Annotated in this window: 109 protein-coding genes, 3 tRNA genes, 2 other RNA genes and 15 pseudogenes (2 of these 129 running past the window's edge); 80 read left to right on the top strand and 49 right to left on the bottom strand. The window is 65.5% G+C overall.

What is annotated here, in order from left to right; translation table 11 throughout:
- The 7 genes from QP164_RS08405 to QP164_RS08375 all read left to right on the top strand — a co-directional run.
- Positions 1–891 carry the 3' portion of a Leu/Phe/Val dehydrogenase gene (locus tag QP164_RS08405; protein WP_332754271.1) on the top strand. 159 nt of this gene lie to the left of the window's left edge, so 891 of the gene's 1,050 nt are visible here — the last part of the coding sequence; its start codon lies off the left edge, out of view; the stop codon is at positions 889–891.
- 223 nt (positions 892–1,114) lie between these two features.
- A complete protein-coding gene (gene ccmC, locus QP164_RS08400; protein WP_333922851.1) occupies positions 1,115–1,840 on the top strand; it encodes a heme ABC transporter permease CcmC in 726 nt (241 codons plus the stop codon).
- A gap of 97 nt (positions 1,841–1,937) precedes the next feature.
- Positions 1,938–2,384 carry a cytochrome c maturation protein CcmE gene (gene ccmE / locus QP164_RS08395; protein WP_333922850.1) on the top strand — a complete coding sequence of 149 codons (447 nt, stop codon included), beginning with the start codon at positions 1,938–1,940 and terminating at the stop codon, positions 2,382–2,384.
- The gene (locus tag QP164_RS08390) at positions 2,381–4,294 is read left to right on the top strand and encodes a heme lyase CcmF/NrfE family subunit (RefSeq protein ID WP_333922849.1); all 1,914 of its coding nucleotides are present in this window, start codon (positions 2,381–2,383) and stop codon (positions 4,292–4,294) included. Before ccmE ends, QP164_RS08390 begins: the two co-directional genes overlap by 4 nt.
- The gene (locus tag QP164_RS08385; RefSeq protein WP_333922848.1) at positions 4,291–4,818 is read left to right on the top strand and encodes a DsbE family thiol:disulfide interchange protein; all 528 of its coding nucleotides are present in this window, start codon (positions 4,291–4,293) and stop codon (positions 4,816–4,818) included. Before QP164_RS08390 ends, QP164_RS08385 begins: the two co-directional genes overlap by 4 nt.
- A 132-nt stretch (positions 4,819–4,950) precedes the next feature.
- Positions 4,951–5,334: a cytochrome c-type biogenesis protein gene (locus QP164_RS08380; protein ID WP_333924213.1), complete on the top strand. Its 384-nt coding sequence runs from the start codon at positions 4,951–4,953 to the stop codon at positions 5,332–5,334.
- The gene (locus QP164_RS08375; RefSeq protein ID WP_333922847.1) at positions 5,334–6,017 is read left to right on the top strand and encodes a tetratricopeptide repeat protein; all 684 of its coding nucleotides are present in this window, start codon (positions 5,334–5,336) and stop codon (positions 6,015–6,017) included. The genes QP164_RS08380 and QP164_RS08375 overlap by 1 nt, the downstream gene beginning before the upstream one ends.
- A 72-nt stretch (positions 6,018–6,089) precedes the next feature.
- Here QP164_RS08375 and QP164_RS08370 read toward each other — a convergent pair whose 3' ends face one another.
- Both QP164_RS08370 and ald read right to left on the bottom strand, forming a co-directional pair.
- Positions 6,090–6,308 (bottom strand): DUF3072 domain-containing protein, encoded by a 219-nt coding sequence (locus tag QP164_RS08370; protein ID WP_056058060.1) that lies wholly within the window; start codon positions 6,306–6,308, stop codon positions 6,090–6,092.
- Between the two features lie 51 nt (positions 6,309–6,359).
- Entirely contained in the window at positions 6,360–7,466 is a 1,107-nt protein-coding gene (ald, locus tag QP164_RS08365; protein WP_056048250.1) for an alanine dehydrogenase, read from the bottom strand.
- 127 nt (positions 7,467–7,593) lie between these two features.
- Between ald and QP164_RS08360 the strand changes: the two genes are divergently transcribed.
- From QP164_RS08360 to QP164_RS08345, 4 genes are all read left to right on the top strand, one after another.
- Complete coding sequence (locus QP164_RS08360; protein WP_333922846.1) at positions 7,594–8,037, top strand: Lrp/AsnC family transcriptional regulator; 444 nt, start codon at positions 7,594–7,596, stop codon at positions 8,035–8,037.
- 185 nt (positions 8,038–8,222) lie between these two features.
- The gene (locus tag QP164_RS08355; protein WP_435368364.1) at positions 8,223–10,121 is read left to right on the top strand and encodes a potassium transporter Kup; all 1,899 of its coding nucleotides are present in this window, start codon (positions 8,223–8,225) and stop codon (positions 10,119–10,121) included.
- 2 nt (positions 10,122–10,123) lie between these two features.
- The gene (locus tag QP164_RS08350; RefSeq protein WP_333922845.1) at positions 10,124–10,639 is read left to right on the top strand and encodes a 2'-5' RNA ligase family protein; all 516 of its coding nucleotides are present in this window, start codon (positions 10,124–10,126) and stop codon (positions 10,637–10,639) included.
- Between the two features lie 66 nt (positions 10,640–10,705).
- Positions 10,706–10,782 (top strand) — tRNA-Met (locus QP164_RS08345).
- On the opposite strand, the gene fdhD is transcribed toward QP164_RS08345, so the two are convergent.
- The 3 genes from fdhD to QP164_RS08330 are packed head-to-tail and all read right to left on the bottom strand — an operon-like array spanning position 10,761 to position 14,367.
- Positions 10,761–11,570 carry a formate dehydrogenase accessory sulfurtransferase FdhD gene (gene fdhD, locus QP164_RS08340; RefSeq protein WP_333922844.1) on the bottom strand — a complete coding sequence of 270 codons (810 nt, stop codon included), beginning with the start codon at positions 11,568–11,570 and terminating at the stop codon, positions 10,761–10,763. The genes QP164_RS08345 and fdhD overlap by 22 nt on opposite strands.
- Positions 11,567–12,172, bottom strand: coding sequence for a molybdenum cofactor guanylyltransferase (gene mobA / locus QP164_RS08335; protein ID WP_333922843.1), 606 nt, complete (start codon positions 12,170–12,172; stop codon positions 11,567–11,569). Before mobA ends, fdhD begins: the two co-directional genes overlap by 4 nt.
- Positions 12,079–14,367 (bottom strand): FdhF/YdeP family oxidoreductase, encoded by a 2,289-nt coding sequence (locus QP164_RS08330; RefSeq protein WP_333922842.1) that lies wholly within the window; start codon positions 14,365–14,367, stop codon positions 12,079–12,081. Before QP164_RS08330 ends, mobA begins: the two co-directional genes overlap by 94 nt.
- Before the next feature lie 125 nt (positions 14,368–14,492).
- Between QP164_RS08330 and trxB the strand changes: the two genes are divergently transcribed.
- Positions 14,493–15,461 carry a thioredoxin-disulfide reductase gene (gene trxB, locus QP164_RS08325; protein ID WP_333922841.1) on the top strand — a complete coding sequence of 323 codons (969 nt, stop codon included), beginning with the start codon at positions 14,493–14,495 and terminating at the stop codon, positions 15,459–15,461.
- Between the two features lie 115 nt (positions 15,462–15,576).
- Here trxB and QP164_RS08320 read toward each other — a convergent pair whose 3' ends face one another.
- From QP164_RS08320 to QP164_RS08305, 4 genes are read right to left on the bottom strand one after another with little or no spacing between them, the layout of a single operon-like run.
- On the bottom strand, positions 15,577–15,840 hold the full coding sequence (locus tag QP164_RS08320; RefSeq protein WP_333922840.1) for a hypothetical protein: 264 nt from the start codon (positions 15,838–15,840) through the stop codon (positions 15,577–15,579).
- Positions 15,837–16,352 carry a hypothetical protein gene (locus QP164_RS08315; RefSeq protein WP_333922839.1) on the bottom strand — a complete coding sequence of 172 codons (516 nt, stop codon included), beginning with the start codon at positions 16,350–16,352 and terminating at the stop codon, positions 15,837–15,839. The genes QP164_RS08320 and QP164_RS08315 overlap by 4 nt, the downstream gene beginning before the upstream one ends.
- The gene (locus tag QP164_RS08310) at positions 16,340–17,011 is read right to left on the bottom strand and encodes a hypothetical protein (protein ID WP_333922838.1); all 672 of its coding nucleotides are present in this window, start codon (positions 17,009–17,011) and stop codon (positions 16,340–16,342) included. The genes QP164_RS08315 and QP164_RS08310 overlap by 13 nt, the downstream gene beginning before the upstream one ends.
- Before the next feature lie 29 nt (positions 17,012–17,040).
- Positions 17,041–17,319 (bottom strand): acyl carrier protein, encoded by a 279-nt coding sequence (locus QP164_RS08305; protein ID WP_132740135.1) that lies wholly within the window; start codon positions 17,317–17,319, stop codon positions 17,041–17,043.
- 93 nt (positions 17,320–17,412) lie between these two features.
- On the opposite strand from QP164_RS08305, the pseudogene QP164_RS08300 reads away from it, so the two are divergent.
- The 14 genes and pseudogenes from QP164_RS08300 to QP164_RS08230 form a co-directional block, all read left to right on the top strand.
- Positions 17,413–18,971, top strand: a pseudogene (locus QP164_RS08300) (acyl-CoA ligase (AMP-forming), exosortase A system-associated); the annotation flags it as partial.
- A gap of 77 nt (positions 18,972–19,048) precedes the next feature.
- Positions 19,049–20,274: pseudogene (locus QP164_RS08295) on the top strand (pyridoxal-dependent decarboxylase, exosortase A system-associated).
- A gap of 141 nt (positions 20,275–20,415) precedes the next feature.
- Positions 20,416–21,060: an XrtA/PEP-CTERM system exopolysaccharide export protein gene (locus tag QP164_RS08290; protein WP_132740128.1), complete on the top strand. Its 645-nt coding sequence runs from the start codon at positions 20,416–20,418 to the stop codon at positions 21,058–21,060.
- 11 nt (positions 21,061–21,071) lie between these two features.
- Positions 21,072–22,595, top strand: a complete 1,524-nt coding sequence (locus QP164_RS08285; RefSeq protein ID WP_333922837.1) for an XrtA system polysaccharide chain length determinant — start codon at positions 21,072–21,074, stop codon at positions 22,593–22,595.
- Positions 22,596–22,600: 5 nt separating this feature from the next.
- On the top strand, positions 22,601–23,641 hold the full coding sequence (locus QP164_RS08280) for an AAA family ATPase (protein WP_132896824.1): 1,041 nt from the start codon (positions 22,601–22,603) through the stop codon (positions 23,639–23,641).
- Positions 23,641–24,303, top strand: coding sequence for a hypothetical protein (locus tag QP164_RS08275; protein WP_333922836.1), 663 nt, complete (start codon positions 23,641–23,643; stop codon positions 24,301–24,303). The genes QP164_RS08280 and QP164_RS08275 overlap by 1 nt, the downstream gene beginning before the upstream one ends.
- Complete coding sequence (locus QP164_RS08270; RefSeq protein WP_333922835.1) at positions 24,263–25,273, top strand: hypothetical protein; 1,011 nt, start codon at positions 24,263–24,265, stop codon at positions 25,271–25,273. Before QP164_RS08275 ends, QP164_RS08270 begins: the two co-directional genes overlap by 41 nt.
- A gap of 12 nt (positions 25,274–25,285) precedes the next feature.
- Positions 25,286–26,365, top strand: coding sequence for an ExeA family protein (locus tag QP164_RS08265; RefSeq protein WP_333922834.1), 1,080 nt, complete (start codon positions 25,286–25,288; stop codon positions 26,363–26,365).
- Between the two features lies 1 nt (position 26,366).
- On the top strand, positions 26,367–27,212 hold the full coding sequence (locus tag QP164_RS08260) for an XrtA system polysaccharide deacetylase (RefSeq protein ID WP_333922833.1): 846 nt from the start codon (positions 26,367–26,369) through the stop codon (positions 27,210–27,212).
- A complete protein-coding gene (locus tag QP164_RS08255; protein WP_333922832.1) occupies positions 27,209–28,249 on the top strand; it encodes a FemAB family XrtA/PEP-CTERM system-associated protein in 1,041 nt (346 codons plus the stop codon). The genes QP164_RS08260 and QP164_RS08255 overlap by 4 nt, the downstream gene beginning before the upstream one ends.
- A pseudogene (locus QP164_RS19835) lies at positions 28,246–29,540 on the top strand (glycosyltransferase). Before QP164_RS08255 ends, QP164_RS19835 begins: the two are co-directional and overlap by 4 nt.
- The gene (gene xrtA, locus QP164_RS08240; protein WP_333922830.1) at positions 29,537–30,637 is read left to right on the top strand and encodes an exosortase A; all 1,101 of its coding nucleotides are present in this window, start codon (positions 29,537–29,539) and stop codon (positions 30,635–30,637) included. Before QP164_RS19835 ends, xrtA begins: the two are co-directional and overlap by 4 nt.
- Positions 30,559–31,011, top strand: a complete 453-nt coding sequence (locus QP164_RS08235; RefSeq protein ID WP_333922829.1) for an exosortase C-terminal domain/associated protein EpsI — start codon at positions 30,559–30,561, stop codon at positions 31,009–31,011. The genes xrtA and QP164_RS08235 overlap by 79 nt, the downstream gene beginning before the upstream one ends.
- Positions 31,012–32,898, top strand: a complete 1,887-nt coding sequence (locus QP164_RS08230) for an XrtA/PEP-CTERM system amidotransferase (protein ID WP_333922828.1) — start codon at positions 31,012–31,014, stop codon at positions 32,896–32,898.
- Positions 32,899–32,943: 45 nt separating this feature from the next.
- Here QP164_RS08230 and QP164_RS08225 read toward each other — a convergent pair whose 3' ends face one another.
- The 5 genes from QP164_RS08225 to QP164_RS08205 all read right to left on the bottom strand — a co-directional run bounded on the left by QP164_RS08225 (position 32,944) and on the right by QP164_RS08205 (position 37,308).
- Positions 32,944–33,093 carry a hypothetical protein gene (locus QP164_RS08225; RefSeq protein WP_333922827.1) on the bottom strand — a complete coding sequence of 50 codons (150 nt, stop codon included), beginning with the start codon at positions 33,091–33,093 and terminating at the stop codon, positions 32,944–32,946.
- Between the two features lie 68 nt (positions 33,094–33,161).
- Complete coding sequence (locus QP164_RS08220; RefSeq protein WP_333922826.1) at positions 33,162–33,962, bottom strand: alpha/beta hydrolase; 801 nt, start codon at positions 33,960–33,962, stop codon at positions 33,162–33,164.
- Positions 33,963–34,243: 281 nt separating this feature from the next.
- Positions 34,244–34,669: an MAPEG family protein gene (locus tag QP164_RS08215; protein WP_333922825.1), complete on the bottom strand. Its 426-nt coding sequence runs from the start codon at positions 34,667–34,669 to the stop codon at positions 34,244–34,246.
- Positions 34,670–34,864: 195 nt separating this feature from the next.
- Positions 34,865–35,926, bottom strand: coding sequence for a 1,9-bis(guanidino)-5-aza-nonane synthase (locus QP164_RS08210; RefSeq protein ID WP_056048328.1), 1,062 nt, complete (start codon positions 35,924–35,926; stop codon positions 34,865–34,867).
- A 146-nt stretch (positions 35,927–36,072) separates the two neighbouring features.
- Entirely contained in the window at positions 36,073–37,308 is a 1,236-nt protein-coding gene (locus QP164_RS08205) for a type III PLP-dependent enzyme (RefSeq protein WP_333922824.1), read from the bottom strand.
- 137 nt (positions 37,309–37,445) lie between these two features.
- On the opposite strand from QP164_RS08205, the pseudogene QP164_RS08200 reads away from it, so the two are divergent.
- Positions 37,446–37,712 (top strand): annotated as a pseudogene (locus QP164_RS08200) (pyridoxal-phosphate dependent enzyme); the annotation flags it as partial.
- A gap of 88 nt (positions 37,713–37,800) precedes the next feature.
- Positions 37,801–38,409 (top strand): threonine ammonia-lyase, encoded by a 609-nt coding sequence (locus tag QP164_RS08195; protein ID WP_333922823.1) that lies wholly within the window; start codon positions 37,801–37,803, stop codon positions 38,407–38,409.
- On the opposite strand, the gene QP164_RS08190 is transcribed toward QP164_RS08195, so the two are convergent.
- Positions 38,385–38,990 (bottom strand): hypothetical protein, encoded by a 606-nt coding sequence (locus tag QP164_RS08190; protein WP_333922822.1) that lies wholly within the window; start codon positions 38,988–38,990, stop codon positions 38,385–38,387. The two genes, QP164_RS08195 and QP164_RS08190, sit on opposite strands and share 25 nt — an antisense overlap.
- A gap of 99 nt (positions 38,991–39,089) precedes the next feature.
- Here QP164_RS08190 and QP164_RS08185 point away from each other — a divergent pair, with 99 nt between their 5' ends.
- Entirely contained in the window at positions 39,090–39,269 is a 180-nt protein-coding gene (locus QP164_RS08185; protein ID WP_333922821.1) for a hypothetical protein, read from the top strand.
- Between the two features lie 146 nt (positions 39,270–39,415).
- On the opposite strand, the gene QP164_RS08180 is transcribed toward QP164_RS08185, so the two are convergent.
- The gene (locus tag QP164_RS08180) at positions 39,416–40,072 is read right to left on the bottom strand and encodes an alpha/beta hydrolase (RefSeq protein ID WP_056048342.1); all 657 of its coding nucleotides are present in this window, start codon (positions 40,070–40,072) and stop codon (positions 39,416–39,418) included.
- A gap of 87 nt (positions 40,073–40,159) precedes the next feature.
- On the opposite strand from QP164_RS08180, the gene QP164_RS08175 reads away from it, so the two are divergent.
- From QP164_RS08175 to QP164_RS08135, 9 genes and pseudogenes are all read left to right on the top strand, one after another.
- The gene (locus tag QP164_RS08175; RefSeq protein WP_333924211.1) at positions 40,160–41,173 is read left to right on the top strand and encodes a cysteine desulfurase family protein; all 1,014 of its coding nucleotides are present in this window, start codon (positions 40,160–40,162) and stop codon (positions 41,171–41,173) included.
- Positions 41,170–42,254, top strand: a pseudogene (locus QP164_RS08170) (cysteine desulfurase family protein). The gene QP164_RS08175 and the pseudogene QP164_RS08170 overlap by 4 nt, the downstream one beginning before the upstream one ends.
- Positions 42,251–42,556 (top strand): 2Fe-2S iron-sulfur cluster-binding protein, encoded by a 306-nt coding sequence (locus QP164_RS08165; RefSeq protein WP_132740791.1) that lies wholly within the window; start codon positions 42,251–42,253, stop codon positions 42,554–42,556. Before QP164_RS08170 ends, QP164_RS08165 begins: the two are co-directional and overlap by 4 nt.
- 110 nt (positions 42,557–42,666) lie before the next feature.
- Complete coding sequence (locus QP164_RS08160; RefSeq protein WP_333922820.1) at positions 42,667–42,981, top strand: hypothetical protein; 315 nt, start codon at positions 42,667–42,669, stop codon at positions 42,979–42,981.
- 80 nt (positions 42,982–43,061) lie between these two features.
- On the top strand, positions 43,062–43,301 hold the full coding sequence (locus QP164_RS08155; RefSeq protein WP_093399187.1) for a hypothetical protein: 240 nt from the start codon (positions 43,062–43,064) through the stop codon (positions 43,299–43,301).
- Positions 43,302–43,357: 56 nt separating this feature from the next.
- Positions 43,358–43,451, top strand: an RNA gene (gene ffs / locus QP164_RS08150) — signal recognition particle sRNA small type.
- A gap of 208 nt (positions 43,452–43,659) precedes the next feature.
- Positions 43,660–45,349 (top strand): annotated as a pseudogene (locus tag QP164_RS08145) (DNA polymerase III subunit gamma/tau).
- The gene (locus tag QP164_RS08140; protein ID WP_093399186.1) at positions 45,346–45,669 is read left to right on the top strand and encodes a YbaB/EbfC family nucleoid-associated protein; all 324 of its coding nucleotides are present in this window, start codon (positions 45,346–45,348) and stop codon (positions 45,667–45,669) included. The pseudogene QP164_RS08145 and the gene QP164_RS08140 overlap by 4 nt, the downstream one beginning before the upstream one ends.
- A gap of 80 nt (positions 45,670–45,749) precedes the next feature.
- Positions 45,750–45,992, top strand: a complete 243-nt coding sequence (locus tag QP164_RS08135) for a hypothetical protein (RefSeq protein WP_333922819.1) — start codon at positions 45,750–45,752, stop codon at positions 45,990–45,992.
- A 199-nt stretch (positions 45,993–46,191) separates the two neighbouring features.
- Here the strand turns inward: QP164_RS08135 and mtgA are convergent, their stop codons facing one another.
- From mtgA to QP164_RS08110, 5 genes are all read right to left on the bottom strand, one after another.
- Entirely contained in the window at positions 46,192–46,866 is a 675-nt protein-coding gene (gene mtgA / locus QP164_RS08130; RefSeq protein WP_333922818.1) for a monofunctional biosynthetic peptidoglycan transglycosylase, read from the bottom strand.
- 9 nt (positions 46,867–46,875) lie between these two features.
- On the bottom strand, positions 46,876–47,682 hold the full coding sequence (locus QP164_RS08125) for a flavin monoamine oxidase family protein (RefSeq protein ID WP_333924210.1): 807 nt from the start codon (positions 47,680–47,682) through the stop codon (positions 46,876–46,878).
- A 185-nt stretch (positions 47,683–47,867) separates the two neighbouring features.
- A complete protein-coding gene (locus QP164_RS08120; protein WP_333922817.1) occupies positions 47,868–48,146 on the bottom strand; it encodes an FAD-dependent oxidoreductase in 279 nt (92 codons plus the stop codon).
- 1 nt (position 48,147) lies between these two features.
- Entirely contained in the window at positions 48,148–49,050 is a 903-nt protein-coding gene (rpoH, locus tag QP164_RS08115; protein WP_056048373.1) for an RNA polymerase sigma factor RpoH, read from the bottom strand.
- A 57-nt stretch (positions 49,051–49,107) separates the two neighbouring features.
- Entirely contained in the window at positions 49,108–50,073 is a 966-nt protein-coding gene (locus tag QP164_RS08110; RefSeq protein WP_443027482.1) for an RluA family pseudouridine synthase, read from the bottom strand.
- Here QP164_RS08110 and QP164_RS08105 point away from each other — a divergent pair.
- From QP164_RS08105 to QP164_RS08060, 10 genes and pseudogenes are all read left to right on the top strand, one after another.
- Positions 50,072–50,462: pseudogene (locus tag QP164_RS08105) on the top strand (M67 family metallopeptidase). The gene QP164_RS08110 and the pseudogene QP164_RS08105 overlap by 2 nt on opposite strands.
- 192 nt (positions 50,463–50,654) lie before the next feature.
- Positions 50,655–51,299 (top strand): histidine phosphotransferase family protein, encoded by a 645-nt coding sequence (locus QP164_RS08100; RefSeq protein ID WP_333922816.1) that lies wholly within the window; start codon positions 50,655–50,657, stop codon positions 51,297–51,299.
- Positions 51,300–51,403: 104 nt separating this feature from the next.
- Positions 51,404–53,689, top strand: coding sequence for a chemotaxis protein CheA (locus tag QP164_RS08095; protein ID WP_132896804.1), 2,286 nt, complete (start codon positions 51,404–51,406; stop codon positions 53,687–53,689).
- Positions 53,686–54,114, top strand: a complete 429-nt coding sequence (locus QP164_RS08090) for a chemotaxis protein CheW (protein ID WP_333922815.1) — start codon at positions 53,686–53,688, stop codon at positions 54,112–54,114. The genes QP164_RS08095 and QP164_RS08090 overlap by 4 nt, the downstream gene beginning before the upstream one ends.
- 75 nt (positions 54,115–54,189) lie before the next feature.
- Positions 54,190–54,555 (top strand): response regulator, encoded by a 366-nt coding sequence (locus tag QP164_RS08085; protein WP_333922814.1) that lies wholly within the window; start codon positions 54,190–54,192, stop codon positions 54,553–54,555.
- 13 nt (positions 54,556–54,568) lie between these two features.
- Positions 54,569–55,726: a chemotaxis-specific protein-glutamate methyltransferase CheB gene (gene cheB / locus QP164_RS08080; RefSeq protein WP_132896803.1), complete on the top strand. Its 1,158-nt coding sequence runs from the start codon at positions 54,569–54,571 to the stop codon at positions 55,724–55,726.
- Positions 55,723–56,580: a CheR family methyltransferase gene (locus QP164_RS08075; RefSeq protein ID WP_333922813.1), complete on the top strand. Its 858-nt coding sequence runs from the start codon at positions 55,723–55,725 to the stop codon at positions 56,578–56,580. Before cheB ends, QP164_RS08075 begins: the two co-directional genes overlap by 4 nt.
- Positions 56,581–56,871: 291 nt before the next feature.
- Positions 56,872–57,503, top strand: a pseudogene (locus QP164_RS08070) (N-acetylmuramoyl-L-alanine amidase).
- Positions 57,504–57,514: 11 nt separating this feature from the next.
- Positions 57,515–57,899, top strand: an RNA gene (gene rnpB, locus QP164_RS08065) — RNase P RNA component class A.
- 48 nt (positions 57,900–57,947) lie between these two features.
- Positions 57,948–59,918, top strand: a complete 1,971-nt coding sequence (locus tag QP164_RS08060; protein ID WP_333922812.1) for a hypothetical protein — start codon at positions 57,948–57,950, stop codon at positions 59,916–59,918.
- 122 nt (positions 59,919–60,040) lie between these two features.
- Here the strand turns inward: QP164_RS08060 and QP164_RS08055 are convergent, their stop codons facing one another.
- Positions 60,041–60,604, bottom strand: a complete 564-nt coding sequence (locus QP164_RS08055; protein ID WP_333922811.1) for a carbonic anhydrase — start codon at positions 60,602–60,604, stop codon at positions 60,041–60,043.
- The gene (locus tag QP164_RS08050) at positions 60,601–62,181 is read right to left on the bottom strand and encodes a SulP family inorganic anion transporter (protein WP_333922810.1); all 1,581 of its coding nucleotides are present in this window, start codon (positions 62,179–62,181) and stop codon (positions 60,601–60,603) included. Before QP164_RS08050 ends, QP164_RS08055 begins: the two co-directional genes overlap by 4 nt.
- Before the next feature lie 216 nt (positions 62,182–62,397).
- Between QP164_RS08050 and QP164_RS08045 the strand changes: the two genes are divergently transcribed.
- The gene (locus QP164_RS08045; protein ID WP_133031348.1) at positions 62,398–62,937 is read left to right on the top strand and encodes a J domain-containing protein; all 540 of its coding nucleotides are present in this window, start codon (positions 62,398–62,400) and stop codon (positions 62,935–62,937) included.
- Positions 62,934–63,242: a (2Fe-2S) ferredoxin domain-containing protein gene (locus QP164_RS08040; protein ID WP_333922809.1), complete on the top strand. Its 309-nt coding sequence runs from the start codon at positions 62,934–62,936 to the stop codon at positions 63,240–63,242. Before QP164_RS08045 ends, QP164_RS08040 begins: the two co-directional genes overlap by 4 nt.
- 135 nt (positions 63,243–63,377) lie before the next feature.
- On the opposite strand, the gene QP164_RS08035 is transcribed toward QP164_RS08040, so the two are convergent.
- From QP164_RS08035 to QP164_RS07995, 9 genes are all read right to left on the bottom strand, one after another.
- Positions 63,378–63,785: a SufE family protein gene (locus tag QP164_RS08035; protein ID WP_333922808.1), complete on the bottom strand. Its 408-nt coding sequence runs from the start codon at positions 63,783–63,785 to the stop codon at positions 63,378–63,380.
- A 225-nt stretch (positions 63,786–64,010) separates the two neighbouring features.
- Positions 64,011–64,250: a hypothetical protein gene (locus QP164_RS08030; protein WP_132896795.1), complete on the bottom strand. Its 240-nt coding sequence runs from the start codon at positions 64,248–64,250 to the stop codon at positions 64,011–64,013.
- A gap of 9 nt (positions 64,251–64,259) precedes the next feature.
- Positions 64,260–64,508 carry a hypothetical protein gene (locus QP164_RS08025; RefSeq protein WP_132896794.1) on the bottom strand — a complete coding sequence of 83 codons (249 nt, stop codon included), beginning with the start codon at positions 64,506–64,508 and terminating at the stop codon, positions 64,260–64,262.
- On the bottom strand, positions 64,505–64,822 hold the full coding sequence (locus tag QP164_RS08020) for a hypothetical protein (protein WP_132896793.1): 318 nt from the start codon (positions 64,820–64,822) through the stop codon (positions 64,505–64,507). The genes QP164_RS08025 and QP164_RS08020 overlap by 4 nt, the downstream gene beginning before the upstream one ends.
- A gap of 11 nt (positions 64,823–64,833) precedes the next feature.
- Entirely contained in the window at positions 64,834–65,145 is a 312-nt protein-coding gene (locus tag QP164_RS08015; RefSeq protein ID WP_132896792.1) for a hypothetical protein, read from the bottom strand.
- A 27-nt stretch (positions 65,146–65,172) separates the two neighbouring features.
- Positions 65,173–65,553, bottom strand: a complete 381-nt coding sequence (pspC, locus tag QP164_RS08010; protein WP_132896791.1) for an envelope stress response membrane protein PspC — start codon at positions 65,551–65,553, stop codon at positions 65,173–65,175.
- A 1-nt stretch (position 65,554) separates the two neighbouring features.
- Positions 65,555–65,851: an envelope stress response membrane protein PspB gene (gene pspB / locus QP164_RS08005; protein WP_332754224.1), complete on the bottom strand. Its 297-nt coding sequence runs from the start codon at positions 65,849–65,851 to the stop codon at positions 65,555–65,557.
- A 1-nt stretch (position 65,852) separates the two neighbouring features.
- Entirely contained in the window at positions 65,853–66,518 is a 666-nt protein-coding gene (pspA, locus tag QP164_RS08000; protein ID WP_132896789.1) for a phage shock protein PspA, read from the bottom strand.
- A gap of 50 nt (positions 66,519–66,568) precedes the next feature.
- Positions 66,569–66,712: a hypothetical protein gene (locus QP164_RS07995; RefSeq protein ID WP_333922807.1), complete on the bottom strand. Its 144-nt coding sequence runs from the start codon at positions 66,710–66,712 to the stop codon at positions 66,569–66,571.
- A 172-nt stretch (positions 66,713–66,884) separates the two neighbouring features.
- On the opposite strand from QP164_RS07995, the gene pspF reads away from it, so the two are divergent.
- Positions 66,885–67,922: a phage shock protein operon transcriptional activator gene (gene pspF, locus QP164_RS07990; RefSeq protein WP_333922806.1), complete on the top strand. Its 1,038-nt coding sequence runs from the start codon at positions 66,885–66,887 to the stop codon at positions 67,920–67,922.
- A 105-nt stretch (positions 67,923–68,027) separates the two neighbouring features.
- On the opposite strand, the gene QP164_RS07985 is transcribed toward pspF, so the two are convergent.
- Complete coding sequence (locus QP164_RS07985; RefSeq protein ID WP_333922805.1) at positions 68,028–69,236, bottom strand: cation:proton antiporter; 1,209 nt, start codon at positions 69,234–69,236, stop codon at positions 68,028–68,030.
- A gap of 235 nt (positions 69,237–69,471) precedes the next feature.
- Between QP164_RS07985 and QP164_RS07980 the strand changes: the two genes are divergently transcribed.
- Positions 69,472–70,392, top strand: coding sequence for a right-handed parallel beta-helix repeat-containing protein (locus QP164_RS07980; protein WP_333922803.1), 921 nt, complete (start codon positions 69,472–69,474; stop codon positions 70,390–70,392).
- 262 nt (positions 70,393–70,654) lie between these two features.
- On the opposite strand, the gene QP164_RS07975 is transcribed toward QP164_RS07980, so the two are convergent.
- Positions 70,655–72,298 carry an alkaline phosphatase family protein gene (locus QP164_RS07975; RefSeq protein ID WP_333922802.1) on the bottom strand — a complete coding sequence of 548 codons (1,644 nt, stop codon included), beginning with the start codon at positions 72,296–72,298 and terminating at the stop codon, positions 70,655–70,657.
- A gap of 132 nt (positions 72,299–72,430) precedes the next feature.
- Between QP164_RS07975 and QP164_RS07970 the strand changes: the two genes are divergently transcribed.
- The 4 genes and pseudogenes from QP164_RS07970 to QP164_RS07955 all read left to right on the top strand — a co-directional run bounded on the left by QP164_RS07970 (position 72,431) and on the right by QP164_RS07955 (position 77,920).
- Entirely contained in the window at positions 72,431–74,455 is a 2,025-nt protein-coding gene (locus QP164_RS07970; RefSeq protein ID WP_333922801.1) for a protein-disulfide reductase DsbD family protein, read from the top strand.
- 216 nt (positions 74,456–74,671) lie between these two features.
- Positions 74,672–76,177 carry a circularly permuted type 2 ATP-grasp protein gene (locus QP164_RS07965; RefSeq protein WP_333924208.1) on the top strand — a complete coding sequence of 502 codons (1,506 nt, stop codon included), beginning with the start codon at positions 74,672–74,674 and terminating at the stop codon, positions 76,175–76,177.
- Positions 76,177–77,111, top strand: a pseudogene (locus tag QP164_RS07960) (alpha-E domain-containing protein). The gene QP164_RS07965 and the pseudogene QP164_RS07960 overlap by 1 nt, the downstream one beginning before the upstream one ends.
- Complete coding sequence (locus tag QP164_RS07955; protein ID WP_132739990.1) at positions 77,111–77,920, top strand: transglutaminase family protein; 810 nt, start codon at positions 77,111–77,113, stop codon at positions 77,918–77,920. Before QP164_RS07960 ends, QP164_RS07955 begins: the two are co-directional and overlap by 1 nt.
- 266 nt (positions 77,921–78,186) lie before the next feature.
- Here the strand turns inward: QP164_RS07955 and QP164_RS07950 are convergent, their stop codons facing one another.
- Together QP164_RS07950 and QP164_RS07945 are read right to left on the bottom strand one after the other, a co-directional pair.
- Complete coding sequence (locus tag QP164_RS07950) at positions 78,187–78,963, bottom strand: arginyltransferase (protein WP_333922800.1); 777 nt, start codon at positions 78,961–78,963, stop codon at positions 78,187–78,189.
- A 130-nt stretch (positions 78,964–79,093) separates the two neighbouring features.
- Complete coding sequence (locus QP164_RS07945; RefSeq protein WP_333922799.1) at positions 79,094–80,353, bottom strand: threonine ammonia-lyase; 1,260 nt, start codon at positions 80,351–80,353, stop codon at positions 79,094–79,096.
- 203 nt (positions 80,354–80,556) lie between these two features.
- Between QP164_RS07945 and QP164_RS07940 the strand changes: the two genes are divergently transcribed.
- Complete coding sequence (locus QP164_RS07940) at positions 80,557–82,239, top strand: amidohydrolase (RefSeq protein ID WP_333922798.1); 1,683 nt, start codon at positions 80,557–80,559, stop codon at positions 82,237–82,239.
- Between the two features lie 6 nt (positions 82,240–82,245).
- On the opposite strand, the gene QP164_RS07935 is transcribed toward QP164_RS07940, so the two are convergent.
- The 8 genes and pseudogenes from QP164_RS07935 to QP164_RS07900 all read right to left on the bottom strand — a co-directional run bounded on the left by QP164_RS07935 (position 82,246) and on the right by QP164_RS07900 (position 90,364).
- Entirely contained in the window at positions 82,246–83,133 is an 888-nt protein-coding gene (locus QP164_RS07935; protein WP_333922797.1) for an acyl-CoA thioesterase, read from the bottom strand.
- A gap of 73 nt (positions 83,134–83,206) precedes the next feature.
- Positions 83,207–84,333, bottom strand: a pseudogene (locus tag QP164_RS07930) (acyl-CoA dehydrogenase family protein).
- Positions 84,334–84,472: 139 nt separating this feature from the next.
- Positions 84,473–85,653: pseudogene (locus QP164_RS07925) on the bottom strand (acyl-CoA dehydrogenase family protein).
- Positions 85,654–85,657: 4 nt separating this feature from the next.
- Positions 85,658–85,975, bottom strand: coding sequence for an amidase family protein (locus QP164_RS07920; RefSeq protein WP_333922796.1), 318 nt, complete (start codon positions 85,973–85,975; stop codon positions 85,658–85,660).
- A 78-nt stretch (positions 85,976–86,053) separates the two neighbouring features.
- Positions 86,054–86,665, bottom strand: a complete 612-nt coding sequence (locus tag QP164_RS07915) for an amidase family protein (protein ID WP_333922795.1) — start codon at positions 86,663–86,665, stop codon at positions 86,054–86,056.
- On the bottom strand, positions 86,647–86,961 hold the full coding sequence (locus QP164_RS07910; RefSeq protein WP_333922793.1) for an amidase family protein: 315 nt from the start codon (positions 86,959–86,961) through the stop codon (positions 86,647–86,649). Before QP164_RS07910 ends, QP164_RS07915 begins: the two co-directional genes overlap by 19 nt.
- A gap of 37 nt (positions 86,962–86,998) precedes the next feature.
- Positions 86,999–89,029, bottom strand: a pseudogene (locus QP164_RS07905) (3-hydroxyacyl-CoA dehydrogenase NAD-binding domain-containing protein).
- A gap of 114 nt (positions 89,030–89,143) precedes the next feature.
- Positions 89,144–90,364: a serine hydrolase domain-containing protein gene (locus QP164_RS07900; RefSeq protein ID WP_333922792.1), complete on the bottom strand. Its 1,221-nt coding sequence runs from the start codon at positions 90,362–90,364 to the stop codon at positions 89,144–89,146.
- Between the two features lie 193 nt (positions 90,365–90,557).
- Between QP164_RS07900 and QP164_RS07895 the strand changes: the two genes are divergently transcribed.
- From QP164_RS07895 to QP164_RS07880, 4 genes and pseudogenes are all read left to right on the top strand, one after another.
- Positions 90,558–92,264: a class I adenylate-forming enzyme family protein gene (locus QP164_RS07895; RefSeq protein ID WP_333924207.1), complete on the top strand. Its 1,707-nt coding sequence runs from the start codon at positions 90,558–90,560 to the stop codon at positions 92,262–92,264.
- 357 nt (positions 92,265–92,621) lie between these two features.
- Positions 92,622–93,768, top strand: a pseudogene (locus QP164_RS07890) (AI-2E family transporter).
- A gap of 54 nt (positions 93,769–93,822) precedes the next feature.
- Positions 93,823–93,899: transfer RNA gene (locus QP164_RS07885), tRNA-Asp, on the top strand.
- Positions 93,900–93,997: 98 nt separating this feature from the next.
- Positions 93,998–94,074, top strand: a tRNA-Asp gene (locus QP164_RS07880).
- A gap of 283 nt (positions 94,075–94,357) precedes the next feature.
- On the opposite strand, the gene QP164_RS07875 is transcribed toward QP164_RS07880, so the two are convergent.
- From QP164_RS07875 to QP164_RS07860, 4 genes are all read right to left on the bottom strand, one after another.
- Positions 94,358–94,558: a DUF2842 domain-containing protein gene (locus QP164_RS07875; protein ID WP_333922791.1), complete on the bottom strand. Its 201-nt coding sequence runs from the start codon at positions 94,556–94,558 to the stop codon at positions 94,358–94,360.
- Positions 94,555–95,088 (bottom strand): 5-formyltetrahydrofolate cyclo-ligase, encoded by a 534-nt coding sequence (locus QP164_RS07870; protein ID WP_132739959.1) that lies wholly within the window; start codon positions 95,086–95,088, stop codon positions 94,555–94,557. Before QP164_RS07870 ends, QP164_RS07875 begins: the two co-directional genes overlap by 4 nt.
- 204 nt (positions 95,089–95,292) lie before the next feature.
- The gene (locus tag QP164_RS07865) at positions 95,293–95,601 is read right to left on the bottom strand and encodes a cell division protein ZapA (RefSeq protein WP_056048487.1); all 309 of its coding nucleotides are present in this window, start codon (positions 95,599–95,601) and stop codon (positions 95,293–95,295) included.
- Entirely contained in the window at positions 95,601–95,795 is a 195-nt protein-coding gene (locus tag QP164_RS07860) for a hypothetical protein (protein ID WP_333922789.1), read from the bottom strand. The genes QP164_RS07865 and QP164_RS07860 overlap by 1 nt, the downstream gene beginning before the upstream one ends.
- A gap of 143 nt (positions 95,796–95,938) precedes the next feature.
- Between QP164_RS07860 and gap the strand changes: the two genes are divergently transcribed.
- The 3 genes from gap to QP164_RS07845 all read left to right on the top strand — a co-directional run bounded on the left by gap (position 95,939) and on the right by QP164_RS07845 (position 98,822).
- Positions 95,939–96,949 (top strand): type I glyceraldehyde-3-phosphate dehydrogenase, encoded by a 1,011-nt coding sequence (gap, locus tag QP164_RS07855; protein WP_056048489.1) that lies wholly within the window; start codon positions 95,939–95,941, stop codon positions 96,947–96,949.
- A gap of 218 nt (positions 96,950–97,167) precedes the next feature.
- A complete protein-coding gene (locus QP164_RS07850) occupies positions 97,168–97,635 on the top strand; it encodes an MOSC domain-containing protein (RefSeq protein ID WP_333922788.1) in 468 nt (155 codons plus the stop codon).
- Positions 97,632–98,822: a phosphoglycerate kinase gene (locus tag QP164_RS07845; protein ID WP_132739956.1), complete on the top strand. Its 1,191-nt coding sequence runs from the start codon at positions 97,632–97,634 to the stop codon at positions 98,820–98,822. Before QP164_RS07850 ends, QP164_RS07845 begins: the two co-directional genes overlap by 4 nt.
- Here QP164_RS07845 and QP164_RS07840 read toward each other — a convergent pair.
- Positions 98,819–99,328: a TlpA family protein disulfide reductase gene (locus tag QP164_RS07840; RefSeq protein WP_132739953.1), complete on the bottom strand. Its 510-nt coding sequence runs from the start codon at positions 99,326–99,328 to the stop codon at positions 98,819–98,821. The two genes, QP164_RS07845 and QP164_RS07840, sit on opposite strands and share 4 nt — an antisense overlap.
- 130 nt (positions 99,329–99,458) lie before the next feature.
- Here QP164_RS07840 and relB point away from each other — a divergent pair, with 130 nt between their 5' ends.
- The 16 genes and pseudogenes from relB to nuoH form a co-directional block, all read left to right on the top strand.
- Positions 99,459–99,689 carry a type II toxin-antitoxin system RelB family antitoxin gene (relB, locus tag QP164_RS07835; protein WP_056482291.1) on the top strand — a complete coding sequence of 77 codons (231 nt, stop codon included), beginning with the start codon at positions 99,459–99,461 and terminating at the stop codon, positions 99,687–99,689.
- Positions 99,686–100,015: a type II toxin-antitoxin system PemK/MazF family toxin gene (locus QP164_RS07830; protein WP_243643377.1), complete on the top strand. Its 330-nt coding sequence runs from the start codon at positions 99,686–99,688 to the stop codon at positions 100,013–100,015. Before relB ends, QP164_RS07830 begins: the two co-directional genes overlap by 4 nt.
- Before the next feature lie 13 nt (positions 100,016–100,028).
- Positions 100,029–100,949, top strand: coding sequence for a class I fructose-bisphosphate aldolase (locus QP164_RS07825; RefSeq protein WP_332754204.1), 921 nt, complete (start codon positions 100,029–100,031; stop codon positions 100,947–100,949).
- Positions 100,950–101,022: 73 nt separating this feature from the next.
- The gene (gene thiE, locus QP164_RS07820) at positions 101,023–101,712 is read left to right on the top strand and encodes a thiamine phosphate synthase (RefSeq protein WP_333922786.1); all 690 of its coding nucleotides are present in this window, start codon (positions 101,023–101,025) and stop codon (positions 101,710–101,712) included.
- Between the two features lie 76 nt (positions 101,713–101,788).
- The gene (locus QP164_RS07815) at positions 101,789–102,802 is read left to right on the top strand and encodes a L,D-transpeptidase family protein (protein WP_333922785.1); all 1,014 of its coding nucleotides are present in this window, start codon (positions 101,789–101,791) and stop codon (positions 102,800–102,802) included.
- Between the two features lie 4 nt (positions 102,803–102,806).
- Positions 102,807–103,412 carry a M23 family metallopeptidase gene (locus QP164_RS07810; protein WP_332754201.1) on the top strand — a complete coding sequence of 202 codons (606 nt, stop codon included), beginning with the start codon at positions 102,807–102,809 and terminating at the stop codon, positions 103,410–103,412.
- 86 nt (positions 103,413–103,498) lie between these two features.
- Entirely contained in the window at positions 103,499–104,062 is a 564-nt protein-coding gene (gene efp, locus QP164_RS07805; RefSeq protein ID WP_056058307.1) for an elongation factor P, read from the top strand.
- Between the two features lie 159 nt (positions 104,063–104,221).
- Positions 104,222–105,033: pseudogene (locus tag QP164_RS07800) on the top strand (inositol monophosphatase family protein).
- A gap of 503 nt (positions 105,034–105,536) precedes the next feature.
- Positions 105,537–105,911: an NADH-quinone oxidoreductase subunit A gene (locus QP164_RS07795; RefSeq protein WP_333922784.1), complete on the top strand. Its 375-nt coding sequence runs from the start codon at positions 105,537–105,539 to the stop codon at positions 105,909–105,911.
- On the top strand, positions 105,902–106,450 hold the full coding sequence (locus QP164_RS07790) for a NuoB/complex I 20 kDa subunit family protein (RefSeq protein ID WP_056058310.1): 549 nt from the start codon (positions 105,902–105,904) through the stop codon (positions 106,448–106,450). The genes QP164_RS07795 and QP164_RS07790 overlap by 10 nt, the downstream gene beginning before the upstream one ends.
- On the top strand, positions 106,447–107,271 hold the full coding sequence (locus QP164_RS07785; protein WP_333922783.1) for an NADH-quinone oxidoreductase subunit C: 825 nt from the start codon (positions 106,447–106,449) through the stop codon (positions 107,269–107,271). Before QP164_RS07790 ends, QP164_RS07785 begins: the two co-directional genes overlap by 4 nt.
- A gap of 20 nt (positions 107,272–107,291) precedes the next feature.
- Complete coding sequence (locus QP164_RS07780) at positions 107,292–108,503, top strand: NADH-quinone oxidoreductase subunit D (RefSeq protein WP_274705252.1); 1,212 nt, start codon at positions 107,292–107,294, stop codon at positions 108,501–108,503.
- Positions 108,503–109,159, top strand: a pseudogene (locus QP164_RS07775) (complex I 24 kDa subunit family protein); the annotation flags it as partial. The gene QP164_RS07780 and the pseudogene QP164_RS07775, both read left to right, overlap by 1 nt.
- Positions 109,160–109,168: 9 nt before the next feature.
- On the top strand, positions 109,169–110,470 hold the full coding sequence (gene nuoF / locus QP164_RS07770) for an NADH-quinone oxidoreductase subunit NuoF (protein WP_056050371.1): 1,302 nt from the start codon (positions 109,169–109,171) through the stop codon (positions 110,468–110,470).
- Positions 110,470–112,464: an NADH-quinone oxidoreductase subunit NuoG gene (gene nuoG / locus QP164_RS07765; RefSeq protein ID WP_333922782.1), complete on the top strand. Its 1,995-nt coding sequence runs from the start codon at positions 110,470–110,472 to the stop codon at positions 112,462–112,464. Before nuoF ends, nuoG begins: the two co-directional genes overlap by 1 nt.
- A protein-coding gene (gene nuoH / locus QP164_RS07760) for an NADH-quinone oxidoreductase subunit NuoH (protein ID WP_056058320.1) crosses the window boundary here: on the top strand, positions 112,461–113,120 show its 5' portion. It continues 387 nt past the right edge of the window; the window shows 660 of its 1,047 coding nt (coding positions 1–660); the start codon lies at positions 112,461–112,463; its stop codon lies beyond the right edge, outside the window. The genes nuoG and nuoH overlap by 4 nt, the downstream gene beginning before the upstream one ends.

Genomic DNA, 113,120 nt, shown 5'->3' with positions numbered 1-113,120 from the left:
CGTGCGGTGACCGACGCGCTGCGCCTGTCGCGCGGCATGAGCTTCAAGAATGCGATGGCCGGCCTGGAGCTTGGCGGCGGCAAGGGCGTGGTCCTCGCGGCCAAGCCCGGCGACGTCATCACGACGGCACAGCTTGAGGCGTTCGGCCGCGCGGTCGATTCGCTCGGCGGGCGCTATGTGACGGCGGAAGACGTCGGCATGTCCGAAGAGCGGATGAAGGTGATCGCCACGCAGACGCGCTACGTGTCGGGCCTGCCGGTCGCGAGCGGTGCGGCGGGCGGCGATCCCGGGCCGTACACCGCGCTCGGCATCTATCTCGGCGTGAAGGCGGCGGCGCAGCGTGGCCTCGGCGCGACCGACATGAAGGGCGTGCGCGTCGCGATCCAGGGCGTCGGCTCGGTCGGCGGCGGGCTCGCGCGGCTGCTGGCGAAGGACGGCGCGGTGCTGACGCTGGCGGACGTCGACGAGGGGCGTGCGCAGAAGCTGGCGGGCGAACTCGGCGCGACCGCGGTCGCTGCAGAAGCGATTCTGACGACCGAGGCGGATATCTTCAGCCCGAACGCGCTCGGCGCGATCCTGACCGAGATGTCGATCGCGGCGCTGAAGGCGAAGGTCGTCGCCGGCGGTGCGAACAACCAGCTGAGCGTCCGTGAGGACGGCGCGCGCCTGCATGCCCGCGGTATCCTGTACGCGCCGGATTATGTGATCAACGCGGGCGGGATCATCAACGTCGGCCTGGAGTATCTCGGGCAGGGCGATGAGGCCGAGGTGAAGGCACGCATCGCGCGCATCCCCGAGCGCCTGATCCAGGTCTGGGACGAAAGCGACCGCTCGGGCGAGCCATCGTCGGATGTCGCAGACTCGATCGCGAAGCGCCTGATTGGCCGCTGAATACAAGCAGCCTTCGCTCGTTTTGAGGGCGGGCGCTCCGATTACTCCCGTCATCCTGACGAAAGTCAGGATCCAGAGTAACTAAGCGTCGCCCTCTGCGGCCCTGGATCCTGACTTTCGTCAGGATGACGGCGTACGGGGAGGCGCCTCCCTCTTCCCGATGGGGAGAGGGTTCGAAGTCCGAGGTGACAGCCTCGCGATGTTGCCATAATGGCTGTCCGCAGTGGCCACCCTACACGCCTTCGCAAATCCCGCGCGCTTCCTGAAGATCGCCAAGCCGTTGACGCCAGCGCTCTTCTGGGCGGGCGTCGCGCTGATCGTGCTGGGCTGCTGGGCGGGCTTGACGCAGACCCCGCCGGACTACCTCCAGGGCGAGACGGTCCGCATCCTCTACATCCACGTCCCCGCCGCCTGGCTCGGCATGGGCGGTTGGAGCGGGATCGCGATCTCCAGCATCATGTTCCTCGTCTGGCGCCACCCGCTGGCCAGCGTCGCGGCGCGTGCGATCGCGCTGCCGGGTGCGGTGTTCGCGGCGCTATGTCTCATGACCGGCTCGATCTGGGGGCGGCCGACCTGGGGAACGTGGTGGCAATGGGATGGCCGGCTGACCTCGATGCTGCTGCTGTTCTTCGTCTATCTCGGCTATATGGCGCTCGCGAAGGCCGATGCGGATCGTGGCGGCGATGGGCGCGTGCCGGCGCTGTACGGGATTGCCGGGTCGGTGCTGCTGCCGATCATCCGCTATTCGGTGGTGTGGTGGAATACGCTGCACCAGGGGCCGAGCATCGGTCTGACGCAGTCGACGATCGCGGGTTCGATCCTGTGGCCGCTGCCGATCATGCTGGCCGGCTTCACCTTCGTGTTCGCTGGAATCGTGCTGATGCGGATGCGGACGATGCTCGCCGTCGCGAAATCCGAAGCCCGCATGCGTCGGATGGCCCGGGCATGAATCCCTGGCCGTTCGTGACCGCTGCGTATGTCGTGACGCTGGGCGGCGGTGCGATCATCGCATTGTTGAGCTATCTGGCGATGCGTAGGGCCGAGAAATGAAGGCCAAACATCAACGTCTGACGCTCGCGTTGTTGGCACTCGGAGCGGTAGTGGTCGCGGGCCTGCTGGCGCTGTCGGCCCTCAAGGACCAGGCCGCATTCTTCTACGCACCCTCCGACGTTCACCGCGACGGCTTGCCTCTCGGCCGTGCTGTGCGGCTCGGCGGAATGGTCGAGGGCGGTTCGGTCAGGCGCGCGGCAGACGGCATCACCGTGCACTTCGTCGTCACCGATGGGCAGGCGACCACCCCGGTCGTCTTCGCAGGGATCGTCCCCGACCTGTTCCGCGAGAAATCGGGCGTCGTCGCCGAAGGCCAGTTCCAGCCCAATGGCAGCTTCGTCGCGTCGAACCTGCTCGCCAAGCACGACGAAAAGTACATGCCGCCGGAGATGGCCGGCAAGATGCACGAGACCAAGACGCTCGAACCGGACGCCAAGCCGTGATCGCCGAAGCGGGCCTTGCCGCGCTCTGGTTCGCTGGCGCGCTGGCGGCGTTACAGCTGGTGATGGCGACGATTGGTATCGCGCGCGATCGTGAGGACGTTGCGGCAGCGGTGCGCCCGGTGGCGATTGTTCAAGGGCTGTTGGCCCTCCTCGCGATGGCGCTGCTGATCGAACTCTTTCTCGACTCCGACATGTCGGTGAAGCTGGTCGTCGAGAACAGTCATTCGGCCAAGCCGTGGCTCTACAAGTTCGCTGGCGCCTGGGGAAACCACGAGGGCTCGATGCTGCTCTGGGTGACGATCCTCGGACTCGCCGGCGGTGCTGTGGCGATCTTCGAACGCTCGTTGCCCGAACGCACGCTGACCGCGACGCTCGGTGCGCAGGCGACGATCGCACTCGGATTCTACGCGTTCCTGCTGTTCTCCTCGAACCCGTTCGCGCGGCTCAATCCCGCAGCGGCCGATGGCCTCGGGCTCAACCCGCTGTTGCAGGACCCTGGGTTGGCGTTCCACCCGCCGACGCTCTACACCGGCTATGTCGGCCTCTCGGTCGCGTTCTCGTTCGCGGTCGGCGCGCTGGTCACCCGCGACGTCGGGCCGGCGTTTGCGAAAGCGATGCGCCCCTGGGTTCTGGTCGCGTGGATATTCCTGACGCTCGGCATCACCGCGGGCTCGTACTGGGCGTATTACGAGCTCGGCTGGGGCGGCTGGTGGTTCTGGGACCCGGTCGAGAACGCCTCGCTGATGCCGTGGCTCGCCGCCACCGCACTGCTCCATTCGGTGACCGTGCTCGCGACGCGCGACGGCCTGCGAGCCTGGACGATCATGCTGGCGGTCGTCGCATTCTCGATGTCGATGATCGGCACCTTTCTGGTGCGCTCGGGCATCCTGACCAGCGTCCACGCGTTCGCGGTCGATCCGGAGCGCGGCGCGTTCATCCTCGCGTTGCTCGCGATCTACATCGGCGGAGCGCTGGCGCTGTTCGCAGCGCGGATCGGCACCGTTCGCGCGGGCACGACCTTCGATCCGGTCAGCCGCGAAGGCGGGCTGGTCGCGAACAACCTGCTGTTGTCGGTGATCCTCGGGATCGTCCTGATCGGCACGCTCTACCCGATCGTCGCGGCGAGCTTCGGCGTGCAGCTGTCGGTGGGGCCGCCGTTCTTCAACAAGGCGGCGGGGCCGATCGCGTTGCTGCTGGTCGCGGTGATGGCAGTCGGGCCGCTACTGCGCTGGCGCCGTGACGATGCGAAGGCGGTGCTCCGCCGCGTGATGCTGCCGATCGGCGCGACGCTGGTGGCGGCGCTCGCGCTGCTGTTCGTCTGGCCGGGCGTGCTGCCTTGGGCCGGGCTGTCGCTCGCCGCAGGGCTCGCCGTCGCCAGCGTCGCGCCGTTGTGGAAGCGCAATCTCAAGCGCACACCGCTGTTCACCTACGGCATGGTCCTCGCGCATCTCGGCATCGCTGTCAGCTTGGCCGGGATGGCGTCGGATAGCGCGTTTACCAAGGAAACGCTGGCCGCGGTCCGTGCGGGCGAGCCGGCACGGGTCGGACCTTATACCGTGACACTCGACGGCATCTCGCCGGTGATCGGGGAGAATTGGTCGGCACTGGAAGCGCGGCTGACCGCGACGCGCGGCGGCAGCGAGAGCATCCTGCGCCCACAACTCCGCTTCTTCGCCAACCCGCCGACGAGCACGAATGAATCCGCCATCCTGACGGTGCTCGACGGCCAGCTCTATACCGTGCTCGGCCAGCCGGACGGGCAGGGGCGCTGGCAGCTTCGCCTCTGGTGGAAGCCGTTCGTGACGTTGATCTGGTTCGGCGGCGTGCTGATCGCGCTCGGCGGCATGCTGTCGCTGCTCGGCCGGGTGCGGCGCGAGCGACGGACTGCAATGCGGGCTGAATGGGCATGAAGCGGTTCGCACTTTGGGCGCCGCTGGCGATCTTCGCGCTGCTGTTCGCGGTGGTGGCGAGCGGGCTGTTCCGGCCGGCGGAGAAGGTGGTGCGATCGGCGATGGTCGGCAAACCGCTCCCCGACTTCGCGTTGCCGGCGATGGTCCCCGGCAAGCCCGGCCTGACCAGCGCGTCGTTCCGGCAGGGCAAGCCGCGGTTGCTCAACGTCTTCGCAAGCTGGTGCATCCCTTGCATCGCCGAAGCGCCGCAACTGATGCGGCTGAAGGCGATGGGCGTACCGGTAGACGCGATCGCGATCCGCGACACTGCTCCGGCGATTGCGGGGTTCCTTCGGCGTAACGGCGATCCCTACGAGCGAATCGGAAGCGACAAGGCCAGTCAGGTGCAGTTGGCGCTGGGGTCGTCGGGGGTGCCTGAGACGTTCGTGATCGACGGCCGCGGGATTGTCGTGAAGCAGATAATTGGTGATATCCGTCCAGAGAATGTGGCGGAGATCGCCCAGGCTTTGAAGGACGCACGGTGAGCGGGCGCAACGCAGTTCCCCTCCCGCTTGCGGGAGGGGTTAGGGAGGGGCTTCTCGCCGGTCACCAGCTACGCGTTCGCGTCATGCCCTCCCCGACCCCTCCCGCGAGCGGGAGGGGAGGTTCTGGCAGCGCTGTTGCTCTGCATCGCGCCAGCCGCGGCCCAGCGGGTCACGCCGCCGGCCCGTTATGCCAACGTCCAGCTCGCCGACCCTGCCAAGGAAGCCTCCGCCCGCGCGCTCATGGAAACGCTGCGCTGCCTCGTCTGCCAGGGCCAGTCGATCGCCGACAGCGATGCCGACATGGCCGCCGACATGCGCGCGCTCGTCCGCGAAAGGATCGAGCGCGGCGAGAAGCCGGCTTCAATCCGTGATTGGCTGGTGTCGCGCTACGGCGATTACGTGACCTATGATCCGCCCTTGTCCGGGCTGACATGGCCGTTGTGGTTCGCGCCTGTCCTGCTGTTGGCAATTGGCGCCTGGATTGCGCGGTCGAGCTTCCGGCGGAGGACACGCTGATGGGATATGTGTGGCTGGCCGCGATCGGGGCGGGGGCGTTTGCGCTGCTCGCGATATTGAAGGTCAACCGAATTCTTTGGACGATGGTCGCGGCGGCACTGATGCTCGGCGCGGCGGGGTATGCGTGGCAGGGGCGGCCGGGGCTTGCCGGCCATAGCGCGTCGAGCGGACTTGCGCCGACGCCCGACGATGGCGCGATGCTCGAGCTGCGCGACCAGATGCTGGAGCGGTATACAGGTGCGGCGGCGTATCTGGTCGCGGCGGACGCGATGACGCGGATCGGCGAGCGTCGTGCTGCTGTTCAGGTGCTGCTTGGTGGGATACGGGTCGCGCCGAAGAGCGTGGTGTTGTGGACTGGCCTCGCCAATGCGCTCGCCGCACATGATGCGAACCAGGTTTCGCCGCCCGCGCTGTTTGCGTTCCAGCAGGCGATGCGATTGGCGCCGAAGCATCCTGCGCCGCCGTTCTTCCTGGGGTTGGCGTATGTGAGGGCGGGAGAGTTCGCGACGGCTCGGCGGTATTGGGCTAAGGCGTTGGCGCTGACGCCGGCGGATATTTCGTACCGGGGCGAAATTGCCACTCGGCTTGCGTTGCTGGATCGATTCCTGGCTCTGCAGGACGTGCCGACCGCGGGCCAAAATAGTCCCGTCATCCTGGGCTTAACCCAGGATCCAGAGCCATGAACGTTAATCTATTTGGCTCTGGATCCTGACTTTCGTCAGGATGACGGGAGTAGAGGTGACGGTAAGGAGGACTTACTGCCCGCGGCCGGTCTTCGACTGCAATTCGTCGATTTTCTTCGACGCATCCGCCTTGGTCAGCGTCTCGTCGAATTCCTCATGCGCTTCCTCGGACAGCGTCTTGAGGTAGCTTGCCTGTGCACCGGTCATCTTCTCGTCGCCGGTGGTCCAGTCGTCCGGGTCCTTCTCGGCGTTCGAGAACGGTTCGGACTTGGGGTTCGGGGTGTCGGACATTGGAAATTCCTTTCCCTTGTCCAACACCCCTGTTCCGTATCCGTTCCCGAGTCAGCCTGCCCAAGCTTCGTACGGTAAACCTAGATCATCGGCGACCGCCTTGTACGCGATCTTGCCCTTGTAGACGTTCAGCCCGTTGGCGAGGTGCGGGTCGGCCTTCATCGCCGCCTCGGCGCCGAGATTTGCGAGCTTCAACGCGAACGGCAACGTCGCATTGTTGAGCGCGAACGCGGAGGTGCGCGCGACCGCGCCCGGCATGTTGGCGACGCAGTAATGGATCACGCCATCGACCTCGAACACCGGATCTTCGTGCGTCGTGGCATGTGACGTCTCGAAGCACCCGCCCTGGTCGATCGCGATGTCGACCAGCACCGAACCGCGCTTCATCGTCTTGAGCATTTCGCGCGTGACGAGCTTGGGCGCAGCGGCGCCCGGTACCAGCACGGCGCCGATCACCAGATGCGCGTTTTTCACTGCCGCGGCGATCGCAGCCTTCGACGCATACGCCGTCTTGATCTGGCTGGAGAAGAACATGTCGAGTTCGGCAAGGCGATCATTCGAGATGTCGTAGATCGTCACGTCGGCGCGCATGCCGACCGCCATCTGCGCGGCGTTGACGCCCGACACGCCGCCGCCGAGGATCGCGACCTTCGCGGGGGCAACGCCGGGGACACCGCCGAGCAGCACGCCGCGTCCGCCCTGCTCCTTCTCGAGATAATGCGCGCCGACCTGTACCGACATGCGGCCCGCGACTTCCGACATCGGCTTGAGCAACGGCAGCCCGCGACGGTTGTCGGTGACGGTCTCGTACGCGATGCAGGTCGCGCCGGACTTCATCAGCCCCTCGGCCTGCGGCTTGTCCGCGGCGAGGTGAAGGTAGGTGAACAGCAAATGGCGCGGTTCGAGCATCGCGATCTCGCTCGGCTGTGGCTCCTTGACCTTCACGATCATGTCGGCGCCGGCGAACACGGCGGCGGCGGTCGGCAGGATCGTCGCGCCTGCGTCGACATAGTCCTGGTCCTCGAAATCGATGCCCGATCCGGCCTGCGTCTCGACGACGACCTCGTGACCGGCGGCGACCAGTTCGGCGACCGATGGCGGGGTCAGGCCGACGCGATATTCGTGGTTCTTGATTTCCTTGGGGACACCGACGCGCATTGATTCCACTCCATTATCGTTTGCGCCATACTAGCGCGCCTTGGACGGGAAGGGTTCGCAAACTGGTCGCGGTGCGATACCGCATCTGCAAGATGATTGCATCCTTTGCCCTCGAAACGGGATAATCTTGAGCGCCACGATCGAACGCAGGATTCTGGACCTGCTCGCCGCCAATTCCGATCTGACCAGCGCCGAGCTTGGCGACGCGGTTGGTTTGTCAGCGAGCGCCGCGCATCGCCGGGTCGCACAGCTTCGGGAGAGCGGCGCGATCGTCGGTTACCGTGCGGTGTTGTCGCAGGCAGCGCGCGGCGATCCCAGCATCGTTCTCGTCAACGTGACGCTGCGGGATCAGCGCAAGGAGACGATGGCCGCGTTCGAGGCGGTAATCGTCGAGTGTCCGCAGGTCGTGCAATGCTTCCTGATGAGCGGGGAGGCGGATTACATGCTCCACGTCGAGATCCGCGACGGCGAGACGTTTGAGCGCATCCACCGCGAAACGCTCTCGCAACTGCCGGGCGTGACGCGACTGGCGTCGCATTTCGTCATCCGCGAGGTCGTTACTCGCGGCTGATCAGGCGCGTCCATTCTGACCCAGTTAATCCACGCTAACCGCCTCGCCGTTGCCGCCCTCTACCCCGCATGCTAAATGCGCGCGCTTGGGGCACAGGGTGAAATCGGAAATTCGATGAAGATTGCTGCACTTCCGGGTCGATTCACCGTCCAGTGAGCGTCGATCAGACCGCCGCGGCTTCGACCGTGCCACCCGCCAATCTCGATCTCGAGACGGGGCATCACAACTCCGACGGCATGCTGAAGCTCGCCTTCGGTGCGATCGGCATCGTCTTCGGCGATATCGGCACCAGCCCGCTCTACGCCTTCCGCGAGACCTTCGCCGGCCACCACAAGCTCGCGCTCGACGCGGCGCACATCATGGGCGTCATCAGCCTGATGTTCTGGTCGATGATGATCGTCGTGACGGTCAAGTACGTCATCATCATCATGCGCGCCGACAACAAGGGCGAAGGCGGCAGTTTGGCGCTGCTCGCTTTGGTCTCGGGCAAGACCAAGACGAAGCGCTGGAGCAAGGGCATCATCCTGCTCGGCGTGTTCGCGACGGCGCTGTTCTACGGCGACAGCATGATCACGCCCGCGGTGTCGGTGCTGTCCGCGGTCGAGGGTCTCGCCGTCGCCGCGCCCGCATTCGGCGGCCTGGTGCTGCCGATCGTGATCGTCATCCTGATCGGCCTGTTCTGGGTGCAGAAGAGCGGGACCGCGCGCATCGGCCTCGTGTTCGGACCGATCATGCTGGTGTATTTCAGCGTCATCGCGGTGCTCGGCATCCTCAGCATCGTGCAGACACCCGAGGTGCTCTGGGCATTGTCGCCGCACTATGCGGTCGAGTTCTTCATCATCGACCCCGAGCGGGCCTTCCTGGCACTCGGCTCGGTCGTCCTCGCGGTCACCGGCGCCGAGGCGCTGTACGCGGACATGGGGCATTTCGGCCGCAAGCCGATCGGCCTGTCGTGGCTGTTCTTCGTGCTCCCCGCGCTGATCCTCAACTATATGGGGCAGGGGGCGCTGCTGTTCCGCGACGGCCGCGAGGCGCTGGTCAGCCCGTTCTACAACCTGGCCCCCGAAAGCCTCCAGCTCCCGCTCGTCATCCTCGCGACGATGGCCGCCGTGATCGCGTCGCAGGCGGTCATCTCCGGCGCGTTCTCGGTGACGCAGCAGGCGATCCAGCTCGGCTTCATCCCGCGCCTGCGGATCGAGCACACCAGCGCCTCGACCGCCGGCCAGATCTACATCCCGCTCGTTAACGGCGCGCTGATGGTGATGGTGATCCTGCTCGTGCTGTTCTTCCGCACCTCGTCGAACCTGACGAGCGCGTATGGGATCGCGGTCACGGGAGCGATGTTCATCGACACGTGCCTGCTCGGCGTCGTGCTGTTCCGCCTGTGGAACTGGCCGAAGATCGCGGCGATCCCGCTGCTGGCGATCTTCTTTACAGTCGACGGCGCCTATTTCGCGGCGAACCTCACCAAGGTGCCCGCCGGCGGCTGGTTCCCGCTGCTGGTCGGCTTCATCATCTTCACCTTCCTGACGACATGGTCGAAGGGGCGGCAACTGATGATCGACCGGATGCACGAGGCGGCGATGCCGATAAAGGTGTTCATCGGCTCGGCCGCCAGCTCGGCGTCGCGCGTGCCAGGGACCGCGGTGTTCATGACCTCCACCGCGGACGGCGTGCCACATGCGCTGCTCCACAACCTCAAGCACAATAAGGTGCTCCACGAGCGCGTCATCCTGCTGACCGTCAAGATCGTCAGTCAGCCCTATTGGCCCGCCAACGACCGTGCGGTGCGCGAGGAGCTTGGCAGCGGCTTCCACCGGCTCGTGCTGCGCTATGGCTTCATGGAGGATGCCGACGTGCCTGCGGCGCTGCGGCAGGTCCATAATTGCGGTGCGGACTTCAAGATGATGGACACCAGCTTCTTCCTGTCGCGGCAGACGCTGCTCGCGTCGGACAAGCCCGGCATGATGATCTGGCGCGAAAAACTGTTCGCGTGGATGCTTCGCAATGCGGAAAGCGCGATGGAGTTCTTCCGCCTGCCAACCAACCGTGTGGTCGAGCTCGGTAGCCAGATCGAGATCTGATCATGACGGATACGCTGCCAGCCCCGATCATCGTCACCGCCTTGTTCGGTCGCCAGGACACCGCGTTCTTCGACTCGATGCGCCGCGAACATTTTCCGCCCGAGCGCAACCAGCTCGATGCGCATCTGACGCTGTTCCACCATCTGCCGCCCTCGGGGCTCGACGAGCTCAAGCACCGCCTGAACCAAGAAACGCGCGGCATTCGCTCCCCGCAGGCGCGCGTCGGCGGCCTGATGTCGCTTGGTCGCGGTGTCGCCTACCGGATTGAGTCCCCCGAGCTCGTCGGCATCCGGGAGCGCCTCGCTGACGCGTTCATCGGCATGCTGACGCCGCAGGACGCTGGCGGCTGGCGTCCGCACGTCACGATCCAGAATAAGGTCAGCCCGCAGGTAGCCAAGCTTTTGCTCGGCAATCTGCAGCGCGATTTCACCCCGAAGGACGTCGAAATAGCCGGTCTGGGCGCGTGGTGGTATCGTGGCGGACCCTGGGAAGCGATTTCCCGGCACATGTTCGCTTGACCGTCCGGAAACCGCTTCCTATAGGCCGCGCCTCGCAGGGAAGAATGCTTCCCTGACGGACGGTACGGCGAAGTAGCTCAGTTGGTTAGAGCACGGGAATCATAATCCTGGGGTCGGGGGTTCAAGTCCCTCCTTCGCTACCATTTTCAAATACATTCCACGGGTCGTTGACCACCAGGATCGCGTCGCTGCGAGCGAGCGCTAGCAATGTCAGCCCATGTTCGCGGGCGTGGTCGATCGCCAGGCTGGTCGGGGCGGAGATACCCACCAGCATCGGCGCGCCGGCGATCAGCGCCTTGTCGACCATCTCGAAGCTGATCCGCGACGTGACCAGGATGAAGCCGTCGACGGGCTGCGCAGCGATCGCCAGTCCGCCGACCAGCTTGTCGAGCGCGTTGTGGCGACCGACGTCTTCATAGGCCGCGATGACCTTTCCTGAGCGATCACAGGCTGCGGCCGCATGAATTGCCCCTGTAGCGGCGTTGAGCGGCTGATGGGCGCGTAACCCGGCCAAGGCGGCGAACAGCGCGGAGACGGGCGTGGCGGGCCTTGGCGGCGTTCTGGGCACCGGTTTGCGCAGTTGCTCGAGCCCGGAGATTCCGCAGAGCCCACAGCTCGTATCGCTGGTCCGGTGGCGGACGCGGTCGTGAATGCGGCCTCTACAGCGCTCGGACAGCCCGACGCGAACGATCCAGCCCGCCTCTGCCTCGAAGATATCGATGTCGCGAACGTCGTCGGCGCTGTCGGCGAGCCGCTCGGTCAGCAGGAAGCCGGTGGTGAACTCGGCAAGGTCGGCCGGGGTCATCATCATCACCGCATAGCCGAGCCCGTCGATCTCGATCGCTACGGGCACCTCGATCGCGATCGCGCGCTCGCCGGTGGTGATGGATTCGGGACGGAGGATTTTGATCGACTGGATACGGGACGTCATAGGAGGGCGAGGTCTTCCGGGGTGTTGATGTTGACGATCGGTCCGCCAGCCGGGATCGGCAGCGCGCCGATCGCCTCGGCCCAGCCACACACCGACCGTCTCTGCGATGCCGCAATATGCGCGATCAGCGCGGTGGTCGACGCGGTTTCCCAATGGCCTAGCACGGGGGCTTCGGGGCAATAGGCGGGCGCCCGTCGCAACAGTGCGTCGAGCAGCCCGCGCGGCAGCCGCGGCATGTCGCAGGCGATCGTCAGGATCGACGTGAACCCAAGCCCCTTGGCGTATTGGAGCGCGCCGGCGATACCGCCGAGCGGACCAAGCCCGGGGCAGGGCAGGTCGGGTATCGCGCCGTCCGGCCCAACAATCACCGCCCGCTCGACATGATGCAACAGCAGTTCCCGCGCATGTTCGGCGAGCGCGCGACCGTCGAACATCGCGCGCGCCTTGTCCGACCCGAACCGCGACGATCGCCCGCCTGCCAGGACGACACCAAGAACATGCGGTTGGGTCAGCGCGTCTTCTCGATCCGCACCGGCACCGATTTCGCAGCGGGCACATGGCTTTCGCGAGCATGGTGAGCAACCGGCATGAGCAGATTGCACTCCGGGTAATACGCGCCCAGGCAACCCTCGGGGATCGAATATTCGACCACGCGCAGCTTGTTCAGGCGACGGTCCGAATTGCCGCCGGCATCGCCGACCAGATCGACGTCGTCGCCGTCGGTAATCCCCATCCGGATCATGTCGCTGCGGTTCATGAACACGATGTCGCGCGTGCCCTTCACGCCGCGGAAGCGGTCGTGATAACCATAAACGGTCGTGTTGAACTGGTCGTTCGAGCGGAGCGTCATCAGGCGGAAGCGACCCTCCGCCTCCTCGAATCCGGTGACGTTCAGCGCCTGTGGAATGTTGATTTCCGCCTTGCCGCTCTCGGTCTTCCATTCGCGATGTGCGGCCGGGACGCCCTTCCAGAAGCCGCCAGGCGTGAACATCTGGTCGTTGAAGTTCTTGAACAGCTCTGGATACGTCACCTCGATCGCATCGCGGACGCGCGCATAATCGCGCACCCACGCATCCCAATCGAGCTTCGGATTGGGTGCGAGCGTCGCCTTGGCGATCCCTGCGACGATTGCCGGCTCGGACAGCAGCGTTTCCGCAGCGGGCGTCGCCTTGCCCTTTGAGCCATAGATCTGGCTGAACGAATCTTCGATCGACACGCTCTGCGGCCCGGTGCCCTGCATATCGGTCTCGATCCGGCCGAGGCAGGGGAGCAGGTACGACGTCTCGCCGGGCAACAGGTGCGAGCGGTTCAGCTTGGTCGCGATATGCACGGTCAGGTCCAGCGCGCGCCACTTGGGCTCCATCCGCGCATGATCGGGGATCGCGCGGACGAAATTGCCGCCAAGACCGACGAACGCTTGCGCACTGCCGTCGAGCACCGCCTCGCACGCCTCAACCGTATCCCAGCCCTTCTCGCGCGGCGGCTCGAACCCATATTGCTCGGCCAGCTTGTCGAGCGGGGCGAGCTCGGGCTTTTCCGTAATCCCGACGGTGCGCTGGCCCTGCACGTTCGAGTGACCGCGGACCGGACCCATCCCCGCACCGGGCTTGCCGATGTTGCCACGCAGCAGCATCAGATTGACGACCATGTGGACGTTGTCGATCCCGCCGACATGCTGCGTCAGCCCCATGCCGTAGACCGCGATGACCGCCTTCGACTTGGCATAGACCTTCGCCGCCGCCTCGATCTCGGTCCGCGGCAGGCCGCTCTCATGCTCGATCGTCGCCCACTCGGTCGCGCGTGCGACATCGGCGAATGCCTCGAATCCGGTCGTGTGCTCGGCGAGGAACGCGTGGTCGAGCACCGGCAGGCCGTTGATCCGTTTGGCGTTATCGTCGGCCTCGATCAGGTATTTGCACATCCCCATGATCGCGCCGACGTCGCCGCCGGTCTTCAACTGGTGGTATTGCGAGGCGATCGGCGTCGACTTGCCCGTCACCATCTCGATCGGGTTCTGCGGGTCCTGGAATTTCTCCAGCCCGCGTTCCTTGAGTGGATTGAACACGACGATCTCGACGCCGCGCTTCGCACAGTCACGCAGGGGATGCAGGAACCGCGGCGAGTTCACGCCGGGGTTCTGCCCGAAGTAGAAGATCGCGTCGCACTTCTCGTAATCGGAGAGATGGATCGTGCCGACCGCCGAACCGATCGCCGACTTGAGCCCAACCGACGTCGTCTCGTGGCACATGTTCGAGCTATCGGGCAGGTTCTGACTGCCATACATCCGCGCGAGCAGGCTATACATGTACGACGTCTCGAGGCTGGCGCGGCCCGAGGCATAGAAGATTACCTTGGTCGGATCATAGGTCTTCAGCTTGGCGCCGATACCCGCGAATGCCTCGTCCCAGCTACATGCCGTATATTTGTCGGTGGTCGCATCATACTTCAGGGGATGCGTCAGACGGCCGGCCTGTTCGAGATCGTAATCCTTCCAGCCGATCAGTTCGCTGACCGTATGCTGTTCGAAAAACGCCGGCGTGACGCGGAACGAGGTCAGTTCCCATGCGGTCGCCTTCGCACCATTCTCGCAGAACTCGGCGACATGCGGATGCGCGGGCTTGCCCCATGCGCAGCTGACGCAAGCAAACCCGTCGGGCTTGTTCTGGCGCGCGAGCTCGCGAATCACCTCCGGCCCAACCTTCTCGCGCGCCGAAATCTCGACCAGCGACTTCATCGAGCCCCAGCCGCCTGCTGGTGCGGTGTAGTCTTCGATCTCTACGGTCCGGTCGTCGCTCATGCTCATCTCCGCTTTTGACCTCTAACGAAGCGGCAAAGCTTTCGATGCAGGCGGCACAGATTTACCGGCGGTTCAAATCCGGGCTCCGATCGCCTAGATGCCATTCGAATCTCCAAGGAATCACGATGACGACGCACACGACCCGCATGCTTATCCTCGGCTCGGGCCCCGCCGGGCTCTCGGCCGCGATCTATGGCGCGCGTGCCGGGATGGCGCCGATCGTCGTGCAAGGCATTCAGCCCGGCGGCCAGCTTACGACGACGACCGATGTCGAGAACTATCCCGGCTTCAAGGACGTGATCCAGGGCCCGTGGCTGATGGAGCAGATGCAGGCGCAGGCCGAGCATGTCGGCACGCGGATGATGTGGGACACGATCACGCAGGTCGATCTGACCAGCCGCCCGTTCCGCCTGATCGGCGACAGCGGCGACGTGTACGAGGGCGACACGCTGGTAATCGCGACCGGCGCGCAGGCGAAGTGGCTCGGCATCGACAGCGAGGAGCCAATGAAGGGCAAGGGCGTCAGCGCGTGTGCGACCTGCGACGGCTTCTTCTACCGGGGCAAGAAGGTGGCCGTGATCGGCGGCGGCAACACCGCGGTCGAGGAGGCGCTGTACCTAACCAACCATTCGCCCGACGTGACACTGATCCACCGCCGCGATCTGCTCCGTTCGGAGAAGATTCTCCAGGAGCGCCTGTTCGCGCACAAGGGTGTGACGGTGCTGTGGAACAAGGAGGTTCGTGAGTTCGTCGACGGCGGCGGAAACGCGGGCCTGGTCGCGCTTGAGCTCGAGGACACGGTCACCGGCGAGCGCTCGCGGCTCGCGGTCGATGGCGGGTTCGTGGCTATCGGGCATCACCCGGCGACGGAGCTGTTCCGCGGCCACATCGATCTCGATTCGGACGGGTACATCTCGGTCGAGACCGGCTCGACGCGGACCAGCGTCGAGGGTGTGTTCGCGTGCGGCGACGTGGCGGACAAGGTGTATCGGCAGGCGGTGACCGCGGCGGGCACGGGCTGCATGGCGGCGCTGGACGCCGAGCGCTTCCTGGCGGCGGCCGAGTTTGCGGAGCTTGCCGAAGCCGCCGAATAAAGTTCGCGCGCCCCTGTTGTCCTCCCCCGTCATCCTGACGAAAGTCAGGACCCAGAGCCAAGGGCGCAATCGCCTGTAACCCTGGATCCTGACGTTTGTCAGGATGAAGAAATTGCTATTGTCCGGCGATCTCCGTGAAGATCTTGCCGTACAGCGCGGCGGCATTCTCGACCCCGGCAAAGCTGTGCGACGCCGTGTCGAACCGCGTCACCCGCGCCCCGCCACGATACCGCGCAGCAAACGCCAACGCCGTGGCATCGCGCGCCGCGAGCAAAACGACAGCCCGGTCGCCCCAATCGTCGATCGCACCGCAAACCCGCGCCGCCAGCGCGTCCCCGTCTGCCAGCTTCGGGCGCGAGAGTTTCCTGACGCCGTTCACCAGTTTGCGCAGATCGATCTCCCCCGGATCATTCGATACCAGGATCGGGGATCGCGCAATCGCTCGGCATAGCGGGCGCGGATCGCGGCGGCGGGGGGCAGGTCGTCGGTCGGTTCGATCACCCAGGGGTTGGCGAGGATGATCCGGTCGATTCCCGCAGATCGTCCGAACAGCGCGAGCGTACTGGCGGCGTCGCAATTGCCGAAGCCGATCATGCGGGTGATGTGCGGGGCTTGCGCTCGGAACATGGCTGCGGCGGCGATAAGGTCGGGCTCGGCGGTGAGATACCCGCCGTTGTCCCCGGTCGAATCACCGACACCGCGGCGGTCGTAGCGGAATACGGGCGTGCCGGTGGCGGCTAGGTTTTGGGCGAGCATCGCCATCCCGCGGTGTGCGCCGCTGCGGATTTCGTTGCCGCCGGATACTATGAGAAGTCCGGTGGTGCCGGGGGCTTTGTCCAGCGTAGCAGCGAGCGATTCGCCCTCGCAAGCGAACCCGATCAGCCTTCGCATAATATGATCCAGTGCGAGATATCGACTGCAAGTTGCTGTGCCAGGGCGATATCGTTGCTTGGTTCGGACCGGCGCCAGAGCGCTGCACCGGCGTAGGTCGCATCGGCCGCACGGGGATCGGTGTCCAGGCGTACGATCCGGTATCGTCCGCCCTCAAACGGCACGGCATCCTGCAGTTCGGCAAGCATCTCGGGGGATAGGCGGTTGCCGGCGTACTCGCCTTCCTGACGGGATTTACCCGCTGCGGCGCGCGTGCGTTCGAGGTCGCGGACGAGATCCGAGCCAGTGTGGGGGGCGAGGTGCCAGCGGCCGGCGAGGTCGGCGTCGGTATCGAGCAGCGCGCCGCTTCTTATCGAAAGAGCGTAGCTATAGACGCCAAGCTGTTGTGTTAGCGCGCGATAGGCTCGGCGCTGCTCGGACAGTTTCGCATCAAGAGTTGTTACGACACTTTCGCCGGTGCCGGGGAAGTCGGGCAGCAGGCTGCCGATGCCGTGATCCGCGAGCGTGCGCAGGATGGTGCAGGTGAACTGTCGCGTCCGGTTCGCCTCCTCGAACAGGGGGAGCGCGGCGATGACGATCGGGCCGGTATCGGGCCCGAACCGCAGCATCGCTTCGCGGCCGCCGGGCCAGTCGTAGGTGTCGAAGCGGAGGCTGGTCATCCTGCTGGAGGCTAGACCCCCTATTAGGTTCAGACCAGCGCCTTGCCCGCGGCGAACTGAACGAGCGCGCCGAACGTTTCGAGCATCTCGCCGTCGATCTCGTCGTCTTCGATCAGGATACCGAGCCGATCCTCGAGCTCGGTCAGCACGCTGGCCACCGCCATCGAATCGAGTTCGGGTAGCGCACCGAACAGCGGGGTGTCGGCGGTGAACGTGGCGACTCGGTCGGCGCTGAGGCCGAGGATGTCGGCGAGGACGGCGCGGACCGTCGTTTCGACTTGGGAAGTACCTTCGAAGATCACGAGCATCGCCTGAACCGTTACGAACCGGGGTGCGCTAGCGTGTGGGGGTGAATTCGGCAACGGGTTCGCGCTTATGAGGCTTGGCGCTATTGGGGGTGGATGATCGCGCTCGACCCCATTCCGTACCCTATCGACCATGTCGCCTTGCGCGGTGCCGCGGAGGACGTGGCGCTGATCGACAAGGCCGGGACGATGACCTTTGCCGAGCTTGAGACACGCGTGGCCGAGTTGGCGGGGTGGCTTGCGGGCAGGGGTCTTGCGGCGGGCGATCGGGTAGCGACGTGGTTGCCGAAGACGCGCACTGCCTGCCTGATGCCGCTGGCGGCGGCGCGCGCTGCGCTGGTGCATGTGCCGGTCAATCCGTTGCTGCGGCGGGCGCAGGTCGCGCATATTCTGGGCGATAGTGGCGCTCGGTTGCTGGTGACTCAGGGGTCGCGGGCCGGGACGCTGGAGAGTGACGATGTTCCGGACGGGTGCGTTGTTGTAGAAGAGAGCGACCTTCTTCCGTTCCCCCGCGAAGGCGGGGGCCAGGGTTACAAAGCGCAACGCCCGTGACTCCTGGGCCCCCGCCTTCGTGGGGGAACGGCGAGAAGATGGGGCCTTCGGATGCCGATTCCGACAGCCTCGCCGCGATTCTCTACACATCGGGGTCCACCGGCCGGCCAAAGGGTGTGATGCTCAGCCATGCCAACCTGTGGCTTGGCGCGGTCTCGGTCGCACATTTTCTGAAGCTGGAGCCGTACGACCGCGTGCTCGGCGTGCTCCCGCTGTCGTTCGACTATGGCCAGAACCAGCTCTTCTCGACCTGGATCGCAGGCGCTTCGGTGGCGCCCCTCGACTATCTGGTCGCGCGCGACGTCGTGAAGGCGGTCGAGCGGGTCGAGGCGACGACGCTCGCCGGGGTGCCCCCGCTGTGGGTGCAATTGCTCGAAGCGGAATGGCCGGCAGAGACCGCGGCGCGGTTGAAGCGGCTGACCAACTCGGGAGGCGCATTGACGCCGCGGCTGGTGCGCGGGCTTCGCGAGCGGTTTCCGGCTGCCGACGTGTACGCGATGTATGGGCTCACCGAGGCGTTCCGGTCGACCTATCTCGATCCTGCGCTGATCGATTCTAAGCCGGATGCGATGGGGCGGGCGATTCCGTTTGCCGAGGTTTCGGTGGTGAAGCCCGACGGAACGCGCGCCGCGCCGGGCGAGGCCGGGGAGCTGGTGCATTCGGGGCCGCTCGTTGCGCACGGCTATTGGCAGGACCCTGAGCGGACGGCGCAGCGGTTTCGCCCTGCGCCGGACGGCGAGGGCATGGCGGTGTGGTCGGGGGATACCGTGGTCGAGGGCGAGGACGGGCTGTTGCGGTTCGTCGGGCGCGATGACGAGATGATCAAGAGTGCGGGGAACCGGATCAGCCCGCTCGAGGTCGAGGAGGCGGTTCTGGCCGGCGGCGAGGCGCGCGAGGCGGTTGCGGTCGGCGTGGCGGACGAGCGGTTGGGGCAGGCGATCGCGGTAATGCTGGCGGGCGATGCGGCTGGGGAGGCGGGTTTGCGCACGCGACTGCGGACCACGCTGCCGAGTTTCATGCAGCCCGGTCTGTATCTCTGGCGGGATGAACTACCGCGCAATGCCAATGGGAAGCTGGACAGGTCTGCCATCGCGTCGGAGGTAAGAGCATGTTCCGTCGCTAACGCGGGGGGCCAGTCTGGCGCCCCGTCTTCGCTGGGGAACAAGGAGGGGCGCGCATCATGAAACCGATGGGTGCTCTTCCCCGGAGTTTGCGCGGCAAGACGGTGCGTTAAAGATCGGCGGCCGGTCGGCTGACGATTGGGTCGCGCAGGCCGGCGACACGCCGCTGTTCGTCTACGACATGGCGATCATCGCCGCCCGAATCGCCCGGTTCCGAGCGGCGATGCCGGCGATCGATCTGCATTATGCGATCAAGGCGAACCCGCATGCCGATTTGCTGACCGCGATTGCGCCGCTGGTCGATGGGCTCGACGTCGCCTCGTCGGGCGAACTCGCCAAGGCGCTGGTCGTCAAACCTGCCGCGTCGATCAGCTTTGCCGGCCCCGGCAAGCGCGACGACGAGCTCTCGGCCGCGATCACCGCCGGCGCGACGCTCAACGTCGAATCGGAGGGCGAGGCAGCACGGGCATTCGCGATCGGCGATCGGCTCGGGCGGACGCCGCGGATGGCAGTGCGCGTGAACCCCGATATCGAACTGCGCGGCTCGGGGATGCGGATGGGTGGTCGCGCGTCGCCGTTCGGGGTCGACGCGGTGCGCGCGTCGGCCTTGGTCAAGGCGATCATCGCAGCGGGAGCGGACTGGCGCGGCTTCCACATCTACGCCGGCAGCCAGGCACTCGATCCGGCTGCGATCATCGAGACGCAGGTCGCGACGATCGCGCTCGCCGCGCGCTTGGCGGATGAGGTCGGCGTCGCACCACCGCTCGTCAATCTGGGCGGTGGCTTCGGCGTGCCGTATTTCGCGGGCGACGTGGCACTCGATGTCGAGCGCATCGGCGAGGCGCTGGCCGAAGCGCTCGCATCGCGCCCGGCGATCCTCGACGGAACCCGGTTCGCGATCGAACTTGGCCGCTGGCTCGTCGCCGAAGCGGGCGTCTACCTCACTCGGGTCGTCGACGTTAAGCAGAGCCAGGGTGAGACCTTCGTCATCGTCGATGGCGGACTCAACCACCAGCTCGCCGCCAGCGGCAATTTCGGCACCGTCGTCCGCCGCAATTACCCGATCGCGGCCACCGCGCGGATGGGCGAGGTCCCGACCGAAACCGTCTCCGTCGTCGGCCCGCTCTGCACCCCGCTCGACCGCCTCGGCGACAAGATCGGTCTTCCGCGAGCCGAGGTTGGCGATCTGATCGCGATCTTCATGGCCGGTGCCTATGGCGCCAGCGCCAGTCCTGTCGCGTTCCTCGGGCATCCACCGGCCATCGAGATCGTTACTGGTCCATAACCCCGACTGCCGACGTCGCGGGCGTGCATGGTTACGGGGCGCTCCTAACGCTATCTTCACCTGTTCCTTGCATAGCCGAGGCTGAGTTTAGCCGTTCGCCGGATGTCCGGTGGCCGGTGTGGCGCCAGGAGAAAAGTGCCCATGCGTTCCGGATCCGTTTCTAAGACAGTGATGACCATCGGCCTCGCCGCAACCACGCTGAGTGCGTGCGCGACGACGTCGACGCGTCCCGCATTGCCGCCCGCGCCGTTCGTTGCGAACCAGGAGTTGCCGGGCGAGGAATATGTCATCGGGCCGCTCGATCAGCTCAACATCTTCGTCTGGCGCAATCCCGAACTGTCGTCGAAGGTCCAGGTCCGTCCCGACGGTCGGATCACGACCCCGTTGATCAACGATATGCCCGCCGTTGGCAAGACGCCTGCGATGCTCAGCGACGACATCAAGAAGGCACTCGGGTCCTATATCAAGGACCCGATCGTATCGGTGATCGTCGAGAATTTCAGCGGGACCTATAGCCAACAGGTCCGCATCGTCGGCGCGACCGAAAAGCCTGCCTCGATCCCCTATCGCGCCAACATGACGTTGCTCGACGCGATGATCGCGGTGGGTGGCCTCAGCCAATATGCCGCAGGGAACAAGGCGCGGCTGGTGCGGTACGATCGCACCACAGGCAAGCAGACCGAGTTCGCGTTGCAGATCGGCAATCTGCTCAAGAAGGGCGATTCGTCGGCGAACGTTCAGCTCGAGCCAGGCGACGTGATCATCATTCCCGAATCGATGTTCTGAGGCACGCCCAGATGAACGGGATCTATGACGAGGTGCGCATCGCACTCCACACGATCTGGACGCGGCGTTGGCTGGCGCTCGCGGTAGCCTGGGGCGTGTGCGTGCTCGGCTGGCTGATCGTGTCGCAGATCCCGAGCCGTTACGAATCGACTGCGCGCGTGTTCGTCCAGATGCAGACGATCCTGCCCGCGGGAATGGATGGCGTACCGCAGACCGTGCCGATGACCGTCGACACGATCCGCACCACGCTGATCTCCGCGGTGAACCTCGAAAAGGTCGTCCGTGGCACCGATCTGGCGAACACCGTGTCGAGCGACCGCGACGTCGCGGACCGGGTTGCGAGCCTGGCGCCGAACATCAAGATCCTGTCGCAGCAGGATAACGTCTTTCAGATTACGACCAGCGCCTCCAGTCCCAAGCTCGCACGCCAGATCACGCAGAAGCTGATCGACCTGTTCGTCGAACAGAATCTCGCCGGCGATCGCTCCAAGACGTCGCAGAGCCTGACGTTTCTGGACCAGCAACTCGCGGCGCGTCAGAAGCAGCTCGCGGATGCCGAGGCCAAGCGCGCGGATTTTCAGAATCGCTATCTTGGTAGCCTGCCGGGGACCGGGTCTGTCAGCGACCGGATCAGTGCCGCGCGCTCGCAGATGTCTCAGGTCGATGGCGATCTGGCCGCGGCGCAATCGAGCCTGTCGGCAGTGCAGGGGCAGATGGCGGGAACCCCGGCGACCGTGCCGGGTGCAGGCGGTATCGCAGGTGCAGCGGGTCCTGCGCGTGCCCGTCTTCAGGCGATCCAGGGCCAGCTCGCCGACGCCCGTGCGCGCGGCTATACTGAAAATCATCCCGACGTCATTGCGCTCAGGAGCCAGCTTGCGGCGGCAACGGCGGCCGCGCGCAGCGAACCTCTTTCGGGCGGCAGCGGCGCGGGTAGTGCGCAGAACCCGCTTTACGCCTCGCTCCAGTCGATGGTCGCGGATCGTACGGCGACGGTGGCGTCGTTGCGGATGCGCCGCAGCCAGTTGCAGGGCGATCTCGACCTGCTGAACTCGAAGCTGACCGGCGATCCCGAAGTCGCCGCCGAGCAAGGCGCGATCGATCGCGATTATCAGGTACTCAAGGATCAGTATGATGCGCTGCTGAAACAGCGCGAGCAGACCGCGATCATCGGCCAGGCGCAGTCGCAGAGCGATCATGTGAAGTTCAGCGTGATCGACCCGCCGACGATGCCGAGCACGCCGAGCGCACCCAACCGTATGCTGCTGCTGACGGGCGTTTTGGTGGCGGGGCTGGCCGCCGGGATCGGTGCGGCGTTTGCGATGGGCCAGTTGCGCGCGACGTTCGCGACCAGCAACCGACTTGAGAATGTGGCGGGGATGCCGGTCATCGGCTCGATCAGCGAAGTCGTTACGCGCGTGCAATCGAATCATCGCCGCCGTAGGTACAAGATGTTCCTGGGCGGCACCGCTGCATTGGGTGCCGCCTATGTGCTGCTGCTGGGGGTCGAGATTCTCCAGCGCGGTTTGGCGGCCTGAAGGGTATGACCGTGACGAAACCTGATCGCGAACCCTCGCTGCTTGAGCGCGCAGCCAAAGTGTATGACTTCAACGCACACGCGCGTGCTCGCAACATTGGGGCGGACGCGCCGATTACGCCCGAGCCAGCTGAAGTGCCAGCGGCTGTAGCGCCCGTCGTTGAACCTGCAGCGCCTGTTGTTAAACCAGATGTTGCGGCGCGTCCGCTCGATGTCACCGAGTCCACATTCCTGGCGATCCCCGAGGCGCTCCGCGCGCCGGTCGGCGATGAATTTGCCGACGACGTCTATTACCCGGAGGAGCCGGACGACACTGCGCGGATCGACCGCGGGATGTTGGCGGCGAATGGCATGATCGTGCCCGGCGCTCCGGTTGGCCCGTTGGCCGAGGAGTTCCGCCTGATCAAGCGCCAGTTGCTGATCGCCAGCGCGCGCATCGCCGAGAGCGACAGCCCCGACAAGGCGCGGATGATTCTTGTCTGTTCGGCCCGGCCCGAAGACGGCAAGACGTTCTGCGCAATCAACCTTGCGCTTTCGATTGCGGCCGAGCGCGATACCGAAGTGCTGCTCGTCGATGCCGATGTCGCCAAGCCGGACATCGTCAATCAACTCGGGTTGGCGGATAGTCCCGGTTTGCTCGATGCGCTCGGCGATGCGCGGATCGACGTCGAGGATCTCGTGATCCATACCGACGTGCCGCATCTAGCGATCCTGCCGGCCGGCACGAAAACGGCGATGGATACCGAGCTGCTTGCCAGCGCGCGTACCCGGGCGGTGATCACGCGGCTGCTCGCCGCCAATCCACGCCGGATCATCATCATCGATTCGCCGCCCGCACTCGCCGCCTCGGCAGCCTCGGTGCTGGCGATGCGCGTCGGGCAGGTAATGCTGGTCGTCCGCGCCGATCGCACCCCCGAGAGCGAGCTCCGTGCTGCGGTCAATATCCTCGACGGATGCGAGCATATTCAGCTCGTTCTCAACGCTGTATCGTTCGTTCAAGGCGGCGCGCGGTTCGGCAGTTACTACGGTCAGGACAATGTCCAATGATGCGTCACGCAACTCGCAGCCTCGCATGGGCCGGCGGTGCGGTGACGCTCGCAGCGCTTGCCATGCCAGCCGCCGCGCAGGACACGCGCCGGGTCACCATCACGCCGTATATCGAGGCAAGCCAGATCCTCGACGCCGATCTGAGCGGCGGCGACACGCTGACCTATACCAGTCTCGCGGCGGGCATCGACGCAGCGATCGCCACGCCGCGTGTGGCTGGGCAAGTCAGCTATCGCTATGAGCGCCGGTTCGCATGGAACGGCGATGTCGGCGATAATGACATCCATTCGGGTCTCGCGCGCGTCGACGCGAAGCTGAACCGCAACCTGACGATCGAAGCGGGTGGCATCGCCACGCGCACCCGGTCGGATATCCGCGGTGCGGCGCCTGGCTTGCTCGTCGGCAATGTCGACAACGTCGCGCAACTGTACGCCGTCTATGCGGGCCCCAGTTTTACGGGCACCGCCGGCCCCGTCACGTTCAACGCCAATTACCGGCTAGGCTATACCAAGGTCGAGACGCCGACCTTCGCCGATACGAGCATCGGGAGCCAGCGGCTCGACTATTACGACGATCTCGATCGGTCATACGGCGACCGCCAATGCCTCCGTGGCGCCCGGTATGATCGCGCCGTTCGGCGTCACGCTGAGCGGCGCCTATGACCGTGAAACCGCCAGTCAGCTCAAGCAGCGCTACGAAGGCTATTACGGTCGTGGCGACGTGCTCCAACCGATCTCTCCCTACGTCGCGTTGACCGCGGGGGTCGGTTACGAGAAGATCGAGACGAGTCAGAAGGATGCGTTGGTCGACGCGACCGGCGCGCCTGTTCTCGACAAGGATGGTCGGTTCGTGACCAATGCCGCATCCCCGCGGCGGATCGCATACCGGACCGACGGCATCTATTACGATGCGGGCGTGGTCTGGCGGCCAAACCGCCGTACGTCGGTCGAGGGGCATGTCGGCAAGCGCTATGGCTCACTCAGCTATACCGGTACCGCCACCTATCAGGCATCGCAGTCGGTCGGTCTTGCGGTCAACGTCTATGACGGCGTCCAGACCTTTGGTCGCCAGCTCCGCACGGGCCTGAGCAATCTCCCGACCAGCTTCGTCTCGGGCCAGCAACAGGGCTTTGGCCAGCAGTTCAACGGGTGTGTGTTCGGCTCCAGCGGCGCGCAGCCGGGGGCGTGCCTCGACGACGTTTTCCAGTCGATCTCGACGTCGAGCTACCGCGCCCGCGGGATCGACGGCGTGCTTATCGCGACGCGTGGCCGGTCGACCTGGGGCGCAGGCTTGGGCTATGCCAGCCGCAAGCTCTATGCGCCAAGACTCTCGCCGGGCATCGTCGTCAGCGGTCTCGACGACCAGAGCTATTACGGGCAGCTCTTCTACGCGCGGTCGTTGACCCCGGTATCGGGCATCAACGCCGATCTGTTCGCGAATTACTATGACAGTGGCGTCGAGGATAGCACCGGCGACAGCAACGTTTGGTCCTATGGAGGCACCGGCACCTATTATCACAATTTCGGACGACTCGGCACCACCGCGTCGCTCGGACTTTACAGCTTCAAGGTCGGTGACCTCGACAGCGACTGGTCGGCGCAGGCGCTGATCGGTGCGCGTTATCAGTTCTGAAGGCGAGAGCAGATGTACGACGAACATTACGGACTGACCGGTCGGCCCTTCCAGCTTACCCCTGATCCCAAATTCTGGTTCGAGACCGCCACGCACCGGAAAGCGATGGCGTATCTCGGCTATGGTCTGGCGCAGGGCGAGGGCTTCATCGTCATCACCGGCGATATCGGCGCGGGCAAGACGACGCTGGTCGGTCACCTGATGGACACGATCGACCACCAGCGGCTGAACGCGATCAAGCTGGTATCGACCGCGATTGAGGCGGACGACTTGCTGCGGATCGTCGCGACCGAATTGCACGTCGATCCGGCGGGGCTGACCAAGGCCGAACTGCTGACCGCGATCGAGCGTGGGCTCCATGCGGTCGCACGCACCGGCAAGCGTACGCTGCTGATCGTCGACGAGGCGCAGGCGTTGCCCGTGTCAGCGCTCGAAGAGCTGCGGATGCTGTCGAACTTCCAGGCAGGCGGGCATGCGCTGTTGCAGATCGTCCTGCTCGGCCAGCCCGAGTTCCGCGATCGGCTGCACGGGTCGGAGCGGCTCGAACAGCTCCGCCAGCGCGTGATCGCGATCCATCATCTCGATCCGATGGAGGAGAGCGAAGTCTCGGACTATCTCGCGCATCGTCTGTCCGTCGTTGGCTGGACCGGCAATCCGGACTTTACCGACGATGCGTTCGCGGCGTTTTACGCAGGGTCGGCGGGTGTGCCCCGTCGCCTCAACCTGCTGGCGGGCCGCGTGATGCTGTATGCCGCACTAGAGAATCTTACGGTCATCGATGCCGCGGTGGTGCGGTCGGTGCAACGCGATCTCGAGGGCGATCTCCCGACACTGGCCACCGATACGGGGAAGGGCGCTGTTGCCGCGGTCGCCCCCGCCGAGTCGACCGCACAGCCTGCGCCGACCGTCGAAGCACCGCGTACCGATCCGGCAACCGAAGACCGCATCGCTGCGCTGGAGGCACGGGTGGAGCTGCAGGACAAGGCGTTGCGACGCGTCCTTACCTTGCTGGTCGATTGGGTCGAGAGCGATACGGATAAGCCGGAGTACGCGCCGATCCGTGGTGTCGCCGCCTGGCACGACGCGGCATAATATGTCAGTTCTCAATGGCATGTCGGTCGATGTTGAGGACTGGTTCCAGGTCGGCGCCTTCGAGAAGGTGATCGACAAGGCCGACTGGGACTCGCTCCAGCCGCGTGTCGAGGCGAACACCGACGCCGTCCTTGCGCTGTTCGCCGAGCGCGACACGAAGGCGACGTTCTTCACGCTCGGCTGGGTCGCGCATCGCTACCCCGCGCTGATCCGCCGGATCGTCGATGCGGGGCACGAGATCGCAAGCCATGGCTGGGATCACCAGCGTGTTTTTACGATGACGCCCGACGTGTTCCGCGCCGACCTGGTTCGTGCCCGAACCGCGATCGAGGACGCGGCGGGGACGAAGGTTACCGGTTACCGCGCGCCGAGCTTCTCGATCGACCAGCGCACGCCGTGGGCGCACGTCGAACTGGCGGAGGCGGGCTACACCTATTCTTCTAGCGTCGCGCCGGTGAAGCACGATCATTATGGCTGGCTCGACGCCCCGCGCTATGGGTTCAAGCCGCTCGCGGACAATGCGCTGATCGAGGTGCCGGTGACGGTCGCCAGGTTCGGAGAGCGCAAGCTCGCCACCGGCGGCGGGTTCTTCCGCCTGCTCCCCGCAGCGATCACCGACTTCGCAGTGCGTCAGGTCAACCGCGAAGATCGCCCGGCGATGTTCTATTTCCACCCCTGGGAGATCGATCCGGCGCAACCGCGAGTCGATGCGGCACCGATGCGCTCGAAGATCCGTCATTATTCGCGGCTGGGCGCGATGGCTGGGAAATTGCGCGGGTTGCTCGGCCGTCACGACTGGGGCCGCGTCGACGCGGTCGTCGCGCGCGAAGCGGCCCGACTGGCGTGACCGCGCCGATGCCCGTGGGCGTGCGCGAGGCGGACCTTCGCGATCCGGTCGAGTGTGCCAGGATCGCCGCTTTCGTAGCGATGACTAAGGGCGCCACGCCATTTCACCTGCCCGCGTGGAGCCAAGCGGTCCAGGACGGATGTGGGCAACGCGCGCGCTACCTGCTCGCCGAGCATCCCAGCGGGGCGATCGCCGGCGTCCTCCCGCTGTCCGAAATGCGCTCACCGCTGTTCGGCCGCGCACTGGTGTCGACCGGGTTCGGCGTCGATGGCGGCATTTTGGGGACGTCGATCGAACCACTCGCAGCGGGGGCTTGGAACCTTGCGCTGAGGACTGGCTGCCCCTCGGTCGAACTGCGCGGCGGTCCCGCACCGGAGGGTTGGACGAGCGACGACACCAGCTATCTCGGTTTCGCGCGGGATCTGGCGGCGGACGACGACGCCGAACTGCTGGCGATCCCGCGGAAGCAGCGTGCAGAAGTGCGTCGTTCGCTTGGGTTCGACCTTGAGATCGTTACCGGCACCGACCGGAAACTGCTCGCCGAGCACTACCGGGTTTATGCCGAGTCGGTTCGAAACCTTGGCACACCGGTGTTTCCCGCCAGGCTTTTTCGCAGCGTTGCCAGTATGATGGATGCGGATGTTCTGACCATACGACATGAGGGCAGGGCGGTCGCCAGCGTTCTCAGCCTGTATTTCAACGGCACCGTCTATCCGTATTGGGGTGGCGGGACCGACGCCGCGCGCGGGCTTCGTGCCAACGACCGGATGTATTTCGCGCTGATGGCGCACGCCCGCGCGAGGGGGTGCACGCGGTTCGACTTCGGGCGTTCCAAGGCCGGCACCGGCGCGGCGGCGTTCAAGAAGAACTGGGGCTTCACGCCCGAGCCACGGCTTTATGCCAAGCGCAGCAGCGGCCCGGCGCGCGAGGTGAACCCGCTCAACCCCAAATATGCGCTGATGGTAAAGACGTGGAAGCGCCTCCCGCTATGGGCCGCGACCGCCGCAGGACCGTGGATTTCCCGAGGCCTGGGGTGAGCCTGCTCTTCCTCGCGCACCGCGTGCCGTTCCCGCCCGATCGCGGCGACAAGATCCGCAGCTTCCACATTCTCCAGTATCTGACGCAGCGGACGCCCGTGCATCTGGTTGCGTTCGCCGACGATGAAGCCGACTTCGATCCGCCGGCTGCGTTCACCGACCTGCTCGCGAGTTGCACGATCGTGCTGCGGACGAAGTCGCAGAAGCGCGCCGCGATCGAAGCGCTGGCCATGGGCAAGCCGGTATCGCTGACCGCCTTCGCGAGCGCGGCGATGCAAGCTGCCGTCGATCGCGTCCTGCCTGAAGTCACGAGCACCTACTGCTTCTCGGGCCAGATGGCGCAGTATTTGCCGGTCGGCGGGCCGCCGGTCGTCATGGATTTCGTCGACGTCGATTCCGCGAAGTTCGCCGGATTTGCCGAAGACACGCGCGGCCCGATGCGCTGGATGATGCGCCGCGAAGCCCGTCTACTCGGTGCATTCGAGCACGATGTTGCGGCCCGCGCTTCCGCCAGCCTGTTCGTCAGCGAGGCCGAGGCTGCGCTGTTCCGCGCAGGCGGTGCGGCGGGGCGGATATTGGCTGTCGAGAACGGCATCGATTCGGTGAAGTTCGATCCGGCTGCGGACTTTGCAAACGTCGAGAGTAAGTACCCCCCGGCGAAGGCCGGGGCCCAATTGGAGAGGTTGCAGTAACGGGGGATGGTCCTTTGCCATCGATATCCCCCAATTGGACCCCGGCCTTCGCCGGGGTGGATGGTGCGGGTGATTCGAATGGTTCCCCCCTCATCGTCTTCACCGGACAGATGGACTACCGCCCCAACATCGACGCGGTGACGTGGTTCGCCCACGACATCCTCCCGCTGATCCGCAAACGCCACCCCGCGCATTTCGCGATCGTCGGTCGGGCGCCAACCGCTGCGGTGCAAGCATTGGCGAGCGAGCACGTCACCGTCACCGGTGCGGTCGACGACGTCCGCGGCTGGCTCGCGGCCGCCGCCGTCTGCGTCGCGCCGTTGAAACTCGCGCGCGGCATCCAGAACAAGGTGCTCGAAGCGATGGCGATGGCGCGCCCTGTGGTCGCATCCACGGCAGCGGCGGAAGGTATCGACCACGCCGACACGATCCGCGTCGCGGACACCGCGCAGGACTTCGCCGACCGCATAGCCGCGCTGATCGAAACGCCTGGGACCGCCGCCGCGCTAGGCCAAGCCGCCCGCGCACAGGTCATCCGTCGGTACGGCTGGGACGCGCGGCTTGCTCCGCTCGACGCGCTACTGGGCCTCGCCCCTTGACCGCACGGCGCCGCCACGGCCTCGCGCTCGCGCTGGTGGCGGCGCTGATCCTGCTGACGTTCCGCAGCGATGTCGTCGATCTCGCGCATATCTGGTGGACGAGCACCACCTTCGGGCACTGCCTCTTCATCGGCCCGGTGATCGCCTGGCTAGTCTGGCAACGCCGCATCGAACTCGGCGAGCTCACGCCGACGGGGTGGTGGCCCGGCTTGGCCCTGGTCGCGGCTGGAGGACTTGGCTGGCTAATGGGCGATGCCGCGTCGGTCGGCTTCGCACGCCAATTGGGCCTCGTGATGATGCTGCAAGGCGCAGTCGTGACGATCCTCGGCCCCAATGTCGCGCGCGGCCTGCTGTTCCCGCTCGCCTACGCCGTCTTCCTGGTGCCGTTCGGCGAAGGACTGGAACCGCCGTTGCAGGCGGTGACGGTCGCGATCGTCATGCCGCTGCTCCATCTCGTCGGCGTGCCCGCGGTCGTCGACGGCGTGCTGATCCACGCCGGACGCTATTATTTCGAGGTCGCCGAGGCTTGCTCGGGCGCCAAGTTCGTCATCGCTATGGTCGCGTTCGGGATGCTCGTCGCCAATGTGTGCTTTGTGTCGTGGCGCTGCCGCGTGGTCTTTCTCGGCGTTTCGGTAGTCGTGCCAACGATAGCCAACGGGTTTCGCGCATTCGGGACGATCTGGGCGGCAGACCTGACCTCGGTCGAGGCGGCGACCGGGCTGGACCACATCATCTACGGCTGGGTCTTTTTCGGCTTGGTGATGGTGGGGGTGCTCGCGATTGGCTGGCGCTGGTTCGATCGTGCGCCCGACGATCCCGCGTTCGATCCGGCAACCCTCCAGACGCCGCCTCGCCACCGCACCGATTTCGCCATCGCCGCTGCGTTGACCCTGGCGACGGTCGCGCTGTTCCCCGCCTGGAGTGCGGTTGTCGCCAGCCGGGCGCAACAGCTGCCCGCGCATATCGACCTGCCCGAAATCCCCGGCTGGCACCGCGTGCGCGTCAGCACGCGCGCGCCGTGGACCCCTATTATCCCGGCGCGGACCACTATCTGTTCGGCCGCTATGCCGATGCCTCGGGCGCGACCGTCGACATGAGCATCGCAGTCTTTGGCAGCCAGCATGAAGGCAAGGAGCTGATCGCGTTCGGCACCGGGGTGCTACGGCAGGAGGATCGCTGGGTACGCGTCGCGGACCTTCCCGCAATCGCCGGCGGCAGCGTCATGCGGATCACCGCGCCGGGCCCCGTGGAGCGGATCGTCGCGACGTGGTACCGGGTGGGCGACGCAACGACGAACGATGAGACGCTGGTGAAGATCGAGACGATGAAGGCGCGGCTGTTCGGCGGTCCGCAACGCGCGGTGGCGATCCACCTCTCGGTCGAGGGTGCGGATCCGCGTCCGATCGTCCGGTTTCTTGGCGCGCTCGGACCGCTCGGTCGGGTTGCCGATCACGCCGCAGGGATGCGCTGAATGTGCGGCATCGCCGGGATCTTCCATCCGGGCACACCCAAGCCGGTCGAGCCCAACCGCATCCTCGCGATGATCGCGGCGCAGGCGCATCGCGGACCCGATGGCGACGGCATCTGGACTGCGCCCGGCGTCGGTCTCGGCCATCGCCGCCTGTCGATCATCGACCTCGAAGGCTCGCCGCAGCCGATGTCGGACGGCACGCTGACAATCACCTACAATGGCGAAGTTTATAATTTCGCCGAGCTCCGCACCGAACTGACCGCGAAGGGCGCGCGCTTCCGGACCGAGGGCGATACCGAAGTTCTGCTTCACGCCTGGCGCGCGTGGGGACCGTCGATGCTCGACCGGCTGAACGGCATGTTTGCGTTCGCGATCCACGATTCGGCCGCGCACACGCTGTTCCTCGCGCGCGACCGGATGGGCGTGAAGCCGCTCCACTACGTCGAACTCGCGGACGGTTCGCTCGCCTTCGCGTCGGAGCTGAAGGGCCTGCTCGCCCACCCGCAGCTCCGCCGCGTCCCCGATCTGAGCGCCGTCGAGGATTACCTCGCGCTGGGCTACGTCCCCGATGATTCCTGCATCGTCGCCGGTGTCAAGAAGCTGGCGGCGGGGCATTTCCTGCTGGTCGAGCGCGGTCGCGCGGTGCCGCAACCGCGTAAATGGTGGGACATCGATTTCTCCAACCGCGCGACCGGCTCCGCCAAAGCGCTTGGTGAAGAACTGGTCGACCGGATGCGCGCGGGCGTACGCTCGCGGATGGTCGCCGACGTGCCGCTCGGCGCGTTTCTGTCGGGCGGAGTGGACAGCTCCGCGGTGGTCGCGCTGATGGCCGAGGCGAGCCCCAAGGCGGTCCGCACCTGCACGATCGGGTTCGACGAAGCGGGCCATGACGAGCGCAGCTTCGCCACCACCGTCGCGCGTCGTTTCGCCACCGATCACCGCGAACGCGTCGTCCAGTCGGGCGATTTCGGGCTGATCGACACGCTGGTCGCGAGTTTCGACGAACCCTTTGCCGATGCCTCTGCGCTCGCAACCTATCGGGTCTGCGCGCTGGCGCGGGAGAACGTGACCGTCGCGCTATCCGGAGACGGCGCCGATGAAGGGCTCGCCGGCTATCGTCGCTACAAGTTCCAGGCAGCGGAAGAGCGCATTCGCGGATTGCTCCCCGAGCATCTTCGGCAGGACGTGTTCGGCACGCTCGGCCGCTGGTATCCGAAGGCCGATTGGGCACCGCGACCGCTCCGCGCGAAATCGACCTTGCTCGCGCTCGCGAGGGGCGGCGGCGAGGCGTATGCGCGGTCGGTCGGCGTAACCACGCCCGAACTGCGCGCGGACCTCTTCAACCCGAGCGCGCGCGCCGCCCTCCAGGGTCATCGCGCCGAAGACCGCTACGTCGCGACGATGACGAACGCGCCCGGCCGCGATGCGATCGACCGCGCGCAATATGCCGACATCAAACACTGGCTGCCCGGCGACATCCTGACCAAAATCGACCGCACGAGCATGGCGGTAGGTCTCGAAGCGCGCGAGCCGTTGCTCGACCACCGTCTGATCGAGTTCTGCGCGACGCTGCCCGCCAACATGCGGCTGCGGCACGGCGAGGGCAAATGGCTGATGAAGAAGGCGATGGAGCCGTATCTCCCGCGCGAGATCCTGTATCGGCAAAAGATGGGCTTCGTGACGCCGATCAGTGCGTGGTTCCGCGAAGGGCTGGCGGGCGAGGCGTCGGCGCTGGCCAGGTCGCGGACGCTGGGCGAGACGGGATGGTTCGACATGGCGACGATCGCGCGGATCGCGGATGAACACAGAATGGGGCGCGCCGAGCATGGCCGAACGCTCTGGCAGTTCGTGATGCTGGAGCGATCAATGAAACGGATGTTCGGCTAGGCGTTCAGTGGAGCTTGCCGCCGTCACCGACTTGAGCCCGCGCGATCAGTTCGTCGAGTGCAGCTTCGTCGAGCCGACCGGCAGTGCGCAGGGCAGCTTCGGGGTCATCGAGATTACCGTTCCGTCCGGCCCATCGATGATAACCTCGCCATGCTCATGGAAAACGTCACGGGGTTGGGCGTGCGGACGGGTCATCGCGCTTCTCCTGTTATTCGGGATCAACGCCGCACCAACGGGATGGGTCCGAACTGCTGACTCAACGCTCAGGACGCGACCAGTTCGCCCATCCAGCGGTCGAACAACTGCGGCCACAGCGATCCGGGCGAGCGTGGTGACAGGCGCGCACCGAAGCCGTGGCCGCCATGCTGGAGAAAGTGCGCCTCCGCCGGGATACCGGCGCGACGCGCTGCAGCAAGCGTGTCGACGCTGTTGGCGACGGGGACGGTGGCGTCGTCCTCGGCATGGACGAGGAACAGCGGCGGGTCGCCGGCCTTCAGTTGCCGGTCGACTGCATAGCGCGCCTGGACCGCTGGTAATGGATCGGGCCCGAGCAGGTTGGCGCGCGACCCGCCATGGCTTCGGCCGGGATCCATGTTCGAGACCGCGTACATGAGCCCCGCCCAGGCGGGGCGCGCCGAGTGACGATCGGCGGCGTCGACCGGGCGATAGGCCTTGAACTCGTGCAGGACCGTCAGCGAGCCGGCGAGATGCCCGCCTGCCGAGAAGCCGAGCACGCCGAGCTTCTCCGCCCTGATCCCGTAGAGGCGGGCATTGGCACGGATCAGCCGCATCGCCCGCTGCGCGTCGGCGAGCGGCACGTCGGCGCGGTCGGCCCAGCCTTCGCCCGGCAGCCGATAGCTGAGCACGAACGCGGTGATCCCGAACGCATTCAGCACGCGCGCGACGTCGATGCCTTCGTTGCGCAGCGATGTGATCGAATAGCCGCCACCGGGCACGATCAGCACCGCGCGGCCATCGGGACGCACAGGACGGAACACGCCGATCTCGGGACGCACCACGCCGCGCATCTGAAAATCACGATAACCATCGGGATAGCGCGGCATGCGCGGTTGCGGGACCGGCAACGGGTTTGGCGCGCCTGGCGGGATGCCCGGCCACAGTGCGAACCGCTCGGCGGGGGCCAGATCGGTAGGTCCGTCGCACGCGGCTGGCCAGCGGTGAACTGCGCACCGCTCCGCGCGAATGCGGCGGGCGCCAGGCCGGCGGCAATAGGAAGGCTGAGGAGCGAACGGCGATCGAAAGTCATCTGGCAATTCTAGACGATCCCTGCACGCTCGGGGAGGGGAGCATGACGCGATCGGTAATTATTCCGGGCGAAAAGCCATCAGAAGACCGCGAGCGCCGCGTGCAACGTGAGTGCCACGAGCATTACGCTCGACAGCATGAAGAAGACGAACCGGTCGCGGACTCGGTTGCTGGTCGCCTGGACCACGCTGTGCACGATCCGCAGGCCGACATAGGCCCAGGCTATCCAGCTGTTGATCCCGTTGCCCGTGCCGCTGAGCGCCAGCACGGTGCGTACCGCATAGAACAGCGTCGGCTGCTCCATCAGATGATTGTGATTATGCGCCTTCCACTGCACCTGCGGAGGCAGCGATCGATCCGCGTCGGACCCCTTGGTGCCGACGAGCTTGCCCATGTCGACGCCAGCCGCCTTCATCGCCGGCAACCGCGTCGCAAGCGTCCAGCCCAGCATCACGAGCGTCCACGCGATGAGCACGACCATCGGTCGCAGGATCTCGCTGTGCATGAAAAAGCCTCCCCGGTTATCCGGAGGAGGCTGCATCAATTGCCCGGAGGGGGCAACGGTATCTCTAATCCTCCCCCGCTAGGGGGAGGTGTCGCGAAGCGACGGAGGGGGAGGCGGCGATAACGTCGGTTCCGTGTCCTCCCCCTCCGTCAGGCAAGCGCCTGCCACCTCCCCTTGCGGGGGAGGATCGCAGACTCAGGCCTTGTCGAAGCTCGCGCCCCACTTGCGGACCGGACGGTCCTTCCAAAGCCCACGATGATACGCATCCGACGCCAGCAGCGGCATGACCGAACCCGCTTCCGCGAACACCATCTGCTCGATCCCCGTGTTCACCTTGCCCCACGACGCCGCTTCCTGCAGCGTCGACGACGAGCACGCACCGTCGCGGACGTCGGCGACGGTGATCTGCACCGCGTACTTGTGAACCTGGACGTCGTCGTGACCGAGGATCTCGGCGCAGACGACGGTGTCCTGGATAAAGTTCTTCGGCACGCCGCCGCCGATCATCAGCAGGCCGGTGGTGCCAGCCTTGATCTTGATCTCGGTGAGCTCGCGGAAATCGGCGATCGCGTCGAGGACCATGTACGGCTTGCCGGCCTTCACCGCGTCGACCTGGTGCTTGACCAAACCGAAGCCGGCCGACGAATCGACGAACGCCGGGCAGAAGATCGGCACGTCATGCTCATAGGCGAGCTTGACGAGGCTGTTCTCCTTCTTGCCGTGCTCGACGAGATACTTGCCCATCTCGCGAATGAACTCGCGGCTCGAATAGGCGCGTGGCTCGAGCGTCTCGGCGATCTCGAAGATCGTGTGGTCGACGTGCTGGAGCTCTTCCTCGTCGATATAGGTGTCGTAGATCCGGTCGATCATCAGCGAGCGCAGCACGTCGTCGTGCGGTACTTCGAGCGCCTGATAATGCTTGTGGCCGAGGCCCTCGAAGAAATCCATGTCGACGATCGTCGCGCCGGTCGCGACGATGCCGTCGATCATGTTGTTGCGCAGCAGCTCGGCATACAGGTCCATGCAACCGCCGGCGCTCGTCGAGCCCGCGATCACGAGGAAGATCGTGCAGTCCTTGTCGGCCAGCATCTGGTTGTAGATGTCGGTCGCACGGCCGAGATCGCGGCTGGTGAACGACATCTTCTTCATCGCGTCGACGATCGGCCGCGCGTCGAAGCTGGTGATGTCGATATGCTCGACGGTGGTCGAAAGGAGTTCCGCCTTGCGCTGCGCGTCGATGCGGGTGTCTTCGGTCATAACATGCTCCATAAATCCCCCTTCCGCTTGCGGGAGGGGTTAGGGAGGGACTGAAATATCCGCGAACGCCACGCTCGCGAACAAGCCCTCCCCGACCCCTCCCGTGAACGGGAGGGGAGGAAGAAGGGCGCGGTACTAGAAGTTGGTTACAGCTTGACGACGTTCGACGCGAGATCCTGGAAGCGTTCGTCATACAGCGAGACCATCGGCTCGTCCGTCACGATCACCGTCTCGTCCGATCCGAACCCGTTGAACGCGGTCCGCATCGCCGAGCCATACGCGCCGAGCATGCCGATCTCGATATAATCGCCGGCCTGCGTGTCCGCCGGCAGCATGAACGGGCCGACCATATAGTCCATGTCGTCGCACGTCGGACCATAGAAGCTGAACTCCATGTCCTTGGCACGACTGTCCGGCTCGCGGAGCAGCTCGGTCGGGAAACGCCAGCCGATATGCGCCGCATCGAACAGCGCGCCATACGCACCGTCGTTGATGTACAGCTCGGTCCCGCGACGCTTTTCGACGCGCACGATGATCGACGAATATTCCGCGCACAGCGCCCGGCCCGGCTCGCACCACAGCTCCGACGAATAGCTGACCGGCAGCGATTCGAACGCACGGTGGATTGTCTCGAAGAAATGCTCGAGCGGCGGGGGTTCCATGCCGGGATACGAGGACGGGAAGCCGCCGCCGACGTCGATGACGTCGACCGTGACCGCCGCCTCGACGATCGCCGCACGGACGCGCTCCATCGCGTTCGAATAGGCCTCCGGGGTCATCGCCTGCGAGCCGACATGGAAGCAGATGCCGAGTGCGTCCGCTGCCTGGCGAGCCGCGAACAGCAGCTCCTTGGCTTCGTGCGGCGCTGCACCGAACTTCGACGCCAGCGACAGCTTCGAATGCTCGGAAGACACGCGCAACCGAACGCAGAGCGTCAAATCGGTGGCGGCTTTCGTAGCGCGAACGACCTTGTCGAGCTCTTCCAGGCTGTCGAGGCTGAAGGTGCGGACGCCGTGCGTGAAATACGCCTCGGCGATCGCTTCCTCGGCCTTCACGGGGTGCATGAAGCACAGCGTAGCCTCGGGAAGAGTCCGTGCGACCAGGCGCACTTCGGCAATCGACGCCACGTCGTAATGCGTGATGCCATTGTCCCACAGGATCTGCAGGAGTTCGGGAGACGGGTTCGCCTTCACCGCATACATCGAGCGACCCGGGAACTTCTCGACGAAGAACCGAGCGGCGCGCGCAGCAGCGTGCGGACGAACGAGCGTGACCGGGTTTACCGGGCGCCCTTTAGCGATGTCGATGCCGCTCCCGATGCGGGAGGTGTCGGCGGTCGAATGGGCTTTCGCTAACCCCAGCGCGATATGATGCTTGACCAATTCAAGGGACCTCCAATGTCCTGAGACAAATTACGAAAACACTGCCTTGCGGTTGGAAGTCCCATGGGGCAGCGGAAGGGCGATCTACGGTCGCTTGCCCCCCATGTAAATAGGGTTGGCCGCATAGGAGCCAGTGTGTGACGATTTTGCGACAGCCGACGCGGGCGGGGGTACGGGACGCCGCGGAAAAGATTGCGCGGATACTCCCGCCGACGCCGTTGTTTATCAGTGAAATCAAGGGTGTACCGGTCGCGTTCAAGGCTGAATCGTTGCAACCAATCGGCGCGTTCAAGATCTCGCGGCGCGTGGCATCGGCTCACCGCATTGGACGACGCCGCACGGAAAAAGGTGTCGTCGCCTTCTCGTCGGGCAATCACGCGCAGGGCGTGGCCTGGGCGGCGAAACGGCTAGGCATGGCAGCGACGATCGTGATGCCCTCGGATGCGCCTCGGCTGAAGCGCAGAATCGACTTTGGCATTGGGCGCCGAGGTCGTGACCTACGACCGCGCCACCGAAAGCCGCGAGGCAATCGCTGCCGGATTGGCGGAAGCACGGGGTGCGACACTGGTGCCGAGCTTCGACGATCCGTGGATCATCGAGGGGCAGGGCAGCGCGGGCATCGAGGCGGCCGCACAGATGGCGGCAATGGGCTTGGGCGTGCCCAGCCGCGTCGTGATCCCCTGCGGCGGTGGCGGCCTGTCGGCAGGCATCGCGCTGGCCTTGAAGGACAGCGCGATCACCGTCGTCGAGCCCGAAGGCTGGGACGACATGCGCCGCTCCCTTGAGGCTTCATGGATCGAACCCGTCGGCCCCAACCCGCCCCCGACCGCCTGCGATTCGCTCCAGACGTTGCGCGTGTCGCCGCTGACGTTCGACGTGTTGTCGCGCCGGGACGCGACTGGCGTTGCAGTCAACGAATCCGAGATCGCTACGGCGCAGCGCTGGGCTGCGGAGAAATTGCGACTGGTGATCGAGCCGGGCGGTGCGGTCGGGTTGGCGGCGGTGCTGGCCGGCAAGGTAAAGCTCGAATCCGGACTTCTCGTCATCCTGTCCGGCGGCAATGTCGACCTGGCCGCTTATGCGAAGGCGATTGCCGGCTGATTAAGCGGGGGCAAAGTCTTCACCGCCGGTTTCGCGCAGCCATAGGCCTGCTTGTAACTCCGGTTCCAGCACGCGACGAAGCCGTCGAGGATGTTGAGGTTCATCGGCCAGGCATAGGCGCGTGGCTTGCCGTCGGGACCGACCGGAGCATAGCCGGCGGGGCGGGGAAGTGCGGCGAGCTTGGCGCGCGCGGTGTCCAATGCGGGGAGGTCGCGGCGGAGAAACGCGATGCTGCCGTCGACATACAGGTTCCAACCGAACCCCGCATCCTCTTCAGCCGGTTTGCGTGCCGCCTCGAACAAGGCGATCGCCCGCGTCGTCTGCCCCGCGTTCGCGCGCAACTGACCTTCATGCCATTGCAGCAGCCCGGCGGTGCGTAGGTTGGCGGGATGAGCCGCGCGCCACTCGGCGATCAGATCGGCAGCCTGCGCGTCGCAACCGGCATTGGCGAGCGTGCGCCAGCCGCCCGTCATCGTCTGATCGAACGCGCGTTCGTCGAGCGCCATCATCGATGGCTTGTCGTACCGGCAATCGGCTGGGGTCGGTGTCTGCGCGGCGATCATCGCGAAAAAGACGAGCATGAAACCTCCGACTATCCGATCGAAGTCGTAAGGCTATTGCTGCGGGTGACGTGAAGTCAACGCGCTTCAATCCGGCAGCGGGGTGGCGTAACGAGCGGCATGAACGCCGCCCTTACCAGCATCGCCGCCGCCGCACCCGCCATCGCCATGCTGGGCATGTTCGCCTGCCTGATCGGCGGGATCGCGCTGATCGTGAAGAAGCGCGATACGAACAAGGGCGTGTTGATGCTGGTAATGGCCGCGGTTTTGCTAGCCAACGTGGCGATCTGGACACTCTGACTCCCTCGCCCCTCCGGGGAGAGGGAAGGGGCCCGCCGCGCTTGCGGTGGGAAGGGAGAGGGGAGTTGGGGAGAGCGTATCGATCCCCAACTCCCCTTCATCCGACGCTGCCGCGCCACCTTCTCCCCGCGGGGAGAAGGACAGAATCACCGGATCGGCGAGTTCGGGTCCAACCGCATATCCAGATACTTGTCCACGCTGCCCATCAACTCCGGCATCTCATGCTCGAAGAAGTGGTTCGCTTTCGGGATGGTATCATGGTGGATCGTGATGTGCTTCTGCGTCCGCAGCTTGTCGACCAGCTTCTGAGTAGCCCCCGGCGTCGCCACCTCGTCGGCCTCGCCCTGGATGATGATCCCGCTCGACGGACACGGCGCCAGGAACGTGAAGTCGTACAAATTCGCCGGCGGTGCCACCGAGATGAACCCGCGGATCTCCGGCCGGCGCATCAGCAGCTGCATGCCGATCCACGCGCCGAAGCTGACACCCGCGATCCACGTCGTCTGCGCTTCGGGGTGGAAGCTCTGCACCCAGTCGAGCGCGCTCGCCGCATCGGAAAGCTCGCCGACGCCGTTGTCGAACACGCCCTGGCTCTTCCCGACGCCGCGGAAGTTGAACCGCAACGTCGCGAAGCCACGCCGCTGGAAGGTCTTGTAGAGCTGCTGCACGATCGCGTTGTTCATCGTGCCACCGGCCGACGGATGCGGATGCAGGATCATCGCGACAGGTGCGCGCGGACGCGGCCCCGGCGCAAAACGACCTTCGAGACGGCCTTCGGGACCGGGGAAAATGACTTCTGGCATAGGCACTCGCGAGCTGGGATACGCACTCGGGTGGAGTGCCGGATTATCGACGCTATATAGGGAACGAGCCCCTTTTCGCAATTGGAACTGGTCCTGTCCCGCATCTACCTCGATCACGCCGCCACCACGCCGATGCGCCCAGAGGCAGTGGTAGCGGTGACGGAAGGCATGGCGCGTTGGGCGAACCCGTCCTCGCCGCATGCCGAGGGACGCGCGGCGCGGGCGGCGCTGGAGGACGCGCGGAAGCGGATCGCCAAGGCGCTGGACTGGCCGTATCACGTAATCCTGACGAGCGGCGCGAGCGAGTCCGCGGCGCTCGCGATGCGGGGTCGACCGGGTATCGGCGTGGCAGCGGTCGAACACGATGCGGTTCTCCGAGCGGCGGAACAGCCGGTGATGCTGGAAGTCGATGCCGGCGGTATCGTCCTGAACGGAGAGGGCGCCGAGACGATCGCGCTGCAGTCCGCGAACAGTGAAACCGGCGTGCTGCAGGAGCGACCTACCGGCTTCTGGATCGCTGATTGCTCGCAGACCGCCGGCAAGCTCCCACTCCCCGAAGCCGAACTCATCATCGTCTCGGCTCACAAGCTCGGCGGCCCCCCAGGCATCGGTGCGCTGCTGGTTCGCGATCTCGGCATGCTCGACCCGACTGGCGGGCAGGAGCGAGGCTATCGCGGAGGCACCGAGAACCTCCCCGGCGCGCTCGGTTTCGCCGCCGCGCTCGAAGCCCCCCGCGACTGGTTCGCCGACATGCCGGCCCTCCGCACCACGCTCGACGAAGCGATCCTCTCTGGGGGCGGTGAGACCCTCGCGCACAAATCCCCCCGCATTCCGACGATAGCCTCCTACCGCATGCCCGGCGCAAGTTCGGCGGCCCAGTTAATCCGCCTCGACATGGCCGGGTTCGCCGTCTCGGCCGGCAGCGCCTGTTCGTCCGGCAGCATGCGCCCGAGCCACGCCCTCGCGGCAATGGGCTATTCTCCCGAAGCCGCCGCCGAAGTCGTCCGCGTCAGCTTCGGCTGGACCACGACGGCCGAAGATGTCGCGAAGTTCGCCGAAGCCTGGACGCGCATCGCCACCGATATAAGGCGGGCCGCATGACCTACCTCGACTACCAAGCGACCACCCCGCTCGCGCCCGAGGCGCTCGCCGCGATGCTCCCCTGGCTCGAATCGCAGCACGCCAACCCGCATTCCCCCCACCGCGAAGGTCGCCGCGCCAAAGCCGCCGTCGAAGTCGCCCGCGATCAGGTCGCCGCGCTGCTCCCCGCCGGTGGCCGCGTTGCCTTCACCAGCGGCGCGACCGAGGCGCTCAACTGGGCGATCAAGGGCACGATCGGCCCGATCCTCACGCTCGCCACCGAACACGCCGCCGTCCTCGATACGGTCGCAGCGGAAGCGGCGAGGGGCGCCAGATCACGATCCTCCCGGTCAACCCAGACGGCGTGGTCGACCTCGACCAAGCCCGCGCCGTAGTCCAACCCGGCACCGGTCTCGTCGCCGCGATGCTCGTCAACAACGAGATCGGCGTTATCCAGCCGGTCGCCGCGCTTGCAGAGATCGCCCACGCAGCCGGCGCGCTGATGCTCTGCGACGCGGTGCAAGGCTATGGCCGGGTGCCAATCCCCGACACCGTCGATCTCCTCGCGATCTCCGCACACAAGATCCACGGCCCCAAGGGCATCGGCGCGCTCTGGATCCGCGACGGCATCGACCTCGCCCCGCTGATGCACGGCGGCGGACAGGAAGCGCCCGGCCGCTCCGGCACGCTGTCGCCCGCGCTCTGCGCAGGCTTCGGCGTCGCCGCGCACCTCATGGCCGATCGCAAGGACCAGGACGCCGCGCACATCGACCGCCTCTGGTCGCTCGCGCTCGACCGCCTCGGCCCCGGCTGGACGATCAACGGCTCGACCGACCACCGCTACCACGGCAACTTCAACATTCGCCGTGAGGGCCTGGACGTAAACCGCCTGATGTCCGATCTACGCGACATCGCCTTCTCCGCCGGCTCCGCCTGCGCCAGCGGTTCGGGCCGCTCCAGCCACGTCCTTCGCGCGATCGGCCTCACCGAAGCCCAGGCACGCGCCAGCATCCGGCTCGGCTTCGGCCGCTACACCACCGAAACCGAACTCCGCGACGCGATCGATGCGATCGTCGCCGCAGCCGAGGCGCAATGGCCATGATCGTCCGCTTCATCGCCCGCGACGGCACCGTTACGCTGGCCGCGGCAAGCCCCGGCGACCGCCTGCTCGACGCAGCGCAGGCGCATGACCAGCCGCTCGAAGGCACCTGCGAAGGCCAGCTATCCTGCGCGACCTGCCACGTCATCGTCGATCCCGCCGATTTTGCCCGCCTGCCACCGGCAAGCGAGGACGAGGAGGACATGCTCGATCTCGCGCACAACGCGACGCGCACCAGCCGTCTCGCCTGCCAGATTCGGCTGACGGACGCGCTCGATGGCTTGACCGTGCGCATACCCGGTTAGGTCAGCAAAGCTTACAGGAAGACAACGGCCGGTTCAGGAAACGTCCACCGCCGGAAGCGGATTATCTCCTCATCGCCTCAATGTACGAGGTCTTGAGAGGAGTACCGGACATGAAGATCATCGCAATGTTCGCCGCTGGCGCGTTGGCCGCGGGAACGCTGTTCGCTTCGGCCCCCGCCGATGCCCAGCGCCACGGCTGGGACGGCCCGCGCGGCGGCCCCGGCTGGCATGGCCCGCGCGGCGATCGCGGCTGGCACGGACGGCGCGGCTGGGACGGCCCCCGTCACGGGTATCGCGGATACCGAGGCGGTTATCGAGGCGGCGGCTACGGCTATCGCGGCCCGCGCGGTTACGGCCGGTCGCGCGTCGTTTGCCGGATAGAGCGTGGCTATTACGGCCCGGTTCGTCGCTGTTTCCACCGCTGATACGGAACCGTAACGACCGCGCTTAGTTTGTTAACATAGGTTGTCGGGTTTTGCAGAACCCGCACCAGCAGGAGAATATCATGAAGTTGTTCACGCTCGCCGCCGCCGGTCTCGTCGCGCTCACCGGGCTTGCCCCCGTCGGCATCGCCGCCGAGGCTTCGGCCCAGCGCACGGTCGTCCATGAGCGCACCGTCGTCCGCCACACCGATCGCCGTCCCGGCTACCGTCGTCACGTCGTCCGCACGCGACAGGTCTGCCGCAACGTGTACCGCAACCATCACCGCCAGCGCGTCTGCCGCACGGTCCGCTATAACCGCTAAGCTCGGTTCGCGCTAAAGCGGCTTGATCATCCCGCCCGACCCCGCCATATGCGCCGCGGGAGTCGGGCGGACGTGGTCGTCGCCAACTTGGTCAGATCCGGAAGGAAGCAGCCACAACGACCCAGCCACGGGTCGTCCCGGCTCCCACCGCGAATGCCGGAATACTGGCATGAGCGCGGCCAGCGGTGCAAAGCACCGTCTGACGATGCGGCTTAGCCGCAGCGCACTTCCCATCTAAAAAAACCGATAGCACCCCAAACCGCGGATCCCCATGTTCGCGTGAGAATAGGGCGCGAGGGAACAGAAAGGGTTCGCTAGCCCTTCGACACCGCCTGTCAAACCGCCTATATCGACCGCAATGTCAGATTCATTCGACCTGGGCGAACCCCCGCAGCCAGCCAAAGCGGCGGACGTCGCCTACCGCGTGCTCGCGCGCAAATACCGACCGCAGACCTTTTCCGAGCTGATCGGGCAGGACGCGATGGTCCAGACGCTCGGCAACGCGATAAAGCGCGACCGGCTTGCGCACGCCTTCCTGATGACCGGGGTCCGCGGCGTGGGAAAACCTCGACCGCCCGCCTGATCGCCAAGGCCCTCAACTGCATCGGCCCCGACGGCGAGGGCGGCCCGACGATCGACCCCTGCGGCGTCTGCGAACCCTGCCGCGCGATCGCCGAGGGCCGCCATATCGACGTGATCGAGATGGACGCCGCAAGCCATACCGGCGTCGATGACGTCCGCGAGATCATCGACGCGTCACGCTATTCGGCGGTCACCGCACGCTTCAAGATCTACATCATCGACGAAGTCCACATGCTGTCGAAGAACGCGTTCAACGCGCTGCTGAAGACACTGGAGGAGCCGCCGCCGCATGTGAAATTCCTGTTCGCGACGACCGAGGTGAACAAGGTGCCGGTGACGGTACTCTCGCGCTGCCAGCGGTTCGACCTCCGCCGCATCTCCGCCGAACAGCTCGCCAAGCACTTCGCCTGGGTGTCGAGCGAAGAAGGCGTCGTCGCCGATCCAGAGGCGCTGATGCTGATCGCGCGCGCCGCTGAAGGTTCGGCGCGCGACGGGCTGTCGATCCTCGATCAGGCGATCGCGCATGCCGGGCTCGAAGGCGGCGGCGTGACCGCGGACGCGGTGCGCCAGATGCTCGGCCTGTCCGATCGCGGTGCGGTGCGCGATCTGCTCACGCTGATCCTCGCCGGCGACGGGGCAGGGGCGCTCGCCTCGATGCGTCGCCAATATGATTACGGCGTCGACCCGCTGTCGGTGCTCCGCTCGCTGCTCGAAACCGTCCACGGCATCACGCTAACGAAGGTCGGCACGCCGGCGGACGCGGCGCAGCCGATGGAGGAGCGTGCGGCACGCGAGGAATGGGCGGCATCGCTCGGCTTCCCCGCGCTGCACCGGTTGTGGCAGCTGTTCCTTAAGGGTCATGACGAGGTCGCCAAGGCCGCGCTGCCGATCGAGGCCGCGGAGATGGCGCTGTTGCGCGCGATCTACGCCTCGACGCTGCCCGACCCCGGCGAGCTCGCGCGGCAGATCGCCAGCGGAGCGGCCCCCGCGGCTGCACCAACGGCACCGCCGCCACCTACACCCCGTCCGGCGAAGCGCCGCCCTGGAACGCTGGTTCCGCTGCGAAGGCGCCCGAATCCGTCGCGACCGGCCCGATCCTGCCGCCGACGTTCGAAGCGCTGGTCGATCTGCTCGACGAATCGGGCGGCCTCGCGATCGCCGCGCGCCTTCGTCACGGTGCCCGCGTCGTAAGCTATGCGCCGCCCGAATTCGCGCTCAGCGGCAGTCGCCCGGTCTCGGCCGACACGCTCGCCGAACTCAACACATTGTTAAAAACGGTGACGCGGACGGCGTGGAAAGTGTCGATCGTCGACGCGCCCGGCGAGCCTACGCTGCGCGAGGCACAGGACGCCGCCGACGCCGCGGTGCGTCAGGCTATTCTCGAATCCCCCATCATGAAGGCCGCGGTGGCAGCGTTTCCCGACGCCCAGCTAGAATCGTGGCCCGGTCAAAGGAGCAACGCATGAAGAATATCGATGAAATCCTCGCCATGGCGCAGAACGTCCAGAACGAGATGGAAAAGGCGCAGGCCAATCTCGACACGATCGAGGTCGAGGGCGCGTCCGGTGGCGGCCTTGTCAAGGTGAAGGCGTCCGCCAAGGGCCGTATCATCAACATCGCGATCGACGATTCGCTGATGCAGGTGAGCGAGAAGCAGATGCTCGAGGACCTGCTGACTGCGGCGTTCAACGACGCGCGTGCCAAGGCGGATGCGGTGTCAGGGAGCGAGATGTCGAAAATGACGAGTGGCCTGCAACTGCCGCCAGGCTTTAAGCTGCCGTTCTGAACCAAATCGGGTTCGTTTCGGGGCGGGAACAATCGCTCTTCGGCCGGCGTTGCGCTCTCCAGTAATCAGGGAGAGTCAAAATGGCCGAAGAGCGTATCGTCGAAACCCCGACCACCCACACCACGATCATCGAACGCCGCAGCGGCGGCAGCGGCATGCTGATCGGCATAGTCCTGCTGATCGCAGTCCTGATCGGCGGTTATTACCTGTTCAGCCGCCAAGGCGCGCAGAACAGCAAGGACGCCGCGATCACCTCGGCGGCAAAGAGCGTCGGCAGTGCAGCCGACAAGGCCGGTGACGCGGTCGAGAAGTCGACGCAGTAAAGGCTCCTAGCTGGTTTCCCTGCGAAGGCGGGGACCCGGACTGTTCTCCCGCCTGCGCGGGAGAACAGGGGGCACCTAGATCCGTCCGCCCTTCGTCATCCCAGCGAAAGCTGGGATATCCCTCCACGGCGCGCACGATGCGCCACGTGGATACCCCAGCTTCCGCTGGGGTGCGGGTCTCGGTTTGGGTATTCCTAATTCAGGATTGCAGACAGCTATCCAACCCGTCGTTCCGAACCACCGAAACCCGCCGCGACAGCGTGTTCCCATGCTTCCGCACGAAACCATGAGGATCGATCGCCGCCCGCTTCTTGGGCAACGGCAAGACGGCGGCAATCCGCCCCGCCTCCGTCGGCGACAGCCGCGATGCATCGTGATTGAAATACCGGATCGCCCCGGCGTTCGCGCCGTACGTCCCGATCCCGGTCTCGGCGATGTTGAGATACACCTCCATGATCCGCCGCTTCGGCCACAGCGCCTCGATCAGCACGGTGAAATACGCCTCGAACGCCTTTCGCAGATAGCCGCCACCCTGAAACAGAAATGCGTTCTTCGCGGTCTGCTGGCTGATCGTCGAGCCGCCGCGGATCCGCCCGCCCTGCGCATTGCGCGCCGCTGCGCCCGCCATCGCCTTGAAATCAAAGCCGTGATGCGAACAGAACCGTGAATCCTCGCCCGCGATCGCCGCGCGCGCCATGTCGGGGTCCATCTCGGATAGCGGCATCCAGTCCTTCGTCACGCCGTGGCCATTGAGCACGTCGCCCATCATCGTCCAGGTGAACGGCACCGGCACGAACCGATAGATGCCGACCCAGGCGACGGTAATCAGGACGAACCCGAAGACGATCTTGGCGAAAATGCGGAAGAAGCCCATCGGCGCTCCTTATGCGATCGTAGCAGGCTCGCCAATCACCGCGCGCGCGGCCGCAACGCCGGTTTCATACGCCCCATGTGCGGTGGAGAAGTCGAACGAGTGGCATGCTTCGCCGGCGAAGTGGATCCGGCCGTCGACGGAGGCAGCGAGGACGGCGCGCTGCCCGGCCCTGCCAATTCGCGCATGACTGTAGCTGCCGCCGATATTGGGTTCGTGCCGCCAGCGGGTTGCAGCGAGCGGGGTGAAGCGCTTGCGCCAATCGCTGCCGAGCAGGCCGACAAGTGCGTCGATCGCGAACCGCGCGGCGTCGCGGTCCTCCAGCATCTCCGCGCAGTCGCCGCCGAAGAAGCTCTCGACGATCGGCCAGCCGAACGGCGACAGGCGGTGGCTGGCGGTGCAGGCGCTGTATGGATTGCCCACCAGATGCGCGTTTGTCGGCCATTCGGGGCGGTCGACAAGGAGAAATACCTTGTCCGCGAGCCCAAGCGGGAGGTCGGCGGCGGCGGCATGCTTGTCGGGGAGGGGTGGATCGAAGACGATCTGCGACTTGGCGAGGACGGTGGTGGGGACGCAGACGATGACGTGGTCCGCCTCGATCGTGCCGGCGGGGGTGTCGAGTTTGATGCGATGGCCGCTGTGATCAATGCGCGTTACAAGCGTCGAGAGGCGAACGTTCAGGCTCGTGGCGTGACTGGCGACAAGCGTGCCGTAGCCTTCCTTCACCGTCCAATTATCGTCGGTCGAGGCTTCCTCGTACGCTGCCCAGTCGTGGAGCGAGACCTCGCTGAGGTTCGCACCATTTGCGTAGCCGGAGATCGCGTCGATCTTTGGGCGCCATTTGTCGTTGGGGCCAATGAAGTCGGAGAGAGGGCGGTCGGCACCTTCTAGGGCAGCGAGAGCGCGCTTGTTCCAGGTTGCGTACGCATCGGCGGATGAGGCTTGGTCTGCGGGCGAGAAGCCGAGATCGCGCCACTGGGTGCGCCAGTTTGCGTCGGAACGATCTACGGTGAAGCCAGAAGTCTCAGCGATGTTGGTCCATGGGTTGCGTTGGGCGGAGTGTAGCCAGCCGCAACCGGCGTCGACATGGTCCCCCGCGAAGGCGGGGGCCAGTCTGGGCCCCCACCTTCGCGGGGGATCAAGCAGGCTAAGGGTAGACTTTTGGCTCTGCCGCCCAGACGATCGCTGGCCTCGACCAACAACACATCATGACCCGCATCGTGCAAAGTCCGCGTCGCAGCGATACCGGCCGCACCGCCGCCGATGACGACGGTGCGTACCACGTTAAGCCGCCAGCAGGCGCTTTTCGCCGGCAATGCGCATCATCGCCTTTTGCAGCTTCTCGAACGCCCGCACCTCGATCTGCCGCACACGCTCGCGCGACACGCCGTAGACCTGCGACAATTCCTCAAGCGTCTTGGGATCGTCGGTCAGGCGGCGCTCGGTCAGGATATGCTGCTCGCGCTCGTTAAGGTCGTCCATCGCCGACACCAGCATCGAGTGGCGAACATCCGCCTCCTGCGCATCGGCGACGATCTTGTCCTGCAACGGTGCGTCGTCCTGCAGCCAATCCTGCCACTGGCCTTCGCCGTCCTCGCGCATCGGCACGTTGAGCGACGTATCCCCGCCCATCGCCATGCGACGGTTCATGCTGACGACGTCGGTCTCGGCGACACCCAGATCGGTAGCAATCTTGGTAACGTGCTCGGGGCGCAGATCACCGTCCTCGAATGCGTCGAGACGGCTCTTCATCCGGCGCAGGTTGAAGAACAGCTTCTTCTGCGCCGCGGTGGTGCCCATCTTCACGAGGCTCCATGAGCGCAGGATATACTCCTGGATCGAGGCACGGATCCACCACATCGCGTAGGTGGCGAGACGGAAACCGCGCTCGGGCTCGAACTTCTTCACGCCCTGCATCAGGCCGATATTGCCCTCGGAGATCAACTCCGACGTCGGCAGGCCATAGCCGCGATAACCCATCGCGATCTTCGCCACGAGACGGAGATGCGAGGTTACCAGCTGCGCCGCGGCTTCGGTGTCGCCATGCTCCTGAAAGCGCTTGGCAAGCATATATTCCTGCTCGGGTTTCAGGAGCGGAAATTTCTTGATCTCGGCGAGATAGCGATTGAGCCCTGCTTCGCTGCCGAGCGCAGGAATCGTCGCTGGAACGTTGGAGCGGGCTGCCATGGTCGTAATCCCTTTCTGCTGACCCCGATTGCCGCACTGCGGCATGGTGTCGATTATCTATACGTCAAGCTGGGTGAACAGTTCCTGCATGTCTGCGGGCATTTCGCTTTCGAACGCCAAAGCGATGCTATTCACCGGATGGATGAACCCCAGATACGCCGCGTGCAAGGCTTGCCGGCGGAAACCGAGCGTTTCGAGCAGCGACTTCTGAGCTTGATTTGTTCTACCATAGACCGGGTCGCCGAGCAACGCGTGACCGATCGACGCCATGTGCACACGGACCTGATGCGTCCGCCCGGTTTCGAGCCGACACTCGATCAGTGTTGCCTTGTGCAATGCCTTTATGGTCGAGAAATGCGTCACCGCGCGCTTGCCGCCTTCGACGATCGCGATCTTCTTGCGGTTCTGGGGACTTCGCGCGAGCGGCGCGTTGACCGTACCGCTCGGCGGGCGAGGGATACCACCGACGATCGCCTTGTAGCGGCGGTCGATGCTGTGGTCGTGAAACTGCTTGGCGAGACCCTCGTGCGCGCGGTCGGTCTTGGCGGCGATCATCAGCCCCGACGTGTCCTTGTCAATGCGGTGGACGATTCCCGGCCGCTCGACACCGCCGATGCCCGACAGATTGCCCGCGCAGTGGTGGAGCAGCGCGTTGACCAATGTCCCATCGAAATTGCCCGCGGCGGGGTGAACGACGAGGCCGGCGGGCTTATCGATCACGATCAGATCGTCGTCTTCATAGGCGACGACGAGCGGGATATCCTGCGCTTCGTTGTGGAGCGGCGTTGGTGGCGGGATCGCGACCGCGAACACCTGGCCGGTCGCCGCCTTCTTCGCCGAATCGCGCCATTCGCGACCATTGAGCGTGACCTGGCCCGCCGCGATAAGTGCCTTAAGCCGCTCGCGCGACATGTCCGGCAGCACTTCGGCGAGCGCACGATCGAGCCTCCAGCCATCCGTGGCCGGCGTGATCGATGCTTCGACGATGGAAACCCCCGGTCCATGTCGTAGCGATGTGGCGATGAGCGTGACGATTTCAAGCGAAGTGCTGACACAAGTTGTTGCCGCGGCGACCGCGTCGCCCGACGCGGAAATTTGTGGGCTGCTGTTCGGGACGGCGAGGCGGATCGAGGCGGCGGAGGCGTGCGCGAATGTCGCGACCGATCCGGCGCGGACGTTCGAGATCGATCCGAAGGCGTTGTTCGCGGCGCATCGACGAGCGCGGGGGAGGGCCCAGCGTGGTCGGGCATTATCATTCGCATCCGTCGGGTTTGCCGGTTCCGTCTGCGCGTGATGCGGCGCAGGCTATGGGGGATGGGGCGATCTGGGTGATCCTTGGCGGGGGTGAGGCGCGTGCGTGGCGATCGGTCGAGATGGGCGCGTTCGTCGAAGAGATGATTGACGATACGTAAACCTCACAACCCGTCATCCTGACGAAAGTCAGGACCCAGGGTTAGCCGGGGCAACATTCTTGGCTCTGGGTCCTGACTTTCGTCAGGATGACGGAGGGAGGCACGTTAAGCCCGTTGTGAGAGTCGGCGAGCGCGACCCTTGCGCGCCGTCCGCACCCCCGCCACAAGACGCTCCAGAATTAGGGGATTTTCATGACGGTCAGCCCGGTCGATTTCGCGAGTCTGCTGTGTTCGCGCCTGTGCCACGACCTGCTGTCGCCGGTGGGGGCGCTCAACAACGGGCTGGAACTGCTCGCCGACGAGACCGATCCGGCGATGCGCGAGCGCGTCATGCAATTGCTGGCCGACAGCGCGCGCGCGTCCGCCAGCAAGCTGAGGTTCTTCCGACTGGCTTTCGGGGCGGCCGGCGGGTTCGGTGAACTGGTCGACACGCACGAGGCGCGCAATGCGATCGAGGGGCTGGTTGCCGAGAACAAGCGGATCACGTTCGTCTGGGCGGTCGAGGCATCGGCGATGCCCAAGTCGGCGGTCAAGGTGCTCCTCAACCTCGTCCTGATCGCGACCGAGTCGCTCGTTCGGGGCGGCACGATGGAGGTCGGTGGCGAGGATAACGAGGGCCAGCTCGAGATCGTGGTGAAGGTCGAGGGGGGACGGATTGTACTCGATCCCGAGATCCGGCGGACACTGGTCGAAGGCGCGGGCGCGCATGCGGTCACGCCGCGCGCGGCAGCGGCGTACATGATCAACACGCTGGTGACCGATGCAGGCGGCACGGTGATCGTGTCCGAACCGGCCGAGGGGATCATGATCTTCGGCGCCGTCTTCAACGCGCGGTAAAGCGCGCGGTCTTCCGCGATCCCTTTGGCGGGGAGGATTGAGAAGTCGAGCTAACGGCCTCTTAACCTCCGCCATGCATGACAGGCCTCGAACGCGGGGCTCGCATGGACGATTTGCTACAGGAATTCATTGCCGAGACGCGCGAAACGCTGGAGGCGATCTCCGGCGAGATCGTCGCATGGGAAGCCGCGCCCGCCGACCAGGGGCGTCTCGACGCGATCTTCCGCTTCGTCCACACCGTCAAGGGCAGCTGCGGGTTCCTCGATCTGCCACGCCTCGCGCGCCTCAGCCACGCTGCGGAGGATGTTCTCGCCGCGGTCCGCGATGGCAAGCGCACGCCTGATACTGCGCTCGTCAACGCGGTCCTGGGGATCGTCGACCGGATCGGGGCTATCGTCGAGGCGATCGCCGCAGGCGCATCGCTCGACAATTCCGACGAGGACCTGTTGATCGCGGCCCTCGCGCCCGATGCACAGCCCTGCGCGCAGGCCCCTGCCGCCCCGCAAAATCGTGCCGTCAGCCGCAGCGTCCGCCTGAATGTCGACCTGCTCGATCACATGATGAGCGGCATGTCCGAGATGGTGCTGGCGCGCAATGAGCTCGCCCGCCGACTGCGTGACAGCGATGTCGATCCGCAGGTCGAAGCGGCGCTCGAACGGTTGTCGCTGACGGTTGCCGACATGCGCGACACCGTCACGCGGACGCGGATGCAAAAGGTCGATGCGCTGTTCTCGGCACTGCCTCGGCTGGTTCGAGACACCAGTGCGGAGCTCGCCAAAAGCGTCGACCTCGTGATCGAGGGCGCCGATGTCGAGCTCGACCGCGAGATGATCGAGCTGATGCGCGACCCTCTCGGCCACATCATCCGCAACGCGATCGATCATGGGATCGAGACGCCGGCCGAGCGGCGTGCCGCGGGCAAGCCGATGACCGGACGACTAATCGTGTCGGCGCGGCAGTCGGGCAACCAGATCCTCATTGAGATTGCCGATGACGGCAAGGGCATCGACGTCGCGCGGATCGTCGCCAAGGCGGCGGAAAAGCGCTTGTACGGCGTTGCCGAGCTTGCGCTGATGAGCGAGGCGGCAAAGCTCGATCTGATCTTCGCGCCCGGTCTGTCGAGCCGCGACACGGTGACCGCGATCTCGGGTCGTGGCGTCGGCATGGACGTCGTGCGCGCCAATATCGAACAGATCGGTGGACGCGTCGTGCTGACCAACGATCCGGGTCGAGGCTTGCGGATCGTCATCCATGTGCCGCTGACTCTGTCGATCCTGTCGACGATCATCGTCGGCGTCGGCTCGCAGCGGTTCGCGCTGCCGCGCCAGGCGATCGAGGAAATCGTCATGGTTCGCGGCGATCAGGTGCGGATCGACACGATCGGTGATGCTGCCACCGTCACGGTACGCGGCAAGCGGATGCCGCTGGTTTCGCTCGGCCACCTTCTCGATCTGAATAGCGACGCGCCGCCGACGTTGGTGATCGTCTCGACGCGTGAAGGCGATTACGCACTCGGTGTCGATACCGTGCTCGACACCGAAGAGCTCGTCGTCAAGCCTGCCTCTCCCGCCGTGATGGCGACCGGCGTCTATGCGGGCAAGACCTTGCCCGACAACGGCCTGCCGATGCTGTTGCTCGATGCCTCCGGGATCGCGGCGGTCGCGGGCCTGCGTTTCACGCCGGTCGCGTCGGTTTCTGCACAGGTCGAGGAGGTCGTGCCGGGTGTGCCCGCCTTGCTGTTCGACGATCTCGATGGCCAGCGTCGGGCGATCGCGCTGGCGGTTATCGATCGCGTCGAGCCGGTCCCGACCGACGCGATCCGCTGGTCGGGCGGGGCGATGCGCCTGTCGGTCGGCGATACGATCATTCCCCTCCATGCGGTCGCCGAACTTGGCGCGCGCACCGAGGTGGCCGTGTTGCGGCTGACCGACGGCGAGAGCGAAATGGCGTATGCGATTGCCGAGGCGATCGAGATCGTCGCGCTGCCTGCCGAGATGGCACCCGCACGGGGCACCGGGCCGATTGCTGGGGTCGTCTCGATCGCCGGTGAGCAGATCGAGCTGGTCGATCCGCATGCGCTGTTCGCGGGCCAGCCGGTGACGCTGGCGTCGCTGCCTGTATGTCTGTTGCAGGTCGATGGATCGGGCTGGATGGAGACGTTCCTGAAGCCTGCGCTCGAGGCGTCGGGCTATCGCTGCGTCACGGCGCTGGCGGCGGGCGAGACCGCCGCGGTGGCGCTGGCGATGGAGGACGCGCCGGTCCGCGATACGATGGCGCCGGTGGTGACGCTGCGGCGGACGCGGACCGCCGATCACGACGACGATGCGAGCATCTATCGGTACGATCGGCCGGCATTGATCGCCGCACTCGCGGCACGGAGGGCGATGTGAGCGAACTGTTCCTGGTGGCGCATATCGCGGGTCGCGGCGTCGCGATCGCCGCCGCGCAGGTCGACTCGGTGGTGGATATCGGCGAGATCGTCGCGGTACCGCGGGCGGAGGCCTTTGTCCGCGGACTGGCGGCACTGCGCAGCCGGGTGGTGACGGTGATCGATACCGGTACCGCGCTGGGGCTGGAGCCGACCCCGGATGGCGCGAGGCGCGCGGTCATCACCGCCGTCGAGGGCCACCATTACGCGATCCTGGTCGACTCGGTCGAGGACGTCGCGCCGATCGCTCGATTGCCGCTATCGTCTGGATTGGCGCTGCATCGTGGTTGGGCCTCGGCGGGCATCGGCATCGTCGAGCGCGATGGCGAACCGCTGCTGATCCTCGATCTGGCGGCGGTCATCTCCGACACTGCACTAGCCGCCTGAATTTTCTCTCACTTAACCGGGTGCTTACGCTTTTCTGCGTAGACCGTCCCAACGATTTTCCCCGGAAGGCTTTCCATGAAGACCTGTCTCGTCGTCGATGACTCCAAGGTGATCCGCAAGGTCGCGCGTCACATCCTGGAGACGCTCGACTTCACCGTGACCGAAGCCTGTGACGGCCGCGAGGCCCTGGCATCGTGCTTGGCGTCGATCCCCGACGTGATCCTGCTCGACTGGAACATGCCGGTGATGAGCGGCTTGGACTTTCTGCGCGCGCTGCGGGAGGCCGACATCCCGAGCCGTCCGAAAGTCGTGTTCTGCACGACCGAGAACGGCATGGCGTATATTCGCGCGGCGATCGAAGCGGGGGCGGACGAATATGTCATGAAGCCGTTCGATCGCGACACGCTCGAATCTAAGCTCCAGATCGTCGGCATGGCCTGATCCGGCCCGGACGATGGCCAGTCGCTCCCCTCCAGTTCCGCGGCTCGATCGAGACCATGACGGCCAGTCTATCGACGGGTTCGCACGAGTCCTGATCGTCGATGACTCGGTGGTCGCCCGGGCGGTGATCGCGCGACTGATCGACGCCAGCGATCGCTTTTCGGTCGTCGGCGCGGTCGGTACGGCCAAGGCGGCGCTCGAGTTTCTGGCACGCGCGACGGTGGAATTCATCTTGCTGGATATCGAGATGCCGGGCGTCGACGGCCTGACCGCGCTGCCGGATCTTATTGCCGCGGGGCAGGGGGCCAAGGTGCTGATCGTGTCGTCCTCCGCCGACGATGGCGCCGCGGCGTCGGTCCAGGCGCTGGCGCTCGGGGCTGCCGAAACGTTGATCAAGCCATCGGCGGGTGCCCTGTCCGGCCGGTTCGGCCTGGCGCTCGTCGGCAAGCTCGAACGCCTGTGCGAACGTCCGGCGCTGATGCCGCCCGCGATACTGGTCCGCCCGCCGGCTTCGGGCCCGAGGCCAGCGCATCCCGAGCGACGGCCGGCGCAGTCGGTATCGGCCTCGCCCCGGGTCCGGGCAGTGACGAGCGACGAGTACGACATCGTCGCGATCGGCGCCTCGACCGGCGGCATTCATGCGCTCAGCCAGCTTTTTCGCGAACTTCCGACCGGATTTCGTCTGCCGATCGTCATCACGCAGCATTTGCCGGCATCGTTCATGCCCTATTTCGCCGCGCAGATCGCCCTGATCGCCGGCCGCCCGTGCGAGGTAGCGACCGATCGATTGCGGGTGCGTCCGGGCCGCATCATCGTCGCGCCGGGCGATGCGCATCTAAAATGCGTCGCGCTCGGCGCGGATGGTGCGGCGTTTCGCCTCACCCAGGATTTCGCCGCCAGCGGTTGCATGCCGTCGGTCGATCCGATGCTGGCGTCGATCGCCGAGGTCTATGGCTCGCGCATGATCGCGATCGTTCTCAGCGGAATGGGGCGCGACGGGGCAGAGGGCGCGCGTCGCGTTCACGATCTCGGCGGGTGCGTCGTTGCTCAGGATCAGCAAAGCTCGGTTGTCTGGGGTATGCCGGGCGCGGTCGCGGCAACGGGTGTCGCCGATGCAGTCTTGCCACCCGATGCGATCGGTCGCCTCATCGCGACGCGGCGCCGGCCATGACGCTCGCCAAGTCCATGCCGATCGTTGCGTCGCAGACCGCGATCAACGTGCTGACCGCGCTGCTCGAGGCACGTACCGGCCAGCAGATCGCGGCCTATCGTTCGTGGCGGCTTGATACCGCGCTGAAACCGCTGCTGCGCGACCGGAAGCTCGACACGCTCGACCAGTTGGTGACGCAGTTGCTCGAAGGTAGCGACCGGCTGATCGGCGACCGGATCGTCGACGCGCTGGTCAATCAGGAAACCTCGTTTTTCCGCGATGCGCTGGTTTTCGATCAGCTGGTCGAGGCGGTCGCTGCGGCGCAATCGGACCGTCGCCGCGTCCGGATCTGGTGCGCGGGGTGCTCGACCGGGCAGGAGCCGTTGTCGCTGGCGATGGTGTTTGCCGAACGACATGCCGCGAGCGGCGCGCCGATGCCTGAAATCATTGCCACCGACGTGTCCGAAGCCGCGCTAGCGCGGGCGCGGGCGGGGCGCTTCTCGCAATTCGAGATCCAGCGCGGGCTGCCCGTACGGCGGATGATTCGCTGGTTCGATACGACCGGCAGCGACTGGGTGGCGAAACCCGAGTTGGTCAAGCTGATCACCTTTCGACGCATGAACCTGGTGTCCGATCAGCCCCCGCCGGGGCGGTTCGACATCATCCTGTGCCGCAACGTGCTGCTGTACCTGTCGACGGAAACCAAGACCGGCGTGTTTCCCAAGTTCGCGGACGCGCTCAACCCGGGCGGCAAGCTCGTGCTCGGCGCCGGTGAGACGGTTATCGGCCAGACCAGCGCGTTCGAACCAAGCCGCGAATTCCGCGGTTTTTATCAGGTGAACACCAAACACCCCCGCACCCGATCCACGGGCTGAACGTGAGTCACGGCACGGTGTAACTGCAAGAGACCGGACTCCAGCGCGCGGTGCCGCTGATGATACACGCCGCGCCGATCATCCGACCGTTCGCCGGAGCCTATTACGTTGGCAGTCCGTTAACGCTATTGATGTCGGCAGGCGGTGGCCTGACACTATGCGGTGTCGCACGCGTCGTATCCGTAGGGCGCGGAGTGGGGTCGGCGTGGCCGAACGGCGTGAAGGGAAGCTGGCTTGAAGTTTATCGAGACACCGTCACCAAATTTCGACGATCGTTCGCTGCCCATCACAATGATCGTGCTCCACTATACCGGCATGCAGGACGGCGCGTCGGCGATCGCCCGGTTGCGCGATCCGGCGGCGAAGGTGTCGTCGCATTACCTGGTCGAGGAGGACGGCACGGTCCTGCGGATGGTCGCGGAAGATAAGCGCGCCTGGCATGCCGGCCGCTCGCATTGGCGTGGGAGCGAGGACATCAACTCGGCAAGCATCGGCATCGAGATCGTCAATCCTGGTCACGAGTTCGGCTATCGCCCGTTCCCCCCGAACAGATCGCATCGGTCGTAGCGCTGGTCGCGGAGATCAAGGACCGCCACGAAATTACCCGCGGCAACATCGTCGGGCATTCGGACATCGCGCCGACCCGCAAACGCGATCCGGGCGAACTGTTTCCGTGGCATGAACTCGCGCGACGGCGGCTGGCGCTGCCCAGGCCTACCAAGAACCTTATGGATCCTGGCTGGACCGAGGGCGGCTTTTGCTTGGCGCTTGAACGCTTCGGCTACGACGTCGAGAACCGGATGGCGGCGACGATGGCGTTCCAGCGCCGCTTCCGTCCGGAATTGGTCGATGGTGAAGTCGACGCGGAATGTCGCTGCATCCTGCTCGCATTGCTGCTTCCCAAACCGATGGGCGACGACTAGGGGTCTGCGCGCCAGAGGGTCGGGCGGCCGCGGGTGTTTTCGGACACGCGAGGAAAGTCCGGGCTCCGCGAAACGACGGTGCCGGGTAACGCCCGGCGAGGGTGATCTCAGGGAAAGTGCCACAGAGAGCAGACGGCCAACCCTCGGCGCAAGCCGGGGCGGTCAGAGTGAAAGGGTGCGGTAAGAGCGCACCGCGCGCCTGGTAACAGGGGCGGCACGGCAAACCCCACCGGGAGCAAGATCGAATAGGGGTGGCACATGGGCTTCGTTTCAGCTCGTCACCCGGGTTGATTGCTTGAGGCGGCGGGCAACCGTCGTCCTAGAGGAATGGTCGCCTAACTTCCGTATCGAAGGATCGGAAATGGACAGAACCCGGCTTACAGACCCTCTGGCATCCTTCCCCGAACCATTGCAGACTGCGGCGGAACTACGTCGGGGGAAGTGATGCGTTTCGGAAATTTCGGCGTGCTGAGTGTTGGCGTGATGGCGATGACCGCAGCGTCGGCGCAGACGGGGGCTCCGCCAGCGACCACCACCGTACAACAGGATTTCGACACCGCCGCGGCGCTTGATGCGAAGGGCGACAAGCCCGCCGCGCTCGCCGCGTGGCAGAAGCTCGAGGCGCGCACCAAGCCCGGCTCGCGCAGCCGCGGCGTCGCGCTGATCCGTAAAAGTGCCGCGCTTTTCAAGCTCGATCGGTCCGACGATGCGGTGACCGCGGCGCGCGCCGGGCTTGCCTTGTTGCCGGCGAGCGATGCGACGCTTGCCGAGGATCGCTGGCGGGCGAATTATAATCTCGGCATCATTGCGGAAAACGCGCTCGACTACGCGGGGGCGAGCGATTCCTACGCGAGCGCCGAGACCGCCGCCGATACGCCCGACCTGAAAGTCGCATCGATGCTGGCGCTGGCGAACACCAAGACGTTTACCGACCCCGCCGCCGCGGATGCCGCGCTCGCCCGCGCGGATGCGTTGCTGAAGCCGCTAAAGACTGATGGCAAGCTGAAGGCGCTGGTCGCGCGTCGTCACGCGATCCTGCTGCTCAACCGTGGCGCCTACGAACCGGCGCGTGCCTATGCGGTCGAGGCCGTCAAGCAACTCGGTGGCCTGACCTCGCAGACCGACGTGACCGACGTTTCCGCGCGCTCCGATGCGGCGATCGCTTCGCTGCTGGCAGGCAAGGCGGACGACGCGCGCCGCTACATGGCGATGACCGGGGCGGGCCGGCTGACCAAGGGCGAGTTCGATCCGGCAGTACAGATGGACGTCCCGCCGTGCGGTGGCGAGGCCGATCTGCGCCCGGCGGACATGGCGGTCGTCGAGTTCACGATCGGCGACGACGGCGTGGTGAGCAGGGTCTCGCCGATCTATGCGGCGGGGGGCGGTGCGGTTGCGCTGGAGTTCGCGCGCGCGGTTCGCGACTGGTCGTGGACGCCCGAGCAGGTCAAGGCGCTACCGGCGTTCTTCCGCTACAACGTCCGGATCGAGATGCGCTGTTCGACCGCGTTCGAGCGTCCGTCGATCACCAAGTTCCTCGACGCCGACATGGCGACGTGGCTCGAATCGAAGGGGCTTGCGCTGCCGAACGAGGAGCGCGGCGCGGATGCGGTCGCCGTCGTCCGCCAACGCGCGGCGCTCGCCGCAGCGGAGGCGAAGTCCGGCGCCACTTCGCTCGCCGCGCTGCCACCGCTTTATCAACTCGTGAACAATGCGGTGGTCGGGCGCGAGGAGAGCAACGTCCTCGCACGGCGGGCGCTCGCGATCGCCGAGGCGCAGGGCGCGCCGCCGACCGCACGGCTGCCGCTGGACATCAGCGTCCGCCAGACCGACAGCGCGGACAACTGGAAGAACGAAGTCTACGCGCGCGGGCTAACGCCGCTGCTGTCGGTCCCTGCGTACGCGAACGATCCCAAGGCGCGGTCCGCGATCCTGTTGCTGATCGCCGAGCGGACCCATTCGCGCAGTCGCCGCGCGGTGCTGCTGCAGCAGGTGGCCGACGACAAGGGGCTCGCCGCGAACGATCCGTTGCGGGTCGGTGCACTGATCCGTCTCGCGTCGCTTCAGCAACAGGCAGGCGAAACCGCAACCGCGCGCGCGACGTTCGAGCGGTCGGGGCTGGCCGCGAACCAGTGCGCGATCCTCGATGCGCCGCCGCACTTCCTGTCGGCGGGCGGCGTCTTCCCGAACGAGGCGATGGCCTGGGGCTTCGAAGGCTGGACCAAGACGCAGTTCGACGTCGATGCCAACGGCCGGGTACTCAACCAACGCGCGGTACTCAGCTATCCGCCGTTCGTATTCACCAAGGCGGGCGTGCAGACGGTGGCGGGCGCACGCTGGAGCAAGACCTTCCGCCCCGATGGCGGTGTCGGCTGCGGCGGGCTGTCGCAGCAGGTGCGGTTCAAGATGCCGGGGTGAAGTATTGCTTCACGATCCTCCCCCTTGTGGGGGAGGATTCGCCATCGCCTACACCAGCACTCGGTCCGGCCGCCCGACCTCCTCCAGCACGGTCGTCGAATCGATCTCCATCATCGGTTTGATCAGCCCGTCGCGGATGTCGTAGACCCAGCCGTGGAGCAGCACTTCTTGCCCACGCGCGAACGCCCCTGGATCGTCTTGGTACGCGCAAGCCGCACGAGCTGGTCGCGGACGTTGACCTCGACCAGCCGGTTGACCTTCTGCTCGCGGTCGGGCTGCGCGTCGATCTCGTCGGCATGATCGTGCAGGACGCAGCGCGCGGTCGATAGCCAGTCGTCCACCGGGCCGGTCGTGCCGCCGTCGAGCGTCGCGCGGATTCCGCCGCACGCATAATGGCCGCAGATGATGATGTGCCGTACGCCCAGCACGTCGACCGCATATTGCAGCACCGACATCAGGTTCGTGTCGTCATCCTTGACGAGGTTGGCGATGTTGCGGTGGATGAACATGTTGCCCGGCGGCGTCATCGTCATCTGCTCGGGCCCGACGCGGCTGTCCGAACAACCGATCCACAGGAACTCCGGGTTCTGGCCGACCAGCTGACGCTGAAAGAAGTCGGCGCTCTCCTCGATGATCTCGGCCGCCCACGCCTTGTTGGCGAGCAGGAGCTGCTTGTACTGCCTCATGCGAAACGGACCTCGGTCTGGGGGGCGTTGATCAGCTTGACCGTGCGCATCGCGAGGTCGCCGCGGATGAGCACCGTGATGCCGCGATACTGCGCGCCCTTGATGAACGCGTTGATGATGTCGACGTTATCGAGATCGACATAGCTGGTCGACGACAAGTCGATCAGCAGATTGGCGTTGTCAGGCACCTTGGCGAGTGCCTTCTGCAGTTCGTATTTGTGGATGAAATACAGGTTGCGGCGTGCGCGGACGAGGCAATCCTCGTCGTCGCAGGCAAAGGTAATCGCGGTACGGAAGTTGCGCGCGACGACGAACACGAAGCCGACCGCCAGGCCGATGACGATGCCTTCGAGCAAGTCGGTGAACAGGATCGCGCCGACCGTGACGACGAACGGGATGAACTGCGTCCAGCCCTGCTGAAAGCGTTCCTTGAACAGCTTGGGCTTGGTCAGCTTGTAGCCGGTCGCGATCAGCACCGCGGCGAGCGCCGACAGCGGGATCAGGTTGAGCACCGCGGGGATCAACGCGACGCTGACCAGCAGCCAGAAACCGTGCAGGATCGTCGACAGCTTGCTCTCCGCCTTCGAATCGACGTTCGCCGACGACCGCACGATCACCGAGGTGACGGGTAGGCCGCCGATCAAACCCGACAGGATATTGCCGCCGCCCTGCGCCATCAGCTCCCAGTTCTTATCGGTCGAGCGGCGGCGCGGATCGATCTCGTCGACTGCCTTGACGCTCAGCAATGACTCAAGGCTGGCGACGATCGCGAGCGTGACTGCGCTGCTCCAGACGATGCCCATCGTGATCCCGGAGAAGTCGGGAAAGGTGAACAGCGACGGGAATTGCGACAGCGTCTGCGTGATAGGGACCTGAACGAGGTGCATCGCCTGGAGCTGCCAGTCGGGCTTCACGACGCCCAACAGCATGTTGCCGAAGATGCCGATCAGCACGACGACCAGCGGGCCGGGGACGAAGCGCAAGGGGCCGTCCTTCGGCTTGGCGCCGTCCCACCAGAACAGGAACGCGAGGCTGATTGATGCGATCAGGATCGCCCCCGGCGTCACGGCCGCGCTCAGGCTGTCGAAGATCCGTGTGAAGGTATTGATGCCGTTCGCGGTCGTGAATTCGAAGATACCCTCGGCTTCGCGATCGAACCCGACGGCATGCGGGATCTGCTTGAGGATCAGGATCAGGCCGATCGCCGCGAGCATGCCGGTGATGACGGAGGACGGCACGAATTCGCTGAGGATGCCGGCGCGGGTCAGCGAGAAGCAAATCTGGAGCACGCCGGCGAGCACGACCGCCATCAGGAACATCTGGTAGCTCGGCATGCTTTCGATCGCGGTGAGCACGATCACCGTGAGGCCGGCGGCGGGGCCGCTGACCGATAGCGGCGACTTCGAAAACAGGCCGACGGCGATGCCACCGACGATCCCCGAGATGATCCCGGCGAACAGCGGCGCACCCGATGCCAGCGCGACGCCGAGACAGAGTGGCAGCGCGACGAGCGCGACGACGATGGAGGCGGGAAGATCCGCGCGCCACGTGGTAAGCTTTGGAATGAGAGTCGGCACCAGGGCTCCTGTCGCTAAGGTGTCGGCTGGGAATACGTCCGCACCGGACGCGTCTATCCATGCCACATGACAAATAGTTCATGTTCAGTAAGCGATGAACGGTGGCTGACTCAAGTTGGAATGTTGCGACGCGGAAGATTGTTCGGTCGCACGCGTTTGGGTTGGCTTTGCCGCGCACGGTTGCGTTGTCCGCGCGGACGCCTATCTCGGGCCGCTATGGCGAGAAGCACGACACGATCTTCCGACTGGGGTTTTCCACGCTGGCGCGAGTATGGCGCGAGCAGCGAGGCGGTGACCGTGCGGCTGTGCGACCGGCACGGCTGCAACGAGCCGGGCAATTGTCCTGCGCCGAAATCGCCGAACAGCCCCGATCGCTGGTATTTCTGCATGAACCACGCAGGCGAATATAATCGCGGGTGGAATTACTTCGAAGGGTTGAGTGCGGAGGAGGCCGCGGAACGGGAGGCTGCGGAGACGCGGACGGCCGACGGCTATACTGACCCGAAGCATTACGCCTGGGCAGGGTCGGGTGATGGCAGCCGCTCACGCGACGAGATGCGCGCGCTGGAGGTGCTGGACTTGGAGCCGGACGCGACGTTCGAGGACGTGCGCGCGGCATGGCGGCGCATGGCGAAGGCGAACCATCCCGACGTGCGACCGAATGACAAAGATGCTGCGAAGCGGTTCCAGGGCGTGCAGGCGGCGTATGAGGTGCTGAAGGCGGCCGAAGATCAGCGGACGTGGAAACCGGCGTGATCCGCGTTCTTGCCAGCCGCTGGCAGGGCAGCGTGCTGGTCTGTGGAAAGTGTTCGAAGAAGTTGGACGGCGGGTTTGGTGAGAAGGGGCGTACGCCTCTGGTCAAACTGCTGCGTCAGGCGCTTGGGGTGAAGAAGGGCCGCAAGGCGGACCGCGGCGTGGTCGAGGTCAAGTGCGTCGGCGTTTGCCCGAAGAACGCGGTGGTGATGGTTGATGGAGCTCGCCCCGATCGGTGGATGCTAGTGCCAGCAGGTGCGGAGACTGACGAGATCGTGGCAGTACTGACCGAACCCGGCGCCGCCTGAGCGATCCTCCCCCGCCAGGGGAGGGGTGGCCGGTGCTTGCCAGACTGAGGGGGAAGACAGGGCAACCGCTGTTCCGTGTCCTCCCCCTCCGTCGCCTTCGGCGCCACCTCCCCCTGGCGGGGGAGGATCGAAATCCTACCCCGCGTACCGCTCCGCCGTCTCCCGGATCAGCGCGATCATGTTGGGGATCCCCTGTGTCCGGTTCGAACTTAGCTGCTTGCTCAGATCGAACGCCGCCAGTTCCGCCTTGATATCGGTCGCGACGATCTCGGTCGGCGCCTGATCCTGCACGGTCAGCAACACCAGCGCGATAATCCCCTTGGTGATCGCCGCATTCGAATCTGCCAGGAAATGCAGCCGGCCATCGTCGGTCGTGGTCGGATACACCCATACCGACGCCGAACACCCGCGTACTAGCGTCGCATCGGTCTTGAGCGCATCCGGCATCGGTTCGAGCTCTTTGCCGAGATCGATCAGCAGGCGGTAGCGATCGTCGGGTTCGAGGAAGTCATATTCCTCGCGGATGTCGGTGAGAGTGGCCATGGAAGCGGCGGTTACTCCCGAGACGGCTTGCTCGCAACAGTCCGGCTAGCCATATGCTCGAACCCGAGACGATTGCATTGTGCCGAACTGAAATATCTACCTCAAGCCTCTTTCCGTCACCCCAGCGAAAGCTGGGGTCTCCCCGTTATGATGAAACCCCAGCTTTCGCTGGGGTGACGGTCCTGGGGAGGAGATGCCGGACAGAGGGTGCCGAGGCGGTCAGCCTCAGAGATCCACCCCGGCGGCGATCGCCTCGAGCTTCTTGATACGCTCCTTCAGATCAGCAATTTCGATCCGCGATCCGGTCGACACCGCGACCGGCATCCGGCCGTCCTGCGCGTGATCCAGTTCCAGTCGCCGCAGCGAGAGCCATCCGCGCCATCCGGCCAATCCGCCGGCGACGACCATCGCCAGCCCCGCAAGGCTCGCCAGCGCCAAGGTGATGTAAAGGTTCGGGTCGATCATGTCCGCCTCCTAGCGGTCGCGGAGCCGCTCGATCTCTCGGTCGAGATCGACGCTCTTGTGGTTGTCGGTGATCACGCGCTCCAGCACCTGGATGCGTTCCTTCATCTGCTGCACTTCGTCGCGCAGCCGCGCCGCCTCGGGGTCGTTCATCAGCGAGACGCCTTCGCCACGGCGCGCGCTCTTGTGGCGCGATTTGAAGATGCCGGTAATCATCACGATCAGGACGATCATCACGACCATCACCTGTCCACCATTCATGATCTTATCTCCTGTGTATTGGCTTCATTGAGCGGGGTTCGGCCAAGCGGGTGGTCGTCGCGCAATTGCTCGATGGCGTCCGACAACTCGATTTTGCGATCGGTGACGATCCGTTCGAGCACCCGGACCCGCTGTTCCAGGCGTTCGGTATGGGCGGCATATTGCGCGGACTTCTCGGCGGTCTGCGCATTGAGCGCGGTTGCCATGCGCTCCTTGTGCTTGATCCAGTCCTTGAAGACGCTGCTGCCGATCCCGAGGATGACCGGAAGTCCGATCACGATAAAGACGAGCAGGAAGATCGTGAAGTTGTTCATGATCCCTGTCCTCAGCGATCGCGGAGAGCGTCGATCTCGCGAGCGGTGCGCTCGGCGGGATCGGTGGCGATGCGTTCAAGAACCGCGATCCGCTCTTCGAGGCGCGAGACCTGGCCGGTCAGACGTTCATTCTCGCTGCTGAGCAGTTCGACCTTGCGATCACCCGCCGGGTCCTGCTTGTGCCCGCCGCCCCAGCTCATCGTGTTGCCCCAGTCGTCGCTCGGCGGATAGCCGTGCTTGGTACGGATCCAGTTGTTCGCGATCCAGCCGATGGTCGTGATCGCGATGATCGCAAGCACAAATCCAGGTCCACCCCAATGCATTGTCTGTCTCCCTGTTGACGCCGCGTCTCAGCGCAGGCTGTCGATCTCTGCCGCGAGGCTGTTGCTGTTGCGGCTGGTATAGTGTGTCTCGATGTCGGCAAGGCGGCGGTCGATGTCGCGGAACTTGCTGCGGACCTCGGCGGTCGAGCGCTTCGGGTTCGAGCGGACGCCCTGCCAGAACTTCGCGTCGTCGGGCGTCTCGTACAGGCCGATCGGCTTCTTGGGCGCCAACCATGCGGTGGCGAAGTAGCCGAGGATGACCCAGCCGCTGGTGGCGACAGCCAGCACAACCATGGCGACCCGGATGAGTGTGATGTCGACGCCCGTGTAATCGGCGATCCCCGAGCAGACGCCCTTGAACTTGGCATTCTGCTTGTCGAGGTAAAACTGTGTGCGGCTACCGGACATGTCAGTTTCTCCGTTCGAAGGGGCGGTCGGTTTGGCGGTCGCTGTCGCGATCGAGGCGGTAAGGTGAGTCAGACTGGGTGGTGCCGAGGCCCGGCTTCCAGTCGGGATTGTCGGCAGCGATGATCCGTTCGACGGTCATCACCCTGTCTTCGAGGCGACGCGCGAGCATCTGCATCTCATCGAGCAGCCGCTCGTCCTCGTCGGTGATCTTTGGCGCGGTCTTCCACTTGGTGACATAGTGGAGGATCACCCAGGGCAGCCCGACGAAGAGGGTGGCGCATACGAGTACGGTGTCCATCTCAATCGTCCTTCTTCAAGCGCGCTTTGAGCGCGGCGAGCTGGGCGTTGACCTTGTCGTCGCTGCGTAGCTCGGCGATTTCCTCTTCGAGCGTCTTGACGACCCCGAGACCCATCGCATCCGCGCGGCCCTCGGCCTCGTCGACGCGGCGATCGAGGATGTCGAAGCGGCTGAACGCCTCGTGCGTCTTCGGGCCGTTGTACATCTCGCGCAGACGGGTGCGGTTGTTCGCGCTTTCCAGCCGGGTCTGCACTGCGTTCTGCTTGGTGCGCGCCTCGCGGAGCTTGGTCTGGAGCTTGGCAATGTCTTCTTCCGATGCCCGCAGCGCATCGTCGAGCACGCCGACCTCGGCCTTCAGCTGCTCGGCCATGTCGAATGCCTTCTGGCGCTCGACCAGGGCAGCTTTGGCAAGGTCCTCGCGGTCCTTGCTCAGCGCCAGCTCCGCCTTCTCGGTCCAGTTGTCCTGAAGCTGCTCCAGCTTCGAGATATGGCGGCGCATCTCCTTCTGGTCGGCGATCGTGCGCGCAGCGGAGGCGCGAACCTCGACCAGGGTCTCCTCCATCTCGAGAATGATCATGCGGATCATCTTCGACGGATCTTCGGCCTTCTCGATGAGATCGGCGAAGTTGGCGGCGACGATGTCGCGGGTGCGGGAAAAGATGCCCATGTAAATCCTACTCCAGGGTCGGCCCGATGCTCTCGGCGAGCGTCGGGGTCTTATGCCATGATTACGGTGGTTGCCGCGATAGGCGTCATGTTGGTTGCAGTCGCAGGTCCCACGGCGCCGATGACGCAAGTTGCGCTGGCGACGATGGTGCAGAGGGCGGCGACTACGGTGCGGGCGATGTTGGTGTTGAACATGGTGGGTCCCCTTTAAGACTGGTTGGTTCCGCTATTCGGCGGGTTGCCTGGAGCATTGCATCTGTCGTGCCAGTTTCGAAAATGGCGGAATTGCAGAGGTTTGCGCGATTTTGGGTGATCGGGCGGTGGCAGAAGCTTGCCAAGAGTTGGGAATTCGCGCCACATCTTCGCCATGGAGCGAACGACACAGGTCATCGGCGAGTCCGGTACGTTCATGGCAGCACTCGAACGCGCATCGCGAGCGGCCGCGCTGGACCGCCCGGTGCTGGTGATCGGCGAGCGCGGTACGGGCAAGGAACTGGTCGCCGAGCGGCTGCACCGCCTGTCGCCGCGGTGGGATCAGCCGCTGGTCATCATGAACTGCGCGGCGCTGCCCGAGACGCTGATCGAGGCGGAACTGTTCGGGCACGAGGCGGGCGCGTTCACTGGCGCGACCAAGGCGCGGGTCGGGCGGTTCGAGGAGGCTGATGGGGGCACGCTGTTCCTCGACGAACTTGGCACGCTGTCGATGGCGGCGCAGGACCGGCTGCTGCGCGCGGTCGAGTATGGTGAGATTACCCGGATCGGTTCGTCGCGTCCGATGCGCGTCGACGTGCGGATCGTGGCGGCGACCAACGAGCATCTGCCCGACAAGGTCGACCGGCACGAGTTCCGCGCGGATCTGCTCGATCGGCTGTCGTTCGAGGTGGTGACGTTACCGCCGTTGCGCGCGCGGACCGGCGACGTGGTCGTCCTCGCGGAGCATTTCGGGCGGCGGATGGCGTCCGAGTTGGGCCGCGAGCGGTGGGAGGGGTTCGGCCCGGCGGCGATGGACGCGCTGATCGCGTATCGCTGGCCGGGGAACGTCCGCGAACTGCGCAACGTCGTCGAGCGCGCGGTGTATCGCTGGGAACAGGCCGGGCCGATCGACGCGATCGAGATCGACCCGTTCCAGTCACCGCACCGTCCGGGGGCCTCGACCGCGCCCAAATCTATGGTTATGGCTCCGCGCCCGGCCGAAGCGGATGAAGGCGAAGACCCGGTCGTCGCGTGCGAAGAAGGCCCCTCGGACTTCAAGTCCCGCGTATCCCGCTTCGAACGCGACCTGCTCTCGCGCGCGCTGTCCGAACACCGCTTCAACCAGCGCGCCACCGCGGAGGCGCTGGGCCTGAGCTACGACCAACTCCGCCACGCCCTGAAACGCCACGACCTGCTCAACGCAGGCGCTTGAGCCACAACCACCCGTCATCCTGACGAAAGTCAGGACCCAGAGCCAAGCAGGGCGGCGTTCGTAACCCTGGGTCCTGACTTTCGTCAGGATGACGATCTGGCGTCGTTACGCACTCTTCCCCACCAGCCCCGCCAGCTTCTTCAACTTCGGCGCGACCATCGGCACGGTCAGCATCGTGCTCGCCAGCGCCATCAGCAGCAGCGCGGTGAAGGTCTCGTTGGTGATGATCTTCTTATCCAGCAGGATGTTGACGAAGATGATCATGATCAGCGCCTTGGTCTGGAGCAGCCAGCCGATCGCCGAAGCCTCGCCCGGCCGCCATTTCAGGATACGCCCGGCGGCGTGAACACCGATCAGCTTGCCGCCGACCGACGCGACCAGCAGCAACGCCGCTGCGGCGAACACCGCATAGCCGCCGACCGCCCATTGCGTCTTCAACCCCGTCGACAGGAAGAACACCGGCATCACCGCGAGCAGAACGAAATGGCGGAACTGGTCCATCTTCGCGGTCGTGAACCATTTCGAATCGAGCACCGCGCCCGACAGGAACGCGCCGACCATGAAATGCAGCCCCGCCCAGTCCGCCGCGAACCCGCAGCCGGCCAGCCAGATCAGGCTGACATACCAGCGATCGCGTTCCTCGATCCGCGCCATCAGTTTCCGCACGATCAACGTGGCCACCGCGAAGCCGAGCAGGAAGCCACCCTGCCGGCCGACCCGCTCCCAGTCGAGCAGGATCAGCGCGAGCACGCCCCAGATCGCGATGTCGTCCAGGCTGGCATAGCGCAGGATACGCTGGCCGATCGGTTCGCGCAGGATCTCGAGCTTTTCGAGGAAGAGGACGAGGATCGGCAGCGCAGTGACCGCACAGGCCATGCCGATGCCGAGCACCACTTGCCACGTCGCGCCGTCCGGCCCGCGCCAGCCGGGATACCGCAGCATTAGCACGGCGGCGATGCTACCGGTGATCAGCGGTACCGCAAGCGCCAGCCCTGCGGTGACGCCGGTCTCGCCGCGCCGCTTCCACGCCTCGCCGAGATCGAGCTCGATGCCCGCGACCCACACGAACATCATCACCGCCCACCACGCGATCCCGTTGAGCGAACCCAGCGTCGCGGGCGTGAAGACCGTCGCGTAATAGTCGGGATACGCCGCGCCCAGCACGCCCGGCCCGAGCAGAATGCCACCGAAGATCTGCACCACCACCAGCGGCGCCCAGTAATCGGTACGCCCAAGCCTCCACGCCAGATACGGCACGGTGAAGATGATGAGTATCGCGAGGAGGAAGACCTCCGTCGGCATCATGGCGTGCATGTGGATCCCCCGGCGCCGATCGGTTCCCCCGCCGGCTTCGTTTCGGTCGCGATAGTATTCGGTGAAACCGGGCGCGGCAATATGCGGACGCGACGATACGCCCAGCGCTGACCGATCTCCGCGCTGCGTCATTTCGGGACAGGGCATGATAGCGCGCTCGGATCGGCTCGCCGAACGCCGGCGTTCCGTGCGATTGAACGCTGTGCGCCGCAGACGCCGGCGGAGGAGGATTTCGATGAAACGATCGTTGCTGGCGCTCGCGCTGTTCGCTGTTCCCGCGTTCGCGCAAGGCGCTGCGCCGTTCACGGTCAACGGTCAGGGATTCGCAACGCTGCAGGAGGCGGTGTCGTCGGTCCGCATGGGCATCGCGACGATCCTAATCGCGCCCGGCACGTACCGGCAATGCGCCGTCCAGGCGGGCGGCCACATCACCTTCAAGGCGGTTCAACCCGGCACCGCGATCTTCGAGAGAGTGGCCTGCGAGGACAAGGCGGCCTTGGTGCTGCGCGGGCAGAGCTCGGTGGTCGATGGCCTCGTTTTCCGCGGCTACCGCGTGTCGGACGGCAACGGTGCCGGCATCCGGACCGAAATGGGCGACCTGACCGTCACCAACGCCATGTTCCTCGACAGCCAGGAAGGTATTCTCGGCGGCCAGCCGATTGGGCAGAAGATCACGATCGATCACTCGACCTTTGCCGGGCTCGGGCAGTGCGACGAGGCGCCGAACTGTGCGCACGGGATCTATCTCGCCAACCAGGGCCGCGTGATCGTCACCAACTCGCGGTTCGAGCGCGGCACCGGCGGGCATTACGTCAAGGTGCGCGCGCCCAACGTGACGATCACCGACAACAGCTTCGACGACACCGGCGGGCGCAAGACCAACTACATGATCGACCTGCCCGACGGCGCCACCGGCCTGATCGCGCGCAATACCTTCGTGCAGGGCAAGCAGAAGGAGAATGGCTCGGCACTGATCGTCGTCGCCGCGGAGGCGAAGACTTACCCGTCGACCGGGTTGCGGGTGGAGGACAACGACGCGCGACTGACGGCGGGGGATACGCATACGCCGGCGTTTGTCGTGGATTTCAGCCATGACCGGCTGGCGCTTGGCGCGAACCGGCTCGGGGCCGGGTTGAAGCCGTTCGAGACGCGGTGACAGCGAAGAACGCCGCTAGCCGTAGCTCCCACCGGAACCGTCACCCCAGCGAAAGCTGGGGTATCCCCGTTAGGATAGGACGCGCGCGTCACGGGGCGATCCCAGCTTTCGCTGGGATGATGGGTTGAGGGGGACGTCAGAGGGGGCAGTGCGCAACCAACGAAGCGGAAGCACCGCGCCAACCCTGAAGGATGTTCTCCCGCGAAGGCGGGAGCCCAGGCTGGACTCCCGCCTTCGCGGGAGAACATTTCTTTAGCCGACTTTAGTTAGCGCAGGTGCTCGCAGCGCCCGGATCGAGATCGAGGCACCGCCCGTCCAGCCCGCTCACCGGCAACCCGATCGTCGCCGCCAGGGTCGGCACGATATCCACCGTCTCCACCGACAGCGGCTGCTCGAACCCGGTCATCCCCTTGCGCCAGAACAGGATCGGCACGCGGCGGTCGTAATCCCACGGCGAGCCGTGCGTCTCGACATAGCCACCCGCCGGCGACACGATCGTCGTCACGCGCGGGTTGAGCAGCACCACCATCTGCCCCGACCGCTCTGGATAAAAGGAGGCACGGGCGCGCTCGATCAGGGTCCAGGTCTCGGGCGGTGACTTCGCCATTGGCGTTGCCATGATCTCGGCTGCGGAGAACGCCCCCGCGACCTGGGGCAGCGCGCGGTAGCGGCGGAGCGCCTCGGCTAGCACCTTCGTCCGCGTTTTTTCCGGCAGCGAGTCGTCGATATAGACGTCCCCCTCGGTGCCAAGCAGCACGCTCCCAGGCAGACCCATGTCCTTGGCGATCGCGGTGCCGACCTGCTTGGCCAGCACGTTTTCGTCCATATGCGCCTCCATCGGCATCGCGCGCTGCTGCTGGCGCTCGGTCGCGTCGTGCGCGCCGTGATCCGCGGTCAGCACGACTTCGTAATCGACCCCGGTTTCGTCCATCACGTTGAAGAAATCGCCCAGCGTCTTATCGAGCTGCGCCATCTGGATGCACATCTCCGAGCCCTGCGTCCCGTAGGTATGGCCGATATAATCGGTCGCCGACGCGCCGATATCGATGATGTCGGTCTGCGGCCCCTTGCCGAGCTTCATGTCCTGCACCAGCGCTGCCGCCATCGCGAACACCGCGGCGTCGGACGCGGGCGACACGCGGAAGCCCTTGGCATCGCCCGCGTCGCGCTCGAAGCGTCCCTGGCCGTAGGTCTTGCCCGCGATCACGATCGGATGGCTCACGCCCGCGCAATAGCCCGGCAACGGCAGCGCCGCCTGCGGCTTGGCGATCAGCGCGGCGACCGCGTCGCGCGTACGCTGCACCGCCGGCGGCACCGCGCGGCCGGCATAGGAGACATAGGTCTTGCCGTCCCACCACCAGAGCTCGTCGACCTTGTGGCCGCCCATCATCACCGCCGCGCGATCCTTGCCAGAGACCGACACGGAGCGGGTGCGTGGATCGCGCGCCTTCATCATCTCGCCGAGCGTCGGCACCTTCAGGTGCATGTCGGACACGGTGTAGCTGTCGTGCGTGCTGCCCGTGACGCGCTCGTCCTCCGAGCAATAGACGATCTTGTCGGGCCGTCCGGCGCGCTGGTCGACCCAGTTGTTGGCGATGATCCCGGTATGCGCGGGTCGCATGCCGGTCAGGATTGTCGAATGGCCGGGGCACGTCTCGGTCGCGGCATGGCTCTGGTAGCCGCTCGGGAACACAGCGCCGTTCAGCAGTCGCGTGAATCCACCGGTATAGTGATTGCGATATTGCTGGAACAGGTCGGCGGCGAACTGGTCGACCGAGATCGCGACGATCAGCTTCGGCGGCGTGGTCGGAGTCGCCGTAGGGGCAGGGGCGGGCGCAGGAGGCGCCGTCTGGGCGGAGACCGAGGCGGCCGAAGTCAGCAAGAGCGCGGCGATAAGTGCTTTCACGAACAGTCCTTTAGCCAGCGGCGTCCCTCGAGCGGGGCCGTCGCTTTGAAGTGCAATACGACAAGGTCACCGCTATGGCTTTGCGCGATGAACGAAACAAGGATGGCCATGCGCGGATTACGTTGCGCCGTGATGACGGTCTTGCTGGCCGTCTGCGGGCTGGCGAGTGCGCCCGCGTTTGCGGAATCGCTGAACGGCTCTAGCCAGCATCTGATGATGAAGCTGGTCGCCGAAAGCGATCACCCCAAGGCCGGCGCGCCGCTGACGATCGCGCTGGCGACGACGCCCGAGACCGGCTGGCACGGCTATTGGCGCAACCCCGGCGATGCAGGCTTCCCGGCGACGTTCGACTGGGCGCTGCCCGCGGGCGCGAAGGCCGGCGAGCCCGAATGGCCGGTGCCGACCACGCTGCTGATCGCGGGCCTGATGAACTATGTCTACGAGGCGCCCTATGCGCCGCTCGTGACGATCCAGGTTCCGGCGGGGCTGGCGGCGGGGACGAAATTCCCGATCCGGTTGAAGACGAGCTATCTGGTGTGCTCGGCGACGATCTGCGTGCCCGAGGAAAAGGCGCTGTCGCTCGACCTCACGATCAGTGATGGCGCGCCGTCGCAGGCGGCGGCGTTCGCCGCCTGGCGACAGGCGATTCCGAAGCCACTCGATGCCGGCGCGACCTATGCCGCAAACAACGGGACGATGCGGATCTCCATCCCGTTCCCCGCAGGCGCGAAGGTCGACAAGGCGTATTTCTTCCCGGTCACCACCGGCGTGATCGAGAATGGCGCGGCGCAAACGGTTACGCGTGACGGAGACCGGCTGACGATCAGCACCAAAATCGCGGCCAATGCCAAGACCGGCGGGCCGATCGAGGGCGTGCTGCGGATCGGCGAAGGGCAGGGGCTGGGCGTCAAGGCGACGCCCGGCGTAGTGGGCGATGCGGCCGGCAGCGGCTCGACCAGCGCTAGCGGCGCGAGCATCTGGCTGACCGCGCTGATCGCGTTCGCTGGCGCAGTGCTGGGCGGCTTGATCCTCAACATCATGCCGTGCGTGTTCCCGATCCTCAGCCTCAAGGCACTCAGCCTCGCGCGGGGCGGTGCGAGCGAGAAGGACGCGCGCGGCGAGGCCTTGGCCTACACCGCCGGCGTCGTGCTGGTCTGCCTCGGGCTCGGTGCCACGATCCTGGCGCTCCGCGCAGGCGGCTCGGCGGTCGGCTGGGCATTCCAGTTGCAGCATCCCGCGGCGATCGTCGTCCTGTTGCTGTTGAGCGTGGCGATCGCGTTCAATCTTGCCGGGCTGTTCGAGGTGCCGACTCCGCGCTTTGCTGGCGAAAGCGGCGCGAGCGGGGCGTTCGCGACGGGCGCGCTGGCGGCGTTCATCGCGACGCCGTGCACCGGGCCGTTCATGGGTGCGGCGCTCGGCGCGGCGCTGGTGCTGCCATGGCCGGCGGCGCTTGCCGTGTTCGGCGGCCTCGGGATCGGGCTGTCGCTCCCGTTCCTCGCGATCGGGTTCATTCCGTCGTGGCGGCGGTGGTTGCCTAAGCCCGGCGTCTGGATGGAGACGTTCCGTCACGTCCTGTCGGTACCGATGTTCCTGACCGCGATCGCGCTCGGCTGGGTGCTCGGGCGACAGACTGGCGTCGATACGCTGACGCTAGCCTTGGTCGCGGTGCTGGCGGTCGGCGCGGTGCTCTGGGTCGGTGGCACCCGCCAGCGCAAGGGCAAGGCGTTCGGCGTGGCGGCACAGGTCGCGCTGGCGGTGGTGTTCGTCGGCAGCGCGGTTCTGATCTCGCGCGCGCCACCGGCGGCGGCGAAGGTCGCCACAGCAGGGGACGAGCCGTTCACCGAGGCCCGGCTCGCATCGCTGCGGGCCGAAAAGCGCCCGGTGTTCGTGTATTTCACGGCCGACTGGTGCCTGACGTGCAAGGTCAACGAGAAGGCTGCGATCGATACGGCCGGCGTGCGTGACGCGTTCGCCCAGCACAAGGTCGCGGCGTTGATCGGCGACTGGACCGACGGCGACCCAGTAATGGGCCGTTTCATCCAGGCCCACAACCGCGCCGGCGTGCCGCTGTACCTGTACTACGCACCGGGCGCTGCCGAGCCGACCGTCCTCCCGCAGGTCCTGACGCCGGGCCTGCTCGAAGGGCTGGGTGCCTAAGCGTATTGCAATCCTCCCCCGCCAGGGGGAGGTGGCGACGGGGGGGCGACAAACACCGTTGCGTGTCCTCGCCTTCCGACTGGCAAGCGCCAGCCACCTCCCCCTGGCGGGGGAGTATCAACGACCACACCTCGTCAGTCATATTCTTGACTTGTGCAGCGCAGCGAAGCGTTGCAGCATGGAACCGTAACGCTTGATGGGGAATTGACCGTTCCGATGGGGAAACAGGCGTTCGACGAAATCATGGGGACGCCGGGCGATACGACCGCTCGTCCCGAACTCGCGGCTCTCGGGCATTGGATCGAGGAGACGCCCGACGCCGAGCTTCGTCGCAGGCAGGAAGCCGCCGAGACGACGTTCCGCCAGCTGGGCATTACCTTCGCAGTCTACGGTGAGAACGAGGCGGCAGAACGGATCATTCCGTTCGACATCGTTCCGCGCGTGTTTCTGCATGACGAGTGGACGCGCCTCTCAGAAGGGCTGGTCCAGCGCGTCGAGGCGATCAACGCGTTCCTCAACGATATCTACGGCGAGCGTCGCATCCTGAAGGAGGGCATCCTCCCCGAGGACCTCGTTCTCGGCAACGCGCAGTTCCGCCCCGAGATCGCCGGCATCCGCCCGCCGCACGGCGTCTGGGCGCATATCTGCGGGATCGACCTCGTCCGCACCGGCCCCGATGATTTCTTCGTGCTCGAGGACAATGCGCGCACGCCGTCGGGTGTCAGCTACATGCTGGAGAACCGCGAGGCGATGCTGAGGCTCTGCCCCGAACTGTTCCGCGAGTTCCGCGTCGCGGCGGTCGACAGCTATCCCGACCTCCTGCTCGAGACGATGAAGTCGGTCGCGCCGCACGGCACGGGCTCCAACCCAACGTGTGTGCTGTTGACCCCCGGCCACTACAACTCCGCCTATTACGAGCACAGCTTCCTCGCCGACTCGATGGGGATCGAACTCGTCGAGGCCGCAGATCTGGTCGTCGACGACGACATCGTCTGGATGCGGACGATCGCGGGACGGGTGAAGGTCGACGTGATCTATCGCCGGATAGACGACGATTATCTAGACCCGCTCGTGTTCCGCCCGGACTCCGCGCTCGGCGTTCCCGGGCTGATCGCCGCCTATACGGCCGGCAACGTCGCGATCATGAACGCGCCGGGCAACGGCATCGCCGACGACAAGGCGATTTACAGCTATATGCCCGACATCGTGAAATTCTATTCCGGCGGCGAGTGTAAGCTGCGCAACGTCGAGACGTGGCGCTGCCGCGAACCGCAGGCGCTGCAATACGTTCTCGACAACCTCAAGGACGTCGTCGTCAAGCTGGTCGACGGCTCCGGGGGCTATGGCATGCTGGTCGGCCCGACCGCATCGAAGCAGGAGATCGAGGATTTCCGCGCCGCGCTCATTGCTGAACCGCACCGCTACATCGCGCAGCCGACGCTGGCGCTGTCGACCGTCCCGACGATGGCCGATGGTGGCCTATCCCCACGCCACGTCGATTTCCGCCCGTTCGTGTTGAGCGGATCGAAGGGCGTGCAGGTCGTTCCTGGCGGCCTCACCCGCGTCGCGCTGAAGGAAGGCTCGCTGGTGGTGAATTCCAGCCAGGGTGGCGGGACGAAAGACAGCTTCGTGCTTATGGCGGAACAGTCGCAGCGGATCACGCGTGGTGCGATGACGCAGACGATGGGCGGCATGACGCAGACCTTGGGTGGAGACGCCTGATGCTCTCGCGTACCGCATCGTCGCTCTACTGGCTCGGCCGCTATTTCGAGCGCGCTGATTTCATCGCCCGGCTGGTCGAGGCTACCGTGCGTCTCGACGTCCTTTCGTCACAGCCTGCGGGCGAGGCGGCCTGGGCCTCCGCGCTTGCCGTCACCGAGACCGAGGAACCGTTCGCGACGCTCGGCGGCAATCTTAGCCAGACCGAAGTCGTCCGCTTCCTGACGCTCGATTCGAGCCATCCCGGCTCGATCGTGCGCTGCGTCGACATGGCGCGCAACAACGCCAAGGCGGTGCGCACCGCGCTGACCCGCGAGGCGTGGACCGCGATCAACCGCGCGTGGCTGTTGTTCGAGAACCGGACGATTCCGCGCAGCACCACCGACCAGATGAACCTAGTGGAGGCGGTGAAGACTGAGACACGCGGGTTCGAAGGCGCGATCCACCGGATGCTGCGCAACCAGACGACGTGGTTTATCCGGCTCGGGCAAGCGGTCGAGCGCGCCGACAACACGGCGCGGTTGCTGGACGTCAAATACCATATTTTGCTGCCCGAAGGGCAGAAGATCGGTGGCGCGATCGATCGCGACCAGTGGACCACGATCCTGCAGACGGTGTCGGCGGTGACCGCGTATCGCTGGCTTTACAGCGACGGCCTGAGGCCGGCAGACGTGATTGACCTTTTGATCGCCCGCGCGGAACTGCCGCGCAGCCTGGCGGCGTCGGTCGAGGAGACGGTCGACGTGCTCAACCTGCTGGCGAAACGCACGGGCAACCACGGGGAGGCGGACAGGATGGCACGAATGCGCGCATCGCGAATGGCCAAGACGCGGTCTGGGAAGTGATCGCCTCGGGCCTGCACCAGTATCTGCAGGCCTTCATCGCCGAGAATGCGCTGCTCCACGGCGCGATCGGCCGCCAGTTCAAGTTCCATTGATGCGGCTGTCGATCGATCACCACACGATCTACCGCTTCACCCAGCCACAGGGCCGGCTGGTCCAGATGCTTCGGCTGACACCCGAGAATACGCACGACCAGACCGTGGCGTCGTGGCGGATCGACGTCGATTGCGATGCGCGGTTGCGGCCGGGGCGTGACGGGTTCGGCAACGCGGTGACGATGCTGTACGCCGAGGGGCCCGTCGACGGGATCGAGATCACCGTTAAGGGCGAGGTGCTGACGAGTCACTCCGACGGTGTCCTGCACGGTGTCCACGAGACATTGCCGCCGGCGCTGTTCCTGCGCGCGACCGAGGCGACGGCGTTCGACCCTGCGATCGCCGAGTTTGCGGCGGATGCGGTGGTCGGGGCGCGCGATCGCGTCGGGGCGTTGCACCGGCTCAACCGCGCGCTGCACGGGCAGTTCGTGTTCGACGCCGGTCGGCCCGAACCGGGGCTCACCGCGGGTGCGGCGTTCCGGAAGGACAGCGCTACGCCGCGCGACATGGCGCAGATCTTTGCGGTCGCCGCGCGGTCCTTGGGGGCACCGGCGCGGTACGTGTCGGGCTATCATCACAACGACCATGAGGTGGTCCACTTCCCGACCCCGCATGGCTGGGCGGAGGCATATGTCGACGGGCTCGGCTGGGTCGGGTTCGATCCCTGCACGGGGATGTCGCCCGAGGAGCATTACGTTCGCGTCGCGATGGCGCTCGATGCGGCGGGGGCGGCGCCGGTCGCAGGGTCGCGGCTGGGCGAGGGCGGCGAGGAACTCGACGTCGACGTGGTGGTACAGCGGGAAGACTAAAAGCTTGTTTCCCCGCAGAGGCGGAGACCCAGACTGGGCTCCCGCCTTCGCGGGAGAACAAGGGCGCCTGTGTTTGGACTGTCGAGTAATCAGCAGCGAATTGCCAGTACTGCACCTCCCCGGCGAAGGCCGGGGTCCAGTTGGAAAGGTGGAAGTAACGAAGCGTTGCCCTTGATCATCTACCTTTCCCAACTGGGCCCCGGCCTTCGCCGGGGAGGTGGTTCTCGAGGCGGGCTAGCGGGCCCGGCCACCATTCCCGCCCCAAATCAGGCCGTCGCCGCGACCCGCGCAGGCGGCGCCACCAGATCCGCATCCTCGAGCCGCCGCCACCCCGCCGGGCCCAGCACCTCGAGCGGCCGATACCGCGTCTTGTATTCCATCCGCGGTGAGCCCTTCACCCAATAGCCCAGATACACGTACGGCAGCCCGGCTTCGCGGGCGCGGATCAGATGATCCATGATGATGAAGTTGCCGAACCCCGGCCGGCTATCCTCGTCCGCCGCAAAGAAGCTGTAGACCATCGACAGCCCGTCCGCCTGGCGATCGGTCAGGCAGGCGCCGATCAACCGCCCGCGCGCGCCGTCGACCGAGGGCTCGCGGTACTCGACGATCACCGAATTGACCGGCGAATGCTCGATCATGTCGGCGTAATCGTCCTCGTTCATCCCGGCCATGCCGCCGCCGGGGTGGCGCGTCCCGAGATAGCGGCGGAGCAACTGGAACTGCTCGTCGGTCGCCCACGCCTTGCACGCGGTCACTTCGACATCGCCGTTGCACCTGAGCAACTTACGCTGCGTCGCGTTGGGCATGAATTCGTTGGTTACCACGCGGACGGACACGCACGCGGTACACCCGGCGCATGACGGTCGATAGGCGACGCCCTGGCTGCGACGAAACCCGATCCGCCCGAGCGCATCGTTCAGCTCGCTCGCATGCGGGCCGGTCAGCTCGGTAAACACTTTCCGTTCCTGCCGACCCGGCAGATACGGGCACGGCGACGGGCTGGTGACGAAGAAGCGCGGGAAACGAAAAGGCGCAGTCACCGAACCGGATGTCCTTCAGGGAAGCGCGAAAGATCGCGTTCCACAGCATATGGTCGCGTCATGCAATACTGAAAAGCGCGTTTACCACGATAATGGGTTAATGCGCTAAATCCCCGCAGCACCGTGCTATTTATGCGAGCTCCACGGTCGAGGTCTCGTACCCGCCAGCGCGCAATGCGCCGACCAGCCGATCGAGATGCGCGCGGTCTCGGAGCTCGCATTCGATGTCGGTGATGAGACCCTTCGCCGGCAATGTCGTAAAGACGCGCTGGTGATAGATCTCGATGATGTTGACGCGTTCCTGATCGAAGATCCGCGCAACATGGAACAGCGCGCCCGGCTTGTCCTGCAACCGGATCCGCAACCGCGCGAGCCGCCCCGACCGCGCCAGGTCGCGCAACAGCACGTTGGCGAGTAGGCGCGTATCGATGTTGCCGCCGCACAAGACGATCCCGACAGTCTTTCCCGCGAACCGCTCGGGATGCGACAGCAATGCGGCGAGCCCGGCGGCCCCCGCGCCCTCGACCACCGTCTTCTCGATCTGAAGCAGCAGGCTCACCGATTCCTCGAGACTACGCTCACTGACCAATACGATATCGTCGACCAGTTCGGCGACGATCTTCGACGTGATCGCACCGGGCTCCTTGACCGCGATGCCCTCGGCGAGCGTGTCGCCAGCGCACGGCATGTCGGTGCCGTTGATGCGGTTGTACATCGACGGGAACAGCTCGGCCTGCACGCCGACGATCTCGATCGGATGACCGCCGGCCTGCTGGCTCGCAGCACGCGCGACCGTCGACATGCCGGAGATCAGCCCGCCGCCGCCGATCGGGATGACCAGCGTATCGATCTGCGGCACGTCCTCGAGCATCTCGACCGCGACGGTCCCCTGGCCGGCGATGACGCGGGGGTCGTCGAACGGGTGGACGAAGGTGAAGCCGCACTCGCCCTCCAGGATACGCGCGTGCGCATAGGCTGCGTCGAACGTCTCGCCGTGCAGCACGACGTTGGCGCCGTGGCCTTCGGTCTGCATGACCTTCACGGTCGGTGTGTTGGTCGGCATCACGATCGTCGTCGGGATGCCGAGCCGGTTGGCGTGATAGGCGAGGCCCTGCGCGTGATTGCCCGCCGACGCCGCGATGACGCCCTTCGCGCAGGCTTCCGGCGACAGCTGCAACAGCGTGTTGAGCGCGCCGCGCTCCTTGTACGCCGCGGTGAACTGGAGGTTCTCGAACTTCAGATACACCGTCGCCCCGGTCATCTGGCTCAGCGTCTTGCTGATCAGCGTCGGCGTGCGGACGATCGAGGTGCGGATCCGGTCGTGTGCGAGCCGGACGTCGTCGATCGAGACGGGGAGGGTGGGTGCCGCTACGGCAGCGTGGGTAGCCATGTCCGACCCGCTAGACCATCTGGCGCGCGCGGGAAACACCGCTTATGCGCGAAGGCTATGGCAATACCGGCATTTATCGGCACCGGAACGAGGGGCACGGCGATCGCGCCGTATCCCGTGGTGCGCAACCTGTTCATAACGGCTGATAAATCATGTGGCGTGCGTCTAGATGCCGGCGTGCAAATGTGGAGAGTATCGAAGTGATGCGTTTTCTGATCTCCGCGGCTGCGATCGCACTGCTGTCCACGCCCGCGCTTGCCGACGGGATCGTCGACAACGTCAACGGCATCACGGTCGCCGACGGCGGTCGCGTGATCCACTTCAAGGCGATCCTGATCGACAAGGATGGCAAGGTCACGCGGCTCGTGCCGCCGGGAGAGGAAGCGCCCAAGCTCAGCCGCAAGGAATTGAAGAAGAACGCCGGCAAGCCGCTCTACGACTGGCGGATCGATATGGGGGGTAAGACCGTGCTGCCGGGCTTCATCGATGCGCATGGCCATGTGATCGAGATGGGGTTCGGCGCGCTGTCGCTCGACCTGTCGATGACCAAGTCGCTCGACGAGGCGAAGTCGCGGATCGCCGCTTACATCGCGGGCAATCCGGACCGGAAGTGGGTGATCGGCCGCGGCTGGAACCAGGAAGCGTGGGGGCTGGGGCGCTTCCCGACCGCGGCCGATCTCGAGTCCGTTTCCGGTGGCCACCCGATCTGGCTGTCGCGTGCCGATGGCCATGCGAGCTGGGCGAACCGCGAGGCGATGCGCGAGGCCGGCGTCACCGGCTCGACCGTCTCGCCTGCGGGCGGGCGGATCGAGAAGGTGGGCGGCACGCCCGCGGGCGTGTTCGTCGATGGCGCGCAGGCGTTGATCGAGAAGGTCGTGCCCCAGCCGCTCCCTAAGGAGCGCGACGCCGCCTTCCTGACGGCGCAGAGCATCCTGCTGCGCTACGGCGTCACCGCGGTCGCCGACATGGGGACGACGCTCGACGACTGGCTGACCTATCGGCGGATGGCGGACATCGGCGGGCTTCGCGTCCGGATCATGAGCTATGCGATGGGCGTCGAGACCGCGAGCCGGATCGGCGGCAAGGGGCCGACGCCGTGGCTGTACAATGATCGCCTGCGGATGGGCGGCGTGAAGCTGTACGCCGACGGCGCGCTCGGCTCGCGTGGCGCGTGGTTGCTGAAGCCGTATTCGGACGCGCCGGGCCAGTCTGGGCTTGGTTTCCTCACCGACGACCAGCTCCAGAACCAGATGAGCCGCGCGGCGATGGACGGCTATCAGGTCGCGGTGCACGCGATCGGCGACAAGGCCAACCAGATGGTGCTCGATGCCATCCAGGTCGAGAGCGAGACCTATACCGGTGATCGCCGCTGGCGGATCGAGCATGCGCAGGTGGTCGATCCGATCGACCTGCCGCGGTTCGGCAAGTTCGGCACGATCGCCTCTATGCAACCGACACATGCGACCAGCGACCGGACGATGGCCGAGGCGCGGCTCGGGCCGAACCGGCTCGCGGGCGCCTATGCGTGGAAGTCGATGCTGACCAACGGCGCCAAGCTCGCGTTCGGGACCGACTTCCCGGTCGAGAAGCCCGATCCATTCGCGACATGGGCGGCGGCGTTCACGCGGCAGGATGCCGATGGTCAGCCACAAGGCGGATGGCAACCGCAGGAGCTGGTGACGCGCGAGCAGGCGTGGTGGGCGATGACGGGTGCGGCGGCCTATGCCGGGTTTGCGGAGACCAAGTTCGGTGCGCTCGCGCCGGGCCAGCGGGCGGACTTCATCATCGTCGACCGCGATCCGACGATGGCCTCGCCGACCGACCTGCGCGCCACCGTCGTGCAGGAGACGTGGATCGGCGGCGAGAAGGTCTGGGTGCGCAAGTAACGCCCGTTACTGGCGCATCCGGATCAGCCCTTCCTGCGCGACGCTCGCCACGAGGCGGCCGTCGCGCGCGAAGATCTTGCCGCGGTTGAAGCCGCGCGCATGGCCCGACCACGGGCTGTCGCAGGCGTAGAGCAGCCAGTCGTCCGCGCGGAAATCCTCGTGCAGCCAGAGCGAATGGTCGAGGCTCGCGGTCTGCAGCCCCGGCGTGATCCAGTTCTTCCCATGCGGCAGGAGCGCCGTGCCGAGCAGCGCCATGTCCGACGCATAGGCCAGGATCGCGCGGTGCATCGCCGGATCGTCGCCGATCGGCGCGACGAGGCGGAACCAGTTGGCGTAGTTGGGCTCCTGCGGGGCCGGGTTGATCCAACTGCGCGGGTTGACCGGGCGCACCTCGATCGGCCGCCACCGCAGCATGTGCGCGCGGAATTTCTCGGGGATGCCGTCGATATTTTCGAGCCGCAGATCTCGGTCCGAGCGGAGCGTTTCGGGCGCGGGGACGTCGGGCATGGCGTCCTGATGGTGCAGGCCGTCCTCGGGCATCTGGAACGACGCCGCCATGTTGAGGATCGGCTGGCCCTTCTGCATCGCAATCACGCGGCGGGTGGCGAAGCTGCGACCCTCGAAATCGCGGACGACGCGGTAGACGATCGGATAGTCCTCGTTCCCCGGCCGCATGAAATACGCGTGCAGCGAGTGCGCGGCCTTGGGGCTGTCGGTCGAGCGTTGCGCAGCCTGCAGAGCCTGCGCGATCACCTGTCCGCCAAACACGCGCCCGACCCCACCGGGCTGGCGCTTGCCTACATAAAGATCGGTGTCGACCTCCTCGATCTCAAGCAGGTCGACGAGACCCTGGGCGAGTGCTTCGGGTGTTACTTCGGCAGTATCGGCAGGCATCTGACCTCCTTGTTCACCCGCGAAGGCGGGTGCCCAGTCTGGGCCCCCGCCTTCGCGGGGGTACAACCTACGGTCAATACCCGGCGGCTACCGCCAGCCGATCGGCGTGGAAGTTCGCATCTCCGAACATCTCCGCCAGCACGCGCGCGCGCTTCATGTAGAAGCCGATGTCGTATTCGTCGGTCATGCCGATGCCGCCGTGCATCTGGATGCCCTCCTGCACGCTGAGCGTGGTCGCCAGCGCAGTCATCGCCTTGGCCACCGAGACCGCTTCGTCGGCACGGTCGCTGCCCTGTTCGAGCAGTTGCTGCGCCTTCAACACAGCTGCGCGCGCGACTTCCATCTCCGAATACAGATGCGCAGCACGATGCTGGAGCGCCTGGAAGCTGCCGATCAGCGTACCGAACTGCTTGCGCTCCTTCAGATAGCCGATCGTCATGTCCATCGCCCCGCCGCCGACGCCGAGCAGTTCCGCGGACGCACCGGTCCGCCCCGCGCGCAAAAGGCGATCAAGCGGCGAACGACCCGCGTCGACTTCGCCGATCACCGCGTCCGCATCGACCTCGACGCCCTCGAACTCCAGCCGCGCGGCCAAGCTCGAGTCCGCGAGGCGTTCGGCGTTTGTGGTCAGTCCTGCGGCATCCTTCGGCACCGCGAACAGCGTGATACCGTCCGTGTCGTTATCCGACCCTGCGGTGCGCGCGGCGACGATGATCAGATCGGCGGTGTGGCCGTGCGTGACGAACCGCTTGGCACCAGTCAGCTTGAACCCGTTGCCCGAGCGTTCGGCCTTCATCGCGACGGTGTCGCGGTGCTTGGCGCTCTCGTCGATCGCCAGCGCCGCGACGGTGTCGCCCGCGATGATGCCTGGGAACCAGCGTTCCGCCTGTCCCGTGCCCTTGAGCGCCTCGACCGCCGCGACTGCGGTGGAGAGGAACGGGGAGGGGACAGGTTGCGGCCGATTTCCTCCAGCACCACGCCAGCTTCGACATGGCCGAGCCCGAGCCCGCCCTGGTCCTCGCCGATCAGGATGCCGGTAAAGCCCATCTCCGCGAACTGCTTCCACAGGTCGCGGGAGAAGCCGGTCTTGTCGTCGGCGTCACGCAGCGCGCGCATGTGGCTGACCGACGCGTGTTCGGCGACGAAATCGCGAATGGTGTCATGAATGACGGTCTGGTCGTCGTCTAGATACAGTGGCATTTCGGGTTACTCCGACGCCCGGAAGACCTCCGTCACCCCAGCGAACGCTGGGGTGACGTGCGGCAGGGGGCGCTTCGTTACGGGGAGACCCCAGCTTTCGTTGGGGTGATGTGATGGGGGCGGGTGGCGATCGGGTCGGTCAGGCCGGCAGTTCCAAAATTCGCTTGGCGATGATGTTGAGCTGGATTTCGCTCGTCCCGCCCTCGATCGAGTTCGCCTTGGTCCGCAGCCACGACCGCGGGATCGCCCCGCCCCTCGACCGCTCGCTGTCCCATTCGAGCGCATCCGATCCGCCCGCTGCCATCATCAATTCGTACCGACCCTTGTTCAGTTCGGTCCCGTAATATTTCATCATGCTCGGCTGCGCGGGGTGCGCCTTGCCCGCCTTCAGCTCGTCGATGAAGCGTTCGGACATCGCCCCGAACGCCTTCGCCCGCACTTCGAACATAGCAATCGACGCGCGCAGCAACGGATCGGCGAGCCGCCCGTCATGCCCGAGCCCGACCGTCGCGATCGCCCCGTCGATCAGCGGGTTGCCGCCGCTCGATGCGAGACCCATGCCCGAGATCATCTCGCGCTCATGCCCGAGCAGGTATTTCGCGACGTCCCAGCCCTTGTTCTCCTCGTAGACGCGGTTGACCTTGGGCACCTCGACATTGTCGAAGAACGTCTCGCAGAACGGCGAATTGCCGCTGATCAGCAGGATCGGCTTGGTCGAGACGCCCGGTGACGCCATGTCGAACAGCACGAAGCTGATCCCGCCCTGCTTCGACGTCTTGTCGGTGCGAACGAGGCAGAAGATCCAGTCGGCTTTGTCCGCGTAGGATGTCCACACCTTCTGCCCGTTGACGAGATAATGGTCGCCCTTGTCCTCCGCCGAGGTGGCAAGCCCGGCAAGGTCGGACCCCGCATTCGGCTCCGAATACCCCTGGCACCAGCGGATCTCGCCGCGCGCGATTTTGGTCAGGTGATCGAGCTTCTGCTCCTCCGTGCCGTATTTGAGCAATGCCGGCCCGAGCATCGATATCCCGAACGAATTGAGCGGGTTGCGCGCCTTAATTGCCGCCATCTCTTCACGCAGAATCTTCGTCTCCGCAGGCGACAACCCACCGCCACCATAGGCCTTGGGCCAGTCAGGGACGGTCCAGCCCTTGGCGGCCATCTTGTCGAGCCACTCCTTCTGCGCAGGGCTCGAAGGCTTGAACTGGCGCCCGCCCCAGCAGACATCGTCTTCAGACCGGACGGGTTTGCGCATCTCGGGGGGCAATTCTCCGCGAGCCACGCACGCGTTTCGGACCGGAAAGTGTCGAGGTCGGACATCGGATCAGCTCCTGCTTAGTCGATTGCACAGCGCGGCGACGGCGATCGCGTCGTGGTCGCGGTAACGGTTGGTGATGACCTGCACGCCGATCGGCAGGCCGCGCGGGTCGATCCCGACAGGCACGCTGGTCGCGGGCAGATTGGGGAAGGTGGCGAGGCCGGCCCAGGCGAACTGGACGCCGAACGGGGTGTCCTCGCCGTCGATCGAGAGCGTGCGCCGCGCGACGTTGCGCTCGGCGATGTGCGGGAAGGCGTTCACGCCGCTCGCCGGCGCGATTACCGCGTCGAACTCTTCGAACAGTGCACCCCAGACGCGTTGCAACCGCGCCTGCGAGATCGAGCAGGTCGAACCAGTGCGACAACGTCGCGACCTTACCATCGCGTGCAGGTCCGCCGCGGGTCATCGCGATGCCGAGCATCCGCATATAGTCGGCATGCTGAGCAGCGAGGTCGATCGGCGGGGTGCGCTTGAAATGATGGCGCCGGCCGCGGCGAGGGCTTCACCGACGCGCTCGATCGCGCCGACGATTGACGAATCGACGCGTGCCGAGGGATGCGCGGTGAGCAGCAGGATGCGTGGTCGGGTTAAGTCAACGGTCGCGCGCGGCAAGGGGATGTCGGCGAGGATGTCCAGCGCAACGGCCAGATCCTCCGGATTGCGCGCCAACGGCCCAATCACGCCGAGATTGGCGCTCGCCCCATCGGTGCCGGGCACGCGGTGGCCGATATCGGACAAGGCACCATAGGTCGGCTTGTGCCCCCAGACGCCGCAGAACGCGGCAGGCACGCGGATCGAGCCGCCGATATCGGAGCCGAGTTCGAGCGGTACCATCCCCGACGCGAGCGCCGCCGCGGCACCACCCGACGATCCGCCGGGTGTCAGCGTCGGATCGATGGGATGATTCGTCCGGCCATGAATCGGGTTATCCGCCTGCCAGTCGCTCAGCCGCACCGGCACGTTGGTCTTGCCGAGGATCACCGCGCCCGCCGCCTTCAGCCGCGTGACGGCCACGGCATCGCGGTCGACGATATTGTCACGGTGGACCCCGACTCCCAGCTGGTAGGCAAGCCGGCGACGTCGAACGATTCCTTGACCGTCATCGGGACGCCGAACAGCGGCCGGTCGTCCGGACCCTCCGCATCGAGCGCCCGCGCCGCCTCCCGCGCCCGCACGAAATCGCGAACGACGACGGCGTTGATCGCACCGTCGCGCGCCTCGATCCGCGCGATCGCTGCGTCGCACTCGGCGAGCGCGGTCGTCTCGCCCGCACGGATCGCCGCCGCCGTCTGGAGCGCGGATCGCTCCATCAGCAATCGACTACCGGCAAGAAACGACCGCGACCGATCACTTCAGCCGACCGCCCGATACCGCGGCATCCTTCAGCGACTTCGCCACCGGGAACCCATATTTCTCGAGTCCCGCGACGACCTTCGGCAACCCCTCGGACTGTGCCCAGAACATCGGCCCGCCGCGGTACACCGGCCAGCCATAGCCATAGATCCAGACCACATCGACGTCCGACGCGCGCTGTGCCTTGCCCTCTTCGAGGATCAGCGCGCCTTCGTTGACCATCGTGTAGAGCGTCCGCACGACGATCTCCTCGTCGCTGATCTCGCGCGGCGTCACGCCCGACTTCTTGCGGAAATCGTCGATGATCTCGGCGACCCGTGCCGAGTTCGACGGCGTCCGCTTCTCGTCGTAATCGTAGAAGCCCGCCTTGGTCTTCTGGCCCCAGCGGTTCTCCGCCGCCAGCGCATCGCGGATGTTCTCGATCCGGCTCGGGTCGCGGTGCCAGCCGATGTCGACGCCCGCCAAGTCGCTCATCTGGAACGGCCCCATCGGCATCCCGAACGCAACATGGACCTTGTCGATCTGCTCCGGGCTCGCACCTTCCAGCAGCAGCTTGGTCGCCTCGACCTGCCGCGGCATCAGCATGCGGTTGCCGATGAAGCCGTAGGTGACGCCCGCCACCACGGCGACCTTCTTGATCTTCTTGGCCAGCGCCATGACGGTCGCCAGCACGTCGTCCGCGGTCTTGTCGCCGCGTACTACTTCCAGCAATTTCATCACGTTGGCGGGCGAGAAGAAGTGCATCCCGACCACGTCCTCGGGCCGCTTGGTGCAGGCCGCGATCGCGTCGATGTCGAGATACGAGGTGTTCGACGCCAGGATCGCGCCCGGCTTGGCGATCGCGTCGAGCTTGGTGAAGATCTCCTTCTTCACCTCCATCGTCTCGTACACCGCCTCGATGATCAGGTCGCATTCGGCGAGATCGGCGAAGTCCAGAGTCGGCTTCAACGCGCCCATCGCCTGCTCGACTTGCTCGGGCTTCATCCGGCCCTTCGCGGCGGTCGCCTCGTAGTTCTTGCGCACGACGCCGGTGCCCCGGTCGAGCGCTTCCTGCTGCATCTCGACGATCGTCACGGGGATGCCTGCGGACAGGAAGTTCATCGAGATGCCGCCGCCCATCGTGCCCGCGCCGATCACGCCGACGCGCTTGATCTCGCGCAGCTTGGTGTCGGCGGGGACGTCGTCGATCTTGGCCGCCTGACGCTCGGCGAAGAAGATGTGGCGCTGTGCGACCGACTGGACGCCGGTCATTAGCTTCATGAATTCCTGGCGCTCGAAGGCGATGCCCTCCTCGAAGCTGGAGCCATCGGAGGCCTTCTCGACGCAGGCGATATTGGCGGCCGGCGCGTCGAAGTTACGGAAACGGCGCGCATTCTCCTTCTTGAACGCGGCGACCGCATCGGGATCGGCCTGCGCGGTCTTCTCGGACGCACGGGGCAAGGGGCGACTGGTCGCGATCTCGCGCGCGAACGCGACGGCGTCGGTCTCGAGCGAGATCCTCACCGACGATCTTGTCGATCAGCCCGGCGTCGAGCGCCTTCTTCGCCGAGATCGGATCGCCCTTCGCGGTCATCTCCAGCGCGAGCTTCACGCCGGCGATCCGCGGAATACGCTGCGTACCGCCCGCGCCGGGGAGGAGGCCGAGCTTCACTTCGGGGTGCCGATCTTCGCCGAGGGGACGGCGACGCGATAATGACACCCGAGCGTGACCTCGCAGCCGCCACCAAGCGCGGTGCCGTGGATTGCCGCGACGACGGGCTTCGACGACGCCTCGATCATGTCGACGACGGTCGGCAGGCCGGGCTCGACCATCTCCTTGCCGAACTCGGTGATGTCGGCGCCTGCGAAGAAGGTGCGGCCGTCGCAGCGGATGACCATCGCGGTGATGCTGTCGTCGTTCACGCCGTCCTTGATCGCCGCTTCGAGGCCCTGCCGGACCGCGGCGCCGAGCGCGTTCACGGGCGGGTTATTCGAGATGATGACGAGCACGTCGTCATGGCGTTCGGTGCGGATCGGGCTCGTCATTCTAGTCTCCTGGTGCCGGCCCCGTCATCCCGGCGAACGCCGGGACCCAGAGCCAAATTCGGTGTGCGTGCGGCCCTGGGTCCCGGCGTCCGCCGGGATGACGGCCGTTGGGGATTAGGTCATCGCCGCGTAGATCATCGTCTTCAGCTCGCGGCGGATGGGATACATATTGCTGGGCGAAAGCTGCGTCATGAACACCATCGACAGGCGCTCGACCGGGTCGACGAAGAACGCGGTCGAGAACATCCCGCCCCAGTAGAACTCGCCCTTCGACCCCGGCACCATCGTCTTCGCGACGTCGTCGGTGATCGCGAAGCCAAGCCCGAAGCCGGTGCCCGCGTTCGACGCCTCGCTGAAAAGCGACTTCGACATCGTCGCGAGATCGGATTTTCCGGGCAGGTGGTTCTGCGTCATCAGGTCGAGCGTCTTTCGCCCCAGGATCCGCGCACCATCGAGTTCGCCACCGTTCAGCAGCATCGTATTGAACCGGTGATAATCGAGCGCGGTCGAGACGAGCCCACCGCCGCCGGACAGAAGCTTCGGCGCACGGCTCCAGGCGCTCTCGGCGCCGCGATCGTACATGACGCGGCCCTTGCCGGGCAGCAGCGTGTAGCAGTCGGTCAGACGGTCGAGCTTGCCTTTGGGGACCTGGAAGAATGTGTCGTCCATCTTCAGCGGCGCGAAGATGCGCGTCCGGAAGAACTGGTCGAGCGGCAGGCCCGACACGCGCTGCACGACCGCGCCGAGCACGTCGGTCGCGACCGAGTAATTCCACGCGGTACCGGGCGAGAATTCGAGCGGGATATTCGCCAGCGCGCCGATGAAGCCGTCGAGGTCATGACCTCCGTGCCAGCTCTCGATTTTACCCTCGCGGTAGGCCGCATCGACGTTCGAACGGTTCTGGAAGCTGTAGGTGAGCCCCGACGTGTGTCGCAGCAAGTCGACCATCCGCATCGGCTCGGCGGTCGGCTTGGTCACGAACGGGACGCCGCCACCGCCGCCATTGTAAACCGCGATATCCTTGAACTCGGGCAGGACGTGATGGACCGGCGTATCGATCGCGACGAGGCCCTGTTCGACCAGCATCATGAACGCGACCGAGGTGATCGGCTTGGTCATCGACGCGATGCGGAACAGCGATCCTTCGTCGATCGCCTTGCCGCCCTCACGCGCCGCGCCCGCGTGCGAGAAATGGACGATCTCGCCGTCGCGCGCGATCAGCAATTGGGCGTTCGGCAGCTTGCCCGAATCGACGTAGCGCGTCTGGAGCAGCGTATCGATCGCCGCCAACCGGCTCGCGTCGAAGCCATGCGCGGCGGGCTTGGCGATTTTCATGATTCGATCGTTCCCGCCATGACCCGCTCCATACCCCTAGTTCGAACCTGGTGCCTCTATTGCCTTGAGTGCGGCAGGAATCAACTATAACCTGTCTTCGAACAGGCGATAAGCCAAACCCGAAATTCAACTCTGGAGTCAACCGGTCTTGGCAAGCGAACCGATCATCGCACTCGATCCCTCCTGGCCGGCGATGTCGCTCGCCGACGCCGAGCGAATGCTGACCGCCCCCGGCGCGAAGTTCGAGATGGAGACGTTGACGATCGACGGCATCGAGACGCGCATCTGGAAGAACGCACCGCCGTCGTTGCGCTGGCTGGCCGAGGCGGCGCGCGCGCATGGCGAGCGTGTGTTCACGGCCTATGAGGACGAGCGCGTCACCTACGAGGCGAACTTCCGGGCGATCGCCGTACTGGCGCACCGGTTGCGCGAGATGGGGATCGGCCCCGGCGACCGCGTGGCGCTGGCGATGCGCAACCTGCCCGAATGGCCGGTCGCGTTCTTTGCGGGTGCGAGCCTCGGCGCGATCATGGTGCCGCTCAACGCGTGGTGGACCGGCGCCGAGATGGAATACGGCCTCGCCGATTCGGGTGCGCGCGTGTTGATCACCGATGACGAACGGCATCATCGGCTGGAGGCGGCGTATGCGACGTTGCCGGCGCTGGAGCACGTGTTCGTCGCGCGCGCCGCGGAGCCGCTGACGGGCATCGTGACGCGTCTGGAGGATGTGATCGGTACGCCGCACGACTGGGCTGCGTTGCCCGATATCGGCCTGCCCGACGCGACCATCGCGCCCGACGACGATGCGACGATCTTCTACACCAGCGGCACCACCGGCGCGCCGAAGGGGGCGCTCGGCACGCATCGCAACATGATGTCGAACATCCTGTCGGGCGGCTATTCGTCGGCGCGCTCGTTCCTGCGCCGCGGCGAGGCACCGCCCGAGCCCACGCCGCGCGTGACGCTGACGGTGATCCCGCTGTTCCACGTCACCGCCTGCTCGGCGGGGATGATGGGGGTGATCGCGACCGGCAGCACGATGATCTTCATGCGGAAATGGGACACGATCCGCGCGATGGAGATCATCGAGCGCGAGAAGGTCAACATCACCGGCGGCGTGCCGACCATCGCCTGGCAGCTGCTGGAGCATCCCGACCGCGAGAAATACGATCTCTCGTCGCTCGAATCGATCGCCTATGGCGGCGCGCCGGCGGCGCCCGAACTGGTGAAGCGCATCCATGCCGAGTTCGGCGCGATGCCCGGCAATGGCTGGGGCATGACCGAGACGATGGCGACCGTCACGCATCACGGCGGCGAGGATTATCTCAACCGCCCGACCAGCGCGGGGCCTCCGGTCGCCGCCGCCGACCTGAAGATCGTCGCGGACGACGGCGTGACCGAGATGGCGACGGGCGAGGTCGGGGAACTCTGGGCGCGCGGGCCGATGATCGTGAAAGGGTATTGGAACAAGCCCGACGCGACTGCGGCGACATTCGTCGACGGCTGGGTGCGAACCGGCGACCTGGCCCGGCTCGACGAGGAGGGGTTCTGCTACATCGTCGACCGCGCCAAGGACATGATCATCCGCGGCGGCGAGAACATCTATTCGAGCGAGGTGGAGAACGTCCTCTACGCGCACCCCGCAGTGACCGACGCGGCGCTGATCGGCATTCCGCACCGGATCCTCGGCGAGGAGCCCGCTGCGGTGGTGCACCTCGCGCCGGGGGCGGTGACCACCGAGGCCGAGTTGCAGGGCTGGGTGCGGCAACATCTGGCGGCATTCAAGGCCCCGGTCGCGGTGCGTTTCGTCCACGAGACTCTGCCGCGGAACGCGAACGGTAAGATCCTGAAGAAGGACCTGCAGGCGCTGTTCGAGGACCGGGTGGGGGTGTCGGCGTAGGAGACCATACCTGATACTGCTCCGCCATCCGGACGAAAGTAAGGATTCAGGGTAACGGAGGGCCGCGCTTTTGGCTCTGGGTCTGACTTTTGTCAGGAGGACGAAGAGCGGGGGCTTGGGATCAAGACATGATCGGACATAACGCGGCCTTTTCGAGGAATTCCATCGCGCTGGCACCGCGCGCCGCTTGAATGCCGGCCAGGATTACGGGATGGGAGTGGCAAAGGAATTGCCATGACGGACGAGGGTCTTCGCCAGGAAACGCACCAACCGCAGGGCGGGGACGGCGTCTTTGCGGAAGGTCCGCCGGCCGAGAGTGCGTTCGGGCTGCCGATCGCCGTGGGAGTCGAGGATGCGATGCGGATCGCGCAGCGTCGCGATCGGTTGCTGGCGGCGTTGACGCTGACCGCAGGCGTCGGGCTGATCCTCGCCACGCCGTTCGCGCTGAAATCTGGGGCAGAGTTCTTCCTGCCGCTGACTATCGCGCTGGTGATTTCGGTCGCGCTGGTGCCGGTCTTGGAATGGCTCGAGCGGCGGCATGTGCCTTCGCCGCTGGCCGCGATCCTGTGTATCCTCGTGTTCCTGATCGCCGCGAACATCGCGATCGCGGCGATCCTCGTCCCCGCGACCGATTTCTTCCGCTTGCTGCCGACCCGGCTCGATCGGATCCAGAATAACCTCGCGCCGCTGCTCGATCTCTATTCGAGCCTTGAGAAATACGTGAACAAGACGCTGCGGCAGGTCGCATCGACACCGATCAAGCAGCCGGCGACCGCAGGCGTTGCCGCACCGGGGTCGATCCTCGAACTTGCCGCGACATCGGCGCCTGCGGTGATCGTGCAGTTCCTGTTCGGGGTGCTGATCGTGTTCTTTTCTCTCGGGCTGGACGCGGATGCGGCGGCAGACGATCACCGGGCGGACCAGCTTCGACGGGGCGATGGCGACCGCGCGGGTGATCCAGGATATCGTCGATGACGTCTCGGCGTATCTCGGCACGATCACGCTGATCAACATCGTGCTCGGGATCGTCACCGGGACCGCGCTGTGGTTCATCGGCATGCCCTATCCGGCGATGTGGGGCGGGATCGTCGCGCTGCTGAATTACATCCCGTATTTCGGTCCGGTGATCGGCGCGTTCCTGCTCGCGCTGGGCGGGCTGATGACGTTCTCGGACATCTGGATGGCGATGCTGCCGCCGGCGCTGATGTACGGGCTGCACCTGGTCGAGGCGAACGCGATCACGCCGTTCGTCGTCGGCCACCGCCTGACGATCAGTCCGCTGCTGATCCTGATCTCGCTGAGCTTCTGGGGATGGGTGTGGGGCACGTCGGGCGCGTTGCTCGCGGTTCCGTTGCTGATCATCATCCAGACGATCGTGAAGGCCGCTGGCAAGCCCGACATCGCCGGCTTCCTGTTCGAGCACGGGACGCTGGTGCAGCCCAAGACCGGACGAAATCGCCGTCGTGGCGACCCGCCCGAGGCACAACGTGAAACTGGCGGATAATTTGGGTTGACGGTATCCGAACCCTCGCCTAGTTGCCGCCTCCACGCTGTTTCAGCGGGTGTAGCTCAGTTGGTTAGAGCGCCGGCCTGTCACGCCGGAGGTCGCGGGTTCGAGTCCCGTCACTCGCGCCATCGTTTGCCCTGACCGGGTGGATGGTTCGAGATAGTGTTGAGGTTTTGACGAGCCTTCCCGCGTGTTCCTTGGGACGCTAGGGTTCGTCATTGGGAATGCGGGTGTAGCTCAGTTGGTTAGAGCGCCGGCCTGTCACGCCGGAGGTCGCGGGTTCGAGTCCCGTCACTCGCGCCACCCTAGTGGGTGGCCGAGACCCTTTTAGATTTTGGATGCTGTGAGCATTCCGTTCCGTAGATTGTCCGGAACCACCAACCCCTCTCCGTTCGTGCTGAGTAGAGACCGAGTAGCTCCGTCAGGAGCGTATCGAGGGCTCGTATCGAAGCATGTGTTCCACCCGCCAACCTGTCCTTCGATACGCCCTCTCGATACGCCGCTGCGCGACTACTCGATGGCTACTCAGGACGAACGGGGAGGGGGAAGCAGGTCGGGATCGGAAGTGTGGCGGTGTCAGGGCCGGTTACCGGCCGATCTCCATCCACCGCAGCACAGGCTTCAACGGTGCGATCCAGATCAGGCCGGTGAACACGTAGAACACCAACTGCGCCAGCCAATGCCAGGTGCCGACGATGTTCGACAGGCTCACGATCGCTACGCACCACACCAGGATCAGGAGCAAGATGCCGAGCATGCCGACGGGTTTGCGCCAGGTTGGCGTCATGGCGTGATCCAGTCTGATTCGGTGGCGATGGCGTGGAGCGGGACGTCCCACGGGTCTGGGGTCAGGCTATCGACCTGCTGCACCGATAGCGCAATGCCAACGCGCCAGGCATTCGGGTGGGCGAGGAAGGCGCGGTCGTAATAGCCGGCGCCCTGGCCGATCCGGTTGCCGCGGCGATCGAAGCCGACGAGCGGGGTCAGGATGATGTCGGGTTCGAGTTCGGCGGCGTCTGCGGCGGGCTGGTGCAGCCCGAACGGCCCAGCGATCAGCGCCGCCTCGGTCGCCCAGGACAGGAAGCGCATCGGCAACGAGCGGCGGACGACATGGGGTAGGGCGATCACACATCCCGCATCGACGGCAGCGCGCGCGAAGGGCGAGGGATCGGCCTCGCCGCCGAACGGGACATAGGAAGCAACCGTCAATCCGGGCTTCAGCCGGGTCAAAAACGCCGATGGCACCGGAATATCCACAGGCGGGCGCGCTTCCCGCGCGGCGCGGAGCGAGGCTCTCAGCGCGCTCTTGTCGGTCATGCGCTTGCGACCCTGAAATAGGGAGAAAATGGTGGTGTGGCGGGCCCACCATGGCCGTGTGCCGGGTTATCCACTGACGCACGGTACGTCAGGTGGGGACCATATGCTTCGGACCAGGATCCTAACAGGGACAGCCCCCTATGGATGATGAATAGCCTCAGGGATAATAAAGGCTCGTACCGGGCAGAACCCGCCACAGCCAATCTAGGCGTTGGGCGGGCTAAGCTCAAGGGCTTGTGCGAGGCCTTCAAGACGATCTGCGATCCGCGTGAGTGCGATCTCGCTGACCGCCGAGCCTTCGGGTGGGCGATGCGCGGCTTCGTCGAGGTCGTCGGCGAGCATCAGCGCGACGAACAGCATCGCGCGCTCCGCGCTGAGACCGCCGGCCGCGCGGTCCGCGGTCGCCCAGCGTTCCGCGACCATCGCGCCCAACAAGCGGACGCGGGATTCTTCGCCATCGCGGCAGGCGACGGCGTGGGGACGACCGCCGATATCGAGCATGACCTGGGCCATCAGTTGGGGCTCCCGCGCGTGATGACATCGTCGAGCGCGGCGACGGCTTCGGCCATCCGCGCCTTGAGGGCGGCGTGGCGCTTGGCGAGCGCGTCGCCGGCTTCGGTGCGGGCTGCAATGGCGGATTCGATCCGTTCGATCGCGGCGTCGATCCGTTCGACGGCAGTTGGTCCGTCGGGAAGTGTTTCTGACATGCCATGCGAGATAGCATGGACGGGGGTGCGACAAGTCGGTTTAGGCGAAACCCAACACCATCCACGGTGTTGACAGGGCGCCCCACCGCCCCGCAAAGGCTGCGCGCCCGGAACGGACTCGCGGGCGTAGCGGAGAGACAGCAATGACGGTCAAGGTTGCGATCAACGGTTTCGGGCGCATCGGCCGTCTCGTCGCCCGTGCGGTACTCGAACAGTCGAACGGCGCACTCGAACTCGTCGCGATCAACGATCTCGGCGATGCGAAGTCGAACGCCTGGCTGTTCAAGCGCGACAGCGTCCACGGCAAGTATCCGGGCGAAGTTTCGGCCGAAGGCAACGAGCTGGTCGTCGACGGCAAGCGCATCCGCGTCACTGCCGAGCGTGACCCGGCCAACCTGCCGCACGCCGAGCTGGGCGTCGACATCGTCCTCGAGTGCACCGGCTTCTTCACCGACAAGGCAAGCTGCCAGAAGCATCTCGATGCAGGCGCCAAGAAGGTGCTGATCTCGGCACCGGGCAAGAACGTCGACCTGACCGTCGTTTACGGCGTCAACCACGACAAGCTGACCGCCGAGCACACGATCGTCTCGAATGCGTCGTGCACCACCAACTGCCTCGCGCCCGTCGCCAAGGTCCTGAACGATGCGATCGGCATCGAGCGCGGCCTGATGACGACCGTCCACGCCTACACCAACGACCAGAAGATCCTCGACCAGATCCACCCGGACCTGCGTCGCGCGCGTGCTGCGGCGATGTCGATGATCCCGACGACGACCGGTGCCGCGCGTGCGGTTGCCGAAGTGCTGCCGGAGCTGAAGGGCAAGCTCGACGGTTCGGCGATCCGCGTGCCGGTGCCGGACGTGTCGCTGATCGACCTGACCTTCACCCCGTCGCGCGATACGACGCGTGAAGAGGTGAATGCGGTGCTGAAGGCGGCCTCCGAGAGCGGCCCGCTGGTCGGCGTGCTCGACTGGTCGGACGAGCCGCTCGTGTCGATCGATCTCCAGCATACCCCGGCGTCGTCGACGATCGACAGCCTGGAGACCGCGGTGATCGACGGCAAGCTGGTTCGCGTCGTCAGCTGGTACGATAACGAGTGGGGCTTCTCGAACCGCATGGTCGATACCGCCACCGCGATGGCGAAGTTCATCTAAGGTAGACGGACGCTGCGTTCTCCTAACCGCTATCCCGCCCAAGTCCGTCATCCCAGCGAAAGCTGGGATCTCCCCATGCGGGTCACGACGCCCGCCAACAGGGAGACCCCAGCTTTCGCTGGGGTGACGGAGATTGGGATGGGTGCGGGAATTGGGATGGGTGACGGGTGTCTCGTTGGGATGGCGGCAGTTGGTATGGATGACGCGCGGCTCGTGACATGACTGCAGGCGGCACCATCGCCGGGATCGCCCGACACCCCCGCGCGAAAGCCCCGATGGAGGTGATCGACCATGTCGAGATCACTATCGAGGCCGGGCTGCACGGCGACTTTCGCGGCTATGTGAAGCCGGGCGGCAAGGGGCGGCGCCAGGTCACGTTGCTGGAACACGGCGACTGGGCCGCGGCGATGGCCGAGGTGGGCCAGGATATCCCATGGTATGAACGCCGCGCGAACCTGCTCGTTGACGGCTTCGACCTACCGCAGATACCCGGCACCCGTCTGCGCATCGGCGCGGACGTCGTGCTGGAGGTGACGCGCCACACCGATCCGTGCGAACGCATGGAGGCCTTGGCGCCAGGATTGTTCGCCGCGCTGACGCCCGACTGGCGGGGCGGGGCCTGTACCCGAGTTTTGATGGGCGGCAAAATTGCCGTCGGTGATGAGATCAGGATCGAAGAACCATGACCAAGCCATTCAAGACGCTCGATGATATGGGCGACATCCAGGGCAAGCGCGTGCTCGTCCGCGAAGACCTCAACGTGCCGATGGCAGAGGGGCATGTGACCGACGACACCCGCCTGCGCGCGACCGTCGCGACCGTAGGCGAGCTTGCCGACAAGGGCGCGATCGTCCTCGTCCTCGCGCATTTCGGTCGTCCCAAGGGCGTGCCGAGCCCGGAGTTCTCGCTGTCGCAGGTCGTTAAGCCGTACAGTGAAGTGCTCGGGCGCGAAGTCCGCTACATCGACTGGGAAGGGGCGGATGACGCCGTCGCGACGCTGGAGCCCGGTGACATCGCGGTGCTTGAGAACACGCGCTTCTTCGGTGGTGAAGAGACCAACGACGAAGCGGTGGTCAAGCGTTTCGCGAGCCTTGGCGACCTGTATGTCAACGATGCCTTCTCCGCCGCGCACCGCGCGCACGCCTCGACCGAGGGGCTCGCGCACGTCCTACCCGCCTTTGCCGGCCGCGCGATGGAAGCCGAACTCGACGCGCTCCAGAAGGCGCTCGGCGCGCCCGAGCACCCGGTTGCGGCCGTCGTCGGCGGCGCGAAGGTGTCGTCGAAGCTCGACGTGCTGCGGCATCTCGTCACCAAGGTCGATCATCTGATCATCGGCGGCGGCATGGCGAATACCTTCCTCGCGGCACGCGGTGTCGATGTAGGCAAAAGTCTTTGCGAGCATGAGCTTGCGAGCGTTTGCGAACAGATCATGGAAGCTGCGGACAAGGCGAACTGCACGGTTCACCTGCCGTATGACGTCGTGGTCGCTAAAGAGTTCAAGCCGAACCCCGCCACCCGCACTGTCAACGTCCACGAAGTCGCGGCTGACGAGATGATCCTCGACGTTGGTCCTGCGGCGGTCGAGTCGCTTGGCGACGTGCTGAAGAACTGCCGCACGCTGGTTTGGAACGGTCCGCTCGGCGCGTTCGAGACGCCGCCGTTCGACAAGGCGACCGTTGCGCTCGCCAAGACCGCTGCGGCCCTCACCGAAGGCGGCTCGCTCGTCTCGGTCGCAGGCGGCGGCGATACGGTCGCGGCGCTCAACCATGCCGGCGTCGCGGACGCCTTCACGTTCGTCTCGACCGCTGGCGGCGCGTTCCTCGAATGGATGGAAGGCAAGGACCTTCCCGGCGTCGCCGCGCTGACCCGCTAGGATGCGGGCTCCCGAAGCATCGGGACCAGCAGGCCGTTCAAGGCGTCCAGGTCGAACGCGCCGGTTTTCGCATAGCGAACGATACCGGCGCGATCGATGATGTAGTTGGTCGGCAGCGCGCCCAGAACCGCAAACGGGCCCTTGATCCGGCGTGCGGACGGGATCGTCATCGCGGCGAACAGCGGCTTGAGCTTGTACGCGGGCAGCGAATCCTCCGTCGCCACCGCGAAGACCCGCAGGCCGTTGTTCTTGCGAAGCCGGTAGTAGGCATCGAGCAGCGGCAGTTCCGCCTTGCACGGCCCGCACCACGTCGCCCAGAAATTCAGGACTACGACTTGGCCGCGAAGGTCGGCGCTGCGGACCTTGCTGCCGTCGATCAGCGTCAGTTCGAAGTCGGGTGAGCGCTCGCCGATCTTTACCGCAGCGGTCGTTGCCGTTGCTGGTCCCGGTGCCGCGGATGCCGCCAGCAGCGCCGCACACGTCATGATCCCGCGCAAAATCGTCATTGCCCTCGTCCCCCTATGGACAGTTTCCGCGTCCGACGACCTTCCGTCAATCACGCGGCAAACCGAGCGGGCAGGGGATTGATCCCGGCTATCCGCGCGCCTATGTTTAACATGTTAAACGGAGACACGGATGCTCGGCGTCAGGCTCGACAGCGAACTCGAAGAGCGACTCGCGGCGGTTGCGCGCACCCAAGGGCGCAGCAAGAGCGATATCGCACGCGAAGCCGTGCGACGCTATGTCGAACGCCACGACGAGGCGTTCCTGGCGGAGGCACGACGTCAGTCGCTCGCGGCGGCTGATCACGATAGGCAGGCAGGTGAAGAGGATTGGGACGCACTAATCGGGGCGCCCCCTGCATGAAATTCGTCCGCGGTATGATCGTCGTCGGGGCGGGCAAGGGCGACTTCTCTAGCAAGCCGCGCCCCTTTCTTGTCGTCCAATCAGACCTTTTTGCCGATCACGCGACGATTTCTCTATGTCCGCTGACCAGCGTCATTAGCGGGACGAGCCTGTTTCGCGTGTCGCTCGAGGCATCGGCGGAAACCGGCCTATTTCGCGATAGCGAGATCCAGATCGACAAGGTTGATACGCTCGACCGCAACAAAATCGTCGAGATTATCGGTACGATACCCATCACCACCATGACCCGAGTCGACGACGCGCTGCGCCGCTGGCTCGAACTCTAAGACAGGATTTACCATGACATCCACGATCACCCCGCAAGTCAAAACCATTCTCGACAAATACGAGGCCACCAGTTCGGCGGTGAAGGCAAACCTCGCGCGCATCCTCATGCAGGGCAAGCTTGGCGGCACCGGCAAGCTCGTGATCCTGCCGGTCGACCAGGGCTTCGAGCATGGCCCGGCGCGCAGCTTCTCGGTCAATCCCGCGGCGTACGACCCGCATTACCATTATCAGCTGGCGATCGACGCAGGGCTCAGTGCCTATGCCGCGCCGCTCGGGATGCTCGAGGCGGGCGCCGATACGTTCGCCGGGCAGATCCCGACGATCCTGAAGTGCAACAGCTCGAACAGCTGGGCGACGACGATCGACCAGGCGGTGACCGCGACGGTGTCGGACGCGGTACGGCTTGGCTCGGCGGCGATCGGCTTCACGATCTATCCGGGTGCGGACCAGTTCTTCGACCTCGTCGAGGAAATCCGCGAGCTGAGCGAAGAGGCGAAGTCGGTCGGCATCGCGACGGTGATCTGGTCGTACCCGCGCGGTGGTGAGCTGACCAAGGATGGCGAACTCGCGCTCGACGTCGGTGCCTATGCCGCGCACATGGCGGCGCTGCTCGGCGCGCACATCATCAAGACCAAGCTGCCGACCGCGCATATCGAGCAGAAGGAAGCCAAGCCGCTTTACGCGAACACCGACTGGTCGAAGCAGTCGGACCGCGTGAAGCACGTCGTCCAGTCGAGCTTTGCCGGGCGTCGCATCAACGTGTTCTCGGGCGGCGCGTCGAAGGGCGAGGACGCGGTGTTCCAGGACGCACGCGACATCCGCGACGGCGGCGGCAACGGCTCGATCATCGGCCGCAACACCTTCCAGCGCCCGCGCGACGAAGCGCTGGCGATGCTCGACCGGATCATCCGGATCTACAAGAACGAGGAATAAGCGCCGTTCTGCGCGCTCGTCACCCCGCCACGCGCCGGGGTGACGAGCGCGGCATGAGGGGCTAGGGGCGGGCATGACCGAATTCGAAGATCCGCTGGGCCCGCTCGATCCCAATTTCGCCGAGAATTTCCGCCGCGACATGCGTCGGCCGGCTTGCCAGCTTTATCTGGTGTCACCGCTGGATGTCGGCGGCGACTTTCCCGAACGCCTAGCGCGCGCCCTGGATGCTGGCCCCGTGGCCGCGTTCCAGTTCCGTGTGAAGGATATCGATCAGCATGCCGCCGCCGCACTCGGCGAGCCGTTGCGTGCGATCTGTGCAGAACGCGACGTCGCGTTCATCGTCAACGACGACATCGGGCTCGCCAAGCGGCTCGATGCGGACGGCGTGCATCTCGGGCAGGATGACGGCGATCCGCGTGAGGCTCGCGCGCAGCTGGGGCCCAACGCGCAGATCGGCGTGAGCTGCCATGGCAGTCGCCATCTGGCGATGGAAGCGGGCGAGGCCGGGGCCGACTATGTCGCGTTCGGCGCGTTTTATCCGACGACGACGAAGGTCGCGACGCATACCGCCGAGCCGGTGATCCTGTCCTGGTGGTCGACGCTGTTCGAGATGCCCTGCGTCGCGATCGGTGGCATCACCCCGGAAAACGCCGCGCCGCTGGTTGCTGCTGGTGCGGATTTCATCGCCGTGTCGGGCGCCGTCTGGGCTGGCGACGAGGTCGCGGCGATCAAGGCGTTCGCTGAGGTTCTTGCGAAGCGCTGAGATCGCGCCCAACCGTTGGAAACAACCGTCGTCCCGACCGTTTGATGCAGAAGCGTAACGGTTTGGGATGACGGGCATGACGGCATTTGTGACGAAAGCTTCGGTTCTTGCGGCGTGCCTGTTCGGCGTGGCGTCGCCTGTGTTGGCGCAGCCTGCACCGACCACGCCGGTTCCGATCGACCGCAATATTCTCCACGTACAGGTGATCCTCGATCATCTCGGCTTCGGGCCGGGTGTGCTTGATGGTCGTGGTGGGCAGTCGCTGGTCGCGGCGTTGAAGGGATTCCAGGAGGCGAAGGGCCTGCCGATTACCGGCAAGCCCGATGCGCGGACTTTGCAGGCATTGTATCCATACCGCGCCGCGCGGCCGACCGTGACGGTCGCGCTGACCCCCGAGATGCTGGCGGGGCCGTTCGTCAATCCGTTCCCGACGGACCCGGCAAAGCAGGCCGAACTCCCATCGCTCGGCTACAAGAATGTCATGGAGAAGCTCGGCGAGATGTTCCACACGACGCCGGCGGTGATCGTTGCGCTGAATTCTCCGACCACGAAACTATCGCCGGGCACTAAGGTGGTATTCCCCAACGCGTTGCCGACCTCGCGCGCCTACGATCTGAAGCTGAAGCCGGACTGGATCGCGACGCTCACGATGCTGAACGTCGATGCAAATCAGCCCAAGGCGGATCATGTGGTGGTCGACAAGTCGGACGGCGTGCTCCGCGTGCTCGATGCGAACGACAAGCTGATCGCGCAGTTCTCCGCGACGATGGGGTCGAGCCATGATCCACTTCCGCTCGGTACGTGGACGATCAAGGGCTCCGACTACAATCCGAAGTTCCACTTCAACCCTGCGCTGTTCTGGGATGCGAAGAAGGGGCAGCAGAAGGAGATGCTGCCGCCGGGGCCGAACGGTCCGGTCGGGGTCGTCTGGATGGACCTGTCGAAGGAGCATTACGGGATCCATGGCACACCCAACCCCGAGACGATCGGGCGTGCGGAGAGCCACGGCTGTATCCGCTTGACCAACTGGGACGCGGCGCGGCTGTCGATGATGATCAAGCCGGGGACCAAGGCCGTATTCCAGGCCTGAGGCGATGACGCGGACGTTCTGGATCATTCTCGGGCTGATCGTCGTCGCGGTCGGCGGGTTTGCGTCGATGGTGTCGTTCGGCAGCGGCGGTAGCGGCATCGAGCGGCGGGTGCCTTGGCGGAAGCCGGCGCCTTCCGCCGAGGTCGATGCTGTTACCGTGACGCCTGGGGCTCTGGCCGTTCCGGTGGCCGGCGTTCCTCGGAAAGCTATCGCGGATAGCTGGAACGATGCGCGGGGCGGCGGTATACGCGGGCATCACGGTACGGACATCATGGCACCGGGCGGCACACCCGTCGTTGCTGCCGCACCGGGCCGGATCGAGAAGCTGTTCCAGAGCGGGCTTGGCGGTGTCACGCTCTACGTCCGCTCGCCCGATCGACGCTGGACCTATTACTATGCGCACCTTGCCGGCTACGCCGCGGGTATCCGTGAGGGCATGGCGGTCAAGGCCGGCGATACGCTCGGCTATGTCGGCGATACCGGCGATGCGGGGGCGGGCAACTACCACCTGCATTTCGGGCTGACCAAGATGCAGCCGGGTGAGCGCTGGTATCAGGGCGAGAACGTGAACCCGTACCCGCTGCTTGCCGGAACCCGGTCGTCCCGCTAAAGCCCGCCGCTTCGGGTTTCCGCATAGCCACGCCTTAGGGCCATGCTTCGCGGACGGCCCCTAGCTCTTTCCAGCAGGAATCGGTCATGAAGATCAACGCGGTCGAGATTCGTCCCGGCAACATTCTTGAATATGAGGGCGGCATCTGGCGCGCCGTCAAGATTCAGCACACCCAGCCCGGCAAGGGCGGTGCCTATATGCAGGTCGAGATGAAGAACCTCATCGACGGCCGCAAGAACAACACCCGCTTCCGCTCCGCCGAGAGCGTCGAGAAAGTACGGCTCGAGACCGTCGACTTCCAGTTCCTGTTCCGCGAAGGCGACATGCTTACCTTCATGGACAAGGTGAACTATGAGCAGATCTCGCTCGACGCCGACATCCTGGGCGACGCAGCGGCGTTCCTGCAGGACGGCATGGACGTGGTGATGGAGCTCTGGGAAGAGCGGCCGATCTCGGTCCAGTTGCCGGACACGATCGAGGCGCTGATCGTCGAGGCGGACGCTGTTGTTAAGGGGCAGACTGCGTCGTCTTCGTACAAGCCGGCGGTGCTTGAGAACGGCGTGCGCGTGATGGTCCCGCCGCATATTGGGGCTGGCACGCGGATCGTGGTCGATGTCTACGAGCAGACGTACGTAAGGCGCGCGGACTGACAACTGCTCCCCCTCCCGCAGGCGGGAGGGGGTCGGGGTGGGCACCCGCCCTCCATGTTACGAGACGATATTGGCGCGAACAATTTCGATGCCGCGCGACGCCGATAGCGCGAGCCCACCCCGGCCCCTCCCGCTTGCGGGAGGGGGAGATAGAATACCATGCCCAGCCATTCCGGCATCATGACCGTCATCGAGCGCGCCGCCCGCAAGGCCGCGCCGCGTCTGCGTCGCGACTTCAACGAGGTCCAGCAGCTCCAGGTGAGCCGCAAGGGTCCGGCCGACTTCGTCAGCCAGGCCGACCAGCGCGCCGAGCAGACGATCTTCGAAGAACTTTCGCACGCGCGTCCCGACTGGGGCATGCTGATGGAGGAGCGCGGCGAGGTCGAGGGTGACCCGAACAAGCCGCGGTTCATCGTCGATCCGTTGGATGGGACGTCGAACTTCCTCCACGGCATCCCGCATTTCTGCATCTCGATCGCGGTCGAGGAGCCGATGCCGAACGGCAAGCGAGAGGTTACCACCGCATTGGTGTATCAGCCGCTGACCGACGAGAGCTTCTGGGCCGAGAAGGGCCGGGGGCATGGCTCACCGACCAGCGCTTGCGCGTGTCGTCGCGGCGCGATCTCTCCGAATCGCTGATCGCTACGGGGATTCCGTTCCTCGGGCATGGCGACTTCGCGCAGTGGAGCCGGATTTTTGGCGCGGTTGCACCTGAGGTTGCGGGGATCCGTCGTTTGGGTGCTGCGGCGCTCGATCTGGCGTGGCTTGCTGCGGGCCGGTTTGACGGGTTCTGGGAGTCGAACCTGAAGCCTTGGGATGTTGCAGCTGGGATGCTTTTGGTGAAAGAAGCCGGCGGTTTCGTCACTGACTTCCGCGGTGGCGATCGCGCGATGGAGCGTAATGAGTTTCTTGCGGCGAACGACGCGCTGCATTCGCGGCTTCATAAGCTGGTGGCTGGCGCGTTGCGTTAAGGTGGATTGTGAAGAGGGCAACTGGGACCGAATTCGGTTACTCCCGCTCCCAATCCGACTGCCATCCCCATCCGTCACCCCAGCGAAAGCTGGGGTATCCCCGTGATGGTCGCCGCGCCCGCCAACCACGATACCCCAGCTTTCGCTGGGGTGACGGATGGGGGAGCGTAAGGGCCAGAGTGGGGTCAACAGCGCAACGGCGTCGACCCCGGCTCGGTCCGTCATACCGGGCTTGTTCCGGCATCCACCGTTCCGCATTCTCGCCGCCGCTGGTGTGCGGCACCGTGGACCCCGGAACCAGTCCAGGGTGACGGGCATGGTTCGGTGACGTCCCCGACATTCAGTGGAAGTCGCGGCCGCAGTCATCGGCGCGCTAAGTAACGCAAGTTTCCCGTCACCCCCGCCCCTCCACTTGCGAGTGATTCTCACACCCTCCACGCCTTGCCCATCACCCCCCATCGGCCTAAAGCGGCCCCGTTCCGTTCGCACTTGCGAGAAGCAATTTGGTCGACCTGTCGCACTATCTTCCGATCCTCCTGTTCCTCGGGATCGCTATCGCATTGTCGAGCACGTTCGTGTTCCTGCCGATGGCCGTCTCGCGCCTCACGGGATCGCACAAGCCTACGCCTGAGAAGCTCAGCGAATACGAGTGCGGCTTTCCCGCATTCGAGGATCCGCGGAGCCAGTTCGACGTGCGCTTCTACCTGATCGCCATCCTCTTCATCATCTTCGATCTTGAGGCCGCGTTCCTGTATCCCTGGTCCGTCTCGGTCTTCACGCTCGGCTGGACCGCGTGGATTTCGATGATGATCTTTATCGGCGAATTGGCCCTTGGCCTCGTCTACGCATGGAAGAAGGGAGCACTCGATTGGGAGTAGAGCTTCAGCCCGCACCCGGTTCGCCCAGTTCGCTGGTGCCACCCGACCAGGGCTTTTTCGACGGATTGAACGGTGAGCTGACGGATAAGGGTTTCCTCGTCACGTCGACCGAAGAGCTGTTCCAATGGGCCCGCACCGGCTCGCTGTGGTGGATGACGTTCGGGCTCGCATGCTGCGCGGTCGAGATGATCCACGTCAACATGCCGCGCTACGATCTGGAGCGCTTCGGCGCCGCACCGCGCGCGTCGCCGCGCCAGTCGGACGTGATGATCGTTGCCGGCACGCTGTGCAACAAGATGGCCCCGGCACTCCGCAAGGTTTACGACCAGATGTCGGAGCCGAAGTACGTGATCTCGATGGGGTCGTGTGCGAACGGCGGCGGCTATTATCATTACAGCTACAGCGTCGTGCGCGGCTGCGATCGGATCGTGCCGGTGGATATCTACGTTCCCGGGTGCCCGCCGACGGCTGAGGCTTTGCTGTACGGCATCATGCAGTTGCAGCGGAAGATCCGGCGGTCCGGGAGCATCGAGCGTTGAGGGCTCCCGCACCAGCTTACGCGTCGAACGACGGCGTGATCGACAGCGCCCGCGCGGCGCTTGGCGGCATGCTGCTCGACGCGGTCGACCATGTCGGCGAAGTCGCGCTGCACGTTCGTCGCGAAGACCTGTACGACGCAATGATCGCGCTGCGCGATACCCCGGGGCTTGCCTATCAGCAGCTCATGGAGATCGCCGGCGTCGACTATCCGGATCGCGCGGAGCGGTTCGAGGTCGTCTATTGCATGCTGTCGCTGACGCGGAATCACCGCCTGCGCGTGCATGTCGCGACCGACGAGGAGAAGCCGGTGCCGTCGGTGACGGACATCTGGCCGGTCGCGGGCTGGCTCGAGCGCGAAGTGTACGACATGTACGGCGTGCTGTTCAGCGGCAATCCGGACCTGCGGCGCATCCTGACCGACTACGGCTTCCGCGGTCATCCGCAGCGCAAGGACTTTCCGCTGACCGGGTATGTCGAGCTGCGCTATTCGGAAGAGTCGAAGCGCGTCGTGTACGAGCCCGTGCAGCTTGCGCAGGATTTCCGTACGTTCGATTTCATGAGTCCGTGGGAGGGTGCGAACTACGTGCTCCCCGGTGACGAGAAGGGCGCCTTGCCCCAGGCCAAGGGTGCGCAGACTCCCTTGTCGGCGGACACGATCGTCAAGGCCAACGCGGCGCAGTCGCCGACCCAGGCGCCGACCGAACCCAAGAGCACCGAGTCGACCGCACAGACGGGCGCCGGCAAGTCGGAGTCCGATGCGACGCTGAAGCCTGCGAACCCGGACGTGGTCCCGACCAAGGGTGGAGGACAGAACCAGTGAGTCTGTATGTCGAAGAGCTTCTGGGTGAAGCCGACGCAGCCGATCCGACGACCGGCGACGTCACGATCCAGAACTACACGATCAACTTCGGTCCGCAGCATCCGGCCGCGCATGGCGTGCTTCGGCTCGTCATGGAGCTCGACGGCGAGATCGTCGAGCGCGTTGACCCGCATGTCGGCCTGCTCCACCGCGGCACCGAGAAGCTGATCGAGTACAAGACCTACACGCAGGCGCTGCCGTATTTCGATCGTCTCGATTATTGCTCGCCGCTGTGCATGGAGCATAGCTGGGTGTTGGCGGTCGAGAAGCTGCTCGACCTCGAAGTGCCCGAGCGTGCGCAGTATCTGCGTGTGTTCTTTGCCGAACTGACCCGCATCTCGAACCACATGTTGAACCTCGGGTCGCATGTCATGGACGTCGGCGCGATGACGCCGAACCTGTGGCTGTTCGAGATCCGCGAAGACTGCATGAACTTCTTCGAGCGCGTTTCCGGCGCCCGCATGCATTCGAACTATTTCCGTCCCGGTGGCGTGCATCAGGACGCGCCGCTGAAGCTGCTCGCCGACATCGGCGACTGGCTCGACACGCGCCTGCCGCGGCTGTTCGAGGATGCGATCTCGCTTGTCGCGGACAACCGCATCTTCAAGCAGCGCAACGTCGACATCGCCGTGGTCAGCCGCGACGACGCGATCAAGTGGGGCTTTTCCGGCCCGATGATCCGCGGCTCGGGGATCGCCTGGGATCTGCGCAAGTCGCAGCCCTATGACGCCTACGCGAAGATGGACTTCGAAGTGCCGGTCGGCACGCGCGGCGATTGCTATGACCGGTTCATGGTGCGAGTCGAGGAAGTGCGTCAGTCCGCGCGGATCATGAAGCAGTGCCTGCGCGACATGCCCGAGGGGCCGATCGCGTCGCTTGACCGCAAGGTGGTGCCGCCCAAGCGTGGTGAGATGAAGCAGTCGATGGAAGCGCTGATCCATCACTTCAAGCTTTACACCGAGGGCTTCCACGTGCCCGCCGGCGACGTCTATGTCGCGACCGAGAGCCCCAAGGGCGAGTTCGGCGTGTATCTGGTCGCCGATGGCTCGAACAAGCCGTACCGCTGCAAGATCCGCCCGACCGCGTTCTCGCATCTGCAGGCCATGGACTTCATGGCGAAGGGCCACATGCTGGCAGATACGACCGCGATCCTCGGCGCGATGGATATCGTTTTTGGTGAATGTGACCGCTGATGGCTGAAGCTCCGAAAATTCCCGACGAGGCCGAGACCCGCGCACGCTGGGGTTCGTTCGCTTGGACGGACGAGAACCAGGTAAAGGCGAACGAGATTCTCGGGCGCTATCCCAAGGGTCGCGAGCAGTCGGCGTCGATCCCGTTGCTCGATCTGGCGCAGCGCCAGGTCGGCGCGGAAACGCAGACGCAGGGCTGGTTGCCGGTGCCGGTGATCGAGTTCGTCGCGCGCCAGATCAGCGTGCCGTACATGCGCGTGTATGAGGTCGTGACCTTCTACACGATGTTCAACCTCGCGCCGGTCGGTCGCTTCCACGTCCAGGTCTGCGGCACGACGCCGTGCATGCTGCGTGGGTCGGACGACGTTCTGGCGGCGTGCAAGAATCGCGGGCTGGTCAAGGGCGGCACCACGCCGGACGGCATGTTCACGTTGACCGAGGTCGAGTGCCTGGGCACGTGCGCGAATGCGCCGATGGTGCAGATCAACGACGATAATTTCGAAGACCTCGATTACGACAAGACGACCGAGATCCTCGAGGCGTTGGCCAATGGCGGGCATCCGACGCCGGGGCCGCAATTCGGTCGTCGCGCAAGCTGCCCCGAAGGCGGCCCGACCTCGCTGAAGGCGATGGTCGACGCGAACCACGATTACCGGGGAGTGGGCCTGATGCTCGCCGACAAGGATCGCATCTTCACCAACGTCTACGGTTTCCAGCCGTGGAACATCGACGCGGCGATCATGCGCGGCGATTGGGACAATACCAAGGACCTGATGGCGCTCGGCCAGGACGCGATCATCGACGTGATGAAGGCGTCGGGTCTGCGTGGTCGTGGCGGTGCGGGCTTCCCGACCGGCACGAAATGGTCGTTCATGCCGAAGGAGCCGAAGCCCGATCGGCCGAACTTCCTCGTCATCAACGCGGATGAATCCGAACCGGGCAGCTGCAAGGATCGCGAGATCATCCGCCACGATCCGCACAAGTTGATCGAGGGCGCGCTGATCGCCGGGTTCGCGATGCGCGCGCGCGCGGCGTACATCTACATCCGCGGCGAGTATATCCGCGAGGCCGAGACGCTGTTCGCAGCCGTTGCCGAGGCGTACGATCGCGGCTTCATCGGCAAGAACGCGTGCGGGTCGGGCTACGACTTCGACGTGTTCGTGCACCGGGGCGCAGGCGCTTACATCTGCGGCGAAGAGACCGCGATGTTGGAGAGCCTCGAGGGGAAGAAAGGCCAGCCGCGGCTGAAGCCACCTTTCCCGGCGGGGGCTGGACTCTATGGTTGCCCGACGACGGTCAACAACGTCGAATCGATCGCGGTCGCGCCGACGATCCTGCGCCGTGGCGCGGCGTGGTTCTCCAGCTTCGGCGCGGAGAACAACCGCGGCACGAAGCTGTTCCAGATCAGCGGCCATGTGAACAAGCCGTGCGTGGTCGAGGAGGAGATGAGCATCTCGTTCCGCGACCTGATCGAGACGCATTGCGGTGGCATCCGTGGCGGCTGGGACAACCTGCTCGCGGTGATCCCGGGTGGCTCTTCGGTGCCGCTCGTGCCCGCCGCACAGATCATGGACTGCGCGATGGACTTCGACGGCCTGAAGGCGGTCGGCTCGGGCCTCGGCACCGCGGCGATCATCGTCATGGACAAGTCGACCGATATCGTCCGCGCGATCAGCCGCATCTCGTACTTCTACAAGCATGAGAGCTGCGGCCAGTGCACGCCGTGCCGCGAGGGCACCGGCTGGATGTGGCGCGTGATGGAGCGGATGCGCACTGGCGACGCCGAACTGTCCGAGATCGACATGCTCCAGCAGGTCACCAAGCAGGTCGAGGGTCACTCGATCTGCGCGCTCGGCGACGCAGCCGCGTGGCCGATCCAGGGCCTGATCAAGCATTTCCGCCCCGAGATGGAGCGCCGTATCCGTGAGCGCGGTGGCGACACCGCGCCGATGATGGAAGCCGCAGAGTAATGCCCTTAGTCAAAGTCGATGGCGTAGAGATCGAGGTGCCGCAGGGCGCCACCGTGCTGCAGGCGTGCGAGCTTGCCGGCAAGGAGATCCCGCGTTTCTGTTATCACGAGCGGCTCAGCATCGCTGGCAATTGCCGGATGTGCCTGGTCGAGGTGAAGCCTGGTCCGCCCAAGCCGCAGGCGTCGTGCGCTTTGCCGGCGGCGGACAAGCAGGAGATCTTTACCAACTCGCCGATGGTGAAGAATGCCCGCGAGGGCATCATGGAATTCCTGCTGATCAACCATCCGCTCGATTGCCCGATCTGCGATCAAGGCGGCGAGTGCGATCTGCAGGACCAGTCGGTCGCGTACGGTCGCGGTCATTCGCGCTACGACGAGAACAAGCGCGCAGTCACCGAGAAGTATATGGGCCCGATCGTCAAGACGGTCATGACCCGCTGCATCCAGTGCACGCGCTGCATCCGGTTCGCCGAGGAAGTGTCCGGCGTCGAGGAAATCGGTGCGATCTTCCGCGGCGAGGACATGCAGATCACCTCGTATCTCGAGAATGCGGTCAAGAGCGAGCTGAGCGGCAACGTCGTCGATCTGTGCCCGGTCGGTGCGCTGACATCGAAGCCGTATGCGTTCGAGGCGCGTCCATGGGAATTGCGCAAGACGCTGACGATCGACGTGATGGACGCGGTCGGCACCAACATCCGGCTCGACAGCCGTGGTCGCCAAGTGCTGCGCTGCGTGCCGCGGATCAACGAGGACGTGAACGAGGAGTGGGCGACCGACAAGACGCGCCACGCGATCGACGGCCTCGTACGCCGTCGTCTCGACAAGCCCTATGTCCGCGTGAACGGCAAGCTGGTTCCCGCGACGTGGGATGAGGCCTTCGCAGCGATCAAGGCTGTCAACGCCGGGTCGAGCGTTGCGGCCGTCGCTGGCGATCTGGTCGATTGCGAGACGATGTACGCCGCCAAGGCGCTGCTCGCGAAGATGGGGTCGAGCCTGCTCGAAGGCCGTCAGACCGGCATGGATTATGACGCGACGAGCATCGCCGCGGTCAATTTCAACACGACGATCGCTGGCACCGAGCGCGCCGATGCGATCCTGCTGGTGGGCACGAACCTGCGCTGGGAAGCGCCGCTGGTGAACACGCGGGTGCGCAAGGCTATCAAGAAGGGCGCGAAGGTCTTCGCGATCGGGCCGGAGACGGACCTGACGTACAAGGTCGAGTGGCTCGGCGACGATCTGGCGCTGCTCGGCGCTCTGCCCGAGGCGGTGACCGAGGCGTTTGGCAAGGCCGAGCGTCCGATGGTGATCGTCGGTGGCGGCGCGCTGAAGGGTGGCCATGCGGCTGCACTAAAGCTCGTCGATACGCTGGGTCTCGTGAAGGCAGACTGGAACGGCTTCAACGTCGTCCACATGGCGGCCTCGCGAATGGGCGGGCTGATGCTCGGCTATGCGCAGAAGGGCGGCATCGCCGACGTGATGGGGGCGAAGCTCGGCTTCTTCCTCGGCGCGGACGAGGTCGATTATTCGAAGTTCGCCGGGTTCAAAGTGTTCGTGGGTCATCACGGCGACAAGGGTGCGGCGGCTGCCGACGTCATCCTGCCGGGCGTTACTTATGCCGAGAAGTCGGGGACGTGGGTCAATCTCGAAGGTCGCGTCCAGCGCGGCGAGCGGGCGGTGTTCGCACCCGGCGACGCACGTGACGACTGGTCGATCTTCCGCGCGCTGTCCGACACGCTCGGCCACACGCTGCCGTTCGACAGTTTCGAGGGGCTGCGCGAGGAAATGTACACGGACGTACCTGCGCTGCGTCATCAGGCGCTCGCGACGTTCGAGTGGAACCCGCCTTCGCTCAACGGTGCAGGTGAGGGTGTCCTCGCCGGCTATCCGATCAAGGACTTCTACCTGACCAACGCGATCTGCCGTGCGTCGCCGACGATGCAGCGCTGCTCGGCCGAACTTCTCCACGGGGAAGATTACGCGGAGGCAGCCGAATGATCTCCTGGTTCGAATCCTCGCTCGGTTACGACTGGGCGTTCTTCCTCGCGACGATCATCGACATTCTCGTGATCGCGCTGCCGCTGATGCTGGCGGTGGCGATGATCATCTATGCCGACCGCAAGATCTGGGCGGCGATGGCATTGCGGCGTGGTCCTAACGTCGTTGGTCCGTTCGGCTTGCTACAGAGCTTTGCCGACGGCCTGAAGGTGTTCCTGCAGGAGACGATCGTCCCCGCAGCCGCCAACCGCACGCTGTTCCTGCTGGCACCGATCATCACCTTCACGGTCGCGCTGATCGTATGGGCGGTAGTGCCGTTCGGCGTCGGCGTTGTGCTCGCGGACATCAATGTCGGGCTGCTCTACGTGCTCGCGGCCTCGTCGCTCGGCGTCTACGGGATCATCCTGTCGGGCTGGGCCTCGAACTCGAAATACCCGTTCTACTCGGCGCTTCGTGCGGCCGCGCAGATGGTGTCGTATGAAGTCGCGATCGGCTTCATCCTGATTTCGGTCGTGCTGTGGACCGGCAGCTTCAATCTGTCGGCGATCGTGATGGCGCAGAAATCGCATGTCTGGTTCTTCAACGGGTACATCCTGAACCCGCTGATGTTCCCGATGGCGGTGATGTTCTTCATCTCGTCGCTGGCCGAGACGCAG

The sequence above is a fragment of the Sphingomonas sp. LR59 genome, assembly GCF_036855945.1.
In the GTDB taxonomy this organism is placed as follows: Bacteria; Pseudomonadota; Alphaproteobacteria; order Sphingomonadales; family Sphingomonadaceae; genus Sphingomonas.
Note: the sequence above shows the minus strand (reverse complement) of the source record. Positions and strands in the feature narration are given on the sequence as shown.

Coding starts and splice junctions, on each gene's coding strand:
- ccmE (WP_333922850.1), top strand. CDS start 1,938: ATGAAGGCCAAACATCAACGTCTGACGCTCGCGTTGTTGGCACTCGGA.
- QP164_RS08385 (WP_333922848.1), top strand. CDS start 4,291: ATGAAGCGGTTCGCACTTTGGGCGCCGCTGGCGATCTTCGCGCTGCTG.
- QP164_RS08375 (WP_333922847.1), top strand. CDS start 5,334: ATGGGATATGTGTGGCTGGCCGCGATCGGGGCGGGGGCGTTTGCGCTG.
- QP164_RS08370 (WP_056058060.1), bottom strand. CDS start 6,308: ATGTCCGACACCCCGAACCCCAAGTCCGAACCGTTCTCGAACGCCGAG.
- ald (WP_056048250.1), bottom strand. CDS start 7,466: ATGCGCGTCGGTGTCCCCAAGGAAATCAAGAACCACGAATATCGCGTC.
- QP164_RS08350 (WP_333922845.1), top strand. CDS start 10,124: ATGACGGATACGCTGCCAGCCCCGATCATCGTCACCGCCTTGTTCGGT.
- fdhD (WP_333922844.1), bottom strand. CDS start 11,570: ATGACGTCCCGTATCCAGTCGATCAAAATCCTCCGTCCCGAATCCATC.
- QP164_RS08330 (WP_333922842.1), bottom strand. CDS start 14,367: ATGAGCGACGACCGGACCGTAGAGATCGAAGACTACACCGCACCAGCA.
- trxB (WP_333922841.1), top strand. CDS start 14,493: ATGACGACGCACACGACCCGCATGCTTATCCTCGGCTCGGGCCCCGCC.
- QP164_RS08315 (WP_333922839.1), bottom strand. CDS start 16,352: ATGCGAAGGCTGATCGGGTTCGCTTGCGAGGGCGAATCGCTCGCTGCT.
- QP164_RS08310 (WP_333922838.1), bottom strand. CDS start 17,011: ATGACCAGCCTCCGCTTCGACACCTACGACTGGCCCGGCGGCCGCGAA.
- QP164_RS08305 (WP_132740135.1), bottom strand. CDS start 17,319: ATGCTCGTGATCTTCGAAGGTACTTCCCAAGTCGAAACGACGGTCCGC.
- QP164_RS08290 (WP_132740128.1), top strand. CDS start 20,416: ATGCGTTCCGGATCCGTTTCTAAGACAGTGATGACCATCGGCCTCGCC.
- QP164_RS08285 (WP_333922837.1), top strand. CDS start 21,072: ATGAACGGGATCTATGACGAGGTGCGCATCGCACTCCACACGATCTGG.
- QP164_RS08280 (WP_132896824.1), top strand. CDS start 22,601: ATGACCGTGACGAAACCTGATCGCGAACCCTCGCTGCTTGAGCGCGCA.
- QP164_RS08275 (WP_333922836.1), top strand. CDS start 23,641: ATGCGTCACGCAACTCGCAGCCTCGCATGGGCCGGCGGTGCGGTGACG.
- QP164_RS08270 (WP_333922835.1), top strand. CDS start 24,263: ATGATCGCGCCGTTCGGCGTCACGCTGAGCGGCGCCTATGACCGTGAA.
- QP164_RS08265 (WP_333922834.1), top strand. CDS start 25,286: ATGTACGACGAACATTACGGACTGACCGGTCGGCCCTTCCAGCTTACC.
- QP164_RS08260 (WP_333922833.1), top strand. CDS start 26,367: ATGTCAGTTCTCAATGGCATGTCGGTCGATGTTGAGGACTGGTTCCAG.
- QP164_RS08230 (WP_333922828.1), top strand. CDS start 31,012: ATGTGCGGCATCGCCGGGATCTTCCATCCGGGCACACCCAAGCCGGTC.
- QP164_RS08225 (WP_333922827.1), bottom strand. CDS start 33,093: ATGACCCGTCCGCACGCCCAACCCCGTGACGTTTTCCATGAGCATGGC.
- QP164_RS08220 (WP_333922826.1), bottom strand. CDS start 33,962: ATGCCGCGCTATCCCGATGGTTATCGTGATTTTCAGATGCGCGGCGTG.
- QP164_RS08215 (WP_333922825.1), bottom strand. CDS start 34,669: ATGCACAGCGAGATCCTGCGACCGATGGTCGTGCTCATCGCGTGGACG.
- QP164_RS08210 (WP_056048328.1), bottom strand. CDS start 35,926: ATGACCGAAGACACCCGCATCGACGCGCAGCGCAAGGCGGAACTCCTT.
- QP164_RS08190 (WP_333922822.1), bottom strand. CDS start 38,990: ATGCTCGTCTTTTTCGCGATGATCGCCGCGCAGACACCGACCCCAGCC.
- QP164_RS08185 (WP_333922821.1), top strand. CDS start 39,090: ATGAACGCCGCCCTTACCAGCATCGCCGCCGCCGCACCCGCCATCGCC.
- QP164_RS08180 (WP_056048342.1), bottom strand. CDS start 40,072: ATGCCAGAAGTCATTTTCCCCGGTCCCGAAGGCCGTCTCGAAGGTCGT.
- QP164_RS08165 (WP_132740791.1), top strand. CDS start 42,251: ATGATCGTCCGCTTCATCGCCCGCGACGGCACCGTTACGCTGGCCGCG.
- QP164_RS08160 (WP_333922820.1), top strand. CDS start 42,667: ATGAAGATCATCGCAATGTTCGCCGCTGGCGCGTTGGCCGCGGGAACG.
- QP164_RS08155 (WP_093399187.1), top strand. CDS start 43,062: ATGAAGTTGTTCACGCTCGCCGCCGCCGGTCTCGTCGCGCTCACCGGG.
- QP164_RS08140 (WP_093399186.1), top strand. CDS start 45,346: ATGAAGAATATCGATGAAATCCTCGCCATGGCGCAGAACGTCCAGAAC.
- QP164_RS08135 (WP_333922819.1), top strand. CDS start 45,750: ATGGCCGAAGAGCGTATCGTCGAAACCCCGACCACCCACACCACGATC.
- mtgA (WP_333922818.1), bottom strand. CDS start 46,866: ATGGGCTTCTTCCGCATTTTCGCCAAGATCGTCTTCGGGTTCGTCCTG.
- rpoH (WP_056048373.1), bottom strand. CDS start 49,050: ATGGCAGCCCGCTCCAACGTTCCAGCGACGATTCCTGCGCTCGGCAGC.
- QP164_RS08100 (WP_333922816.1), top strand. CDS start 50,655: ATGACGGTCAGCCCGGTCGATTTCGCGAGTCTGCTGTGTTCGCGCCTG.
- QP164_RS08095 (WP_132896804.1), top strand. CDS start 51,404: ATGGACGATTTGCTACAGGAATTCATTGCCGAGACGCGCGAAACGCTG.
- QP164_RS08085 (WP_333922814.1), top strand. CDS start 54,190: ATGAAGACCTGTCTCGTCGTCGATGACTCCAAGGTGATCCGCAAGGTC.
- cheB (WP_132896803.1), top strand. CDS start 54,569: ATGGCCAGTCGCTCCCCTCCAGTTCCGCGGCTCGATCGAGACCATGAC.
- QP164_RS08075 (WP_333922813.1), top strand. CDS start 55,723: ATGACGCTCGCCAAGTCCATGCCGATCGTTGCGTCGCAGACCGCGATC.
- QP164_RS08060 (WP_333922812.1), top strand. CDS start 57,948: ATGCGTTTCGGAAATTTCGGCGTGCTGAGTGTTGGCGTGATGGCGATG.
- QP164_RS08055 (WP_333922811.1), bottom strand. CDS start 60,604: ATGAGGCAGTACAAGCAGCTCCTGCTCGCCAACAAGGCGTGGGCGGCC.
- QP164_RS08045 (WP_133031348.1), top strand. CDS start 62,398: ATGGCGAGAAGCACGACACGATCTTCCGACTGGGGTTTTCCACGCTGG.
- QP164_RS08035 (WP_333922808.1), bottom strand. CDS start 63,785: ATGGCCACTCTCACCGACATCCGCGAGGAATATGACTTCCTCGAACCC.
- QP164_RS08030 (WP_132896795.1), bottom strand. CDS start 64,250: ATGATCGACCCGAACCTTTACATCACCTTGGCGCTGGCGAGCCTTGCG.
- QP164_RS08025 (WP_132896794.1), bottom strand. CDS start 64,508: ATGAATGGTGGACAGGTGATGGTCGTGATGATCGTCCTGATCGTGATG.
- QP164_RS08020 (WP_132896793.1), bottom strand. CDS start 64,822: ATGAACAACTTCACGATCTTCCTGCTCGTCTTTATCGTGATCGGACTT.
- QP164_RS08015 (WP_132896792.1), bottom strand. CDS start 65,145: ATGCATTGGGGTGGACCTGGATTTGTGCTTGCGATCATCGCGATCACG.
- pspC (WP_132896791.1), bottom strand. CDS start 65,553: ATGTCCGGTAGCCGCACACAGTTTTACCTCGACAAGCAGAATGCCAAG.
- pspB (WP_332754224.1), bottom strand. CDS start 65,851: ATGGACACCGTACTCGTATGCGCCACCCTCTTCGTCGGGCTGCCCTGG.
- pspA (WP_132896789.1), bottom strand. CDS start 66,518: ATGGGCATCTTTTCCCGCACCCGCGACATCGTCGCCGCCAACTTCGCC.
- QP164_RS07995 (WP_333922807.1), bottom strand. CDS start 66,712: ATGTTCAACACCAACATCGCCCGCACCGTAGTCGCCGCCCTCTGCACC.
- pspF (WP_333922806.1), top strand. CDS start 66,885: ATGGAGCGAACGACACAGGTCATCGGCGAGTCCGGTACGTTCATGGCA.
- QP164_RS07985 (WP_333922805.1), bottom strand. CDS start 69,236: ATGCACGCCATGATGCCGACGGAGGTCTTCCTCCTCGCGATACTCATC.
- QP164_RS07980 (WP_333922803.1), top strand. CDS start 69,472: ATGAAACGATCGTTGCTGGCGCTCGCGCTGTTCGCTGTTCCCGCGTTC.
- QP164_RS07970 (WP_333922801.1), top strand. CDS start 72,431: ATGACGGTCTTGCTGGCCGTCTGCGGGCTGGCGAGTGCGCCCGCGTTT.
- QP164_RS07965 (WP_333924208.1), top strand. CDS start 74,672: ATGGGGAAACAGGCGTTCGACGAAATCATGGGGACGCCGGGCGATACG.
- QP164_RS07955 (WP_132739990.1), top strand. CDS start 77,111: ATGCGGCTGTCGATCGATCACCACACGATCTACCGCTTCACCCAGCCA.
- QP164_RS07945 (WP_333922799.1), bottom strand. CDS start 80,353: ATGGCTACCCACGCTGCCGTAGCGGCACCCACCCTCCCCGTCTCGATC.
- QP164_RS07940 (WP_333922798.1), top strand. CDS start 80,557: ATGCGTTTTCTGATCTCCGCGGCTGCGATCGCACTGCTGTCCACGCCC.
- QP164_RS07935 (WP_333922797.1), bottom strand. CDS start 83,133: ATGCCTGCCGATACTGCCGAAGTAACACCCGAAGCACTCGCCCAGGGT.
- QP164_RS07910 (WP_333922793.1), bottom strand. CDS start 86,961: ATGGAGCGATCCGCGCTCCAGACGGCGGCGGCGATCCGTGCGGGCGAG.
- QP164_RS07900 (WP_333922792.1), bottom strand. CDS start 90,364: ATGAAAATCGCCAAGCCCGCCGCGCATGGCTTCGACGCGAGCCGGTTG.
- QP164_RS07895 (WP_333924207.1), top strand. CDS start 90,558: ATGTCGCTCGCCGACGCCGAGCGAATGCTGACCGCCCCCGGCGCGAAG.
- QP164_RS07875 (WP_333922791.1), bottom strand. CDS start 94,558: ATGACGCCAACCTGGCGCAAACCCGTCGGCATGCTCGGCATCTTGCTC.
- QP164_RS07870 (WP_132739959.1), bottom strand. CDS start 95,088: ATGACCGACAAGAGCGCGCTGAGAGCCTCGCTCCGCGCCGCGCGGGAA.
- QP164_RS07865 (WP_056048487.1), bottom strand. CDS start 95,601: ATGGCCCAGGTCATGCTCGATATCGGCGGTCGTCCCCACGCCGTCGCC.
- QP164_RS07860 (WP_333922789.1), bottom strand. CDS start 95,795: ATGTCAGAAACACTTCCCGACGGACCAACTGCCGTCGAACGGATCGAC.
- gap (WP_056048489.1), top strand. CDS start 95,939: ATGACGGTCAAGGTTGCGATCAACGGTTTCGGGCGCATCGGCCGTCTC.
- QP164_RS07850 (WP_333922788.1), top strand. CDS start 97,168: ATGACTGCAGGCGGCACCATCGCCGGGATCGCCCGACACCCCCGCGCG.
- QP164_RS07845 (WP_132739956.1), top strand. CDS start 97,632: ATGACCAAGCCATTCAAGACGCTCGATGATATGGGCGACATCCAGGGC.
- QP164_RS07840 (WP_132739953.1), bottom strand. CDS start 99,328: ATGACGATTTTGCGCGGGATCATGACGTGTGCGGCGCTGCTGGCGGCA.
- relB (WP_056482291.1), top strand. CDS start 99,459: ATGCTCGGCGTCAGGCTCGACAGCGAACTCGAAGAGCGACTCGCGGCG.
- QP164_RS07830 (WP_243643377.1), top strand. CDS start 99,686: ATGAAATTCGTCCGCGGTATGATCGTCGTCGGGGCGGGCAAGGGCGAC.
- QP164_RS07825 (WP_332754204.1), top strand. CDS start 100,029: ATGACATCCACGATCACCCCGCAAGTCAAAACCATTCTCGACAAATAC.
- thiE (WP_333922786.1), top strand. CDS start 101,023: ATGACCGAATTCGAAGATCCGCTGGGCCCGCTCGATCCCAATTTCGCC.
- QP164_RS07815 (WP_333922785.1), top strand. CDS start 101,789: ATGACGGCATTTGTGACGAAAGCTTCGGTTCTTGCGGCGTGCCTGTTC.
- QP164_RS07810 (WP_332754201.1), top strand. CDS start 102,807: ATGACGCGGACGTTCTGGATCATTCTCGGGCTGATCGTCGTCGCGGTC.
- efp (WP_056058307.1), top strand. CDS start 103,499: ATGAAGATCAACGCGGTCGAGATTCGTCCCGGCAACATTCTTGAATAT.
- nuoF (WP_056050371.1), top strand. CDS start 109,169: ATGCTCGCCGACAAGGATCGCATCTTCACCAACGTCTACGGTTTCCAG.
- nuoG (WP_333922782.1), top strand. CDS start 110,470: ATGCCCTTAGTCAAAGTCGATGGCGTAGAGATCGAGGTGCCGCAGGGC.